The sequence below is a fragment of the Cellulomonas sp. P2_B4 genome (genome assembly GCF_056404795.1).
In genome coordinates this window covers 224,858-336,137 of sequence record NZ_JBFUDI010000005.1, presented here as the reverse complement: position 1 = coordinate 336,137, position 111,280 = coordinate 224,858, and the positions used below count along the sequence as shown (strand labels likewise).

The 111,280-nt window shown below is 72.5% G+C and carries 116 protein-coding genes, 1 tRNA gene and 1 riboswitch (1 of these 118 only partly in view); of the genes, 48 read left to right on the top strand and 69 right to left on the bottom strand.

The window, feature by feature from the left end; genetic code table 11:
• Positions 1-303, top strand: partial view of a type II toxin-antitoxin system VapC family toxin gene (locus tag AC1DZC_RS10985; RefSeq protein ID WP_477043273.1) — the 3' portion only. 105 nt of this gene lie to the left of the window's left edge; 303 of the gene's 408 nt are visible here — the last part of the coding sequence; its start codon lies off the left edge, out of view; it ends in the stop codon at positions 301-303.
• Positions 304-313: 10 nt separating this feature from the next.
• Here the strand turns inward: AC1DZC_RS10985 and AC1DZC_RS10980 are convergent, their stop codons facing one another.
• Entirely contained in the window at positions 314-742 is a 429-nt protein-coding gene (locus AC1DZC_RS10980; protein ID WP_477043272.1) for a VOC family protein, read from the bottom strand.
• A 71-nt stretch (positions 743-813) separates the two neighbouring features.
• On the opposite strand from AC1DZC_RS10980, the gene AC1DZC_RS10975 reads away from it, so the two are divergent.
• Complete coding sequence (locus tag AC1DZC_RS10975) at positions 814-2,058, top strand: MFS transporter (protein WP_477037414.1); 1,245 nt, start codon at positions 814-816, stop codon at positions 2,056-2,058.
• A 123-nt stretch (positions 2,059-2,181) separates the two neighbouring features.
• A complete protein-coding gene (locus AC1DZC_RS10970; protein WP_477043271.1) occupies positions 2,182-3,045 on the top strand; it encodes a sigma-70 family RNA polymerase sigma factor family protein in 864 nt (287 codons plus the stop codon).
• A gap of 30 nt (positions 3,046-3,075) precedes the next feature.
• On the opposite strand, the gene AC1DZC_RS10965 is transcribed toward AC1DZC_RS10970, so the two are convergent.
• Genes AC1DZC_RS10965 through AC1DZC_RS10950 form a run of 4 tightly spaced genes read right to left on the bottom strand, consistent with a single transcriptional unit; the run spans position 3,076 to position 5,121 of the window.
• Positions 3,076-3,825 carry an ABC transporter permease gene (locus tag AC1DZC_RS10965; protein ID WP_477043270.1) on the bottom strand — a complete coding sequence of 250 codons (750 nt, stop codon included), beginning with the start codon at positions 3,823-3,825 and terminating at the stop codon, positions 3,076-3,078.
• Entirely contained in the window at positions 3,822-4,187 is a 366-nt protein-coding gene (gene crcB, locus AC1DZC_RS10960; protein WP_477037417.1) for a fluoride efflux transporter CrcB, read from the bottom strand. The genes AC1DZC_RS10965 and crcB overlap by 4 nt, the downstream gene beginning before the upstream one ends.
• Positions 4,187-4,603: a fluoride efflux transporter FluC gene (locus AC1DZC_RS10955; protein WP_477043269.1), complete on the bottom strand. Its 417-nt coding sequence runs from the start codon at positions 4,601-4,603 to the stop codon at positions 4,187-4,189. Before AC1DZC_RS10955 ends, crcB begins: the two co-directional genes overlap by 1 nt.
• Positions 4,600-5,121, bottom strand: coding sequence for a universal stress protein (locus AC1DZC_RS10950; protein WP_477043268.1), 522 nt, complete (start codon positions 5,119-5,121; stop codon positions 4,600-4,602). The genes AC1DZC_RS10955 and AC1DZC_RS10950 overlap by 4 nt, the downstream gene beginning before the upstream one ends.
• Positions 5,122-5,194: 73 nt before the next feature.
• Between AC1DZC_RS10950 and AC1DZC_RS10945 the strand changes: the two genes are divergently transcribed.
• Entirely contained in the window at positions 5,195-5,827 is a 633-nt protein-coding gene (locus AC1DZC_RS10945) for an NADPH-dependent F420 reductase (protein WP_477043267.1), read from the top strand.
• Between the two features lie 38 nt (positions 5,828-5,865).
• Here the strand turns inward: AC1DZC_RS10945 and AC1DZC_RS10940 are convergent, their stop codons facing one another.
• The 4 genes from AC1DZC_RS10940 to AC1DZC_RS10925 all read right to left on the bottom strand — a co-directional run bounded on the left by AC1DZC_RS10940 (position 5,866) and on the right by AC1DZC_RS10925 (position 9,294).
• On the bottom strand, positions 5,866-6,762 hold the full coding sequence (locus AC1DZC_RS10940) for a patatin-like phospholipase family protein (RefSeq protein ID WP_477043266.1): 897 nt from the start codon (positions 6,760-6,762) through the stop codon (positions 5,866-5,868).
• A gap of 189 nt (positions 6,763-6,951) precedes the next feature.
• Positions 6,952-7,386: a DUF6194 family protein gene (locus AC1DZC_RS10935; RefSeq protein WP_477043265.1), complete on the bottom strand. Its 435-nt coding sequence runs from the start codon at positions 7,384-7,386 to the stop codon at positions 6,952-6,954.
• A 10-nt stretch (positions 7,387-7,396) separates the two neighbouring features.
• On the bottom strand, positions 7,397-8,878 hold the full coding sequence (locus AC1DZC_RS10930) for an MFS transporter (protein WP_477043264.1): 1,482 nt from the start codon (positions 8,876-8,878) through the stop codon (positions 7,397-7,399).
• The gene (locus AC1DZC_RS10925) at positions 8,875-9,294 is read right to left on the bottom strand and encodes a MarR family winged helix-turn-helix transcriptional regulator (protein WP_477043263.1); all 420 of its coding nucleotides are present in this window, start codon (positions 9,292-9,294) and stop codon (positions 8,875-8,877) included. The genes AC1DZC_RS10930 and AC1DZC_RS10925 overlap by 4 nt, the downstream gene beginning before the upstream one ends.
• Before the next feature lie 89 nt (positions 9,295-9,383).
• Between AC1DZC_RS10925 and AC1DZC_RS10920 the strand changes: the two genes are divergently transcribed.
• Together AC1DZC_RS10920 and AC1DZC_RS10915 are read left to right on the top strand one after the other, a co-directional pair.
• Positions 9,384-10,109 carry an SAM-dependent methyltransferase gene (locus tag AC1DZC_RS10920; protein ID WP_477043262.1) on the top strand — a complete coding sequence of 242 codons (726 nt, stop codon included), beginning with the start codon at positions 9,384-9,386 and terminating at the stop codon, positions 10,107-10,109.
• Entirely contained in the window at positions 10,106-10,624 is a 519-nt protein-coding gene (locus AC1DZC_RS10915) for a class I SAM-dependent methyltransferase (protein ID WP_477043261.1), read from the top strand. Before AC1DZC_RS10920 ends, AC1DZC_RS10915 begins: the two co-directional genes overlap by 4 nt.
• On the opposite strand, the gene AC1DZC_RS10910 is transcribed toward AC1DZC_RS10915, so the two are convergent.
• The 4 genes from AC1DZC_RS10910 to AC1DZC_RS10895 are packed head-to-tail and all read right to left on the bottom strand — an operon-like array spanning position 10,612 to position 13,960.
• The gene (locus tag AC1DZC_RS10910; protein ID WP_477043260.1) at positions 10,612-11,469 is read right to left on the bottom strand and encodes an alpha/beta fold hydrolase; all 858 of its coding nucleotides are present in this window, start codon (positions 11,467-11,469) and stop codon (positions 10,612-10,614) included. The genes AC1DZC_RS10915 and AC1DZC_RS10910 overlap by 13 nt on opposite strands.
• A gap of 21 nt (positions 11,470-11,490) precedes the next feature.
• Positions 11,491-12,078, bottom strand: a complete 588-nt coding sequence (locus AC1DZC_RS10905) for a TetR/AcrR family transcriptional regulator (RefSeq protein WP_477043259.1) — start codon at positions 12,076-12,078, stop codon at positions 11,491-11,493.
• Between the two features lie 26 nt (positions 12,079-12,104).
• On the bottom strand, positions 12,105-12,749 hold the full coding sequence (locus AC1DZC_RS10900; protein WP_477037429.1) for a response regulator transcription factor: 645 nt from the start codon (positions 12,747-12,749) through the stop codon (positions 12,105-12,107).
• Positions 12,746-13,960 carry a sensor histidine kinase gene (locus AC1DZC_RS10895; RefSeq protein ID WP_477043258.1) on the bottom strand — a complete coding sequence of 405 codons (1,215 nt, stop codon included), beginning with the start codon at positions 13,958-13,960 and terminating at the stop codon, positions 12,746-12,748. Before AC1DZC_RS10895 ends, AC1DZC_RS10900 begins: the two co-directional genes overlap by 4 nt.
• Before the next feature lie 140 nt (positions 13,961-14,100).
• Between AC1DZC_RS10895 and AC1DZC_RS10890 the strand changes: the two genes are divergently transcribed.
• The 5 genes from AC1DZC_RS10890 to AC1DZC_RS10870 all read left to right on the top strand — a co-directional run bounded on the left by AC1DZC_RS10890 (position 14,101) and on the right by AC1DZC_RS10870 (position 18,474).
• Positions 14,101-14,445, top strand: coding sequence for a VOC family protein (locus tag AC1DZC_RS10890; RefSeq protein WP_477043257.1), 345 nt, complete (start codon positions 14,101-14,103; stop codon positions 14,443-14,445).
• Positions 14,446-14,486: 41 nt separating this feature from the next.
• Positions 14,487-15,305 (top strand): SDR family NAD(P)-dependent oxidoreductase, encoded by an 819-nt coding sequence (locus AC1DZC_RS10885; RefSeq protein WP_477043256.1) that lies wholly within the window; start codon positions 14,487-14,489, stop codon positions 15,303-15,305.
• Positions 15,306-15,342: 37 nt separating this feature from the next.
• Positions 15,343-16,395, top strand: a complete 1,053-nt coding sequence (locus AC1DZC_RS10880) for an NAD(P)-dependent alcohol dehydrogenase (RefSeq protein WP_477043255.1) — start codon at positions 15,343-15,345, stop codon at positions 16,393-16,395.
• Between the two features lie 128 nt (positions 16,396-16,523).
• Positions 16,524-17,246 carry a YqjF family protein gene (locus tag AC1DZC_RS10875; RefSeq protein ID WP_477043254.1) on the top strand — a complete coding sequence of 241 codons (723 nt, stop codon included), beginning with the start codon at positions 16,524-16,526 and terminating at the stop codon, positions 17,244-17,246.
• A gap of 49 nt (positions 17,247-17,295) precedes the next feature.
• Complete coding sequence (locus AC1DZC_RS10870; RefSeq protein WP_477043253.1) at positions 17,296-18,474, top strand: low temperature requirement protein A; 1,179 nt, start codon at positions 17,296-17,298, stop codon at positions 18,472-18,474.
• A gap of 51 nt (positions 18,475-18,525) precedes the next feature.
• Here the strand turns inward: AC1DZC_RS10870 and AC1DZC_RS10865 are convergent, their stop codons facing one another.
• Positions 18,526-19,212 (bottom strand): PadR family transcriptional regulator, encoded by a 687-nt coding sequence (locus AC1DZC_RS10865; RefSeq protein WP_477043252.1) that lies wholly within the window; start codon positions 19,210-19,212, stop codon positions 18,526-18,528.
• 259 nt (positions 19,213-19,471) lie between these two features.
• On the opposite strand from AC1DZC_RS10865, the gene AC1DZC_RS10860 reads away from it, so the two are divergent.
• From AC1DZC_RS10860 to AC1DZC_RS10835, 6 genes are all read left to right on the top strand, one after another.
• A complete protein-coding gene (locus tag AC1DZC_RS10860) occupies positions 19,472-19,840 on the top strand; it encodes a YciI family protein (protein WP_477043251.1) in 369 nt (122 codons plus the stop codon).
• The gene (locus AC1DZC_RS10855) at positions 19,837-20,181 is read left to right on the top strand and encodes a YciI family protein (protein ID WP_477043250.1); all 345 of its coding nucleotides are present in this window, start codon (positions 19,837-19,839) and stop codon (positions 20,179-20,181) included. The genes AC1DZC_RS10860 and AC1DZC_RS10855 overlap by 4 nt, the downstream gene beginning before the upstream one ends.
• Positions 20,182-20,245: 64 nt before the next feature.
• Positions 20,246-20,608, top strand: coding sequence for a YciI family protein (locus AC1DZC_RS10850; protein WP_477043249.1), 363 nt, complete (start codon positions 20,246-20,248; stop codon positions 20,606-20,608).
• Positions 20,605-20,835: a YciI family protein gene (locus AC1DZC_RS10845; protein WP_477043248.1), complete on the top strand. Its 231-nt coding sequence runs from the start codon at positions 20,605-20,607 to the stop codon at positions 20,833-20,835. The genes AC1DZC_RS10850 and AC1DZC_RS10845 overlap by 4 nt, the downstream gene beginning before the upstream one ends.
• A 161-nt stretch (positions 20,836-20,996) precedes the next feature.
• Entirely contained in the window at positions 20,997-22,433 is a 1,437-nt protein-coding gene (locus AC1DZC_RS10840; RefSeq protein WP_477043341.1) for an RNA polymerase sigma factor, read from the top strand.
• Positions 22,434-22,614: 181 nt separating this feature from the next.
• Complete coding sequence (locus AC1DZC_RS10835; RefSeq protein ID WP_477043247.1) at positions 22,615-23,556, top strand: hypothetical protein; 942 nt, start codon at positions 22,615-22,617, stop codon at positions 23,554-23,556.
• Positions 23,557-23,663: 107 nt separating this feature from the next.
• On the opposite strand, the gene AC1DZC_RS10830 is transcribed toward AC1DZC_RS10835, so the two are convergent.
• Positions 23,664-24,908: an Nramp family divalent metal transporter gene (locus tag AC1DZC_RS10830; protein WP_477037441.1), complete on the bottom strand. Its 1,245-nt coding sequence runs from the start codon at positions 24,906-24,908 to the stop codon at positions 23,664-23,666.
• Between the two features lie 486 nt (positions 24,909-25,394).
• On the opposite strand from AC1DZC_RS10830, the gene AC1DZC_RS10825 reads away from it, so the two are divergent.
• Positions 25,395-26,495, top strand: coding sequence for an N-acetyltransferase family protein (locus tag AC1DZC_RS10825; RefSeq protein ID WP_477043246.1), 1,101 nt, complete (start codon positions 25,395-25,397; stop codon positions 26,493-26,495).
• A gap of 31 nt (positions 26,496-26,526) precedes the next feature.
• On the opposite strand, the gene AC1DZC_RS10820 is transcribed toward AC1DZC_RS10825, so the two are convergent.
• Positions 26,527-27,480 carry an AraC family transcriptional regulator gene (locus AC1DZC_RS10820; RefSeq protein ID WP_477043245.1) on the bottom strand — a complete coding sequence of 318 codons (954 nt, stop codon included), beginning with the start codon at positions 27,478-27,480 and terminating at the stop codon, positions 26,527-26,529.
• Between the two features lie 80 nt (positions 27,481-27,560).
• Between AC1DZC_RS10820 and AC1DZC_RS10815 the strand changes: the two genes are divergently transcribed.
• Positions 27,561-28,349 (top strand): Rossmann-fold NAD(P)-binding domain-containing protein, encoded by a 789-nt coding sequence (locus tag AC1DZC_RS10815; protein ID WP_477043244.1) that lies wholly within the window; start codon positions 27,561-27,563, stop codon positions 28,347-28,349.
• On the top strand, positions 28,346-28,777 hold the full coding sequence (locus tag AC1DZC_RS10810; RefSeq protein ID WP_477043243.1) for an anthrone oxygenase family protein: 432 nt from the start codon (positions 28,346-28,348) through the stop codon (positions 28,775-28,777). The genes AC1DZC_RS10815 and AC1DZC_RS10810 overlap by 4 nt, the downstream gene beginning before the upstream one ends.
• On the opposite strand, the gene AC1DZC_RS10805 is transcribed toward AC1DZC_RS10810, so the two are convergent.
• The 4 genes from AC1DZC_RS10805 to AC1DZC_RS10790 form a co-directional block, all read right to left on the bottom strand.
• Positions 28,764-29,528, bottom strand: a complete 765-nt coding sequence (locus AC1DZC_RS10805; RefSeq protein WP_477037446.1) for a hypothetical protein — start codon at positions 29,526-29,528, stop codon at positions 28,764-28,766. The genes AC1DZC_RS10810 and AC1DZC_RS10805 overlap by 14 nt on opposite strands.
• A 163-nt stretch (positions 29,529-29,691) precedes the next feature.
• On the bottom strand, positions 29,692-30,675 hold the full coding sequence (locus tag AC1DZC_RS10800; protein ID WP_477043340.1) for an ABC transporter ATP-binding protein: 984 nt from the start codon (positions 30,673-30,675) through the stop codon (positions 29,692-29,694).
• The gene (locus AC1DZC_RS10795; RefSeq protein ID WP_477043242.1) at positions 30,669-32,411 is read right to left on the bottom strand and encodes an ABC transporter permease; all 1,743 of its coding nucleotides are present in this window, start codon (positions 32,409-32,411) and stop codon (positions 30,669-30,671) included. Before AC1DZC_RS10795 ends, AC1DZC_RS10800 begins: the two co-directional genes overlap by 7 nt.
• Positions 32,412-32,415: 4 nt before the next feature.
• Positions 32,416-33,480, bottom strand: coding sequence for a thiamine ABC transporter substrate-binding protein (locus AC1DZC_RS10790; protein WP_477043241.1), 1,065 nt, complete (start codon positions 33,478-33,480; stop codon positions 32,416-32,418).
• Between the two features lie 69 nt (positions 33,481-33,549).
• Positions 33,550-33,665: riboswitch (TPP riboswitch) on the bottom strand.
• 59 nt (positions 33,666-33,724) lie between these two features.
• Between AC1DZC_RS10790 and AC1DZC_RS10785 the strand changes: the two genes are divergently transcribed.
• Entirely contained in the window at positions 33,725-34,009 is a 285-nt protein-coding gene (locus AC1DZC_RS10785; protein ID WP_477043240.1) for a DUF4235 domain-containing protein, read from the top strand.
• Between the two features lie 84 nt (positions 34,010-34,093).
• On the opposite strand, the gene mnhG is transcribed toward AC1DZC_RS10785, so the two are convergent.
• From mnhG to AC1DZC_RS10755, 6 genes are read right to left on the bottom strand one after another with little or no spacing between them, the layout of a single operon-like run.
• Positions 34,094-34,468, bottom strand: coding sequence for a monovalent cation/H(+) antiporter subunit G (gene mnhG, locus AC1DZC_RS10780; protein ID WP_477037450.1), 375 nt, complete (start codon positions 34,466-34,468; stop codon positions 34,094-34,096).
• Positions 34,465-34,863 carry an MrpF/PhaF family protein gene (locus AC1DZC_RS10775; protein WP_477037451.1) on the bottom strand — a complete coding sequence of 133 codons (399 nt, stop codon included), beginning with the start codon at positions 34,861-34,863 and terminating at the stop codon, positions 34,465-34,467. The genes mnhG and AC1DZC_RS10775 overlap by 4 nt, the downstream gene beginning before the upstream one ends.
• Entirely contained in the window at positions 34,860-35,411 is a 552-nt protein-coding gene (locus tag AC1DZC_RS10770) for a Na+/H+ antiporter subunit E (protein WP_477043239.1), read from the bottom strand. Before AC1DZC_RS10770 ends, AC1DZC_RS10775 begins: the two co-directional genes overlap by 4 nt.
• Positions 35,408-36,949, bottom strand: a complete 1,542-nt coding sequence (locus tag AC1DZC_RS10765) for a Na+/H+ antiporter subunit D (RefSeq protein ID WP_477037453.1) — start codon at positions 36,947-36,949, stop codon at positions 35,408-35,410. The genes AC1DZC_RS10770 and AC1DZC_RS10765 overlap by 4 nt, the downstream gene beginning before the upstream one ends.
• Entirely contained in the window at positions 36,946-37,413 is a 468-nt protein-coding gene (locus tag AC1DZC_RS10760) for a Na(+)/H(+) antiporter subunit C (protein WP_477043238.1), read from the bottom strand. Before AC1DZC_RS10760 ends, AC1DZC_RS10765 begins: the two co-directional genes overlap by 4 nt.
• A complete protein-coding gene (locus tag AC1DZC_RS10755; RefSeq protein ID WP_477043237.1) occupies positions 37,410-40,427 on the bottom strand; it encodes a Na+/H+ antiporter subunit A in 3,018 nt (1,005 codons plus the stop codon). The genes AC1DZC_RS10760 and AC1DZC_RS10755 overlap by 4 nt, the downstream gene beginning before the upstream one ends.
• Before the next feature lie 244 nt (positions 40,428-40,671).
• Here AC1DZC_RS10755 and AC1DZC_RS10750 point away from each other — a divergent pair, with 244 nt between their 5' ends.
• Complete coding sequence (locus tag AC1DZC_RS10750; RefSeq protein WP_477043236.1) at positions 40,672-42,774, top strand: (Fe-S)-binding protein; 2,103 nt, start codon at positions 40,672-40,674, stop codon at positions 42,772-42,774.
• 97 nt (positions 42,775-42,871) lie between these two features.
• The gene (locus tag AC1DZC_RS10745) at positions 42,872-43,354 is read left to right on the top strand and encodes a pyridoxamine 5'-phosphate oxidase family protein (RefSeq protein ID WP_477043235.1); all 483 of its coding nucleotides are present in this window, start codon (positions 42,872-42,874) and stop codon (positions 43,352-43,354) included.
• On the opposite strand, the gene AC1DZC_RS10740 is transcribed toward AC1DZC_RS10745, so the two are convergent.
• The 3 genes from AC1DZC_RS10740 to AC1DZC_RS10730 form a co-directional block, all read right to left on the bottom strand.
• Complete coding sequence (locus tag AC1DZC_RS10740; RefSeq protein WP_477043234.1) at positions 43,339-45,516, bottom strand: eCIS core domain-containing protein; 2,178 nt, start codon at positions 45,514-45,516, stop codon at positions 43,339-43,341. The genes AC1DZC_RS10745 and AC1DZC_RS10740 overlap by 16 nt on opposite strands.
• A gap of 95 nt (positions 45,517-45,611) precedes the next feature.
• The gene (locus tag AC1DZC_RS10735) at positions 45,612-46,877 is read right to left on the bottom strand and encodes a threonine/serine exporter family protein (protein ID WP_477043233.1); all 1,266 of its coding nucleotides are present in this window, start codon (positions 46,875-46,877) and stop codon (positions 45,612-45,614) included.
• 298 nt (positions 46,878-47,175) lie between these two features.
• On the bottom strand, positions 47,176-47,592 hold the full coding sequence (locus AC1DZC_RS10730) for a MarR family winged helix-turn-helix transcriptional regulator (RefSeq protein WP_477043232.1): 417 nt from the start codon (positions 47,590-47,592) through the stop codon (positions 47,176-47,178).
• Positions 47,593-47,686: 94 nt separating this feature from the next.
• Between AC1DZC_RS10730 and AC1DZC_RS10725 the strand changes: the two genes are divergently transcribed.
• From AC1DZC_RS10725 to AC1DZC_RS10710, 4 genes are read left to right on the top strand one after another with little or no spacing between them, the layout of a single operon-like run.
• Complete coding sequence (locus AC1DZC_RS10725; RefSeq protein WP_477043231.1) at positions 47,687-49,579, top strand: ABC transporter ATP-binding protein; 1,893 nt, start codon at positions 47,687-47,689, stop codon at positions 49,577-49,579.
• Positions 49,576-49,923 carry a VOC family protein gene (locus tag AC1DZC_RS10720; RefSeq protein ID WP_477043230.1) on the top strand — a complete coding sequence of 116 codons (348 nt, stop codon included), beginning with the start codon at positions 49,576-49,578 and terminating at the stop codon, positions 49,921-49,923. Before AC1DZC_RS10725 ends, AC1DZC_RS10720 begins: the two co-directional genes overlap by 4 nt.
• Positions 49,920-50,840 (top strand): RNA polymerase sigma factor, encoded by a 921-nt coding sequence (locus AC1DZC_RS10715; RefSeq protein ID WP_477043229.1) that lies wholly within the window; start codon positions 49,920-49,922, stop codon positions 50,838-50,840. The genes AC1DZC_RS10720 and AC1DZC_RS10715 overlap by 4 nt, the downstream gene beginning before the upstream one ends.
• A 52-nt stretch (positions 50,841-50,892) precedes the next feature.
• Positions 50,893-51,708: an MBL fold metallo-hydrolase gene (locus AC1DZC_RS10710; RefSeq protein ID WP_477043228.1), complete on the top strand. Its 816-nt coding sequence runs from the start codon at positions 50,893-50,895 to the stop codon at positions 51,706-51,708.
• 1 nt (position 51,709) lies between these two features.
• Here AC1DZC_RS10710 and AC1DZC_RS10705 read toward each other — a convergent pair whose 3' ends face one another.
• From AC1DZC_RS10705 to AC1DZC_RS10680, 6 genes are all read right to left on the bottom strand, one after another.
• On the bottom strand, positions 51,710-52,048 hold the full coding sequence (locus tag AC1DZC_RS10705) for a hypothetical protein (protein WP_477043227.1): 339 nt from the start codon (positions 52,046-52,048) through the stop codon (positions 51,710-51,712).
• Positions 52,049-52,082: 34 nt separating this feature from the next.
• Positions 52,083-52,703 carry a hypothetical protein gene (locus tag AC1DZC_RS10700; RefSeq protein WP_477043226.1) on the bottom strand — a complete coding sequence of 207 codons (621 nt, stop codon included), beginning with the start codon at positions 52,701-52,703 and terminating at the stop codon, positions 52,083-52,085.
• Between the two features lie 70 nt (positions 52,704-52,773).
• Positions 52,774-53,898 (bottom strand): hypothetical protein, encoded by a 1,125-nt coding sequence (locus AC1DZC_RS10695; protein WP_477043225.1) that lies wholly within the window; start codon positions 53,896-53,898, stop codon positions 52,774-52,776.
• Positions 53,898-54,473: a dCTP deaminase gene (dcd, locus tag AC1DZC_RS10690; protein WP_477037468.1), complete on the bottom strand. Its 576-nt coding sequence runs from the start codon at positions 54,471-54,473 to the stop codon at positions 53,898-53,900. Before dcd ends, AC1DZC_RS10695 begins: the two co-directional genes overlap by 1 nt.
• A 22-nt stretch (positions 54,474-54,495) precedes the next feature.
• Positions 54,496-55,143, bottom strand: coding sequence for a response regulator (locus tag AC1DZC_RS10685; protein WP_477043224.1), 648 nt, complete (start codon positions 55,141-55,143; stop codon positions 54,496-54,498).
• Positions 55,140-56,288: a sensor histidine kinase gene (locus tag AC1DZC_RS10680; RefSeq protein ID WP_477043223.1), complete on the bottom strand. Its 1,149-nt coding sequence runs from the start codon at positions 56,286-56,288 to the stop codon at positions 55,140-55,142. Before AC1DZC_RS10680 ends, AC1DZC_RS10685 begins: the two co-directional genes overlap by 4 nt.
• A gap of 157 nt (positions 56,289-56,445) precedes the next feature.
• On the opposite strand from AC1DZC_RS10680, the gene AC1DZC_RS10675 reads away from it, so the two are divergent.
• The 6 genes from AC1DZC_RS10675 (at position 56,446) to AC1DZC_RS10650 (ending at position 62,422) form a co-directional block, all read left to right on the top strand.
• Positions 56,446-56,829, top strand: coding sequence for a DUF6069 family protein (locus AC1DZC_RS10675; RefSeq protein WP_477043222.1), 384 nt, complete (start codon positions 56,446-56,448; stop codon positions 56,827-56,829).
• 178 nt (positions 56,830-57,007) lie between these two features.
• Positions 57,008-58,006: a hypothetical protein gene (locus tag AC1DZC_RS10670; RefSeq protein WP_477043221.1), complete on the top strand. Its 999-nt coding sequence runs from the start codon at positions 57,008-57,010 to the stop codon at positions 58,004-58,006.
• A 193-nt stretch (positions 58,007-58,199) separates the two neighbouring features.
• On the top strand, positions 58,200-60,632 hold the full coding sequence (locus AC1DZC_RS10665; protein WP_477043220.1) for a glycoside hydrolase family 94 protein: 2,433 nt from the start codon (positions 58,200-58,202) through the stop codon (positions 60,630-60,632).
• 88 nt (positions 60,633-60,720) lie between these two features.
• Positions 60,721-61,527, top strand: coding sequence for an ion transporter (locus tag AC1DZC_RS10660; protein ID WP_477043339.1), 807 nt, complete (start codon positions 60,721-60,723; stop codon positions 61,525-61,527).
• A 57-nt stretch (positions 61,528-61,584) separates the two neighbouring features.
• Positions 61,585-61,655, top strand: a tRNA-Gly gene (locus AC1DZC_RS10655).
• Between the two features lie 143 nt (positions 61,656-61,798).
• Positions 61,799-62,422, top strand: a complete 624-nt coding sequence (locus AC1DZC_RS10650; RefSeq protein ID WP_477043219.1) for a hypothetical protein — start codon at positions 61,799-61,801, stop codon at positions 62,420-62,422.
• A 188-nt stretch (positions 62,423-62,610) separates the two neighbouring features.
• Here AC1DZC_RS10650 and AC1DZC_RS10645 read toward each other — a convergent pair whose 3' ends face one another.
• Positions 62,611-63,216, bottom strand: a complete 606-nt coding sequence (locus tag AC1DZC_RS10645) for an N-acetyltransferase family protein (protein WP_477037475.1) — start codon at positions 63,214-63,216, stop codon at positions 62,611-62,613.
• A 56-nt stretch (positions 63,217-63,272) separates the two neighbouring features.
• Between AC1DZC_RS10645 and AC1DZC_RS10640 the strand changes: the two genes are divergently transcribed.
• On the top strand, positions 63,273-65,189 hold the full coding sequence (locus AC1DZC_RS10640) for a glycoside hydrolase family 15 protein (protein ID WP_477037476.1): 1,917 nt from the start codon (positions 63,273-63,275) through the stop codon (positions 65,187-65,189).
• Between the two features lie 123 nt (positions 65,190-65,312).
• On the opposite strand, the gene AC1DZC_RS10635 is transcribed toward AC1DZC_RS10640, so the two are convergent.
• Positions 65,313-66,335: an NADPH:quinone reductase gene (locus AC1DZC_RS10635; protein WP_477043218.1), complete on the bottom strand. Its 1,023-nt coding sequence runs from the start codon at positions 66,333-66,335 to the stop codon at positions 65,313-65,315.
• Between the two features lie 161 nt (positions 66,336-66,496).
• Between AC1DZC_RS10635 and AC1DZC_RS10630 the strand changes: the two genes are divergently transcribed.
• Complete coding sequence (locus AC1DZC_RS10630) at positions 66,497-67,030, top strand: hypothetical protein (protein WP_477043217.1); 534 nt, start codon at positions 66,497-66,499, stop codon at positions 67,028-67,030.
• A gap of 86 nt (positions 67,031-67,116) precedes the next feature.
• On the opposite strand, the gene AC1DZC_RS10625 is transcribed toward AC1DZC_RS10630, so the two are convergent.
• The 7 genes from AC1DZC_RS10625 to AC1DZC_RS10595 all read right to left on the bottom strand — a co-directional run bounded on the left by AC1DZC_RS10625 (position 67,117) and on the right by AC1DZC_RS10595 (position 70,041).
• Positions 67,117-67,494, bottom strand: a complete 378-nt coding sequence (locus AC1DZC_RS10625; protein ID WP_477043216.1) for a nuclear transport factor 2 family protein — start codon at positions 67,492-67,494, stop codon at positions 67,117-67,119.
• Positions 67,495-67,629: 135 nt separating this feature from the next.
• Entirely contained in the window at positions 67,630-68,208 is a 579-nt protein-coding gene (locus AC1DZC_RS10620; protein ID WP_477043215.1) for a hypothetical protein, read from the bottom strand.
• Positions 68,205-68,738 carry a DUF6286 domain-containing protein gene (locus AC1DZC_RS10615; RefSeq protein ID WP_477037481.1) on the bottom strand — a complete coding sequence of 178 codons (534 nt, stop codon included), beginning with the start codon at positions 68,736-68,738 and terminating at the stop codon, positions 68,205-68,207. The genes AC1DZC_RS10620 and AC1DZC_RS10615 overlap by 4 nt, the downstream gene beginning before the upstream one ends.
• Positions 68,735-69,094 (bottom strand): Asp23/Gls24 family envelope stress response protein, encoded by a 360-nt coding sequence (locus AC1DZC_RS10610; RefSeq protein ID WP_477037482.1) that lies wholly within the window; start codon positions 69,092-69,094, stop codon positions 68,735-68,737. The genes AC1DZC_RS10615 and AC1DZC_RS10610 overlap by 4 nt, the downstream gene beginning before the upstream one ends.
• Complete coding sequence (locus AC1DZC_RS10605; protein WP_477037483.1) at positions 69,087-69,266, bottom strand: DUF2273 domain-containing protein; 180 nt, start codon at positions 69,264-69,266, stop codon at positions 69,087-69,089. The genes AC1DZC_RS10610 and AC1DZC_RS10605 overlap by 8 nt, the downstream gene beginning before the upstream one ends.
• A gap of 14 nt (positions 69,267-69,280) precedes the next feature.
• Positions 69,281-69,592: an Asp23/Gls24 family envelope stress response protein gene (locus AC1DZC_RS10600; RefSeq protein ID WP_477037484.1), complete on the bottom strand. Its 312-nt coding sequence runs from the start codon at positions 69,590-69,592 to the stop codon at positions 69,281-69,283.
• A complete protein-coding gene (locus AC1DZC_RS10595) occupies positions 69,589-70,041 on the bottom strand; it encodes an Asp23/Gls24 family envelope stress response protein (protein ID WP_477037485.1) in 453 nt (150 codons plus the stop codon). The genes AC1DZC_RS10600 and AC1DZC_RS10595 overlap by 4 nt, the downstream gene beginning before the upstream one ends.
• Positions 70,042-70,202: 161 nt before the next feature.
• On the opposite strand from AC1DZC_RS10595, the gene AC1DZC_RS10590 reads away from it, so the two are divergent.
• Positions 70,203-72,764 carry a circularly permuted type 2 ATP-grasp protein gene (locus AC1DZC_RS10590; protein WP_477043214.1) on the top strand — a complete coding sequence of 854 codons (2,562 nt, stop codon included), beginning with the start codon at positions 70,203-70,205 and terminating at the stop codon, positions 72,762-72,764.
• Positions 72,761-73,681, top strand: a complete 921-nt coding sequence (locus AC1DZC_RS10585; RefSeq protein ID WP_477037487.1) for a transglutaminase family protein — start codon at positions 72,761-72,763, stop codon at positions 73,679-73,681. Before AC1DZC_RS10590 ends, AC1DZC_RS10585 begins: the two co-directional genes overlap by 4 nt.
• Before the next feature lie 65 nt (positions 73,682-73,746).
• On the opposite strand, the gene AC1DZC_RS10580 is transcribed toward AC1DZC_RS10585, so the two are convergent.
• The 5 genes from AC1DZC_RS10580 to AC1DZC_RS10560 all read right to left on the bottom strand — a co-directional run bounded on the left by AC1DZC_RS10580 (position 73,747) and on the right by AC1DZC_RS10560 (position 79,290).
• On the bottom strand, positions 73,747-74,643 hold the full coding sequence (locus AC1DZC_RS10580) for a hypothetical protein (protein ID WP_477037488.1): 897 nt from the start codon (positions 74,641-74,643) through the stop codon (positions 73,747-73,749).
• A 343-nt stretch (positions 74,644-74,986) separates the two neighbouring features.
• Complete coding sequence (locus tag AC1DZC_RS10575) at positions 74,987-75,517, bottom strand: DinB family protein (RefSeq protein ID WP_477043213.1); 531 nt, start codon at positions 75,515-75,517, stop codon at positions 74,987-74,989.
• An 83-nt stretch (positions 75,518-75,600) separates the two neighbouring features.
• On the bottom strand, positions 75,601-75,984 hold the full coding sequence (locus tag AC1DZC_RS10570) for a DUF779 domain-containing protein (RefSeq protein WP_477037490.1): 384 nt from the start codon (positions 75,982-75,984) through the stop codon (positions 75,601-75,603).
• A gap of 125 nt (positions 75,985-76,109) precedes the next feature.
• On the bottom strand, positions 76,110-77,633 hold the full coding sequence (exaC, locus tag AC1DZC_RS10565; RefSeq protein ID WP_477037491.1) for an acetaldehyde dehydrogenase ExaC: 1,524 nt from the start codon (positions 77,631-77,633) through the stop codon (positions 76,110-76,112).
• Between the two features lie 376 nt (positions 77,634-78,009).
• Positions 78,010-79,290 carry a transcriptional regulator gene (locus AC1DZC_RS10560; RefSeq protein WP_477043212.1) on the bottom strand — a complete coding sequence of 427 codons (1,281 nt, stop codon included), beginning with the start codon at positions 79,288-79,290 and terminating at the stop codon, positions 78,010-78,012.
• Positions 79,291-79,482: 192 nt separating this feature from the next.
• Between AC1DZC_RS10560 and AC1DZC_RS10555 the strand changes: the two genes are divergently transcribed.
• The 3 genes from AC1DZC_RS10555 (at position 79,483) to AC1DZC_RS10545 (ending at position 83,297) form a co-directional block, all read left to right on the top strand.
• The gene (locus tag AC1DZC_RS10555) at positions 79,483-80,088 is read left to right on the top strand and encodes a TetR/AcrR family transcriptional regulator (protein WP_477037493.1); all 606 of its coding nucleotides are present in this window, start codon (positions 79,483-79,485) and stop codon (positions 80,086-80,088) included.
• Position 80,089: 1 nt separating this feature from the next.
• The gene (locus tag AC1DZC_RS10550) at positions 80,090-81,214 is read left to right on the top strand and encodes a methyltransferase (protein ID WP_477043211.1); all 1,125 of its coding nucleotides are present in this window, start codon (positions 80,090-80,092) and stop codon (positions 81,212-81,214) included.
• Positions 81,215-81,299: 85 nt separating this feature from the next.
• Complete coding sequence (locus tag AC1DZC_RS10545; RefSeq protein ID WP_477043210.1) at positions 81,300-83,297, top strand: NHL domain-containing thioredoxin family protein; 1,998 nt, start codon at positions 81,300-81,302, stop codon at positions 83,295-83,297.
• Positions 83,298-83,394: 97 nt separating this feature from the next.
• On the opposite strand, the gene AC1DZC_RS10540 is transcribed toward AC1DZC_RS10545, so the two are convergent.
• The 4 genes from AC1DZC_RS10540 to AC1DZC_RS10525 form a co-directional block, all read right to left on the bottom strand.
• On the bottom strand, positions 83,395-84,831 hold the full coding sequence (locus AC1DZC_RS10540) for a GGDEF domain-containing protein (RefSeq protein ID WP_477037496.1): 1,437 nt from the start codon (positions 84,829-84,831) through the stop codon (positions 83,395-83,397).
• Positions 84,832-85,060: 229 nt separating this feature from the next.
• Positions 85,061-85,276 (bottom strand): hypothetical protein, encoded by a 216-nt coding sequence (locus AC1DZC_RS10535; protein WP_477037497.1) that lies wholly within the window; start codon positions 85,274-85,276, stop codon positions 85,061-85,063.
• 42 nt (positions 85,277-85,318) lie between these two features.
• The gene (locus tag AC1DZC_RS10530) at positions 85,319-86,323 is read right to left on the bottom strand and encodes a chymotrypsin family serine protease (RefSeq protein ID WP_477037498.1); all 1,005 of its coding nucleotides are present in this window, start codon (positions 86,321-86,323) and stop codon (positions 85,319-85,321) included.
• A gap of 73 nt (positions 86,324-86,396) precedes the next feature.
• The gene (locus AC1DZC_RS10525) at positions 86,397-87,119 is read right to left on the bottom strand and encodes a helix-turn-helix transcriptional regulator (RefSeq protein WP_477043209.1); all 723 of its coding nucleotides are present in this window, start codon (positions 87,117-87,119) and stop codon (positions 86,397-86,399) included.
• 65 nt (positions 87,120-87,184) lie between these two features.
• On the opposite strand from AC1DZC_RS10525, the gene AC1DZC_RS10520 reads away from it, so the two are divergent.
• From AC1DZC_RS10520 to AC1DZC_RS10510, 3 genes are all read left to right on the top strand, one after another.
• A complete protein-coding gene (locus AC1DZC_RS10520; protein ID WP_477043208.1) occupies positions 87,185-87,892 on the top strand; it encodes an alpha/beta fold hydrolase in 708 nt (235 codons plus the stop codon).
• Positions 87,893-87,970: 78 nt separating this feature from the next.
• A complete protein-coding gene (locus AC1DZC_RS10515) occupies positions 87,971-88,798 on the top strand; it encodes a DUF4397 domain-containing protein (RefSeq protein WP_477043207.1) in 828 nt (275 codons plus the stop codon).
• Positions 88,799-88,805: 7 nt separating this feature from the next.
• Positions 88,806-89,477, top strand: coding sequence for a class F sortase (locus AC1DZC_RS10510; RefSeq protein WP_477043206.1), 672 nt, complete (start codon positions 88,806-88,808; stop codon positions 89,475-89,477).
• A 51-nt stretch (positions 89,478-89,528) separates the two neighbouring features.
• Here AC1DZC_RS10510 and AC1DZC_RS10505 read toward each other — a convergent pair whose 3' ends face one another.
• The 4 genes from AC1DZC_RS10505 to AC1DZC_RS10490 all read right to left on the bottom strand — a co-directional run bounded on the left by AC1DZC_RS10505 (position 89,529) and on the right by AC1DZC_RS10490 (position 94,769).
• On the bottom strand, positions 89,529-89,783 hold the full coding sequence (locus tag AC1DZC_RS10505) for a DUF6458 family protein (RefSeq protein ID WP_477037503.1): 255 nt from the start codon (positions 89,781-89,783) through the stop codon (positions 89,529-89,531).
• Between the two features lie 94 nt (positions 89,784-89,877).
• Positions 89,878-91,929, bottom strand: a complete 2,052-nt coding sequence (locus tag AC1DZC_RS10500) for a S9 family peptidase (protein ID WP_477043205.1) — start codon at positions 91,927-91,929, stop codon at positions 89,878-89,880.
• 60 nt (positions 91,930-91,989) lie between these two features.
• Complete coding sequence (locus tag AC1DZC_RS10495; protein ID WP_477043204.1) at positions 91,990-94,077, bottom strand: bifunctional copper resistance protein CopD/cytochrome c oxidase assembly protein; 2,088 nt, start codon at positions 94,075-94,077, stop codon at positions 91,990-91,992.
• Between the two features lie 23 nt (positions 94,078-94,100).
• Complete coding sequence (locus tag AC1DZC_RS10490) at positions 94,101-94,769, bottom strand: copper resistance CopC family protein (protein ID WP_477043203.1); 669 nt, start codon at positions 94,767-94,769, stop codon at positions 94,101-94,103.
• A 156-nt stretch (positions 94,770-94,925) separates the two neighbouring features.
• Here AC1DZC_RS10490 and AC1DZC_RS10485 point away from each other — a divergent pair, with 156 nt between their 5' ends.
• The 3 genes from AC1DZC_RS10485 (at position 94,926) to AC1DZC_RS10475 (ending at position 97,738) form a co-directional block, all read left to right on the top strand.
• Positions 94,926-96,728 (top strand): MDR family MFS transporter, encoded by a 1,803-nt coding sequence (locus AC1DZC_RS10485; protein WP_477043202.1) that lies wholly within the window; start codon positions 94,926-94,928, stop codon positions 96,726-96,728.
• Between the two features lie 125 nt (positions 96,729-96,853).
• Positions 96,854-97,345 (top strand): QcrA and Rieske domain-containing protein, encoded by a 492-nt coding sequence (locus tag AC1DZC_RS10480; protein WP_477037508.1) that lies wholly within the window; start codon positions 96,854-96,856, stop codon positions 97,343-97,345.
• 3 nt (positions 97,346-97,348) lie between these two features.
• Positions 97,349-97,738: a hypothetical protein gene (locus AC1DZC_RS10475; RefSeq protein ID WP_477043201.1), complete on the top strand. Its 390-nt coding sequence runs from the start codon at positions 97,349-97,351 to the stop codon at positions 97,736-97,738.
• A gap of 1 nt (position 97,739) precedes the next feature.
• On the opposite strand, the gene AC1DZC_RS10470 is transcribed toward AC1DZC_RS10475, so the two are convergent.
• From AC1DZC_RS10470 to hisC, 5 genes are all read right to left on the bottom strand, one after another.
• Positions 97,740-98,426 (bottom strand): hypothetical protein, encoded by a 687-nt coding sequence (locus AC1DZC_RS10470; protein ID WP_477043200.1) that lies wholly within the window; start codon positions 98,424-98,426, stop codon positions 97,740-97,742.
• Positions 98,427-98,445: 19 nt separating this feature from the next.
• Positions 98,446-99,966, bottom strand: coding sequence for a dihydrolipoamide acetyltransferase family protein (locus AC1DZC_RS10465; protein WP_477043199.1), 1,521 nt, complete (start codon positions 99,964-99,966; stop codon positions 98,446-98,448).
• A 21-nt stretch (positions 99,967-99,987) separates the two neighbouring features.
• A complete protein-coding gene (locus AC1DZC_RS10460; protein WP_477037512.1) occupies positions 99,988-101,010 on the bottom strand; it encodes an alpha-ketoacid dehydrogenase subunit beta in 1,023 nt (340 codons plus the stop codon).
• Positions 101,007-102,152: a pyruvate dehydrogenase (acetyl-transferring) E1 component subunit alpha gene (gene pdhA, locus AC1DZC_RS10455; protein ID WP_477043198.1), complete on the bottom strand. Its 1,146-nt coding sequence runs from the start codon at positions 102,150-102,152 to the stop codon at positions 101,007-101,009. The genes AC1DZC_RS10460 and pdhA overlap by 4 nt, the downstream gene beginning before the upstream one ends.
• Positions 102,153-102,356: 204 nt before the next feature.
• Positions 102,357-103,424 carry a histidinol-phosphate transaminase gene (hisC, locus tag AC1DZC_RS10450; protein ID WP_477043197.1) on the bottom strand — a complete coding sequence of 356 codons (1,068 nt, stop codon included), beginning with the start codon at positions 103,422-103,424 and terminating at the stop codon, positions 102,357-102,359.
• Between the two features lie 92 nt (positions 103,425-103,516).
• Between hisC and AC1DZC_RS10445 the strand changes: the two genes are divergently transcribed.
• Positions 103,517-103,936 (top strand): phage holin family protein, encoded by a 420-nt coding sequence (locus tag AC1DZC_RS10445; protein WP_477037515.1) that lies wholly within the window; start codon positions 103,517-103,519, stop codon positions 103,934-103,936.
• Here AC1DZC_RS10445 and AC1DZC_RS10440 read toward each other — a convergent pair.
• The 7 genes from AC1DZC_RS10440 to AC1DZC_RS10410 form a co-directional block, all read right to left on the bottom strand.
• Positions 103,930-105,309, bottom strand: a complete 1,380-nt coding sequence (locus AC1DZC_RS10440; protein WP_477043196.1) for a hypothetical protein — start codon at positions 105,307-105,309, stop codon at positions 103,930-103,932. The genes AC1DZC_RS10445 and AC1DZC_RS10440 overlap by 7 nt on opposite strands.
• Positions 105,306-105,539 (bottom strand): hypothetical protein, encoded by a 234-nt coding sequence (locus AC1DZC_RS10435; RefSeq protein WP_477043195.1) that lies wholly within the window; start codon positions 105,537-105,539, stop codon positions 105,306-105,308. Before AC1DZC_RS10435 ends, AC1DZC_RS10440 begins: the two co-directional genes overlap by 4 nt.
• A 78-nt stretch (positions 105,540-105,617) precedes the next feature.
• Entirely contained in the window at positions 105,618-106,172 is a 555-nt protein-coding gene (locus tag AC1DZC_RS10430; RefSeq protein ID WP_477043194.1) for a hypothetical protein, read from the bottom strand.
• On the bottom strand, positions 106,169-107,443 hold the full coding sequence (locus tag AC1DZC_RS10425; RefSeq protein ID WP_477043193.1) for a DUF58 domain-containing protein: 1,275 nt from the start codon (positions 107,441-107,443) through the stop codon (positions 106,169-106,171). The genes AC1DZC_RS10430 and AC1DZC_RS10425 overlap by 4 nt, the downstream gene beginning before the upstream one ends.
• 2 nt (positions 107,444-107,445) lie before the next feature.
• Positions 107,446-108,420, bottom strand: a complete 975-nt coding sequence (locus tag AC1DZC_RS10420; protein ID WP_477037520.1) for an AAA family ATPase — start codon at positions 108,418-108,420, stop codon at positions 107,446-107,448.
• Positions 108,417-108,890 (bottom strand): hypothetical protein, encoded by a 474-nt coding sequence (locus AC1DZC_RS10415; protein WP_477043192.1) that lies wholly within the window; start codon positions 108,888-108,890, stop codon positions 108,417-108,419. The genes AC1DZC_RS10420 and AC1DZC_RS10415 overlap by 4 nt, the downstream gene beginning before the upstream one ends.
• Positions 108,887-109,588 (bottom strand): DUF4129 domain-containing protein, encoded by a 702-nt coding sequence (locus AC1DZC_RS10410; protein WP_477043191.1) that lies wholly within the window; start codon positions 109,586-109,588, stop codon positions 108,887-108,889. The genes AC1DZC_RS10415 and AC1DZC_RS10410 overlap by 4 nt, the downstream gene beginning before the upstream one ends.
• A 105-nt stretch (positions 109,589-109,693) precedes the next feature.
• On the opposite strand from AC1DZC_RS10410, the gene purB reads away from it, so the two are divergent.
• On the top strand, positions 109,694-111,142 hold the full coding sequence (gene purB / locus AC1DZC_RS10405; protein WP_477043190.1) for an adenylosuccinate lyase: 1,449 nt from the start codon (positions 109,694-109,696) through the stop codon (positions 111,140-111,142).
• Positions 111,143-111,280: the final 138 nt, after the last annotated feature.

The window sequence follows — 111,280 nt, the reverse complement described above, 5'->3', positions numbered from 1 at the left end:
CAGGCGCTGACGCTCATGCACGAGGCCGTCCACCGCGGCGACCTGTCCGCCGCGGACGCCCACCGGCGGCTCGCGCGGCTGCAGCAGCTGCGGATCCGGCTGCTCGGCGACGGCGTCCTGCGGCAGGTCGCGTGGAAGGTCGCCGACCAGCTCGGCTGGGCCTCGACCTACGACGCCGAGTACGTCGCCCTCACCCAGCTGCAGGCCGACTACCTGGTGACGCTGGACGACTCTCTGGCGGCCGCCGTCGACGGGACCGTGCAGGTCGCGCCGTTCGAGGCACTCCTCGGACCGCCCGCCTGACGCTGCACCATCACGCGCCGAAGCGGCCGCGGTGCTCGACGGGGATCAGGGGCTTCTCGGCGCGGACCTTCAGCTGCTGGACCGCCCAGGTGTTGCCGTCCGGATCGGCGAAGCCGAAGAACGTGCCCCCGTCGCGCTCGTCGAACACCGTGATCTCGGAGGCCTCGACGCCGCGCGAGAGGAGCTCCTCGCGGGCCGCCGCCGCGTCGGCGACGACGAGCTGCAGCCCCTTCAGGGATCCCGGTGCCATCTCGCTCTGCGACGGGAGGTTGCCGATGACGATCGAGCAGCCCGAGCCCCGCGGGGTCAGCTGCGCGACGTGCATGAACTCGTTCTCGGTGTCGTGGTCGAGGTCGAATCCGACCTGGTCTCGGTAGAACGCGATCGATGCGGCCAGGTCGCTGACCGGCACGACGACAACCTCCAGGGTCCAGTCCACGCTCGTCCTCCGTCTGCTCAGTGCGTAAGAAGTCGATCGAGCCTATCCACCCGGGTTAGCGTCTGAGCCTTGTGAGCCGGTTCCTCGACGTCGTGGTCCCGCCGCGACTGGACCGTCGGTTCCGGTGGCTGCTGGCCTCGTCGTGGACCTCGAACCTCGGCGACGGGATCCTCATCGCCGCAGGGCCTCTGCTGGTGGCGTCCCGCACGGACGATGCGTTCCTCGTCGCGCTGGCCGCGCTGCTCCAGTGGCTGCCGCCGCTGCTCTTCGGGCTCTGGGCCGGCGCGGTCACCGACCGGCTGGACCGGCGACGGCTCGTCATCACCGTCGACTGCATCCGGACCGGGATCGTCGGGCTGCTCGCGGCCGCGGTGTTCGCGGACATCGCGACGATCTGGCTCGTCCTGGTCGCGATGTTCCTGCTGGGCACGGCGGAGACCTTCGCCGACAACGCGTCCAGCACGCTGGTCCCGATGCTCGTCGACCGCGACGACCTGGCGCTGGCCAACTCGCGCATCCAGGCCGGGTTCGTCACCGTGAACCAGCTGGTCGGACCGCCGCTGGGCGCCCTGCTGTTCGCCGCCGGGCAGGCGCTGCCGTTCGCCGCCGACGCCGTCCTGGTCGCCGCGGGCGCGCTGCTGATCTCGCGCATCTCGCTGCCGCCGCACCGCACAGAGCACCACGACACCCACATCCGGCACGACATCGCCGAGGGACTGCGCTGGGTGCGGCATCATGCCGCGGTCCGGACGCTCGTGCTCACGATCCTGATCTTCAACGTGACGTTCGGGGCCGCATGGTCGGTGCTCGTCCTGTACACCCGCGAGCGGCTCGGGCTCGGCGCGATCGGCTTCGGCCTGATCACCACCGTCGGCGCTCTCGGCGGGCTCGCGGGCACCCTCTCCTACGGCTGGATCACGCGGTACGTCTCGCTCGCCAACCTCATGCGCATCGGCCTGATCATCGAGACCCTCACGCACCTCGGCCTCGCGCTGACCACCACTCCCGCGGTCGCCCTGGGGATCTTCTTCGTGTTCGGCGCGCACGCGTTCGTCTGGGGCACCACGTCGGTCACCATCCGCCAGCGCGCCGTTCCGACGGCCCTGCAGGGACGCGTCGGCAGCGTCAACCTCGTCGGCGTGTACGGGGGGCTCGTGATCGGCGCGGGCATCGGCGGCGTGCTCGCGCAGCACTACGGGATCACCGCACCGTTCTGGTTCGCGTTCGTCGGCTCCGCGATCTTCGTCGTCGCCATCTGGCACCAGCTCCGCCACGTCGCGCACACCGACGCCCAGGACGCCCCCGATCCCGTGTAGGCGCGGTCGACGCGGCGGCTGCGCGGCCAGCCGTTCGTCGCCAGGATCACCCCTCCCCGCCGTTCCTCCCGGACTCGGTCGTGGGTCAAGATGGCGACGACCGACGCTCGGGAGGAGGTGGCGATGACGCGCTCGGAACAGCTGGCGACGGCGCTCGGTGGGCGGTTCGAGGACAATCGGCCGATGCTGCGGGCGCTCGCGTTCCGTCTGACCGGGTCGGTCCGGGAGTCGGAGGCGGCCGTCGAGGCCGCGCGGACGCAGCTCGACGGCCAGGGCCTACCGGACGCCCTCCGCGCGGGGCTCATCACCGCCACCGCTCGCCACTGCCTGACCACGCTCCGCTCGCTCGAGCACCACGAGTGGCACGTACCCGACGTCGTGGTGAGCGACGCCGACGGCCACACGCCCGAGCAGCTCGCGCTGCTCGGCGGCGCGACCGGCGTCGCGCTCTTCGTCGCGCTCGACACGCTGTCCCCGGAGGAGCGCGTCGCCAGCGTCCTGCGCGACGGCGCCGGGGTCGCGTACGACGAGATCGGCGAGCTGCTCGACGTGTCCGCGCGCGCGGCCGAGTCGCTCGCAGGTGCGGGCCGCGAGCGCGTGAGCGCAGCCCCGGAGACCGACGTCCCCCTGCTCAGCCAGCGCAGGCTGGTCCGCGCCTACTACCGCGAGGCGAAGCGGGGCGACGCCGACGCGGTCCGCGGTCTGCTGCACGAAGGCGGTGTCACCCTGCGCTCGGACGCCGGCGAGCACGCCATCTCGACGATGGTCGACGACCCCGAGACGGTGGCTCGGCGCGCGGTCATGTTCGCGCGGGTGCCAACGACGTCGATCCCCGCGCTCGTCAACGGTGCGGCGGGAGCGGCGATCGTCGGCGGCGGGCAGGTGACCGCGGTCGTCGGTATGACCGTCGTCGGTGACCGCATCGCCGAGATCGACTTCCTCGCCGACCCAACCAGGCTCGCAGGCCTGGACCTGCCGACGTTCTGACGTCGCCGCGCGGTCGAGGACGAGCCCTGCTCAGACGGCGGCGGGCGTCCGCGACCCGAGGCGGTGTGCCAGCAGCCTCGCGGTCAGCACGGCGGCGACCGACTCCGCCGCGAGCAGCCCGACCAGCACGAGCAGCTGCACCTGCGCGGCCGCGGCCGGCGACGCCCCGCCGAGCAGCAGCCCGACGAACGCACCGGGCAGGGTGACGAGCCCGGCGCTGCGGGTCTGGTCGAGCGCCGGGACCAGCGACCGTGCGACGGCCCGGCGCGCGTGCCCGGCGACCGCCTGCCGCGGGGTGGCGCCGAGGGAGAGCCACGCCTCGACCTGGTCCCACTCGCCGCGCGCGTCGTCCCGGAGCCGCCCACCGGTGAGCGACACCGCGGTCATGGCGCCGCCGATGATCTGCGCACTGAACGGCACGATCGTCTGCGCCTGGAACGGCAGGGCGCCGCTGGCGAGGACGGGGACGACCGCAGCGAGTGCCCCGACCAGGATGGCGAGCGCGATCGGCGGCCACGTCGAGCGGCCGAGCCCGATCCGACGCACGGACGTCCACGAGGCCGCCACGAGCATGACGACGAGGTAGACCGCCACCCACTGCGGGTGCTGGAACACCCATGCGATCACGAGTGCGACGAGCGTGAGCTGGACCGCTGCCCGACCGACCGCGACCAGCGCGTCCCGGCGGACGTGGACGCGCGCCGCGGTGAGCACCGCGAGGACCACGCCGACCAGGACGACGAGCGCGAGCGCGACCCTCCAGGCCGGGGCGACGGTCACCAGGCCGCCATCACCGCGACCCCGAGGGCCGCCGCCGCCAGGCAGAGCACCACCGAGCCGACGGCGTTCACGGTCGCCCGCCGCGTCTCGCCGGCCTGGATCAGCCGGACGGTCTCGGCCATCGCGGTCGAGAACGTGGTGTACCCCCCGCAGAACCCGGTCGCGGCGACCACCAGGGCCGTCGGACCGAGCCCGTGGTAGAGGTGCGCGCCGTTGAGCAGGCCGATCAGCAGCGACCCCGAGACGTTGATCAGCAGGGTGGCCAGCGGGAACACCCGGGTCCAGCGGGCACGGATCGAGCCGTCGACGACGAACCGGGTGGCGGCCCCGACCCCGCCCAGCACCGCGATCAGGACAACCATCAGGCGGTGTCCCGTCCGCGGGCCGCGAGCGCGATCCCGCCGACGCACGCGAGGACCCCGAGCACCAGGCTCGCCACCGCGTACACCAGCGCCATCGTCACCTGGCCGTTCGCCAGCAGCCGCTCCAGCTCGAACGCGAGCGCGCTGAACGTGGTGAAGCCGCCGAGCACGCCGGTGCCGAGCCCGAGCCGCAGCACGCGACCTCGGGGGCTCTCCGCCCCACGCCGCAGCAGCCCCTCGAGGAGCGCGCCGAGCAGGAACGAGCCGAGCACGTTCTCGATCAGGGTCGCCGTCGGGAACCCGTTCGCCGACGAGCCCACCGCGGACGTGAGCGCGTACCGAGCCGTCGTGCCGACCATCCCGCCCAGGGCCACGACCGCGATCAGGCGCGGGTCGTGGTGCGGCGGACGGGTCACGGGCTCTCCTTCGGGTTCTGCGGCACGATCGTGACGGGTACGGGCTGCGTGTGCGCGAGGCGTCCAGCGGTCGACCCTCCGACCAGGTGGTTCATCCAGCCACCCAGGCCCGCGCGACGACTCCCCACGGCGATCATCCACGCGTCGTGCTCGTGCGCGACGCGTGCGAGAGCGTGTGTCGCCTCGCCGACCGTGTAGACGAACCGCCACGGACCCTTGTACCCGCTCAGGCGGTCGCCCACCTCGGTCGCCAGGTCCCACTCCGCGGCCACGGAGTCGCCCGAGTCGACGTGGTCCGGGTCCAGCGGGGTCGTCTCCAGGGAGCCGTCGTTGTCGGTCGCGACGAGGGTCCGGGACGTGTCGGACCACACGCACACGAGGTTCGTGCCGAGCGCCTGGGCCAGCTCGGCGGCGCCGTGCACCACGCGCGCCGACTGTTCCGGGATCACTCCGACGACCACCGCCCGCGCGCCCGTGAGCGGGGTGCCGTGCCAGGGGTGCGGTGCCGAGCGGGCCATGGGTCGTGCCTCCGTGCTCACGGTATCGCCGACGTCACGGAACAGCCCAGGCTCCCCGACAGTTGGCCAGGACATGACCACCACCATCGGATTCATCGGCGCCGGACTCATCGGCGGCACCCTGGCCAAGCTGGCTGTCGCGCACGGCTACGACGTCGTCGTCAGCAACTCGCGCGGGCCGGAGACGCTCGTCGACCTCGTCGCAGAGCTGGGCGACCGTGCCCGCGCCGGCACGCCCGCGGAGGCCGCAGCGGCCGGTGACCTCGTCGTCGTGACGATCCCGGTCAAGGCCGTCCCGTCCGTGCCCGTCGCCGAGCTGGCCGGCAAGCTCGTGATCGACACCAACAACTACTACCCGCAGCGCGACGGCCAGATCGCCGTCCTCGACGAGGGCTCGACGACCGTCTCCGGGTACCTGCAGCAGCACCTGCCGTCGTCGTCGGTGGTCAAGGCGTTCAACAACATCGGCTCCGGCGACCTCGGCACGCTCGGCGTCCCCGCCGGGACGCCCGGACGCCTCGCCCTGTCCGTGGCCGGCGACGACCCCGAGTCGCGCGCGACGGTCGTCGCCCTCATCGACGAGCTCGGCTTCGACGCCGTCGACGCCGGCCCGCTCTCCGAGAGCTGGCGGTTCGAGAAGGACCACGCGGCCTACGGCCTCAAGTCCGACGTCGCCGGCATGACGAAGGCGCTGGCGGAGGCCTGACCTAGGCCTGACCTCGCAGCGCCTCCGCCGGCCGGGCGTCAGCGCCAGAGCTCGGCGAGCTGCTCGGCCCGGGCCCTGCCCTGCTCGTAGCCGGCCCTCGCCGCAGGCGGGCGCAGCGACGGGTCCATCGCGTTGGTGCCGAACAGATGCTCGGAGGCGTCGTCCGGGAAGACCGTCTCGACCTTGCTGCCGCCTGCGCGCAGCTCGTCGACCTGCGTCGAGAGGTGCGTGCCCCAGGCGGACGGCATCAGCGACCGGCCGCCGAAGGGCGAGAGCACCAGCACCCGCCCGTACCCGGCCGCGAGGTCGGCGTTCTCGGCGTTGGACCGGTAGCCGCCGTCGATGTACCAGCCGTCGCCGATCCGGTACGGGAGGCCGCTGGAGCAGCTGGCGGCGACCGCGTCGGCCAGGTCGACCCCGCTGCCGCGGTCGAACACGACCGGCTCACCGGTCTCGGCGTCGACGGCCGTGATGAGCACCGCGCGGTCCGGCCAGCCCTGGTGGGGCAGCCGCGCGGCGACCGTGGCGCGCCACCGGGCCTGCCACGAGCCGTCCGACGCCGCCTCCAGCTCGAGTGCCGACGCCCCCAGCCTGCGGCGCAGGTCGGCCACGTCGGCGGAGGCGTCGATGGTGCTGAGGAGCCGTTCCAGGTGGTCCGTCACCGGCCTGGCAGGGCCACGGCTCCGGTCGGGCAGCTGCCCGGGGTCGGGGGCGGTGAGGGTGGCGGCGTAGAGCTCGGCCGGCGTCGCACCGGCGATCTGGGCCGCGGCGGTCGAGCCGGCGGACGTCCCGACGGTCAGGTCGGGCGTGGTCACGTCGAGGCCGGCGTCGAACAGGCCGGCGATCACGCCGATCAGCCAGGCGTTGCCGGTCGAGCCGCCACCGCCGAGGACGAGCGCTCGCTGGTGGTCGTGCTGGGAGGAAGAAGTGTTCATGGGAGTCGCCTTTCGCACGGTGCGTGGCGGGTACTCCCGGTGGCGACTAGCCCAGTCGCGCGGTCGCGGACTGCAGGGGAGCACCCGATGCGGATACTGCGTTCATGGGTCTCACCTCCTGACGTCCGGTCTCGATCACGGCGACGGTAGGCGCCGGTGCCGCGCCTGCGCAACCTCAATTGCCGGCCGCTACACCTCGGCGCGGCGGTCCCAGCGGGCACGCGCGTCGGCGTGGGCGCGGTCGATCAGGTCCAGGACGGTCTGCTCCGTGCGCGCGCCGGGGTTGATCACGGCCACCCAGCCGAGGTCGCCGTAGACGGGGTGGCGCAGGACGACGTCCGCCTCCGCCGGATCGGCCGCAGGCTCCGGCACCGCGCCGCGGCCGACGTGGACGTTGACCCGCCAGCGGCCCTCGTCGTCGAGCCGCGACAGCTCGTCGTCCGGGTAGTTCTTGGTGACGATCGTCGTGAACGGCTGGGTGTTCGTCGGCACCTGGCCGTCGGGTGCGTAGTAGACGAACGAGTCGCCCCACGCGATCGCGGGGAACTCGCTGCCCTTCGCGGGCGCGAGGACCAGGACGTGGTCGAGCCGGCGGACGTGGTCGAGGATCTGGTCGATCTCCATGCGCCCATTCTCAGGGCGCGTCGAACACCTCGGCACGTTCGGCGGCGCCCACGGGCACGGCGTCGTGAGGCTCGCGCTCCTGGATCTCCTCGATCACGTGGTGCGGCGCGACACGGCGGGCACGGCGCACGGACAGGACCGCGTGCGTGGCCAGGCCGAGGAACACCAGGCCGCAGGCGACCGCGGCGATGAGGAACGTGAGCTCGATGCCCTGGCCGGCGGGCCGGCCGGTGGGCGCGAGGTGGGCCGCGATCACGGCACCGGCGACGGCCGCGCCGAGCGAGCCGCCGATGGTGCGGAGCACCTGGTTGAACGACACCGCCGAGCCGAGCTCCTGGGCCGCCACGCCGCGGGCGATCAGCCCGGGCATCGCGGCGAAGGTGGTGCCGATGCCGACACCGACGAGGAACATGCCCGCGAGCAGCTCGGGCAGGGCGTCGTGCCGGACGACGAGCAGCAGGTTGGCCAGGGTGACGAACAGCGCGCCGAGCGGCAGCATGACGGTGTAGCTGAGCCGGTGCGCGAACGCGCGGGCCAACCGGCTGGCCAGCTGGCTGCCGATCGAGAGCGGCAGCATGACGAACCCGGCCCAGAACAGCGACATGCCGACGCCGTAGCCGGTGCTCGTCGGCGCCTGCGCGACCAGGCTGATCACCGAGACGCCGATGTACATCGAGGCGCCCATCGACAGGCCTGTCGCGTTGGCCAGCAGCACGTCGGGCTTGCGCATGAGGTCGAGCCGGATGAGCGGGTGGTCGGTGCTCGTCTCGCGCCACACCCACGCCGCGAGCACGAGGACGGCGCCCGCCAGCAGCCCGATCGTCGTCGCGGAGCCCCACCCGAACCGCGGGCCCTCGCTGATGCCGAGCAGCAGCATCGCCAGGCCGGCGCCGAGCAGAGCTGCGCCGAGGGTGTCGAAACGGCGGCGCAGACCGAGCTCGTCGGGGCCCTTCGGCACCGCGACCACCAGCACCACGAACGCGGAGACGACGAACGCGGCGGCGAACCAGAACGCCCACCGGAAGTCGAAGGTCGAGGCGATGATGCCGGTCAGCGGGTACCCGATGCCGATCCCCGTGGCCACGGTGACCGAGAGCGCGGCGATCCCGGGCTGCACCTTCTCGGGCGCCGCGTACCGGCGGGCCAGCGCGATCGCCATCGGCGTGATCGCGTACGACAGACCCTGCAGGGCCCGGCCGACGAGGAGCACGGAGAACGTCTGCGCGGTCGCAGCCAGCACCGAGCCGACGAAGATGATCGCGAGCGTGAGCAGCAGGATCCGCTTCTTGTGCGGCCCGTCGGACAGCCGCCCGAGCACGGGCGTGGCGACCGCCCCCACCAGCAGGTTCACGGTCAACGTCCACTGCGCGGCGCTGACCGTGACGCCGAACTCGGCCGCGATCGTCGGGACGAGCAGCAGGCCGAGCGAGCTGATGATCGCGGCCGCCAGCGCCGCGTAGACGAGGGCCGGGACCAGGCGCCGGCCGGTCATGCGGTGGCCAGCCGGCGCAGCACGTCGATCGCACCGGCGAGGGCCGCGCGCTCGTCGTCGTCGAGCGAGCCGACCGCGTGCGCGAGCCACGTGTTGGTCGCGTGACGGTCCGCCTCGAGCGCCTCGCGTCCGGCCGGGGTGATCTCGATGATCATCCGGCGGCCGTCGGTCGGGTCGGACGACCGGCTGATCCGCCCGGCGCGCTCGAGGTCCGCGACGATCACGGCCATCGACTGCGGGGTGATGAACTCCGAGGCCGCGAGCGCCGACGAGGTCGCCGGTCCGTCGTTGGCGAGCCGGTTGAGCGCACGGCTCTGCCCGATGGAGAGCGTCTTCTCGCTGGTCAGACGCCGGTAGATGGGCCCCAGGGCGTCACGCAGGCCGAAGGCGAGCTCGGCAGTGTCGGTGGTGATCACGACTCAAGTGTACAGGGCAACTGATCAGTTGACCCTGTCGATCGTCTATTCGCTCGTCGTCGCGACCTGCCGGACGTACCGTCCGGATCATGGACATCCCTCGGCAGCACACCATCCGCGAGGCGCACCACCGGATCCTGGACCCGTTCACCGACGAGAAGCTGGCAACACTGGGGGCAGCGCTGCGCCTGACCCCCGGGACGACCGTCCTCGACCTCGCGTGCGGCACGGGCGAGATGCTCTCCACCTGGGCGCGGGACCACGGCACCGTCGGGACGGGCGTCGACCTCAGCTCGGTATGGATCCAGCGCGCCGTCGGGCGGGCGCAGGAGCTCGGCGTCGACGTGACGTTCGTGCACGGCGACGCCTCGACGTACGTCGCCGACTCCCCCGTGGACGTCGCCGCGTGCGTCGGCGCGACCTGGATCGGCGGCGGGGTCGTCGGCACACTGGCGCTGCTGGAGAGGTCGTTGGCGCCGGGCGGCGTCGCGCTCATCGGCCAGCCGTTCTGGCGCGAGGATCCCCCAGCCGGTGCGCCGTGGCGACCAGAGACCTTCCTCTCGCTGCCGGGGCAGGTCGCGGAGCTCGGCGAGGCCGGCTGGGACCTGGTCGAGATGGTGCTCGCCGACGAGGACAGCTGGGACCGGTACGTCGCCGCGCAGTGGCTGAGCACGCGGCAGTGGCTCGACGAGTTCCCGGCCGACCCCCTCTGGGCCGAGATGCGCGCGGAGCTCGACACGGCGCCGCTGGAGTACGTCACCTACCAGCGGCCCTACCTCGGCTGGGGCGTGTTCGCCCTGATGAAGCGACCGTGATGATCGTCGGGACGGGCATTGTGGTGGCCGAGCGCGAACCGGAGACGTGCCTCGAGCGCGTCCTGGTGACGCGCCTGCTCGAGCCGCACCTCGGTCCACCCGGCGTCGCGCTGGACCTCGCGGGCGGCACCGGGCCGTACGCCGTATGGCTCATCGAGCTGGGCTGGGACGTGCGCGGCCGGGCCCATGGCGCCGTGTTCGACGCGGTGCTCGGGCTCGACCCGCTGCTGCCCCCGACGCGCCGCCTCGCCCGGCTCGCGCGGCCCGGCGGCCTGCTGGCGCTCGCGGTCGCCCCCCGCGGGCCCGTCGGGGTACCCGGCTTCGACACCGTGACGGTCGCGGCCCCGCACGCCCTCGCCACCGGTCACGACGAGGAGCTGGAGGCGCTGCGGCTCGTCGACCCCGACGGCTACCGGGCCACGCTCGACCGCCTGGTCTCCACCGCCGACGACCCCGCGCTCCTGGCGACCGCGGACCACCTGCTGTGGGTGGGGCGGCGCGCTCAGCCGAGGTAGTCGACGACGGCCGCGATCGTGTCGGCGTCGCGCAGGATCCGCCGGTGGCCGAGGCCGTCCGACAGGAGCAGCTCGGCGTCCGGCCACGCCTCCGCGATCCGCTCGCCGTCCGCGGGGTCGGTCTCCTTGTCCGCGCGGTCCGCGACGACGAGCAGCGCCGGCAGGTCGTCCCGACCGGCGGCCCGCGCCGGGATGTCCAGCGTGCTCAGCTCCCGGCCCGCCAGGCGTTCCATCCGGGCGAGCAGGAGCTGGCGGGTGTCCTCGCTGAACCCGAGCGCGCGTGCGAACGCGCGCGTGTACTCCACCGGTTCCGCGGGCGGCGCGACGAGGACCAGCCGCTCGGTCGTCGTCCCGTCGAGCACGGCCAGCGCTGCCGCGGCGGCCCCGAGCGAGTGGCCGACGATCGCGTGGGCGGACCCGTGCGCCGCGGTCACCGTCCCGATCGCGTCCATCAGCTCGATGAGGCTGCTCCGCTTCGGCCCGAGCGATCCAGGCCCGGAGTCGCCGTGGCTCGGTGCGTCGTAGGAGAGGACCTGGTAGCCGGCGTCCACCAGCGGCTCCACGAAGGACGCGAGCTGGGCGCGGTGACCGCCCCAGCCGTGGACGAGGTAGACGCGCGGGCCGGTGCCCCACGTCTCGCCGACGGTCCCGTCGGGAAGCTGCCACCGCGTGCCCCCCGGGACGTGGACGCCCGGCTTGGCGTGGGTCGGCGTGCACCACATCCGCAGGGCCCCGCGGGCGACGAGCCTCGGGGCGACGCGGTCGAGCGTCCGGACGGTCACCGTCAGCGTGCGCGGCACGTTGGGCCGAACGATCGTGCTTTTCTGCGCGGCGGTCTGGGTCATCGGGAACGTCCTTCTGGGGAGCTAGGAGACGACGATCGTCTGGAGGAGGCGCTCGAACGCGTGGCGCGCCCGGTCGTCGGCCAGGGGGTCACGCAGGAGCCGCTGCGCGTGGAAGTGGGCGAGCATCAGGCCGTGCAGGTCGTAGGCGAACTGCTCGGGGCTCTCGTCGTCGCGCAGCTGGCCGTCCTTGGCGCCCGACCGGTAGATCTGCGCCAGCGAGTCGGACAGGTCCCAGTGATCCTGGACCAGCTGGTCGCGGACCGGTCCGGGCTGGTCGTCGAACTCGGTGGACGCCGAGACGAACAGGCAGCCGGCCGAGCCGTCGTTGGAGAGCTCGATCCAGCGCTCGAACAGGGTGCGGATGCGCGGGACGCCGCGCGGGGCCGCGAGCGCGGGCCGGACGACCTGCTCGACGAACCGCTCGCGCGCCTGACCGAGGCAGGCCAGCTGCAGCGCCTCCTTGGACCGGAAGTGCGCGTACAGCCCGCTCTTCGACATCCCCGTTGCGGTGGCCAGCGAGCCGATCGTGAGGCCGGCGACGCCCAGACGCCCGGCGATCTCGACCGCCTGGTCGAGCACCGCCTGCCGCGTCTCGTCGCCCTTGCTCACGGGTCCAGTTTTAGCACGATCGTGCTTTATGACACCAGCCCCGACTCGTAGGCGGCGATCACCAGCTGCACGCGGTCGCGGCAGCCGAGCTTGCGCAGGGCCTCGGAGACGTGCGACTTCACGGTCGGCTCGGCGATCCACAGCTCGGCCGCGATCTCGCCGTTGGACAGGCCGCGCGCGACCGCCAGCAGCACCTCGCGCTCGCGCGGGGTCAGCTCGTCGAGGCCGGTCACGGGGGTCTTCTGGGGCGTGCGGCTCGCGAAGTCCTCGACCAGCCGTCGGGTGACCGTCGGCCCCAGCAGCATCGAGCCGTCGGCCACGAGACGCACCGCCTCGACCAGGCGGTCGGCGGTGACGTCCTTGAGCAGGAACCCGGACGCGCCCGCGCGCAGGGCGTCGTAGACGTACTCGTCGAGGTCGAACGTGGTCAGGATCAGCACGCGCGTGCCGGGGTGGTCGGCCGTGATCCGCTCCGTCGCGGCGATGCCGTCCAGCACCGGCATGCGGATGTCGACCACGGCCACGTCCGGGTTGGTCGTCGCGACGAGGTCCAGGAGAGCCCGCCCGTCACCGACCGAGCCGACCACGTCGAGGTCCTCCGCCGCGCCGATGATCGCCGCGAACCCCTGCAGCACCACGGGCTGGTCGTCGGCGACCACCACCGTCGTCATGCGGTCACCGGCAGCGAGACGTCCAGGACGAAGGCCTTGTCGACGACGCGGGCGCTCATCGTGCCGCCGAGCGCCTCGACGCGCTCCCGCATGCCGATCAGGCCGCGACCCTCGTCGTCGGCCGAGGACGACGCGTTCGTGAGCGTGAACCCGGCGTGGTCCTTCGACTGGGCGCGCACGAGGCGTGTCGTGGCGCCCGACGCGTGCCGTCGCGCATTGGTCAGCCCCTCCTGGACCGCACGGTAGAGCACGTACCCGATCGTCGGCCCGATGTCCTCCCACGTGCCGACCACCTCGACAGGCTGGCCGGCCGCGACCKCCGCCTCCACCAGCCGGTCGACGTCGCAGGCGGTGGGCTGCGGCGTCCGGTCGTCGGTGGACTGGTCCGTGCGCTGCAGGACGACGAGCACCTGGCGGAGCTCGGTCAACGCCTCGCGGGCGTCGCTCGCGATCGCCGACAGCACATCGCGGGCGTCGTCGTTCAGGCCCGGGTGCAGGAAGGGCGCGGACTCCGCGCGCACCGCGACCAGCGAGACGTGGTGCGCGACGACGTCGTGCAGGTCGCGGGCGAGCCGCGCCCGCTCGCCGGCCAGCGACTCGACCTCGAACGCGCGCTGCTCGACGGCCTCGACCTCGACGCCCCGGGCCCAGGTGCGCCGAGCCACGCCGAACATCCACGCGCTGCCGACGACGAGGGTGACGCCGATGACGTACAGGACCAGGACGACACCGCGGTTGGCCGGCGATCCGGAGGTCACCTCGCCGATCGGCATGAGCGCCACGAGGTCAGAACCGCAGTACCAGACCKCGATGAAGAGCGCTGCCCCGTAGGGCACCAGTGCGCCGCGKATCCCGTCGAGCGCCGCCAGCACCGCCACGGCCAGGATGCCGAGCCACCAGCCCCACGCGAACCAGCCGGTGAAGACGGACGTCACGAAGGGCAGCAGCGTCAGGCCCGTCCCGAGCACCGGCCACCGACGTCCCACGAGGACGCCCGCGACGACGAACCCTGCGGTCACGAACCCGCCGACCGAGTGCAGGATCGTGAAGCTCGACGTCTCGAAGTCGTAGCCGTCGACCGACATCGGGGTCACCAGCAGGAAGCCACCCACGACGAGGGCCAGGAACACCGAGAGCCCCCAGGGGCGCCGGCCCGCCCCCTGCGCGAGCCGGAGCACCATGGGAGCCTCGGTATGACCTGCCGTCGTCATGTGTTCATCGTGTCGGATCACGCATCCCCGCGGCCTCCGTCCCGAGACTGATCTCGGAGCGGCCGTCACACTTCGCGTGAGTGATCCGTCAGGTGGAGGAGAGCGGGCTTGCGCCCCTGATACATGGAAGAGGTACGAACATGACGGACGGACTGAAGATCGTCGTGGTGCCGGTCAAGGACCTCGACGCGGGCAAGGCGTTCTACGGCGCGCTCCTGGGCGTCGAGCCGATGCAGGACGCGCCGTTCTACGTCGGCTACGAGACCGCGGGCATCCACCTCGGCCTCAACCCGCGCGGGTTCGAGCAGGGCATGACGGGGCCCACCTACTACTGGAAGGTCTCCGACCTGGCGGCGGTCAGCGACTCCCTCGTCGCGGCCGGAGGCTCGGTGCTGCAGGCGCCGACGGAGGTCGGCCCCGGGCGGACCATCTCGACGGTGGCGGACGTCGACGGGAACGTCGTCGGGCTCGTGCAGGACGCCTGACGCGCATGATGGGGGCTCCCGACGACTGAGGAGCCCCCGTCATGAGCACCGTCCTGATCACCGGCACCTCCTCGGGAATCGGCCTCGAGACCGCACTGGCCGCGGCCGCTGCCGGGTGGACCACCGTCGCGACGATGCGCGACCTGGGACGTGCGGGCCTCCTGAAGGAGCGCGCCGGTTCCCTCCCCCTGGACATCCGCGCCCTGGACGTCACGTCGTCCGACGTGGGTGCCGTGATCGACCAGGTCGTCGCCGACCACGGCTCGCTCGACGCCGTCGTCAACAACGCGGGCGTCGGACGGGTCGGGACCGTCGAGACGTTGGGTCTGCCCGCATTTCGCGACGCCATGGAGGTCAACTTCTTCGGCGTCGTCCGCGTGGTCGAGGCGGTGATGCCGCACCTGCGCGCGTCCCGTGGGCGGGTGCTCACGCTGAGCAGCGTCGGGGGCGTCGTCGGCCAGCCGTTCAACGAGGCCTACTGCGCCGCCAAGTTCGCCGTCGAGGGGTTCCTGGAGAGCCTCGCACCGGTCGCCCGCGCCCTCGGGGTGCCCGTCGTCATCGTCGAGCCCGGGGCCGTGGCCAGCGAGTTCGTCGCGAATGCGTCGGTGCCGACGTCGACCGGCGGCGTCTACGGACCCCTGCTCGACGCGTACCTCGCGCGGACCGCCGGCGCCTTCGCCAACGCCCAGACCGCGCAGGCCGTCGCCGCGTTGCTCGTCGACCTGCTGACCACCCCCGAGCCGCCCGTCCGGGTGCAGACGAGCCCGGGCGCCACCGCGTTCGCCGGGCTCAAGCTCGCCGACCTCGACGGGTCCGCGGTGCAGACGCTGACGCGCACCTGGATCGGCGAGGGCGCATGATGGTGTCTCCCCCCACCGTCGTCTCGAGGAGACCGCTGTGTCCCTGACCGTTCCTGCGCTGCTCGCGCCCTCCCCCGGCGCGAAGTTCGAGCGCGGCGCTGTCGACCGTCGCGAGCTCCGTGAGCACGACGTCCTGATCGACATCGCCTACGCCGGCATCTGCCACTCGGACATCCACCAGGCACGCGAGGAGTGGGGCTCGGCGATCTTCCCGATGGTCCCCGGGCACGAGATCGCGGGCGTCGTCTCCGCGGTCGGCTCCGGCGTCACCCGGCAGTCCGTCGGCGACCGCGTCGGCGTCGGCTGCTTCGTCGACTCCTGCCGCGAGTGCGCCCGCTGCCTGGACGGCGAGGAGCAGTTCTGCGAGCGCGGCAACGTGGCCACCTACAACGGCCGCCAGTACAGCGGCGAGCCCACCTACGGCGGGTACTCGACGCAGATCGTCGTCGACGAGAACTACGTCCTGAGCATCCCGGCCGAGATTGCCCTCGACGTCGCCGCGCCCCTGCTGTGCGCCGGGATCACGCTCTACTCGCCGCTCAAGAACTGGGGCGCGGGGCCGGGCAAGAAGGTCGCGATCGTCGGCCTGGGCGGGCTCGGGCACATGGGCGTCCAGCTGGCGCACGCGCTCGGCGCCGAGGTCACCGTGCTCAGCCAGTCGCTGTCGAAGGAGGAGGACGGCCGTCGGCTGGGCGCCGACCACTTCTACGCGACGAGCGACCCGGCGACGTTCTCGTCGCTGCGCGGGACCTTCGACCTGATCATCAACACCGTCTCGGCCGACATCGACCTGGACGCCTACCTCCGCCTGCTCGCGTTCGAGGGGTCGCTGGTGTTCGTCGGCCTCCCCGAGAACGCGCTGTCGTTCCGCGTCTTCTCGCTCACCGGCGGCCGTCGGTCGATCTCCGGGTCGAACATCGGCGGCATCCGCCAGACGCAGGAGATGCTCGACTTCTGCGCGAAGCACGGGATCGCCTCGGTCGTCGAGACCATCACCGCCGACGAGGTCGACGCGGCCTACGACCGCGTCGTCGCGAGCGACGTCCGCTACCGCTTCGTCATCGACACGTCGACGATCCCCGCCGACTGACCGGCCCCCGCTCCTCGATCGACTCCGTCTGGCACCTCCGCCTCTGGTGCTCGGCGTGGTGCGCCTGCGGTCGTCGTCGCGGGACCGTGAGCCTGCCCTCGTCGACGTCTGACCGTACGGTGGCTGGCGTGGACCCCATCCAGCGCGTCGCACCGCCGCTGTCCGGGCGGGTGATCCTCACCCAGGAGTGGCAGAGGGTGAGCATCCTGCACTGGCGTGTTCCTGCCTCGTCGGTGTCGGCGTTCTGCCCGCCCGGGACGCGTCCCGACGAGCACGACGGCTCGTCGTGGGTCGGCCTGGTCGCGTTCTGGATGGCCAGGTTCCGCGTGGTGCCCGGGCCCGCGCTGCCCTACATCGGCGACTTCCCCGAGATCAACGTCCGGCTCTACACGGTCGACGACGACGGTCGTCGGGGCGTGCTGTTCCGGTCGCTCGAGGCGTCGCGCGCCCTGACCGTGCTGGGCGCGCGGACCGTCATGAACGTGCCGTACCAGTGGGCGCGGATGTCGCTGCGGCGCACCGACGACCTGCTCGACTACCGCTCCACGCGCCTGACCGGCTCGCGTCCGTCGTCGCGGATCGTGGTCCGCCCCTCCTCCACGCCGGTCCTCGACGACCCGCTCGCCGACTTCCTCACGGCCCGCTGGGGGATGCACACCGTGATCGGCGGACGGACGCGGTTCGTGCCGAACGAGCACGAGCCGTGGCCGCTGCGCCGGGCGTCCGTGGTGTCCCTGGACGACGAGCTCGTCGCGGCCGCGGGTGTCCCGATCTCCGGCGCACCGGAGTCGGTGCTCTACTCGCCGGGCGTGCACGCGCGCTTCGCGGTGCCGCACCGGCCGGTGGCCTGACCGCCGAAACCCTCGCACGGACCGTCCTGCGTCCGGCAAGGTGAGGCCCGTGATCCGACGCCTCGGCCTGCGGACCTCTCCCGAGGGGCACCGCGTCACCACCTTCGAGCTGTTCTTCGACCTCGTCTACGTCTATGCGTTCACGCAGGTCAGCCACCTGATGGCCGAGTCGCACGATGCGCTCGGCGTGCTCCAGGCGATGATCGTGCTGGGGCTGCTCTGGTGGACGTGGTGCTCGTACAGCTGGCTGGCCAACCAGTCGCCCGCGGACCAGGGCGTCCTGCGCATCGGGATGTCGGTCGCGATGGCCGCGATCTTCGTCGCGACCCTGGCCATCCCCGAGGCCTTCGAGGACCTGCCGGGCGGCCTGGACGGGCCGCTCGTGCTCGTCGTCGCCTACGGGCTCGTGCGCGTGGTCCACATGTCGCTCTACCTCGTCGCGGCCGGCGACGACCGGGGCCTGCGCCGGCAGGTCGTCCGCACCCAGCTGGTCGCGATGCTGCCGGCGTTCGCCCTGCTGGTGGTCGGCGCCCTCGTCGGGGAGCCCGCACAGACCTGGATCTGGCTCGGCGCGATCCTCTGGGACCTCGGCCTCACGCTGATGACGGGCATCGGCGGTGACTGGCGGCTGCACTCCCCGTCGCACTGGGCCGAGCGGTACGGGCTCGTCGTCATCCTGGCGCTCGGGGAGTCTGTCGTCGCCATCGGCATCGGGGCCTCGCACGAGCCGATCAGCGTCCCGATCATCGCCGGCGCGGTCCTGTGCATCGCGCTCGCGCTCGTCCTGTGGTGGGTCTACTTCCTGGGCAGCGCCGACCACGCCGAGCACGCGCTCGCCCGCAGGGAGGGCGTCGCCCGGGCCGAGTACGCGACGCTCGCGTACACCTACCTGCACTTCGTCCTCATCGCCGGCGTGGTCGTGGCCTCGCTCGGCGTGGAGGAGGCGATGGCGGAGGTCGGGTCGTCGGAACCGTTCGGCCTGTTCGGCGCCGTGCTGCTCGGTGGGGGCGTCGCGGCGTACGTCGTCGGGACCGCCGTGCTCCTGCGTTCCAGCGGTCACCGGTGGCCGTGGGTCCGGCTGGTCGGCGCCCTCGCGCTGGTCGCGGTCGTGCCGCTGCTGGCGTCCTGGCCGGCGCTCCCGGGCCTGGCCCTGGTGGTGGTCATCGCCTACGCGTGCGCCTTCGCAGAGGTCCGCCGAGGTGCGCGGCTGGCCGCAGCTCGCGCCTGAACGACGCCGGCCCCACGACCGGAGTCGTGGGGCCGTCGGTTCCTGCGGAGGTCAGGCCTCCGAGGGGGCGTCCTGGACCGGCGCGTCGCCGGCGAGGATCAGGTACAGGTCCCGGCGCGAGCGCTCGAGGACCGCGAGCGCGGCCGTGGCCTGCTCGTCGGTGCCCGTGCGGACGACCTGGTGGGCCGCCGCGGCGAGCGCCTCGAGGGCAGCGCGCAGGTTGCGACCCGGCGAGGTGGGCCGGCTGGCGGCGTCCTCGAAGGGGCTGCCGAGCTGCTCGGCGTTCTCGGTGACGTACGCGGTGCCGGCCTCGGTGAGGCTGGCGAGCTTGCGACCGGACTCGGCGGTGATGACCACCAGGCCCTCGTCCTCGAGCAGGCTCAGCGCCGGGTAGATGGCGCCCGGGCTCGGTCGCCACTGGCCGCCGGACCGCTCGCCGATCTCCTGGATCAGCTGGTAGCCGTGCATCGGCTGCTGCTTCAGGAGCAGCAGGACGGCGGCTCGGATGTCGCCGCGTCCGGCACGCCGACCGGGTCCGCGGCCGCCGAAGCCGGGGCCGCCTCCGAAGCCGGGTCCGCCGAAGCCGCGGGGGCCCCGGGGGCCGCCGCCGTGCTCGCCGCGGGGGTAGAAGGCACCGCGGCGCGGGTCGAAGCCCTCGCCGTACGGAGCGCTCGGGAAGTCGCCGCGGCGCTGACGGCCGCGAGGATCAGACGTCTCATCGTGTGTGTGGTGTCGCATGAGTGGTTCTCCTTGAAGGTTCGGTGCCCGGGCCTGTACGGCCTGGGGGCGTCGCCGGCTGGCGCGGGATCGCGTCGGGCTCTGCGGCGTCCGGGAGGTGTTGCTCTCCACCGGATGTCGCTAACGATATATCGTTGATAGGACTTTGACAAGTCCTATCGATACATCGGCTCAGGTTGTCGATTTTCGCGATCCTCGCGCGTCATCCCCCCGACGGGGCACAGTAAGGGGGCCCCGACGAGACCCGAGGAGACCAGCGATGAGCGCGACGTGGATGGTGCTGCTGTACGGCGACGAGGGGTTCTGGGAGTCGGCGTCGCAGGAGGTCAAGGACCGGATCATGGGCGAGCACCAGGCCTACGCGCAGGCGTGCGCCGAGCAGGGCTTCAAGATGATCGGCGGCGAGGAGCTCGACTTCTCGTCCAAGGCCGTGAACGTCCGCCGCAGCGAGGGCGGTCCCGTCGAGGTCACCGACGGCCCGTTCAGCGAGACGGCCGAGTACCTCGGCGGCTACTACGTCTTCGAGACCGACGACCCCCACGGCCTCGCGAGGCTGACCGGCGAGATGCTGGTGACCGACGGCGGCCGGGGCGGCGCCGAGCTGCGGCCGGTCATCCTGCACCCGTGACCCGGTACCTCGTCCTGATGTACCAGGACGAACGCATCTGGGCGTCGGCCGACGAGGCGCTGATCGCCCAGTACTACAGCGAGCACGACGCGTACTCGACCCGGGCGGGCGAGTTCGGAGTCACGATCGAGGGCGGCGAGGCGCTGCGGTCGGTGTCGACGGCGACGACGATCCGGCGTGCCGGTGAGGACGCGACGGTCTGGGAGGGCCCGTTCGCGGAGACCGCTGAGCAGCTGGGCGGCTACTACCTCGTCGACGCACCCTCGGTGAGCGCCGCGATCGACCACGCCCGACTCCTGCCCGAGTACACGATCGAGGTCCGCGAGATCGCACAGATGTGATGTCGATCCGTCCCGGCCCCGACCGTCATCCGGTCATCACCGTCCCCCCGGAAAGGGAACCGACATGACCGAGTACATGGTGCTGCTGCACCGGTCCGAGGAGCGCGACGCCGCCCTGACCCCGTCGGAGTTCGCTCAGGCCCGGGCCGCGCACGACGCGTTCCAGACCTTCTGCGCCGACAACGGCTGGCCCATCAGCAGCGGCGCGCCGCTCGCCTCGGCCGCCCGGGCGCGCGTCCTGCGCCCGGACGGCCGGGGCGGGCTCGCCGTCACCGACGGCCCCTACAGCGAGACCGCCGAGCAGGTCGGCGGCTACTACATGGTCGACGCGCCCTCGCTCGACGCCCTGTCCGACGTCGCCGGCAGGCTCGTCCTCAACGGAGAGCACGTCGAGATCCGCGCGACCGACCGCGAGTCGTTCCAGTGAAGTTCGTCGTGCTGGCCTTCGGCTCGTCGCTGCCGTCCGGCGTCACGCTCGCACCCCCGGACACCGGCACACTGGTCGTCGACAGCGCCGTGCACCCCTCGGGTTTCGACGGGGTCGCCGCGGAGCTCTCCGGGTTCGCGCTGGTCGACGCCGCGTCGCTCGACGAGGTGCTCGACACGCTCCCGTCCGAAGGAACCTACGAGGTGCGGCCCGCGGAGGTCACGTGACGGAACCGCTCTTCGATGAGCTCGCCGACCCGTCGGCCGCACCGCCCGACGTGTCGACGGGTCCGGCCACGGACTCGGCAGATCCGTCCTCGCCCTCCCCCGAGGAGCGTGAGGCCGCCGCCGTCGCCCTCGCCGCCGCGTGGCAGACGTCCTGGTCGCGCCTGATCGGGCTGCTGATCGGCCAGTACGCGCGGCCGGACCTGGCCGAGGACGCCGTCTCGGACGCGTTCGAGGCCGCCGCCCGGCACTGGCCCGTGGACGGCGTGCCGACGAACACCGGCGCCTGGCTGCTCACCGCAGCGCGCCGTCGCGTCCTCGACCGACTCCGTTCCGAGGCGGTCCATCGCCGGAAGGAACCCTTGATGGTGGTCGACGACGAGATGCGCGCCGCCGCCGCGGCCGTCGTCGACCCCGGGGCACACCTCGCCGACGAGCAGCTCCGGCTGATCTTCGCCTGCTGCCACCCCGCGATCGCGCCCGACGACCGCGTCGCCCTGACGCTGCGCTTCGTCGTCGGCCTGACCACGACCGAGATCGCCCGGCTCCTGCTCGTCCAGGAGACCGCCATGGCCGCCCGGCTGACCCGCGCCAAGAAGCGGCTCGCCTCCTCGGGCATCCCCTTCGCGACCCCTCCCGCGGCCCGCCTCGACGAGCGCCTCGATGTCGTCGCGACCGTCGTCTACCTCGCCTTCACCTCGGGCTACCACCCGGGCGTGGGCTCCGTCCCGCTACGCGTCGACCTCGGCGACGAGGCGATCCGCCTCCTGCGCGTCCTCGACTCCCTGCTGCCCGCCCGCCCGGTCGTCCGCGCGCTCCTGGCCCTCCTGCTCCTGCAGCACTCCCGTCGCGACACCCGGCTCGCCCCCGACGGCACCCTGGTCCTGCTGCCCGACCAGGACCGCTCCCGCTGGCACCGCGACGAGATCGCCGAGGGCATCACGCTCCTCGAGTCCCTCCCCCCGACCCTCCCGACCGCCGGCACCCCCCGCCCCCGGACCGCCGCACCCTCATCTGCGGGCGGGCAGTCATTGACGAGCGGGCCGTCATTGACGAGCGGGCCGTCGGTGGGCGGGCCCCCGTCCGGGAGCGGGCGGTCGCCGGCTGGCGCGTCCTCGTCCGGGGCCGATCCGTCGTCCGTCGACGCACCCGCCGACTCGTTGACCACCTCGACCGCCTTGACCGACTCGACCGCCTCGGTCGTCTCACGCCTCGCCGAGGAGTACCGGCTCCAGGCGCTCATCGCCGCCGAGCACGCCACCGCCCCGACCGCCGCCGACACCCGCTGGGACGTCATCGCCGGCCTCTACCTCCAGCTCGAACGACTCACGGGCTCCCCGGTCGTCCGCCTGGCCCGCGCGGTCGCGGTCGCGGAGGCCTCGGGCCCGTCCGCAGGTCTGCTGCTCCTGGACGGACTGGAGGAGCAGCTCCCCCGACACCACCGCGTCCCGGCGGTCCGAGCCGAGCTCCTGGTCCGCGCCGGCAACCCGGCCGCCGCGGCGACGGCCTACCGCGAAGCCCTCACCCTGGTCACCAACCCCACAGAACGCACCCACCTGGAGTCCCGCCTAGCCGCCCTGGACTCCCCACCGGGCTCCTGACGCCTGCGCCCCATCTCGCAGACGAACGAGGCAGTTCCTCCCGAACGCGGCAGTTGCTAGTGCCGCGTTGGTGTGGAACTGCCGCGTTCGTCGGCGGGGCTGACCCGTCCCCAACCCCGGCCGCTCGACGACGCACCGACCGCTGCCCTTGGGCGCCCAGGGGTCAGTGACCATCGCCTCCATGCCTGTGCGCCCCGGATCCCCGCTCGAACGTGCCTCGATCAAGAGTCCGCCGATACTCCTCGCACGCGACCACGCGCCGGAGCAGCTCGCGCGCGGGATCGCTGACGGACGCCTCATGCGAATCGGCCGCGGCGTGTACGTGCGTGCAGCGGGAACTGCGGGCGCTGAGGCCCTGGCTCTCGCCAGGATCCTGGGAGTTCAGGCGAGGATGACGTCCGAGCACTGCTTCAGCCACGCGTCGTCGGCTGTGCTCCACCGGCTTCCGCAATGGCAGGTGCCGACGCTCACCCACGTGTACCAGGCGTCCGCACCCAGCTCTCGACGAGATCAGCAGATCGTCCGGCACCACCCGATGCCGCCGGAGGGGGACATCACTGTTGCTCACGGGATACCGGTGACCTCGCTGGCTCGAACGGCGTGGGACTGCGCGGTGACGATGCGACCGGTCGCGGGTCTCGTCCTTCTCGACGGCGCCCTGCGGGCCGGTCTGTCGCGCGACGAGCTCGTGCTGCGCGCCGGGTCGGCAACCGGAACGCGAGGCTCTGCACGCGCTCGGGCCCTGATCGAGCTCGCAGATCCTGGGCCCGAGTCACCAGGCGAGAGCACGTGCCGTTTCGCTCTGCTGCGAGACGGGTTCCCGGCGCCGGTGACCCAGCTGGAGGTGCGCACTCGGCTCGGCACCTTCTGGGCTGACATGGGTTGGCCGGAGTGGCGATTGCTCGTCGAGTACGACGGACGGAGCAAGTACGGGAGCTCGGACGCCGACTTCGTCCTGCGCGAGAAGCGCCGTCACGATGCGATCGTCGAAGCGGATTGGCGGTGCATTCACGTCACGCGCGAGGACCTCCGCACGGCAGGCGATCTCGCTCGGCGCCTGCTGCCGCACCTCCCCGAAGAGGCCGCCGGCGCGATCCGCCGGCGCAGGGTCCTGTCCGGGTGACGACCGCGGCAGTTTGTCTCCAACGCGGCAGTAGCTAGTGCCGCGTTGGCGACATAGTGCCGCGTTCGCGGCTAGGCCGGGGTCGGCCCTGGGCTGACCGGCGCCGGTCAGCCCAGGGCCAGCAGGAGGATCAAGGTCAGGTTGAGGGCTACCACCAGGGCGACGACCAGCAGGAGGGTCGCGTGGAGGCGTGGGCCGTTGCGGTAGCGGCCCATCACGGACGCCGAGCGGGTCAGGCGGACCAGGGGGATGACCGCGAAGGGGATGCCGAACGAGAGGATCACCTGCGAGATCACCAGGGTCCAGGTGGGGTCGGCACCGATGGCCAGCAGGACCAGCGCCGGGATGAGCGTCACGGCTCGGCGCACGATCAGCGGCACGCGACGGTGCAGCAGGCCCTCCATGATCGTCGCTCCGGCGTAGGCGCCGACGGACGTCGAGGCGAGGCCCGAGGCCAGGAGGCCGATCGCGAACGCGATGCCGATGCCGATACCCAGCGCGGCGACGATCGCGTCGTAGGCGCCGGGGATCGAGTCGGTTCCGGAGACGCCGCGCAGCGCGGCCGCGGCAAGGAGGAGCAGGCCGATGTTGACGATGCCCGCGATGGCGAGCGCGGTGCCGACGTCCCAGCGCGTCGCGCGCAGGATCCGGGGGACGTCGGAACGGGCGCCGTGGCGGTCGCGGGCGAGGGCCGAGTGGACGTAGATGGCGTGCGGCATGACGGTCGCGCCGAGCATCGACGCCGCGAGCAGCACCGAGCCGGGACCGTCGAACCGCGGGACCAGCCCGGAGAGCACGCCGCGCGCGTCGGGCGGGACGACGAACAGGCCGGCCAGGAACCCGACGGAGATGATCGCGAGCAGGCCGACGATCACCAGCTCGAACCGTGACTGCCCGTACCTGTTCTGCGTGAGCAGCAGGAGCAGCGAGACGACGCCGACGATCAGCCCGCCCAGCGGCAGCGGCACCCCGAACAGCAGGTTCAGGGCGATGGCGCCGCCGACGACCTCGGCGATGTCGGTGGCCGCGGCGACGAGCTCAGCCTGGGCCCAGAAGGCGAGCCGCGGACCTCGTCGCAACCGCTGGCCGAGCAGACCCGGGAGCGACTGCCCGGTGACGAGCCCCAGCTTCGCGGACTGGTACTGGACCAGCACGGCCATGGCGTTGGCGACGACGAGCACCCACAGCAACAGGTAGCCGTAGCGCGCGCCCGCCGTCAGGTTGGCGGCGACGTTGCCGGGGTCGACGTACGCGATCGCCGCGACGAAGGCGGGTCCGAGCAGGAACGCGAACCGGCGCCGGGACGCCGCGGCGGGGGCCTGGTCGACATCGACCTCGGCGCTGCTGCGCATCTGCTCTCCTAGAAGTTCGGTGAACCGAACTTATGCTACCGGACGTACGGATCCGACGGAGCCGACGTGCACCGATCGCCAGCGAGAACCGCCGCGACGCGCGCGAACCTTCGCACCCGCGCGGTGGCCGTGGTCCGAGGGCGCTGACGCTGGAAAGGCCGCAACGTCCGCGCTCATGAGGGTCATAGGCCACACGAACGCGGACGTTGCGGAGGAAAGGGCGAGAGAGCTGAGGCGCCGGGCGCGAGGGGCAGGGCGTGCGGCGGGAGGTGAGGGGCGGGGCGCGAGGGGCAGGGCGCGAGGGCAGGAGGTGAGGGGCGGGGCGCGAGGGGCGGGGCGCGAGGGCAGGAGGTAAAGGGCGGAGGTGAGGGGCGGGATGCGGGGCGGGAGGGGCGGGGAGAGCGCAGGTGAGGACTGAGCGTCTGCGGGGCGCTCGGCGGCGAAAAGGGGTCGACCTGCACGGCCCTGGGCGGGAGGGTGGGCGACATGACGACGTGGTCGATCCGCGAGATCCCGCACCTGGAGAGCACGAGCGACCCGGAGGCGTGGTTGCTGCACGGGCTGGTCCGGGTGCAGAACGCGACGCTCCTGGACAGCTGGGGCACCCGCGACTTCGAGCGGGCGGCGCACGAGATCCTCGGCGCGCTGCACGACCAGGCGTACGTCCGCAAGGTGCGGCTGGTGGCCGTGCGCGAGGGCGGGGACGCCAGCCCGGACGACGCCCTCGGCTACGCCGCCGTGAACATGCCGCTGACGGACAACACCCACACGGCGATCGTCGAGATCGGCGTCGACCCGCAGCAGCGGCGCCGGGGCATCGGCTCCGCCCTGTACGAGGCCGCACTCCGGGTCGCGACGGACGCGGGCCGCACCACGTTCCAGGCGTCGACCGACCAGCGCTCCGAGCCGGAGCCTGGCCCGGACACGCTCGCGCCGGCGACGGGCGAGGGCCGCGTGCTCGCCACCGCCGAGCCCACCCGCTTCCTGACGAAGCGGGGGTTCGAGCTCGGGCAGGTGGCCCGCTTCTCGGTGTTCGACCTCCCCTTCGAGCCCGACCACGTCGAGCGCCTACGACGAGACGCCGCGGAGCACGCCGGACCCGACTACCGGCTCGTGTCGTGGGCGCACCACTGCCCCGAAGAGTGGCTCGACGGCTACGCGTACCTGGCCTCGCGGATGAGCACGGACACGCCGCTGGGCGAGCTCGAGCTCGACGCGGAGGTCTGGGACGGCGCCCGGATCCGCTCCACCGAGAAGCAGCTCGCGGAGCGCGGCCTGGGGCTCCTGGTGATGGCCGTGGAGCACGTCCCGACGCACACGCTCGCGGCGTTCACCGAGCTCATGACGGTGCCCGACAAGCCGGAGTTCGTCTACCAGAACGACACGCTCGTGCTCAAGGAGCACCGCGGTCACCGGCTCGGGATGCTGGTCAAGGCGGCGAACCTGCAGCGGCTCGCGTCCGAGCTCCCCGCCGTGCGACGCGTCGGCACCTGGAACGCCGAGGAGAACTCCTACATGCTCGCCATCAACGTCGGGCTCGGCTTCCGCCCGGCCGGCGGGTCGGGCGAGTGGCAGCTCAAGCTCTAGTCGCGACGAGGCGAGGTGCGGCCCCGCGCGCTCAGGCGGGCGTCGCGACGAGGTTCGCGCGGTACTGCTGTGGGCTGACCTGGTGCTCACGCTTGAACGCGGTGGAGAAGGCGAACGGCGTGCCGTACCCGACCTGCCGCGCGACGGACGCGACGGTCGCGGAGGGCTCCTCGAGCAGGTCGGCGGCGAGCGACATCCGCCAACCGGTCAGGTAGGACATGGGCGGCTCGCCGACGAGGGCCGTGAACCGCCGGGCGAACGCGGCGCGGGACAGCCCGGTCGTCGCGCCGAGGCCTTCGACGGTCCACGGCTGGGCGGGCTGCTCCTGCATCAGGAGCAGTGCCTTCCCGACGACCGGGTCGGCCGATGCTCGGTACCAGCCGGCGGCGTCGGCATCGGCGTCGGCCGTGGACGCGAACCACCACCGCAGCACCGCGATGAGGACGAGGTCGAGCATGCGGTCCAGGACGGCGACCTGCCCGGGCTCGTCGCGGGAGATCTGGGCGGCCAGGTAGTCGATCAGGGCACCGGGCACGTGCTCCCGGGGCGCGACGACGATCGCCGGAAGCCCGGTCAGCACGCGCTTGCCGACCATCGTCTGCGACTCGTAGGCGCCGGTCAGGATGAGCGTGCTGCCGTCGGGCGAGTTGCCCCAGGTGCGGACGCCGAGCTCGGTCATCGGCGGGGCGTCGGACCCCAACCAGACGCAGACCTGGCCCGGGTCGATGCGGACCTGGGCCTCGGTGGAGGGGTCGTCGGCGATCGTGTAGTCCTGCGTCCCCCGCAGCACCGCGACGTCACCGGCCCGCAGCAGGACCGGGTCGCCGTCCGTCGGGATCAGGTACGCATGACCGCGCACGAGGGCCAGGACGGTGAGCGGCGACCGGTCCTCGGCGCGCAGGGCCCAGGGCGGTTCGAGCGAGCAGCGCAGCACGAAGGCACCGCGGGCGGACGGCCCGGCGAGCACGGACGAGAGCGGGTCCATCCACCCAGCGTAGACGATCACGTATGACAACGCGCTCCTCAACCATTCAGACGCTCACCGAACAGGGCTCAGATGGACGCATGACAACCTTCATCGCGGGCGGCACCGGCAAGACCGGCAGCCGCGTCGCAGCTCGTCTGGAAGCCCGTGGACTCGACGTCCGACGCGGCTCACGGAACGGCACCCCGCCGTTCGACTGGGACCGACCCGACACGTGGGAGGCCGCCCTCGACGGCGTCGACCGGGCGTACATCGCCTACGCACCGGACGTCGCCGTCCCCACCGCGCCCGACCACCTGGCGGCGTTCGGCAAGCACGCGAGCCACCTCGACGCGATCACGCTCCTCTCCGGCCGTGGCGAGCCGCAGGCGCAGGAGGCCGAGGACGCGCTCCTCGAGGCGGCCCCGCAGACCACCGTCCTGCGCGCCAGCTGGTTCGCGCAGAACTTCTCGGAGGGACTGTTCCTCGAGGCGGTGCGCCACGGCGTCCTCGCACTCCCCGTCGGCGACACCCCGGAGCCCTTCCTCGACGTCGACGACCTCGCGGACGCGGCGGTCGCGACCCTCGTCGACACCCGTCATGCCGGCGAGGTCTACGAGCTGACCGGACCTCGCCTGCTGTCGTTCGCCGACGCCGTGCGGGAGATCGCCGACGCCGCCGGGCGGGAGATCGCGTTCCGGAGCATCGCGCCCGAGGACTTCCGGCCCGAGGGGATGCCGCCGGACGACCTCGACCTGGTCCTCACGCTCTTCCGTGAGCTGTTCGACGGCCACAACGCGCACCTCAGCACGGGCGTCCACGACGTGCTGGGCCGCGAGCCGCGTGACTTCACGGCGTTCGCGCGGGCCAACGCGGACGTGTGGCGATGAAGCTCGCAGCAGCCGTCGGGTCCGCGGTGAGCGGCGGCATCCTCCTCGCGTTCTCCACGTTCGTGATGCCCGCGCTCAACCGGCTCGGCCCGGAGAGGGCCACGGTCGCGATGAGCTCGATCAACGTGACGGCGCAGCGGCCCCCGCTGATGATCGTGCTGTTCGGTACGGCCGTCCTGACGGTCGCGACCGGCATCGCCGGCGTCAGGCAGCGCGACGGGCTGCTGGTCGTCGGCTCGGCTCTGTTCCTGGTCGGCGTGATCGGGACGACGGCCGGCATCAACGTGCCCCTCAACGACGCGCTCGCCCAGGGCACGGCGACCTGGGTGGACTTCTACCGGTCCTGGATGGTCGCCAACCACGTCCGGTCGCTGGCCGGCATCGCGGCCGCGGTCCTCATCGGGACGGCAGCGATCAAGGCGTCCTGACGGACCGCGGCATCGACGCAGCCCACCAGTGGTCCCACCGGTCGCGGACCTCGGCGAAGGTGCCCTCGTCGAGACCGTACGTGGACAGGATGGCGCCGACGGTGCCGTGCGGCGGGGCGGCCGCCGCGGGCGTCTCCATGATGACGAAGTAGATCGCGCTGATCCCGTGCAGCCGCAGCCCGAACTGCATGGGCGTCATGTAGTCCACGGTGCCGCCGAGCAGGGTGCCGTCGGGGCGGCGGGCCTGCACGTGACCGCCGACGGGGACGCTGCGGATGTCGGCGATGCCGGCGTGGTCGAGGAGCCGGTCGCCCGGGCCGCCCGCGTCCAGGCCGAACACCGACAGCGTCCGTCGCTCCTCGCCGGGATGGACGGTGACGGCGAAGGCGAGCTGGTGCACGAACGCGATCCAGCCCTCGTCGACCTCGTCGCGGATCCCGTCGTACGACGACGTCCCCTGGTGGCTGCGGCGCGTGACCGACAGGCGCGTGTGGCCCGGCAGGGACACGGTCGACCGGGCGGTGAGCACGTCGTGGTGCGGCCAGGTCAGCGTGTGGATGGTGGCCTCGCCGACGACGTCGTGCGCCTCGACCGGCTCGGCGTCGAACATCGAGGCGATCTCGGCGTCGAGCCCCTCGTAGTCCCAGCCGAACCAGCGGTGCACGAGCCTCGGCTCGCGCAGGTACGGCCACAACGTCGCGAGCGGCACGGGGATGTCGACCGACACGACCTCACGGTTCTCCAGCGTCATCGCTGCTCACCTCGCCCTCTTCCCACCGACGGTAGCCCGGGGCGTCAGGAGGGGAAAGCCGGGGACGCTCGTCGACGAGGACTTCTCCACGACGATCACCAACGGCTCGTCGTGACCGATGTCCGCCTCGACCTTGCGGAGCCTCCCGTCCCGGTCGACGAGGTCAGAGCGGGAGGACGGCCAGCGCGTCCGGCTCGACGCCCAGCTCGACCACGTCGCCGGGGACCCAGCGACCGCCGACAGGACCGAGCGCCGTCACCGCGCCGATGCCGTCGACCTCGACGCGGACCTCCGAGCGGCCCCGGCGGGAGGCGACGCCCGTGACCGTGCCCTTGGCAACGCCGGACCGCCCGACGACGAACGCGCCCTCGGCGAGCGCGATCGTCGAGTCGTCCCGGAGCCGGGCGCCGAGTGCCTCGCGCAGCGGGGCGGCCGCGTCCGCGGACGCGGGGACGAACGCCTCGTACCCGAGGAACGAGGCGACCTCGCGAGAGGCGGGTTCCCGCCACAGCACGGCCGGCTCGGCGACCTGCAGCAGGCGCCCGGCTGCCATCACGCCGACGCGGTCGGCGACGGCGAAGGCCTCGTCGTGGTCGTGCGTGACGAACAGGGCGGTCGTGCCGGTCGCGACGAGGGCCGCGCGCAGGTCGACGGCGAGCCGCTCGCGCAGCGTCCGGTCGAGGGCGGACAGCGGCTCGTCGAGGAGCAGCAGCCGCGGCTGCGGGGCGAGCGCCCGGGCGAGGGCGACGCGCTGGCGCTCACCGCCGGACAGGGTCTCGACGGACCGCGACCCGTACTCCGAGAGCCCGACGAGCTCCAGCAGGCCCGCGACCGACGACCCCCGCGGCAGGCCGTACGCGACGTTGCCGGCCACGTCCCGGTGCGCGAAGAGCTGGCCGTCCTGGAACATCAGGCCGAACCCGCGCCGGTGCACGGGCACCCCCGCCAGGGACGACCCGTCCCAGGAGACCGACCCGGAGGCCAACGGCTCGAGACCCGCGACCGCGCGCAGCAGCGACGACTTGCCGCAGCCGGACGGACCGAGCAGCGCGACGACCTCGCCGGCGTGCACCGCCAGCGAGACGTGGTCCACCGCAGTCGCCGGTCCGTACCGGACCACCACGTCGTCGATGTGCAGCGTCACCAGTCGCCTCCCGCCCCGGCCGTCCGCAGCTTCTCGCAGGTCGCGACGATGAGCGTGGTCAGCACTGCCAGCACCACCGACGCCGCGAGCGCCATGCCGTAGTTGTCGGGCCCGGGCCGGCCGATGAGCCGGAAGATCACCACGGGCAGGGTCGGCCGGTCGGGTCGGGCCAGGAACGACGTCGCGCCGAACTCCCCCAGCGACGCCGCGAACGCGAACCCGACGGCCAGCCCCAGCGACCGCAGGGCCAGCGAGAGGTCCACGGTGCGCAGCACCCGGAACGGCGAGGCGCCGAGCGTCGCGGCGGCCTCGCGCAGCCGCGGGTCGATCGCGCGCAGCACCGGCAGCACCGTGCGGACCACGAGCGGCACCGCGACGACGGCCTGCGCGATCGGCACGAGCAGCGGGCTCGTGCGCAGGTCCACGGGCAGCCCGAACGGGTGGTGCATCGACAGCAGGAACCCGAACCCGACGGTCACCGCGGACACCCCGAGCGGGAGCATGAAGAGCGCGTCCAGCCCGACGACGGCGCGTCGCGCGGCGGCGCGTCGGGGTCGTCGCGACACGACGAGGGCCACGAGCCCGCCGACCACGAGCGCGATCGTCGTCGCGTCGACCGCGATCCGCAGCGAGTTCAGCGCGGCCTGCCACACGGTCACGGTCAGCGACCCGCCCGTCGTTCCGAGGGCGGTGTAGTTGTCCAGCGACCAGCCGCGCGGGGTGTGCAGCGACCGGACGACGAGGTTGACCAGCGGCGTCGCGATGAGAAGGACGACGACCGCCGTGACCGCCGCGGCCGCGAGCGACAGCCCGTGCCCGTCACCCGGCGGCATGCCGGCGGGCCGGCGCAACGACAGGGCACGTGCCGGCTCCGACGAGAGGGCCAGCGCGCGCTCTCGTCGCGACCTCGCCCGTCCGGCCACCACGAGCACGCCCGCGACGACGACGAGCTGCACGACGGACAGGACGGCGGCGGCGCGCAGGTCGAGGAACTGCGTGGTCTGGATCCAGATCTCGGTCTCGATGGTGCCGAACTGGAGACCGCCCAGGATGAGCACGGTGCCGAACGCGGTGGCGCAGAACAGGAACGCGAGCGAGGCGGCGGAGGCGATCGCGGGCGTCAGGGCCGGGAGCGTGACCGTCCGGAACGCCTTCCACGGGGAGGCGCCGAGCGCGCGGGCGGCCTGCTCGGCGCGCGGGTCGAGTCGCTCCCACAGCCCGCCGACCGCCCGCACGACGACCGCGTAGTTGAAGAACACGAGGGCCGCGACGATGGCCGCGAACGTGCCGTCGAGCTGCAGGAACCCGAGCGGTCCCCCGTCCACGAGCAGCGACCGGAACGCGACGCCGACCACGACCGTCGGCAGGACGAAGGGCACGGTGACGAGCGCCCGGACCACCGCCCGCCCGCGGAACGAGTGTCGGTAGAGCACGTACGCGCCGGGCACCCCGAGGAGCACGGAGATGATCGTCGCCAACGTGGCCTGCGCGACGGTCAGCCCGATGATCCGCCAGGTCCGCTCGCGGGAGAACACCTCGGCGAACCCGGACAGGTCCAGGTGCCCGTCGACCACGAACCCCTTGCCGATCATCACGGCGACCGGCCAGGCGAAGAAGACGCCGAGGAACAGCAGCGGGACGACGACGGCCACCGTCCAGAAGGCGACGACGCGCGCCCGTCCCGACGACCGCGGCGCGTGGGCCGGGGTCGCGGGACGGGCGAGCGTCGTCGTCGTCACTGGATCAGCCGATCACCGTGGCGGACCACTGCTCGAGCCACGCCTCACGGTTGGCGGTGATGTCGGCGGGGGAGACCTCGAAGGGCTCCGTCGCGAGCGGCGCCCACGACGCCCACTCGGCGGGCAGGTCGACCGACGAGCTCACCGGGTACATGTACATCGACCCGGGGATGTCGGCCTGGACCTGGTCGGAGAGCAGGAAGTCCAACAGCTTCTCGGCGCCGGTCGGGTTGGCGGCGCCCGTCAGGACGCCCGCGTACTCGACCTGCCGGAAGCACGTGTCGAGCAGCGCGCCGGTGGTCGGCTCGGTGCCGCCCTCGGGCACGGTGAACGGCGGCGACGACGAGTACGACAGGACGATCGGCCGCGGGCCGCCGCCCCCGCCGCCGGAGAAGTCGGTCTCGTAGGCGTCCGACCATCCGTCGGCGATCTGGACGCCGTTGGCCTTGAGGGCGGACCAGTACGGCAGGTACCCGTCCTCGCCGAACGCGCCGACGGTGGCCAGCAGGAACGCGAGCCCGGGCGACGAGGTGACCGCGTTGGGCACGACCGTCAGGTCCTTGTACGCGGGCTTGGTGAGGTCCTCGAGGGTCACGGGCTCGGGCGTGCCGTGAGCCGTGAACCAGGCATGGTCCACGTTGATGCAGACGTCGCCCTTGTCGATCGCCGTCAGGGCGTCCGAACCGGCGACCGCGTACTCGGCGGCATCCTTCGCCGCGGGCACGGTCGACACGTAGTCCTCGACCACACCCTCGTCGATCGCGCGTGACGCGAACGAGTTGTCGATGCCGTAGACCAGGTCGCCCAGCGGCGCGTCCTTGGTGAGCACGAGCTGGTTGACCAGCGTGCCGGCGTCGCCGGGCTGGACGACCTTGACGGTCAGCCCGGTCTCCTCGGTGAACGTGTCCAGAAGGCCGTCGGACAGCGCGAACGAGTCGTGCGTGACGAGCGTGACGGTGCCGGTGCTGCCCGACGACGACGGGTCGTCGCTCGTACCGATCGCCGAGCAGGCGGTGAGCGAGGCGGCCGTCAGAACCGCGACCGCGGTGAGCGAGAGTGTTCTCGCCATGGGTGATGCTCCTCCTTGGTCGAAAAGGAGGGGGTCGTCGCGGGAACGCCCCGAGGGACGCGACCACGAGGACTGAGAAGCCCGACTCCCTACGCCGGTATCAACCGGATCAGGTTCGAGGGTCTGCGGAGGCCCGCACTCTCAGCGTCCAGGCCCTGAGGCCTGACGCTCCCCTGTCGTTCGTCGGCGATCCTACGCCCGTACGGGGCGCGCCCGGGGCCTCGCGGCCAGTAGCGTGGCCCACATGTCCGAGAAGCCCAAGTCGTCCATCCTCGCGAAGATCATCGGCGCGGCCGCCACCCTGATCGCGGCGTGGCTGGTGCAGAAGGTCATCTCGGGCGTGTGGAAGGCCCAGACCGGCCACAAGCCGCCCACCGCCGACGACGACACCAACGCGAACCTGACCGAGCTGGTCACGGCCGCTGCGGTCACGGGCGCTCTCGTCGCGATCTCCCGGGTGCTCGCCACCCGCGGCGCCGCTCACGTGGTCGCCGCGATCGAGGACGACGACGACGACTACTTCGACTGACCGGGCCGCCACGACCAGCAGCGACGCGCTGGCTGTTCGATCGGCGGGCGTCTCGATCTCGCCCAGTGCGCCGCGGGCGGCGGTCTAGTCCTCGCGCTCGGCGGACTGCTGGGTGGCCTGGGCCATGTCCGTGGTCAGCTCGTCGACCACCAGCAGGTCGTCGCGGATCTTGCGCGTGCGGTAGCCGGCCCGCCCGACCATGTGCGCGGCGACGGGTGCGGTGAGCATCTGGAACACGGCCACCAGCGCCAACGCCCAGACGGCACCCCCGGACCGCAGCCGCAGCGCGAGCCCGAGGAGCACGAGCACCAGCCCGAGCACCTGCGGCTTGGTGCCGGCGTGCATGCGCGAGAGCAGGTCGGGGAAGCGCAGCACGCCGACGCCGGCCGCGAACGCGAGGAACGCGCCGCCCAGCAGGCAGATGGCCGACGCGACGTCGGCGACCGTGTCCCAGGTCATCGGACCTCCCCGTCGTGGCGCTCGTCGGCGTTCTCGCGGCGGCCCAGCCGGCGGGCCTCCTCGGCCTCGTCCTCCGCGGCGATCCGCTCGGCCTCCTCGGCGGCGATCTCCTCGCGGGTGCGCACGCGGCCCTCGCCCTCGGGCTCGACGGACGCGAAGCGGGCGATGGTCACCGACCCGACGAAGCCCACCATCGACAGGACGACGAGGATCGGCACCACGTCCGTGCGACGGTTGACGGCGGCGTAGATCGCCATCGCCGCGATCATCGTCGTGACCACGATGTCCAGGCCGACCGTCCGGTCCAGCATGGAGGGGCCCTTCTCCACGCGGATGATCGAGAGGGCCGCCCCGACGGTGAGCAGGACCCCGCAGATGATGACGACGACGGTCATGGTCGGCTCACCAGCCCTGCCGCCGCGAGCTCCTCGTCGGACGCGAACGCCCGCAGCACCCGCTCCTCCTGGTCGAGCACCGACTGCCGCGCCGCCTCGATGCCGCCGCTCTGGCGCACGTCGAGCACGTGCAGGTAGAGCTTGCCGGTGAGCCGGTGGGCCTCGACGACGAGCGAGCCGGGCACCAGCGACGTCAGCTCGGCGGTCATGGTCAGGTACAGGTCGGAGTGGCTGCGCAGCTGCACGCCGATCACCGCGCCACGCAGCTGGTAGCCGGGCCGCAGGGCGATGAGGCTGACCTCGAAGGACGCCCGCACCAGGTCGATCCCGAAGCGCGTGAACAGGCGGAGGATCCCCAGCGGCCGCAGGCGCCCGTGGAAGTCGATGGGGGCCATGCGCAGGCCGTTGGTGACCAGGAAGCCGATGATCAGGCCCGCGAGCACGTTGCCGACCGAGAGGTCGCCCCAGAGCAGGACCCAGACGACGGTCAGCCACAGGACGGTCGGCCACTGGGTGTGCCAGCGCATCCGGCGGTGGTGAGGAGTCACCCGTGCCCACCTCCGCTCGCCGCATCGGCCGACTCGCCCTGCCCGCGCTCGCCGTCCGGGAGGACCGCGTCGATGTACGGGGTGCGCGCCTCCAAGGATGCCGCCGCCCGGTCGGTGTAGCCGTACAGCGGCCCGGCGAAGAACGTGAGCGCCAGGCCGACGCCGACGAGCGCCGCGGTCGGGGCCACCATGCCGAACGGCAGGCGGACGGGCGGGCGCACCTCCTCGGGGGTCTGCCAGAACGCCTTGTTCCACGCCTTCACCAGCGCGTAGAGCGTGAGCAGCGAGGTGACGACGCCACCCGCGACCAGGATGTACGTCAACGTGGTCCCTTGTTGTACGCCGGCCTCCAGGAGTCCGACCTTGCCCAGGAACCCGGACAGCGGTGGGATCCCGGAGAGGTTCATGGCGGGCACGAAGAAGAGGATCGCCAGCAGCGGTGCCGCCTTGGCCAGACCGCCCAGCCGGGTCAGCGACGTGGAGCCGCCCGCACGCTCCACCAGGCCCACCACCAGGAACAGTGCGGTCTGGACGGTGATGTGGTGCACGACGTAGTAGATCGATGCCGAGTAGCCGGCCTGCGTCGACAGGGCGATGCCGAACACCATGTAGCCGATGTGGCTGACCAGCGTGAAGGAGAGCAGTCGCTTGATGTCGTCCTGCGCGACCGCGCCGAGGATGCCGACGAGCATCGTCGCCAGGGCGGCCCACATGAGCACGTCGTCGAGCTGGCCACCCGGGAACAGCAGCGTCTGCGTGCGGATGATCGCGTAGACGCCGACCTTGGTGAGCAGGCCGGCGAACACCGCGGTGACCGGTGCGGGTGCGGTCGGGTAGGAGTCCGGCAGCCACGCAGACAGCGGGAAGATGGCCGCCTTGATGGCGAACGCGAGCAGCAGCATCACCTGCAGGACCAGCCGGACGCCCGGGTCGATGTCGGGCAGGCGGAGGGCCAGCTGTGCCATGTTCACCGTGCCGCACGCGGCGTAGATCATCGCGATCGCGACGAGGAACAGCACCGAGCTCAGCAGGGCGACGACGATGTAGACCGTCCCCGCGCGGATGCGGTCGCCGCTGCCGCCCAGCGTGATGAGCACGTAGGACGCCGCGAGCAGCACCTCGAAGCCGACGTAGAGGTTGAACAGGTCCCCCGACAGGAAGGCGTTGGCGACGCCGGCGGCCAGCACCAGGTAGGTCGGGTGGTAGATCGAGACCGGAGCGGACTCCTCGTCGTCCTGCTGACCCTGCGCGAGCGAGTAGAGCAGGACGCAGAGCGTGACCGCCGCGGAGATGGTGAGCATGAGCGCGGAGAGCCGGTCCGCGACGAGGTTGATCCCCACCGGCGCGGCCCAGTCGCCGACGTCGACGACCACCGGACCGTCGTCGGCAAGCACGAGCAGGGTGATCGAGGCCGCCAGCACCAGGCTGAGCGCCGTGACGCTGACGAGCCGCTGGAGGTTCGGGCGGCGGTAGAGCGCGAGCGCGAGGCCTGCGGAGAACAGCGGGATGACGACGGGAAGCGGGACGACCCAGCTCACAGGGCACCCCGATCCGTCTCGTCGCGGGCCTCGGCGGCCTCGTCGTCGAGCGACTCGCCGGTTCCCTCGGTGTCGGCGTCGGTCGTGGCCCGCTCGTCGCGCGCGGCGAGCCGGGCGATGCGGCGGTCCTCGACGTCGTCCTGCACCTCGTCGTGCTGGTGCAGCTGCCACGAGCGGTACGCCAGCGCGAGCAGGAACGCAGTCATGCCGAGCGTGATGACGATCGCCGTGAGCACCATGGCCTGCGGCAGCGGGTCGGACATCGGCCCCTCGCCCGACCCGACGATCGGCGGCCGGCCCGCGGCGCCGCCGGCGACGAGGAACAGAAGGTTGGCGCCGTTCCCGATGAGGATCACGCCGATCAGGACGCGGCTCAGCGACCTCTCCAGCAGGAGGTAGACGCCCGTCGCGAACAGCACGCCGATGGTGACGACGAGGACGAGGTTGGGGCTCATGTCGATCATCGAGCACCGCCGTCGTTGCTCGACCGAGCGCTGTAGGCGGTGATCCGCTCGGACGCGCCCACGCCGACCGGGTCCTCGCCCGTCTCGGCGCGACGGTCGATCTCCGCCCCGAGGCTGCGCAGGATGTCGAGCACCAGGCCGACGACGACGAGGTACACGCCGACGTCGAAGAACAGGCTCGTCACCAGATGGAGGTCGCCGATGAGCGGGAGGTGGATGTCCCAGATCCACGACTCGAGCACCGACCCACCGACCAGCAGCGCGACGACGCCGACACCGGCCGACAGGAACAGCCCGAGGCCGAGCAGCAGGCCGGCCTGGACCGGTGCCGCCTCGCCGAGCTCGTACCGGCCGCCCGCGAGGTAGCGCACGATGAGCGCGATCCCGGTGACCAGGCCCGCCGCGAAGCCGCCGCCGGGCGCGTTGTGGCCGCTGAACAGGAGGAACACCGAGTAGACGATCATCGTGTGGAAGAGCAGCCGGACGACGACCTCGAAGACGATGGACCGCCGCTGCGGGGCGAGCGTCCGGCCCGCCTGCAGCCACTCGCGGTCGCGCGCAGCGCTGGACGGGACGTCGCCCTCGTCGTCGGCCGGCGGCCGGACCCGCAGCGCAGCGGCCGGGTCGCTCGACCCGCCCCACACCGCGCGGTCGCGCTTGGCGTCCTGCGCCCGGAAGATCGCGCCCGTCCGTCGGGAGAGGAAGACGAGCGACGCGACGCCGGTGGCCGCGACCAGCAGGACCGAGATCTCGCCCATCGTGTCCCAGGCCCGGATGTCGACCAGGGTCACGTTGACGATGTTCTTGCCGCCGCCCCAGGTCACGGCCTCGTCGGCGAAGTCCTTGGAGACGGGCAGCTCAAGGCGTGCACCGGGCGCGACGAGCGCGACGCCGGCCACGACGAACCCGACCGCCAGCCCGATCCCGAGCCGCACCCACCGGCTGGCCACCAGGGGACGGTCGGAGAAGTACGGGGGCAGGCGTCGCAGCACCAGGACGAAGACCACGAGCGTGACGGTCTCGACGAGCACCTGCGTGAGCGCTAGGTCGGGCGCGCCGTGCAGCAGGTACAGGCCGGCCATCGCGTAGCCGCCGATGCCCAGCAGGATCACGGCCTTGAGGCGTCGCCGCGCGCGGGTCACCAGCAGCGCGGACGCGATCGCCGCAGCCGCGAACACGAGCTGGGCGGGGTCGTCCCACACGACGTAGTCGTCGGGAAGCTGCGTGCCGACGAGCAGCGGGCCACCCACCGCGACGACGAACACCATGAGGATCAGGCCGAGGTAGGTGGGCAGCGAGCCGCGCTGGGTGACGGCGGTGACGTCGGCGGCCACGTCGTCGAGGCGGCGCATGAACCGGCGGTAGACGTGGTCGGCCTCGGGGCCTCGATAGCGGTGCGACTGCCACCGCTCGACGCGGTCGCGCACCACGAACAGCAGCGCGCCGGACAGCAGGATCGCCAGGGTCAGCACGAAGGCCGGCGTGATCCCGGCCCACAGGGCCAGGTGCCCGGGCTCGCCCTCGGGGTAGGTGTCCGCGTATGGGAGCAGCAGGTGCTCGCCGAGCTGCGGCAGGAGCGCCACCGCGAGCCCGAGCACGCCGAGGATCATCGCGGGCCAGACCAGCAGCAGCGACGGGTGGCTGATCGGCGCCGGAGCCGCATCCTCCTGGCCGCCTGCGTGCAGCGAGACGCCCGGGGCGTTCTCGGTGACGCCCGCGGGGACCACCGCGTTCTTCGTCGCGAAGGCCCCCCACCACAGCCGCAGCCCGTACGCGACGGTCAGTGCCGAGCCGACGGCCACCGCCGCCAGGATCACCGGGTCGTGGTGCAGAGCCTCGAGCGCCGACTCCTTGGCCACGTACCCCGCGAACGGGATCAGGCCGATCATGCTCGCGGTCGCCAGGGCGCCGGCCAGCGCGGTGAGCGGCAGCACGCGGCCCACGCCGCTGAGCCGCCGCAGGTCACGCGTGCCGGTCGCGGCGTCCACCACGCCGACGACGAGGAACAGGGCAGCCTTGAACATCGCGTGCGCGCCGAGCATCGCCAGGCCCGCGAGCGCCGCGGCCCGTGTCCCGAGGCCCACCAGCAGGATGATGAGGCCGAGCTGGCTGACCGTACCGAACGCGAGGATCAGCTTCAGGTCGTGCTGGCGCAGCGCCCGGTACCCGCCGAGCAGCAGGGTGCCGCACCCGAGCACGACGACGATCCAGTGCCACGTCGGGTCCAGCGAGTACGCGGGCGCGAACCGGGCGACGAGGTAGACACCAGCCTTCACCATCGCGGCCGCGTGCAGGTAAGCGGACACGGGCGTGGGGGCGGCCATCGCCGCGGGCAGCCAGAAGTGGAACGGGATGAGCGCGGACTTGGTGATCGCCCCGGCCAGCAGGCACACGATGGCGACGGTCACCGCGGCGGTTCCCTGCGGCGGGTGCGCGATCACCTCCGACAGCCGGTAGGTGCCCGCGGCCTCGCCCAGCAGGATGATCCCGACGAGCATCGCCAGGCCGCCCGCGGTCGTGATGACGATCGCCTGCATGGCGGCGCGACGGCTCGCCTTGCGTTCCGCGTAGTGCCCGATGAGCAGGTACGACGTGACGGTGGTGAGCTCCCAGAAGACGAAGAGCATCAACATGTCGTCGGCCGTGACCAGCCCGAGCATCGCCCCCTCGAACGCGACGAACACCGCCGCGAACCGGCCCAGCCCGCTCGCGCTCGTCGTGAAGTAGGCCGAGCAGTAGACGAGGACGAGCGCGCCGACCCCGCCCACGATGAGCGTCATCAGCCACGACAGCGTGTCCAGGCGGAACGTCAGCTCGATGCCCAGCGACGGGATCCACTCGACGCTATGCGTGGGACCGTCACCGCGCTGGACGGCCGACGTCCAGCTGAGCGCCCACACCGCCGCGCTGGCCGGTGCGAGCGCGAGGACCCAGAACGCCTTGCGACCCATGAGCCGGACGAGAGCGGGCGCGACGAGGGCGGCAACCACCTGGATGGCGAGAAGCAGCAGCAACGTCCGGCTCCGTCCTGTGGGGGCGGGGTCTGGGTCTGACTATGGGTCGATCTGTGGGCCGTTCTTGAACGCAGGGACAGGCATGCACGGCGAACGCGGTCAGCGCCCCCGTGATGCACAGCGGATTGGTGCCACCCTATCAACGCGCTCGAGGCAACCGTTTCCCGAGGCCCGTCCGCGGCTCCCTCGCCAGACGGGCGCAAGGTCGTGCGACGCGGGCGCGGGCGCCAGTAGCGTGGCGGCCGTGGATGCGCTGCAGATCGTGTGCCTCGGGATCGTCGTCGTCGCGACGTTGGTCGGCGTCGGCGTCTTCGCGCGCGGGGTCGCCGCGATCGTGCGGACCGTGCGGGTGGGGCGGGCGCTCGGCGGGAGGTGGACGCCGGTCGGGCCGCGGACGCGGACCCTGGTCCGAGAGGTCTTCGGGCACGGACGGTTCCAGCACCGGCCCGTGGTCAAGGTGGCGCACTGGGTCGTGATGATCTCGTTCCCGCTGCTCTTCGTCGCGCTGGTCACGGGCTACGGGCAGGTCGTCGATCCGACGTTCACGCTGCCGATCCTGGGAAGCCTCGCGCCGCTGGAGTGGGCCATCGAGGCGTTCGCCTGGGCGGCGCTGGTCGGCATCGTCGCGCTGATCGTGCTGCGGATCCGGCTGCTGCCCCGGGAACCGGATCCGAGGAGGTCGCGGTTCTTCGGGTCGCACCAGCTGCGCGCGTTCTACGTCGAGGGCACCGTGCTCGCCGTGGTCCTGGCGGTGATCGTGATCCGCGCGCTGGAGTACGCGCTGGGTGCCGGGAGCGCCTGGCACTATCCGCTCACGGCGTGGCTGGGGTCGTCTCTCACGGGGGTTCCGACGACGACGCTCGAGGCCGCCGTGGTCGTCGTCGCGACCGTGAAGATCGTGGTGTCGATGTCGTGGTTCGTGGTCATCGGGCTGCAGCCGACCATGGGTGTCGCGTGGCACCGGTTCCTCGCCGTGGTGAACGTCTACGCGCGTCGCGACGCCGACGGGTCCGTGGCCCTCGGTCCGCTCCAGCCGCTGCGCACGCCCGACGGCGCGGTCATCGACCTCGCAGCGCTGGAGGACCTGCCCGACGACGCACGCCTGGGCGTCGGGGCGATCGAGGACTTCACGTGGAAGGGCCTGCTCGACTTCTCGACGTGCACCGAGTGCGGCCGCTGCCAGGACCAGTGCCCGGCGTGGGCGACCGGCAAGCCGCTGAGCCCGAAGCTGGTGACGCTGGCGCTGCGCGACCACGCCGCGGCCACGGCTCCCTACCTCCAGGCGGGCCTCCCCCAGCCCGACGAGTCCCACGCCGGCATCGACCTGCTGGGCGGCGGCATCATCGACCCCGACGCCCTGTGGGCCTGCACCAGCTGCGGCGCGTGCGTCCAGCAGTGCCCGGTCGACATCGAGCACGTCGACGCGATCGTGGACATGCGCCGCTACCAGGTGCTCATGGAGTCGGCGTTCCCGAAGGAGCTCGGCGGCACGTTCACCAAGCTCGAGCGCCAGGGCAACCCGTGGGGCCTGCCCGCGCGGCAGCGGCTCGCCTGGGCCAAGGGACTGGACTTCGACGTGCCGGTGGTCGGGGTGGACGTCGAGTCGGCCGCGGAGATCGAGTACCTGTTCTGGGTGGGCTGCGCGGGTGCCTACGAGGACCGCGCGATCCGCACGACGAAGGCCGTCGCCGAGCTGCTGCACACGGCCGGCGTGAGCTTCGCGGTGCTGGGCGACGGGGAGTCCTGCACCGGCGACCCGGCACGCCGCGCGGGCAACGAGATCCTGTTCCAGATGCTCGCGAGCGCCAACGTCGAGATGCTCAACGAGGTCGGGGCCCAGCGGATCGTCGTGACCTGCGCGCACTGCTTCAACACGATCAGCCGCGAGTACCCGCAGCTGGGCGGTCGCTACGAGGTGGTGCACCACACCGAGCTCCTGAACACGCTGGTCGCGGACGGCCGGCTCACACCGCTGCCCACGGACGACGCGCGCAGGATCACCTACCACGACCCCTGCTACCTCGGGCGGCACAACCAGGTCTACGCCCCGCCGCGCGACCTGCTCGGCGCGATCCCGGGCCTGACGGTCACGGAGATGCCGCGCAACAAGGAGCAGTCGTTCTGCTGCGGCGGCGGCGGCGCGCGCGTCTGGATGGAGGAGACCATCGGCACGCGGATCGGCACGGCCCGCGCGGAGGAGGCCCTCGCCACCGGCGCCACGACGATCGCGACCGCGTGCCCGTTCTGCACGGTCATGCTCACCGACGGCGTCGCGGCGGCCGGCGGCGGCGCCGAGGTGTCCGACATCGCCGTCCTGCTGCTCGACCGCGTCCGCGAGAAGCCCTGACCAGGCTCGCTGCCACGACGTCGTCGACAACCGGGACGTGGGGGCCGACCCTGGGCCACGATGGTCGTCGTCGACAACCGATCTCAGGAGGTACCCCGTGTCCGAGCATCTCGGCCCGCGCGACACCGAGACCCGGCGGCAGGATGCGCTCTATCGCCTCGGCCACGACGTCGACGGCTGGGTCGCGACGACGGACACGGACACCGGCACCCCGCGCCTGACCCCGCTGTCGTTCCTGTGGCACGAGGACGCCCTGCTCTTCGCGACGACGACGAGCAGCCCGACGGGCCGCAACCTCGCTGCGAACCCGGTGGTGCAGGTCGGGGTCGGCCTCACCCGGGACGTCGTGCTCGTGCGCGGAACCGTCGACGTCACCGCAGCGAGCGACCTCGATCCCACACTCGGCGACGCGTTCGCCGCCAAGGCGGGCTTCGATCCTCGTCGGCAGACCGAGCTCTACTCCTACTTCCGCGTCACGCCCGGGAGCATCCAGGTGTGGCGCGAGGAGGACGAGCTGGCCGGCCGCTGGATCATGCGCGACGGGACGTGGGTCCAGGCAGGACCTCAGTCCGTCCGGTAGCCGTCCTGCTTCGCGAACTTGGCGTTGTGCAGCGTGTCGATCTCGTCCATCAGGGGCTTGAACACGGAGCACCAGCTGAACTCGTACCGCTTGTCGTCAGCGTCCTTGTCAAGCGCCATGTGCATCGCGAAGAGCTTGCCGTCACCGACGTGGTACCAGTGGGTGTGGATCGGGTGCCACGTGCCGTCACCGTCGAACTGCATGCTGAGGAACCCGGTCATGGCCTGCCTGTCGGTGTTCTCCTGCGCGTTGGGGTTCGCGCTGGTCCGCCCGAAGGGTTTGGCGTAGTCGTCGATCACGATCTTCGGTTTCGTTCCCGCCTCGAAGTGCGCGATCGCTCGCAGGGCGATCAGCTGGCCCTCCTCGTCCATGCGCTGCGTGTTCCGGTACTCCATGATCAGCTCGGCGTGCCGGGGGAGATCCGTGTCGAGCACCTTCAGCTTCAAGGTCTCGCTCAGGGCGAGCGGAGTGTCCTTGAACCTCTCGCACAGCGTGAGCGTCTCCTCGAGCGTGTACACGGGATCCGGCTCACGCAGGAGCGTCAGGAGGCCGGAGAACTTGGCGTCCTTGTCGAGGGCCAGGTTGTAGATCCGTGGGAACTCCTTCTCAGTCTTCTTGCCCAGGAGCCACGCGATTCCGTCGGCCGACGGCTGCGGCGTCCAGGCCCAGGACGCTTGGAGGAGCGCTCTGGCCATGTCCGGCGTGTACTCCGTCCCTGCGAGCGGCAGGCCCGCGGCGAGCGCCAGACCGACGGTTCCGGTCGCACCGGTGAGGTGCGCCAGAGCCAGGAATCCAGGGACGGACGCGGCCGGGATCAGGTCCGACGCCGCCGTCTTGCCGTGGACGGGGTACTGGATGGCCGCCAGCACGGACGCGGCTGGGACCCCCTTGAGGATCAGGGCCTTGACGATGTCCGCGGCGACGATCAGCTCGTCTCCACCGAGGAACGTGAGCCGTGTGTTGACCTCGGGGCTCGCGCCCGACTTCTTGACCCCGGCGCGGACCACGTCGTCCTTGGCCTGCTGCTCGGCCTTCGCCTTGTCCTCAGCCAGCGTCTTCGCCTTCGACTCCTCGGCGACCTTCTGCTCGTACTTGGCCTTCCGCTCCTGGTCCTTGGCCGCCTTCCGCTCCTGCTCGGTGAGCTTCCGGGGCTTGGAGCTCGTCTTCGTCGTCGCGACCTCGACGACCGGTTCCAGGGCTGCCTGCGCCAGCGCGACGCACTCGTCGGCGATCTCGGTCAGCCGCACGCCGTAGTCGATCGCGGGCTGCACGACCTTGCTGCGGTCGTCGACGTCGACGTACCCGTCCCACTGCTCGAAGAAGTCCTCGATCTTCTCGAGCTCCGCCAGACCGGCCACCCGCGCACTCTCCGGCTCCAGGGCCTCGATCGTCTCCCTGGCGTCCGCGATCGCCTGCTCGTAGCTCCTCGAGGCCTCGACCGCCTTGGCCAGTGCGGGGTCGACCTTGCCCTTCTTCTCCTCCGCCGTGGGCGCGAAGCTGAAGACGCGACGGATGACCGGCGCGGGCGTCCGGCGAAGTCGCGAGAGCCCCGAGCCGATGTCCGACCCGCGCGCAGGGTCGGCGTCGACCGCGTGCCGCCGCAACGTGGCCAGCACGGTCTCGGCCATCGCGTCCGCGGCGGCCTCCGCCGGGTCCGCGGCATGCCCGATCGTCGGCGCCGAGCCCGAGGCCGACAGGCGCACCCCCGACCTCGCCTGCACCACGTGCGCCAGCTCGTGCGCGAGCAGGCGCTGCCCGCTCTGCGTGCCCGGGGCGTAGGAGCCCTGCGTGAAGTAGATGTCCTGGCCGTGGGTGAACGCGGTGGCCTGCAGGGAGCGGGAGATCTGGTCGGCCTCCGGGTCCGCGTGCACCCGCACCGTGCTCAGGTCCGCGCCCATCGCCTCGCCCATGGGCCCGGCGACCGACTCGGGCAGCCGCGTACCGGCACCGCGGAGCCGTTCCAGGGCCGACGCCGTCTCGGGCACCACGGCCGTCCCACCCAGCGCGTCGTCCGCGTCGGTCAGTCGGCGGACCGGGTGCACCAGGCCGGAGAGCGGGAACGGGGACCGCGGGCCCGCAACGACCGCCACGGCCGACGGCGCCGGCCGTGACCGCTCGACGGGCTCACGGCTGTGGATGCGTGCGGAACGGTCGATCGGCATGTCATGCCCCCTGGTGGCGCGTCACACCGGAGGATGACGCTGCTCAGCAGTCTCCGCCGCATCCGCGGCCGGGGCAATGGTCGTCCCTGCCCGGTTCAGCGGTCGTAGGCCCACGTGCGGTCGGTGAGCATGCGGGCGATGGCCAGGCCGATGGCCAGCGACGCGACGACGAGCGCGGCCTCGACGCCGGCGGCGAGGGCTTCCACGGTGTCGCCGTTCGAGATGTGGAAGACGCTCTGGTAGGCGAGAACGCCGGGGACCATGATCGTCACCGCCGGCACGTAGACCGTGATCCGCGGGACGTCGAGCCGCGGCGCGACGGCGGCCGTGACCAGCCCGACCAGCAGCGCAGCCAGCGCCGCCGCGACCTGCGGGGGCACGTCCGTCCCGACCAGGTAGAGGCGCGGGACGTTGGCGACCATGCCGATCACGGCGGCCGCGAGCGCGATCCGCCACGGGCTGTTGAACATCAGGGCGAACCCGAGCACGCCGACGAAGCTCGCGACGAACCGCAGGGCGAGGAGCACGCCGGGCTCGAGCGCGGGGGCGGTCGGCGGGTCGGGGGTCAACCCGACGACCAGTGAGAGCGCCCAGACGGCGAGTGCCGCGGACGTCAGGACCATGAGCGCGTACGTCAGCCGGGCGACACCGGCCGAGAAGTCCATCTTCGCGAGGTCCAGGAAGCCGGTGACCAGCGGGAACCCTGGGATCAGGAAGAGCACCGCCGAGACGTAGCCCGCCTCGTGCGGCACGCCGGTGACGCCGACGAGCTCCAGCAGCGAGACGAACGCCAGGTACCCGAGGCACGCCACGAGAGCGCAGACCATCGTCGTCGCGAACGGGTTGAAGCGGCGGTGGACCATCGTGCGGCGCAGCGCCTGGCCGAGGAACGCCCCGAGGAAGACGCCGAGCACCTCGATCACGCCGCCGCTGTTCAGGAACGAGAACGCGGCGCAGGCGATCGCCGCCCAGAGCGCGTTGAGGACGAGGGGGTACAGCGGGGGCCGGGCCTCGAGGCGGTCCAGCGACGCCGAGACCTCGTCGACGGTCGCGCGACCCGTGGCGTCGAGGCGGCCGGCCAGGCGCTCGAGGGCGGCGAGCCGGTCGACGTTGATGCCGATGGAGCGGACCTCGGTCACCTCGGTGCGGAAGCTCGCGCCGCGGTGGGAGGTCGTCGTGATCTCGGTGAGCGTCACGTGCGCCTCGTGCCGCTCGATGCCCAGCGCCCGGGCCACCCGCGCCATGGACGCCTTGACCCGGTAGGAGCCGGTACCGGACGACAGGCTCAGCCGGCCGACGCGCAGCACGACGCCCGAGCGACGGATCAGCTCGAGCTCGTCGTCGTCCGGACGGGCGGTCACCGGACCATGCTCTCGTAGCGGGCCGTCCGGTCCATCACGCCGAGCCGGGGAGCGCGGCTGGCCGATCCGTCGAAATCGGGTCAAAACCACCCTTGACCGTGGTCATGGCCCGCTGAATACTCCGAGTAGTCGAGCCCTGCCGACGACGCACCGGTCCCGTTCAGCCCCCGCACCGATGCCGCCGGTCGGGCGCGCGGTCGCACTGTCGGGCACGCCTCGGATGCCGCCGGGGCCGGCCGACGAGCAGGCCGGGCGCCCGGCCGGCTTGCCTCAGAAGGCACGCGCGGGACGGCGGGAGTCAGTCCGAGCCGACGACGCGCAGCAGGCGCAGGAGCTCGGCCCGCTCCGGCTCCGAGAGTCGCGCCAGGCGGGCCGCGATGTGCTCGTGCCGCTGGTGGGCGGACGCCGCCAGCAGCGAGCGCCCGGCCGGGGTCAGCTCGACGAGCGTCGCGCGGCGGTCTGTCGGGTCGGGAAGGCGCCGGACCAGCCCGTCGGCCTCGGCCAGGTCGACCTTCGACGTCACAGACCGCGGGGCCACGCCGAGCGCGTCGGCCAACGCTCCGGGGCGCTGCGGACCGCCGCACCCGGCGAGCGTGCGCAGGAACCGCAGCTGCCCCGGGGCATGGGCCCCGGCCTCCCGTCGGACCCCGCGCAGGATCGCGTAGAGCAGCTCGAGGAGCTCCCCGGAAGCATCGGACCCGTGCTCGGTGTTCACACAGCAGAGGCTACCCGGTTGTGAGTCTGCAACATAGTGAGTTAACCTCAGCATTGCGCCAGGCCCCCAACAGGCGCACGCAAGGAGCGAACACATGTCGCAGTCAGCCCCCACGATGCGCGGCTTCTTCAAGGACCAGGCCGTCCGCGAGCACAAGCTCACCAAGGACACCCGCCGCCGGATCCTGCAGTTCGCGCGCCCGTACCGCGGCAAGCTCGCGATCTTCGTCGGCCTCATCGCGCTCGAGGCCGCCGCCGGTGCGGTCACCCCCCTGCTGTTCAAGAACCTCATCGACAACGGCATCACCGCGGGGAACACCGAGGTCGTGATCACCATCGCCGCCGCCGTCGCCGGCCTGGCGCTCCTCGGCGCGGGCCTGTCGGTCGCGGACCGCTGGGTGTCGTCCCAGGTGGGCGAGGGCCTCATCCTCGACCTGCGGACCGCCGTCTTCGACCACGTCCAGCGCATGCCGCTGGCGTTCTTCAGCCGCGCCAAGACCGGTGCGCTGGTGCAGCGGCTCAACGGCGACGTGCTCGGCGCGCAGCAGGCCTTCACCAGCACGCTGCAGAACGTCGTCAGCAACGCGCTGACCATCGTGTTCGTCCTCGCGGCGATGCTCAGCATGTCCTGGCAGCTGACCCTGCTGAGCCTGGTCCTGCTGCCCGCGTTCGTGCTCCCCGCCCGCTGGTTCGGCAAGAAGATCGCCAAGGTCACGCGCGAGAGCTACGAGCTCAACGCCGACGCCGCGCAGATCATGAACGAGCGGTTCAACGTGGCGGGCGCGCACCTGGTCAAGATCTTCGGCGACCCGCAGCGCGAGTCCGCCGCCTACGCGGCGCAGGTCGGTCGCGTCCGAGACATCGGCGTCACGCGCGCCCTGTACTCCACGTGGTTCCGGGTCGGGCTGACCACGCTCGCGTCGGTCGCCGTCGCGATCGTCTACGGCATCGGCGGCGTCATGGCCATCAACGGCCAGCTCACCGTCGGTGTGGTCGTCGCGCTGACCGCCTACCTCGGGCGCCTCTACGGCCCGCTCACCTCGATGTCCAACGTGCAGGTCGACATCATGACGGCCCTCGTCTCGTTCGAGCGGGTGCTCGAGGTCCTCGACCTGGAGCCGACGGTCGCGGACAAGGAGAACGCGAGCGACCTGACGATCCCCGTCAGGGCACAGGGAGCATCCGTCAGCCTCGACCACGTCGGCTTCCGCTACCCCAGCGCCGACGAGGTCTCGCTGGCGTCCCTGGAGTCCGTCGCGACCCTGACCAGGGAGGTCCACGAGGACACGCTCACCGACGTCAGCTTCGAGGTCCCCGCGGGCCACATGGTCGCGCTCGTCGGCCACTCGGGCGCGGGCAAGACGACGCTGTCGCAGCTGGTCACGCGCATGTACGACCCGACCCGCGGCTCGGTGAGGATCGCCGGGCAGGACCTGCGCGACGTCACGCAGGCGTCGCTGCGCGCCACGGTCGGCGTGGTCAGCCAGGAGGCCCACCTCTTCCACGACACCATCGCGGAGAACCTGCGCTACGCCCGCCCGGAGGCCACCGACGACGACATCGAGCGGGCGCTCGACCAGGCGCACATCGGCGCGCTGGTCCGGACGCTGCCCGACGGCATCCACACCGTCGTCGGCGACCGCGGCTACCGGCTGTCCGGCGGCGAGCGCCAGCGTCTGGCCATCGCGCGGATGCTGCTCAAGGCCCCGGACGTCGTGATCCTCGACGAGGCTACCGCGCACCTCGACTCCGGGTCCGAGGCCGCCGTCCAGGCCGCGCTCGACGTCGCGCTGACGGGCCGCACGAGCATCGTCATCGCGCACCGCCTGTCGACCATCCGGCAGGCCGACTCGATCGTCGTCCTGGAGCAGGGCCGGGTGATCGACCAGGGCACGCACACCGAGCTGCTCGCCCGCGGCGGCGTCTACGCGGAGCTGTACCGGACGCAGTTCGCACCGGCGGAGGTCACCGGTACCGTCGCCGCATGATCGGACGCATCGACGAGGTGGTCTTCGACTGCGCCAACCCGCCCGCGCTGGCGGCGTTCTGGGCGCAGGTGCTGGGGGGCGAGGCCAAGGGTCGCGACGACGACTGGTGGTACGTCGACCCGCCCGGCTGGACGCGCGTCGCGTTCCAGCGGGTCCCCGAGGGCAAGGCCGTGAAGAACCGCGTGCACCTGGACGTCGAGGTCGCCGACATCGCCGCGGCCACGGTCGAGGCGGAGGCGCTCGGGGCCGTGCGGCAGGGCGAGCTCCACGCCGACACCGCCGGGTCGTTCCAGGTGCTCCTCGACATCGAGGGCAACGAGTGGTGCGTGGTCAAGCCCGCGTGACCACCGATCCGCGCTCCGATCCCCGGACAGAGGACGCCTTCGCGCTCCTGTACGCCGAGACCTACGGCCGCATCGTCCGCTACGCGGCGCGCCGGGGTGCCGGCAACCCCGCCGACGTGGCGCAGGGCGTGTTCCGCCTCGCGTGGACCGCCGCCCAGCACGACGTCCCGGTGACGCTCGGCTGGCTGGTCGGGGCCGCGGACAGCCTGCTCCCCCGCAACGAGAACGGCCTCGAGCGGACCGTGCTGCGGATGCGGTTCTGGGACGGGCTGAGCATCACCGAGATCGCGACGGTGACCGGCCAGTCCCGCATGCAGGTCCAGCGGACGCTGAGCGCGGCGCGGCGCGTGCCCGGCGAGCCCAACCCGGTACCCGAGGTCGAGGTGCCGCTGCCACCGCGTGCCTGGGACGAGCTGCGCGTCCTGACACCTCGGGCCGCGGCAGCCCTCGAGAACGCCCCGCCGCGACGCAAGCGCCTCGGCACGCCCGTACGCGTCGGCCTGGTCCTGGTCGGCCTCGCGATCGTCACGATGATCGCGCTCGCACCGCGGATGGCGCCGCCCGAGCTCGACGGCGTGCTCGACTTCCCGTTCTACACGTCGACCGCCCAGCTCGAGGACGCCTCGGACACGATCGTCCGCAGCACCCTGGTGACACTCGACGAGGGCACCGGCACGATCGAGGTCACGGCCACGGCGAAGGGCTCGTCGACCACGACGTTCACCTACGACGACCCCGCGGACGCACCGACCAGCGCCCTCGTCGTCGGCGACGAGTACGTCTTCCTGCTGGCCGACGGCGCGCTGGTGAACAGCGCCCAGGGCTTCTACGCGGTGCAGGACGGCACGGCGGTCCCGCAGACGACGAACACCGTCCCACTGTCGTCGGCCACCCTGCGGGCGCTGGGCCTGGAGTAGGGACGGAGCGCGAGGGGTTGCCGCGCTGAGCGGTCCGGACCAGGGTCGGAGCATGACCTTCTGGATCTGCCGCACGTGCGGCGTGGAGCACTCGTCCCGGCCCGACGTCTGCGCGATCTGCGCCGACGAACGCCAGTGGGTCCCCGCCTCCGGCCAGGCGTGGGCGACGCTCGAGGAGCTGGCGGACGAGGGCTACGTGGCGTCCCTGTCGCAGCTGGAACCGGACCTCTACGCGATCACAAGCACGCCCGGCGCGGGCATCGGCCAGCAGTCCAAGCTGGTCCGCACCCCCGCGGGCAGCGTGCTGTGGGACCCGATCGGCTTCCTTGACGACTCCGTGGTGAACGCGATCCGCACCCTCGGACCGGTGGTCGCGATCGTCGCGAGCCACCCGCACATGTACGGCGTGCAGGTCGAGTGGAGCCGGCGGCTGGGCGACCCGCAGGTCCTCGTCGCCGAGTCCGACGTGCACTGGCTGGGCCGGCTGGACCCCGTTGTCGGGACCTGGTCCGGCGAACGCGAGCTCCTGCCCGGCCTGACCCTCAGCCAGCCCGGCGGGCACTTCCCGGGCAGCGCGGTGCTGCACTGGGCGGCGGGCGCCGACGGGCGCGGCGTCCTGCTCTCGGGCGACACCGTCTTCGCCAACCCCGACCGGAAGTCCGTCGCGTTCATGCGCAGCTTCCCCAACCACCTGCCGCTGTCGGCCGCGGTGGTCGAGCGCGTGACCACCCACCTCGAACGGTTCGCGTTCGACCGGCTCTACGGCAACTTCGCGAACGTCATCGACCACGATGCGCGAGCGGTCCTGCGGGCGTCGGCGGACCGCCACATCGCCTGGGTCCGCGGCGACCACGACGACCTGACCTGAGTCAGACGATCGTCAGGCGCTCCAGGTACATCGCGTAGACGTCCCGCAGCGTCGCCGCGTACTCGACGTACCACTCCGTGAGCAGCCGGTCGGACTCCTTGAGCGCTTCCAGACGAAGGTCGACGGCCCGCTCGTGCAGCGACGCGAGCTTGTCGGGGATGCCGATCGGGTCGGGCCGCACCACGCCGTGCCGCACGAACGGCAGGACCATGTCGGCCACCCAGAGGTCCGCGAGCACGAGGTCGGCCTTGAAGTCGTCGTACGCCGGCTTGTGGCTCCCCGGCGGGAACGTCATGTCCCACCACCGGTCGACGGCGCTCACGAACTGCTCAGCACTCACCACCACGTGCGTGTCCCTTCATCGGAGCGGAAATCTAGGGTCGGGGCGCGTCCACGTCCAGGACCGCCGGATGGGCCCCGCCGCGGACGGCGAGCAGCTCGGCGAGCGCGGCGCCCTGCAGGGACAGGCCGGGGTGCTGGCGGCGCAGCTCGCGCGACGGGAAGAGCCGCACGTCGAGCGTCCGGCCGTCGCGCGTCCGGAACCGGATGCCCTGGGCGCTGCGCGTGCCGAGCACGGCGATGTCGCGCTCGTCGACCTCGACCACGGCGGCCCACCGCAGCGCGACGAACCGGTCGGTGCCGAACCACAGCTCGACCCCGTCCCGCCCGTAGAGCAGGTTCGCCGGTCCTGGCTTGGTGGTGCCGTTGGCGGTGAGGGTGGCGGACACCTCGGCGCTCGGGAAGGCGTGCAGCACCGCCCAGCCGGGACGACCGGCCGTCAGTGCGGCGACCTGCTCGGCCTGCGCGCGCTTGTTGCGCCGGACGAGCACGGCGATGAGGACGGCGAACAACGCGGCCGCGATCAGGATCCCGCCGAAGAAGGCCACGAGAGCGGTCGGCAGCCCGTCGGCCCCGAGCGCGCTCGCGGAGACGACCACGGCGAGCAGCCCGAGCAGTCCGCCGACGAGCAGGCCGGCGACCCGGACGACCTTCACGCTGCTGCAGCCCGCGCCGGCTGCCGCTCGGCGAGCACCAGCATCGTGATGATCGGGCCCACCATGCGTCTCACACGTCCTCCGGATCGACCAGGAAGTCGGCCTCGTCGGCGATCTCCCCGCCGACCGCGGCGTGGATCGCGCGTGCGAGCGCCTGCACCTGGGGGGCCGCTCGGGACCGGGCGACGCGGTGCTCGAACGACGGCCTCTCGGCCTCGAGCTCCTCGATGAACCGCGGCTCCCAGTGCACGCGGTACGCGACGATGCCGCGCGTCGTCCAGGGCAGCCCGCGCAGCATCGGCGGCAGCTCGCTCTCGGCGGCCGCCTCGACCGACAGGATCCCGTCGTGCTCGAGGTCCACGAGCACCCCGAACGCCTCGGCGGGCGGCGGCGCGGCCATCATCAGCTCGTCGTAGGCGGACGACTCGTCCATCAGGTGCTGACGCTCGGCCGCGTCCTGGACGCCGTACCGCTCGAGGGCATCGCGCAGACCGGACCCGCCGACCTCGGCGACCCAGCCGGGGCGGGGCTGGGAGTCCCGGCCGGCGCCGGGCAGCGGACCGTCCCAGGTGCCGGCGGCCTCGCTGAGGCGGGCGCGCGGGTGCACCTGCTGCACCGCCGCGAGCGTCTCGTCGGGCTCGAGCCACCGGTCGGAGTAGACGGTCAGGTCGATCGCGCCGTCGATGTCCGGGACGAGCACGATGCCGTTGTCACCGATGCGCAGGGCACCCCCGAGCCTGCGGGCCGCCGCGATGACCCACTGCAGCACCCGCTCCTCCTCGCGGACCGGCATGCCCTCGGGGAACGACCGCTTGAGTCCGTCGCGGTCGCCGCCCGGGTACGGCTTGGCGCCGCGCTCACGGGGGGCGACGACGACGTAGGCGTACGTCGACCACGACGGCAGTCCCAGGCTGACGGCGTCGTCTGCCTCCACCGCGTACGGCCCGGTGAGCGTGGACAGCCGGGCGATGCGCAGGGTGCGCGCGGGGGTCATGTTCGCGTTCACCGTGCGGATGCCCAGCGCGGCGGTCATCGGACCCATGATCCCGCGGGGCTGAGGGATCTCGCCCTCCTCCCAGCGCGCCTGCGGGAACCGGCTGACCGCGAGCACCTCGACCTCGTCGTCCCCCACGTCCTCGGGGAGCACGAGCAGGTGCTGGGTCTTCAGCCCCTTGGGCAGCCGCGGTGCGCTCATCAGACGTCCGTGCGGTGGAAGTTCTGCCAGGACCGCGACGCCGTCGGGCCGCGCTGGCCCTGGTAGCGCGAGCCGTACTGCGAGGAGCCGTAGGGGTGCTCGGACGCCGACGACAGCCGGAAGAAGCACATCTGGCCGATCTTCATGCCGGGCCAGAGCAGGATCGGCAGCGTCGCCACGTTGGACAGCTCGAGCGTCACGTGACCCGTGAAGCCGGGGTCGATGAACCCCGCGGTCGAGTGCGTGAGCAGCCCGAGCCGACCCAGCGACGACTTGCCCTCGAGCCGGGCGGCGATGTCGTCGGGAAGCGTCACGGCCTCGTACGTGGACCCCAGGACGAACTCGCCGGGGTGCAGCACGAACGACTCCCCGGCCTCGACCTCGACCAGGTGCGTGAGGTCCGGCTGGTCCATCGACGGGTCGATGTACGGGTACTTGTGGTTGTCGAAGAGCCGGAAGAACTTGTCCAGGCGCACGTCGATGCTCGACGGCTGGAGCATGGAGGCGTCGTAGGGCTCGAGGGCCACGCGGCCCGACTCGAGCTCGGCCCTGATGTCACGGTCGGAGAGCAGCACGGGGCCACGGTAGCCGGTGTGGCTATCCCTGTTGGGCGTCGTGCACGAGCAGGGCGATCTGGGTGCGGTTCTCCAGTCCGAGCTTGAGCAGGACGCTCGACACGTGGCTCTTGACCGTGGCCACCGAGAGGTACAGCTCGCGGCCGATGTCGGCGTTGCTGGCGCCGCGACCGATCGCCACGACGACGTCGCGCTCGCGCTCGGTCAGCGTGCTCAGCCGTTCGCGGGCGGCCAGGCGGCTGTCGCCGGTGCGGGCGCTCGTGTCCATCAGCCGGCGGGCCACGCGGGGCGAGAGGACGGGCTCGCCGGACGCCGCCGCCAGGACCGCCTCGACGATCCTCGCGGGCTCGGTGTCCTTGAGCAGGTAGCCGCTCGCGCCCGCCCGCATGGCGGCCTCGACCTCGTCGGCGGTGTCGAAGGTGGTGAGGACGACGACGGCGGGCGGGTCGGTCCTCTGGCGTGTCGCCCGCGTCGCCGCGATCCCGTCGGTACCCGGCATCCGCAGGTCCATGAGCACCACTTCGACCGGGTGCGCGTCGAGCAGGGCGGGCACCTCGGAGCCGTCGGCCGCCTGACCGACGACGACGATCCCGTTCGCCCCGTCGAGCATCAGGGTCAGGCCGGCGCGGACGAGGGCGTCGTCGTCGACGACGAGCACGCGGGTGGTCACGACTCCCACGGTAGCCACGCCTCGAGCCGGAACCCGTCCGGGGTCGGTCCGGCGTGGAGCCGGCCGCCGAGCAGCTCCACGCGTTCGGTCAGCCCGACCAGGCCGGTGCCGGTCCCGTTGCTCTCGCCCTTGCCGCCGCGGCCGTTGGCGACGACGACGCGCAGGCCGTCCTCGACCGCCACGTTCACGGTGACGCGCGAGCCCGGTGCGTGCCGACGCGCGTTCGTCAGCCCCTCCTGGCACGTGCGGTAGACGGCGAGGTCGAGGGCGGTCGGGAGGTCGAGGTCCGCGGCGTCCAGCACGACGTCGACGCCCGCCTTGCGGGTCTCGTCGACAAGCCGCGCCAGGTCCGCGAGACCCGGGGTGGGACGGAGCTCCTCGGGGCTCGTGCGCAGGACGCCGATCACCGTGCGCAGCTCCTCGAGGGCCTCGCTCGCGTTGGCGCGGACCACGCCCGCGGCCGACGCCACCTGCTCCGGGGACAGGTCCGTGCTGCGGTACTCCAGCGCACCGGCCGTCGTCGCGACGAGCGTGAGGCGGTGCGCCAGGGTGTCGTGCATCTCGCGCGCGATCCGCGTCCGCTCCGCCGTCCGGGCCTCCTCGACCCGGTGCTCCTGCTCGCGCTCCGCGCGCCGGGCACGCTCGCGCAGCGACTGGACCAGCTCGGCCCGGGTCCGCAGCAGGGCACCCCAGGCGAGCAGCGCGGCGTGCACCGCGATGTCCCCGAGCACCCACCACCGCAGCGCGATGCCGACGCCGTCGGGCCACCACAGTGCCCGCAGACCGGTGCCGACGACCACCAGAGCGCCCACCTTGAGCGCGGTCCCGAGCCGGTACCAGCGGGCCGTCACGAACACCACCGACGCCGACGCGGGACCGGCGACCGCACTGATCGCCGTCAGCACCGCGAGCAGCGTCCCTGACAGCAGGGGTCGGCTCCGGACCAGCACCAACGCCCCGAAGGAGGCAGCCCAGATCACCAAGAGCAGCCAGGTGGGGATGGGGTTGGCGTCGTCGTTCCAGGCCGCCCACACGCTGCCCAGGCTGAAGAGGGCGAACAGCGCGAGCCACCCCGAACCGGCCTGGTTCCACCAGGGCCGGGCCTCGTCGTACCAAGTGCGGGTGTCGCAGTCGTCGGTGGTCATGGGGCGAGCGTAGGAACGGGTCCGCCGGTGCGATACCTACCGAAGTCGGGGGTGCGGTGACCTTGCGACGGGTCGGCGCTGGCCGTCGGCCCGAGGCGCCGACGACCGGTACGACGCGACGGTTCTCGGGTACTGATCCCCGACCTCGGAGCCCACCATGACCAGCACCACCGTCACCACCACCGCCCGCCGCGTCCCCGTCTGGGCCGCCGTCGTCGGTGCACCGCTCGCCGCGCTCGTCGTCTGGGCGGTCGCATCCCGGCTCGACGTGACCCTCGTGGCCGGCGACCCGCCGGTCACCATCGGCTGGTCCAGCGTCGTGATCGTCTCGGTCGTCGTCGCGCTGGCCGCCTGGGGCGTCCGATCCCTCTTCTTCCGACGACACCGCACCGGCTGGTTCGTCACCTGCGGCGTTCTCCTGCTGATGTCGCTCCTGGGTCCGCTCGGCGCCGCGACCGCGTCCGCCACGCTCTGGCTGGCCCTGATGCACCTGGCGGTCGCCGCAGTCGTCGTCCCGGGCCTGGCCCCGCGCCGGTCGTAACGCCGGCCCCGGGCGCGACGGCTCCCGGTAGTCGCGACGGCGCCACATGCACGGGGCGCCGTCGCGATTTGAGGGCGCCCTGGCCGGCGAGGGCATGTTCGGCGGGTCCTCCCTTCGTCGGACCCGGTCCGTCCTGTGGGGGTGCCGCGGCCCCCGTCCCCGTCGCGAGCATGGGTGGGTGGCTACCGGAACCGACGTGAGGCGTCCGTGGCTGCTCGCGCTGCTGCTGCTCGTCGTCGCGCCGGTGTGCGCCGAGTACCTGACGGCCTACGACCCGGAGGTGACCGGGCAGGCGGCCGCGCTCGTCGGCGGTCTGCTCGTGCTCGGGCCGCTCTACGGAGCGCCGGCGATCCTGATCCGGGAGCTGGCCGCCCGCACCGCGATGCACTGGACCGGGATCCTCGCGCTCGCGGCCGCGTTCGGTGTCCTGCAGGCGGGGGTCGTGGACCAGTCGCTGTTCGCCACGCACTACCTGGGCTACGACGAGTGGGCCTCCGGGCGCGCCCTGACGCTCGTCGCGCCGCTCGGGGTCGGCGGTGCGTTCGCGCTGAACTTCCTGGTCGGGCACGCGGTCTGGAGCATCGGGGCACCGATCGCGCTGGTCGAGGCGCTCGACCGGCGACCGGGTCCGCGCCGCCCGTGGCTCGGGTGGGTCGGCATCGTCGTGCTGGTCGTGCTGTGGGTGCTGGCGTCGGCCGCGGTCTGGTGGGACGTCCGGGACGCGGGCAGCGACCAGGCCTCGCCCGCTCAGCTTGCGGGTGCCGTCCTCGTCGCCGCCGTCCTCGTCGTCGTCGCCTGCACCTTCGGCCGCCGCACCCTCCCGCCGCCCGACGCCCGACGCGTCCCGTCGCCGCTCGCGGTCCTGGGCCTGGCGCTCGTCGCCGCGATCGGCTACCAGGTCATCCCCGGCACGTGGGTGGGCGTGGCGGTCGGGGTAGCGATCCTCGTGGCGGCCGGGCTGGTCGTCACGCGGTGGTCGAGGTCGGCGGGCTGGGGGCGGCGGCACGTCGCGGCGGTCGCCGGCGCCGCCGTCCTCGCCCGGGCGCTGACCGGCTTCGTCTCGGTCGCGACGACGGAGCCGCGCCCGCCCGGCGGCTTCGCCCAGAACACGGTCCTGCTGTTCCTGGCGCTGGCGCTGGTCCTGGCCGCGCTCCGGCGGTCGCCCATCAGGACCTGACTGCACCCGCGCCCGGAAACGTTGCCGACCGCACCCTGTCGAGTTCGACATTCCGTGCGCGCTCCGGAGCGGTTATGCTCGCGGCCGGGAGATGCATGGGAGCGCTCCCGCACGATTGCTGAACAGTGCCCTGCCGGGCTCCCCGCGACGACGCGGCCGGTGAGGCGCGCAGCCAGGCACCGAGGGATCAGCCATGCGGTACGGCCACTTCGACGACGACGCACGCGAGTACGTCATCACCACGCCCCACACCCCGTACCCGTGGATCAACTACCTCGGCTCCGAGCAGTTCTTCTCGCTGGTCTCGCACCAGGCGGGCGGCTACTCGTTCTACCGGGACGCCAAGATGCGGCGCCTCACGCGGTACCGCTACAACAACATCCCCGCCGACGCCGGCGGCCGGTACCTGTACGTCAACGACGGCGGCGACGTCTGGACGCCGTCGTGGCTGCCGGTCAAGGCGGACCTGGACCACTTCGAGGCGGCACACGGGCTCGGCTACACGCGGATCACCGGAGAGCGCAGGGGGCTTTCCGTCGAGACGCTGCTGTTCGTCCCGCTCGGCGAGACCGCCGAGATCCAGCGGGTCACGGTCACCAACACGTCGGACGAGACCAAGAGCGTCAAGCTCTTCTCGTTCGTCGAGTTCTGCCTGTGGAACGCGCAGGACGACCAGACCAACTACCAGCGGAACCTGTCGATCGGCGAGGTGGAGGTCGAGCAGGAGGGTCCGCACGGCTCGGCGATCTTCCACACCACCGAGTACCGCGAGCGCCGCGACCACTACGCGGTCTTCGGCGTGAACACAGCTGCCAGCGGCTTCGACACCGACCGCGACGCGTTCGTCGGCGCCTACAACGGGCTGGGCGAGGCGGCGGTGCCCCGCCGCGGGGCGAGCAGCAACTCTGTCGCCTCCGGGTGGTATCCGATCGGCTCGCACCAGGTCGACGTCACCCTGGAACCCGGCGCGTCGCGCACCCTCGTCTACGTCCTCGGCTACGTCGAGAACGAGGACAAGTGGGCCGACGACGCCCACCAGGTGGTCAACAAGGAGAAGGCGCACGCCCTCCTCGGACGCTTCGCGACGACGGAGCAGACCGACGAGGCGTTCGACCGCCTCACGGCGCACTGGCGTCGGCTGCTGAGCACCTACTCGGTCACCAGCACCGACGAGAAGCTCGACCGCATGGTCAACGTGTGGAACCAGTACCAGTGCATGGTCACGTTCAACATGTCCCGGTCGGCGTCGTTCTTCGAGACCGGGATCGGCCGCGGCATGGGCTTCCGCGACTCCAACCAGGACCTGCTCGGCTTCGTGCACCTGGTCCCCGAGCGTGCCCGCGAGCGCATCCTCGACATCGCCGCGACCCAGTTCCCCGACGGCTCGGCGTACCACCAGTACCAGCCGCTGACGAAGCGGGGGAACAACGACATCGGCTCCGGCTTCAACGACGACCCGCTGTGGCTGATCGCGGGCGTCGCGGCCTACGTCAAGGAGACCGGCGACTTCTCGATCCTCGACGAGCAGGTCCCCTTCGACAACGAGCCCGGCTCCGAGGAGACCCTCTTCGAGCACCTGACCCGGTCGTTCGAGTTCACCGTCACGCACCGCGGCCCGCACGGCCTGCCGCTCATCGGGCGCGCGGACTGGAACGACTGCCTCAACCTCAACTGCTTCTCGACGACGCCCGGCGAGTCCTTCCAGACGACGGAGAACCAGGCGGGCGGTGTCGCGGAGTCGGTGTTCATCGCGGCGCAGTTCGTGCTCTACGGAGCCGAGTACGCCGCCATCGCCGGGCGCAGGGGGCTGACCGAGGTCGCCTCGCAGGCCCTCAAGGTCGTCGACGAGGTCCGCCAGGCCGTCCTGGACCACGCCTGGGACGGCGACTGGTTCCTGCGCGCGTACGACTACTACGGCAACCCCGTCGGCACCGCCGCGGACACCGAGGGCCGCATCTGGATCGAGCCGCAGGGCTTCGCGGTCATGGCCGGCATCGGTGTCGACGACGGCCGCGCCCTCAAGGCGCTCGACGCGGTCGAGGAGCACCTCGGCACCCCGCACGGCATGGTGCTGCAGAGCCCCGCGTACAGGACCTACCGCGTCGAGCTGGGCGAGGTGTCGACCTACCCGCCGGGCTACAAGGAGAACGGCGGGATCTTCTGCCACAACAACCCGTGGGTGATCATCGCCGAGACGATGGTGGGCCGCGGCGACCGGGCGTTCGACCACTACAAGCGGATCACGCCGGCGTACCGCGAGGACATCTCCGACGTGCACCGCACCGAGCCGTACGTGTACGCGCAGATGATCGCCGGCAAGGAGGCCGTCCGGCACGGCGAGGCCAAGAACTCGTGGCTGACCGGCACGGCCGCCTGGAACTTCGTCGCGGTCTCGCAGCACCTGCTGGGCGTGCGGACGGACTACGACGGGCTCGTCGTCGACCCGCAGATCGGTGCGGAGGTCCCGGAGTTCACGGTGACGCGCGTGGCCCGCGGGGCGACGTACGTCATCCACGTGACGACGGGTCCGGCGCCGAGCGTCAGCGTCGACGGCGAGGCCCTCGACGGGCACCTCGTCCCGTACGCCCCCGCGGGTTCGACCGTCCGGGTCGAGGTCAGGGTCTAGCCCTCGGCGGACACCGCGGGCGGGTGCGCAGGGGGCATACGCGCGTCGCCCTCGTCGCGAAACTCCTTCGTGGAACACTCCCCACGTGATGCAACGCAAGGAGCTGAAGAGCACCGGTTACGAGATCTTCATCGGCGCCCTCTCGCTGCTGTCGATCGTCAACCTCGGCCTCATCATCGTCACCGACAGCAAGGACCTGTCGACGATCCTCAAGGTGATGAACGCGATCTTCAGCGTCATCTTCCTGGCCGACTTCTCGTACCGTCTGGCCACCGCTCCCTCGCGCCGCGGGTACTTCTTCCGGCACTTCGGCTGGGCGGACCTGCTGGCCAGCGTGCCGCTGGCGTCGTTCAAGTTCCTGCGCATCTTCCGCCTGGTCCGGGTGGCCCGGCTCCTGCGCACGGTCGGCATCCGGGAGATCGGCCGCACGCTCATCCGCGACCGCGCGGGCAGCGCCCTGTACCTGCTGCTGCTCGCCGGAATCCTGGTCCTCGAGTTCGGCAGCCTCGAGATGCTCTACGTCGAGAAGGACGCCCCGGGCGCCAACATCACGACCGCCTCCGACTCGCTCTGGTACACGATCGTCACCATCTCGACCGTCGGCTACGGCGACCAGTACCCGGTCACCAACCTCGGGCGCTTCGTCGGCGTCGGCATCATCGTCGTCGGCGTCGGCATCTTCGGCACGTTCACCGGCTACCTGGCCAACCTCTTCCTCTCACCGAAGAAGTCCGACGACGCGCCGACGGTTCCCGTGGCAGAGGCGGTCGTCGACGAGCCGACGATCTCCCTGTCGGCGGTCCGTGAGCTCATCGCCCTGCCGGGCATCGGCCTCACGGACGTGGACCGCCTGCTGACCCTGTCGCAGTCACGATCGGCCGACCGTCCGGACTGACTTTCGTCTCAGACGAATGGTCCGGGTATGCTGTCCCGGCCGAAGCACGACCGGCATGCGGGTGTAGTTCAGTGGCAGAACTTCAGCTTCCCAAGCTGATAGCGCGAGTTCGATTCTCGTCACCCGCTCCCTCGAAGGGCCCCACATCGTGGGGCCCTTCGTCGTTCACGGCGACGGCCATGACCTGGGCGATCGTCCAGGTGGAACGGGTTCGGCCGTCTAGGTGAAACCACCCAAGTCACTTCATCGTGTGACCCAGTCTGTCGATGTCATGACCATGAAGACGACCTGGACTCTCGCCGTGTCGGCCGTCACCGCACTCTCCGCCGGAACCGCCGTCGCCGCCTCGGCCGCCGAGGCCGCGCCGCCGCCCCCCGCCGAGCGCGCCGAGCAGTCCGGCACCCCGCTGGTCAGGCTCGCCGAGGTCCCGCCCCCGCCCCTCGTCGGCGACACCGTGCCCGCCTCGGCGGTCGACGCGACGCGTGACGGCGGGCTGTCCGTGTTCGTCAGCCCGAGCGGCGACGGCTCCGGCCTCGTCATCGACCCGTACGCTCCGCTGCCCACTGTGATCGCCGCGGAGCTCGACGCGGTCAACGAGCCCATGACAGACCTGGAGGACGCCACCCAGCAGCTGGTCCGGAGGTCCGCGATGCGCGCCGCGCTCGACGCCGCCGACACCAGCGTGCTGGTCGTCTACGCGACGCCGACGTTCGACGCCGACGGCACAGTCACTGGGGTGCAGTACGGGGTGTCCGGCAACCAGGAGGCGCCGCTCGAGTTCGCGACGAGCCACCAGCTGCGCCTCAGCCCGAGCCACGACCTCGCTGTCGCGACCTGGCAGCCGTTCCTGGCGAAGAACCCGCAGTTCACGCTGGTGGACACGACCCTGGAGTGATCGCGCAGGACCGCGCCTCACCCTCCTGAAGCGCGGCCCTGCGACGTCGGGGTCAGGATGCACCCGGGGTACATGTCGCGTCAATGAAATCGTGACGTCGGTCAGATCGGGAGACACCGGCCACGGCCTGGTCGGCCTCCGCGCCCTGAAGAATCTGCTCCCGTGGCTCGCGCAGGTCGGCGCCGGGCCTACAGAAGGTCGAGGGTGAGGAGGCTCGCCCCGCCGGTGGGGCCCGCGCTCGTGAAGCCCATGCGGTCGTAGAACGCGATCCCGCCGGTGTTGCGGGAGTCGACGCCCAGGTGCAGGCCGGGGACGCCGCGCTCGCGCAGCGCGTCGGACAGGGTCTCGATCAACCGGCGCCCGAGACCCTTGCGCTGGGCGCGCGGCAGCAGGTCGATGTGCATGTGCGCGGGGTGGGTGCGGAACAGCGGCTTGTCGACCGGCGCGAACTCGTGGAACTGGCGGATCAGGCCGTGGTCCTGGGTGCCGTCTCGGGGGTCGTCGACGAGGGGGAACTCCTCGCGCAGCACGGGGAACCAGGACTGGGCGAGCCAGCGCTCGAACCGGTAGGTGTCGGCGGTCGCGACGATGTAGCCGCACACGCCCTGCTCGTCGACGACGACGAACGACAGGCCCGGGTCGGCGACCGGGTACGGGCCGGCGTACATGTGACCGAGCAGGTCGGGGTCGCGGTACAGGTTCGTCGCATCGGCGCTGGCGTCACCAGTGAGCAGGCAGATGCGGTAGAGCGCGGGCAGGTCGGACGCGTGAAAGGGCCGGATCGTTTCGGGCATGTGACGACTTTGCCATCCCTGCTGACAACGGCGCTGCGGAGGACCACAGTGAGGTGATGGCGCCGGTCACCGAGCAACACCAGGAGACGCATCGTTCCGCGTTCCCGCCCATCGCGAGCTATGCGTTCCTGTCGGACTGCGAGTCCAACTGCCTGATCTCGCCCGCGGGTGCGGTCGAGTGGATGTGCGTCCCGCGGCCCGACTCACCGAGCATCTTCGCCTCGATCCTCGACCGGGGAGCCGGCTCGTTCCGCGTCGGTCCGCACGGGACCCGGGTCCCGTCGGCCCGCCGCTACCTGCCCGGCACGCTGGTGCTTGAGACGACGTGGCAGACGCCGACCGGCTGGCTCGTCGTGCGCGACGCGATGGTCATGGGCCCGTGGCACAACCAGGACGAGCGCTCGGTCACGCACCGCCGCACGCCCACCGACAACGACGCCGAGCACATCCTGCTGCGCACCGTCACGTGCGTCAGCGGGACCGTGGACCTCGAGGTCGAGTGCGACCCGTCGCACGACTACGGCCGGGACGGGACGCGCTGGGAGTACGACGGCACGGGCTACAACGCGATCCACGCGGACTCCGACAGCGGGCCCACCCTGCGCCTGACCAGCAGCCTGCGCCTGGGCATCGACGGCCGGACGGCGTCGGCCCGCACCCGCATGTCCAACGGGGACAAGGCGTTCATCGCCCTGTCCTGGTCACCGCTGCCGGCGCCGACCACGTGGGACGCGGCCGCCGACCAGCTCTGGCGGACGCAGGAGTTCTGGCGCGAGTGGATCACGCAGGGTGTCTTCCCCGACCACCCGTGGCGCACGTACCTGCAGCGCAGCGCGCTCACGCTCAAGGGCCTGACCTACGCGCCGACGGGCGCCCTGCTGGCCGCAGCCACGACCAGCCTGCCGGAGACGCCCGGCGGAGAGCGCAACTGGGACTACCGGTACGCCTGGATCCGGGACTCGACCTTCGCCCTCTGGGGCCTCTACACGCTGGGCCTGGACCGCGAGGCCAACGATTTCTTCGCGTTCATCCACGACGTCTGCCGGGACAACAAGGACCTGCAGATCATGTACGGGGTCGGCGGGGAGGAGAAGCTCGACGAGTTCGAGCTGGGCCACCTGTCCGGGTACGAGGGCGCGCGTCCGGTGCGCATCGGCAACGCCGCCTACGACCAGCAGCAGCACGACGTCTGGGGCGCCGTCCTCGACTCCGTCTACCTGCACACCCGCTCCCGCGAGCAGCTGCCCGAGTCGCTGTGGCCGGTGCTGAAGCGCCAGGTCGAGGCCGCGATCAAGCACTGGCACCGGCCCGACCGCGGCATCTGGGAGGTGCGCGGCGAGCCGCAGCACTTCGTCTCCAGCAAGCTCATGTGCTGGGTGGCCCTCGACCGCGGCGCCCGCCTGGCCCGCATGCACGACGAGCTCGACTTCGCGGAGCAGTGGACCAAGCTGGCCGCCGAGATCCACGCCGACATCTGCGCCAATGGGGTCGACGAGCGCGGCGTCTTCGTGCAGCGGTACGGCTCCGACGCGCTGGACGCGTCCCTGCTCCTGGTCCCGCTGCTGCGCTTCCTGCCGCCGTCGGACCCGCGCGTCCGGGCCACGGTCCTGGCCATCGCCGACGAGCTCACCACCGACGGCCTGGTCCTGCGCTACCGCGTCGAGGAGACCGACGACGGACTGTCCGGCGAGGAGGGCGCCTTCACCATCTGCTCGTTCTGGCTGGTGTCCGCCCTGGTCGAGATCGGCGAGCTCGACCGCGGCCGGGCCCTGTGCGAGCGGCTGCTGTCCTACGCCAGCACCCTCAACCTCTACGCCGAGGAGATCGACCCGCGCACCGGCCGGCACCTGGGCAACTTCCCGCAGGCGTTCACGCACCTCGCGCTCATCAACGCGGTCGTCCACGTCATCCGCGCCGAGGAGGCCTCCGGCCACGACGCGATGCACTTCGAACCCCCGAACCGCGGCGGCTGAGCGGCCGGCCTTCCGACGACGGCCGCCCTGTCGACGAGGGCCGCCACCGCCCTCGAGAACAACGTTATCGACGTCAAGACGGTCCATAACGTCGACAAGGTTGTCCTCGACGATGCCGGGCGGTCAGGTGTCGAGGTCGATCAGCACCTTGCCGACGATGCCCGACTCCACCGCGTCGTGCGCCGCCCCGGTGTCGACCAGCGAGAAGCGCGTCACCGGCAGGCCGTGCTCGATCCCGACCCGCAGCGCTCCGTCGGCCAGGGCGTGCGAGACGCCGGCGACGGCCTGCTGCTTGCGTTCGTCGGACACCGTGTACGTCAGGACGAACTGCACGGCGACGTTCTTCCCCATCAGCGGCATCACCGGCAGCGTCACCTCGTCGAGGTCGGCGGTGGCGTACGCGGCGATGGTCCCGTTGGCGGCGACCGCGGCGACGACGGTCGCCGCGTTGCGCGCGATGTCGACGTCCACGACGACGTCGACGCCCGCCGGCACGATCGCCCGAACCGCCGAGGCGACGTCCTCGGTGCGGTAGTTCACGACGTGGTGCGCGCCCGCGGCACGCGCCAGGTCGGCCTTCTCCGGCGAGCTGATCGTGGTGATCACGGTGGCGCCGGCCCACACGGCCAGCTGGATCGCGGCATGCCCGACCGCGCCCGCGCCGCCGGTCACCAGCACCCACCGGCCGTGCAGAGCGCCGCGGGCGAGACGCGCCGGCCCTGCGGCCGAGGCGGTGAGCGCTTCGTGCGCGGTGAGCGCGGGGATGCCCAGCGACGCGCCCGCGTCGAAGCTCTCCGAGTCCGGCAGCGCGACGACGTGCGAGGCGGGCACCGTGACCAGCTCCTGCGCGGTGCCCTCGTCGCTGCGCCAGGCGACGTCCCACAGCCAGACCCGGTCCCCCGGCCGGAGCCCGACGACGTCCGAGCCGACCGCGTCGACGACCCCAGCACCGTCCTGGTTCGGCACCTTGGCGTGCTCGAACGACGCACCGTCCCCGCGACCCTTGCGGGCCTTCCAGTCCGTCGGGTTGACGCCCGAGACCGCGACCCGCACCCGGACCTCGTCGGCACCCGGATCCCGCGGTGGACGCTCGACGACGGTGAGGACGGCGGACGGACCCGTGCGGTCGTAGACGACAGCCTTCATGGATCGAGCCTATGCACTGGTCACGCTCGACGCGTTCGCACGCCTGCCGAGGGGCACGACCCCGTCGGCAACCCAACGAGTCGCAAGTACATCCGCAGTCGCGGTGCCAAGCCGGCACGCTGCAGGGTCAGGATGCCGCATCGGTCTGCCGAAGTAGGGACGTGAACAATTCCTCTTCGTGGTACTCGAAGCTCGAGTCCCGCTGGGCCGCGCGCAATGGCCTCCAGCTGCGCCGCGTGCCGACGAGCGCGGAGCGAATGATTTCCGCATCGCGCACGGCTGTGTGGGCGGCGGTCGCCGTGGAATTCGAGGGGCCTCGCGGTCACTACCAGGAGATTGTCGGTGCGCCGGCTTCGGGAGTGGGGGCAAAGCATGTCTCCTTGGGGCCGCCGGTGCCGCCGTTCGGCCTGCGACCCGTCATGTACACCGAAGTGACGGCTGAGCTAGAGGGGTTCTGGCAGACGACCCAGACGTTCGCGGGTGCGTGGGAGCTCACGGAGACTTTGCTCCTGGAGGACGCTGGCGATGATCAGACTCTTGCTCGGGTCACGGGCTGGTGGGTGAAGCCTGCGCCGTCGCAACAGGACTTCACCAAGATGCAGGTCGCACTCAACGGGTTCGCTGCCGAGTTTCTGGACCGGCTAGCGGGCTTCGCCGCGCCCGATCCACCACAAGCACCACCGCAGGCGCACTGAGATCTCGGAGCTGGGGTTGCCTGTGGACGGGGTATCCCGAAGGCTGGTCCCGGCCGCACCGGGTGGGTGCAGATCGGCAACACGACTTACGTCTCGCCCGAGACCGTGTACGGCTTGTCCGGCCAGTACGCCCACTCCTCGAAGACCTCGGCGCGACCGTCGGGGGCGAAGGTGATGACCCACAGGTCGCGGTACTCCTGCGGCTTGTCGCCGGTGTACTGGACGTGCACCCGGACCACGGCGTTCGCGCCATCGGCGGCGATGACGGTCGCGGTCATCTCGAACGGGGTGTCGTCGAGCCAGAAGCCGCGGATGGCGTCGAGGCCCTCGAGCGGTTCGGCGTCATAGGGCGAGCGCAGGTACCGCGCGTTCTCCGTGAACAAGCGGTTGAGGTCGTCGACGTCCTGCGCCCGCCACGCACGCTCGTAGTGCTCGACCCAGCCGGTGACGGCGTCCCTGCCCATGTCGGCGCTCCCCGCGGTTCGTCGGACGTCCCGGTCCGAGTGTCCCCCGGCACGTCCCGACACGCCCGAGCAATTCGTCAGGCGCGCGTGAGCGGTGGCAGTCGGTACGTGTCAGTCACGGTTTCGACCCTCACCTCACTGCACTCGCGAACGCTCCGGGGCCCGACGAAGCACGGTCAGCTCGACGCGGGACGTGAGCTGCTCGTCGGGCAGGACGCGGGCGAGGTCGGCGAGCACCTGGTCGCAGGCGGCGGCCACCCCGCCGAGGTCCGCGTCCGGGTAGCACGTGACGCGCAGGCGGACGACGGTCGCCTTGCGCTCACGCAGCACGGCGCCGCGGGCGGACAGGATGCGCGGGTCGTCCTCCAGGACGTCAGCGGCAGTCGCGACGGCCGGCCCGGGCTCGACGGTCAGCACGCCGGGCACGTCGCCGCCCTCGAGGCGCAGCGGACCGACGCCGCGGCGGGGGATGTGCGCGCCGAGCCACCAGCCGCCGAGGCCGATGAGGATCGCTCCGGCGGCGACGGCGATCGCCACGAAGCTGTCGGAGCCGGTGACCTGGCCGCTGTCGACGTCCACCGACCCGGGGACCGACGGCCAGAGATCGTCGAGGAATCCCGTCTGCCAGCCGATCGCCGCCACGCCCAGCGCGATGAGGACGAGCCCGAGCAGGAAGACGATCACCCGGTCGACGCCCAGCACCCCGCGCCTCATCGCATACCTGCCACGTGCCGGGTCGAGACGTGCACGGTGACCGGGACGGCCAGCCGCTCGAGCCGCGCCTGCACCGCGGCGCGGACGGCGTCGTCCACGTCGTCGCCCTCCAGGGCGGTCACGCTCACGCTCACCGACTTCCGGCGGGCCGACGAGTGCGCGGACAGGACGTACGGCACATCCTCGGCGCTCGTGCTGGCCAGTCGCGCGAGGTCGGAGATGCCGATGGTGGTGCCAGGGGCGTCGAGGGGCAGGCGGGTGCGGACGCGTCGGCCGAGCGCGACGAGCACGAGCCAGAGGCCGAGCAGCGCCACCAGGCCGCCCACGACGGAGACGACCGTCGACGGTTCCATTCCGTCGGTGTCGTCGACGAGCGGGACCAGCCACGTCTCCCCGTCGATCTGGCCGCCGATCACCAGCGCGTCGCGGATCACGAGCACGCCGAGGGCGATGACGAGCACCGCCAGGACGATGCCGATCCAGCCCACCCGACCGGCGCGGGTGGCGGGCGGCGCGGGCGCGAAGCTCATCGGACCCTCGGCGCGACCGCGGCGCGCGGCGGGCGCACGACGTCACGCACGGCGACGGTCACCGCGTCCAGGTCCTGCGCGGCCTGCCGCACGAGCTCCCGGCCGACGGTGGTCTGCACCTCGCGAGCCACGTCGGCGGACGACGACGGCCAGACGATGGTGACCTCGAGCGACACGCGCGCTCGGTGCCCGAGCCGCTGCCAGTCGACCTTCGGGTAGGCCGGGGCGACGCCCGGCACCCCGAGCGCGACCTGGCCGGCGATCCGCTTGAGGGCCTGGTCGGTGATCGTCAGCGTGCCGCGGGGCTCGTCGACCTCGAGCTCGAGCACCTCGGTGTCGACGGTGTCCTCAGCCACGGCGTCGCCCGGCGACGACCCCGCTCAGGTCCAGGCGGCCGTCGACGACCAGCGCGACGACCACGCCGATCGCGCCGAGGACGACGGCCAGCAGGAACATGTCGAACCCTCCGACGGCGGCGACGAGCGCGAGCAGGATGCCCGCGAACAGCCCGGTGGCGACAGACGACATGGGTCAGCTCCTTCTCATGGGACGTCGATGTCCTCGACGTGCACGTGCACGGGCATGGGGGCGATCGCGGACACGGCCCGTTGCACGAGTCCGGCGGTAGCGGTGACGGGTCGTGACGCGTCGACGACGATGTGCACCTCGGTGCCGCCCGCCTCGTCGTCGATCCGGACGCCCGTGACGCGACGACCGGGCAGGTACGTGCCGAGCCCGCCGAACCGGCCGCCGTCCATCCGGACGACCCCGGGCACGGCGAGCACGACGGCCTCCACCTGCTCCGCGAGCGTGACGGGGTCGGGGCCGACGACGAGCATCGGCGGCTCGGTCACTGGACCCGGGCCTCCACGACAACCGGCACGGTCTCCTCGTCGGGAAGGTGCACGTCGTTGACGACGACGTTGACCTCGACGACGCGCAGACCCGTCATCCGCTCCACGGCGCTGATCACGTTGCGCCGGATCCCGGTGGCGAGGTCCGCGATCGACACCCCGTACTCAGCGACGAGGTCCAGGTCGACGGCCGCCTCGGTCTCGCCGACCTCGACGGAGACGCCCTGGGCGTGGTTGGTCCGGGCGCCCGGGATGCGCTCGCGGATGGCGCCGAGCGCGCGCCCGCCACCGCCGCCGAGCGCGTAGACGCCCGTGACCTCCTTGGCGGCGATGCCGGCGATCTTGCTGACGACGGTGTCGGCGATCGTCGTCGTGCCCTCGGTGCTCACCAACGCGCTCGGGCGGCGCGCGGCGGCGGCCTTCGTCGGGACGGGGGTGGTCTCGCTCATGATGACCTCATTCGTGCAGACGGGTCCGACGAGGTGGGCCCCCGCCGCTCTCACAGTGCGCCCCCGACGCGTCATCCGCACCCCAGGAGTCACCTGATCCTTGTGCACGAACCGCGCGCCGACCAGCCCCGCGACCGCCATCGGCAAGGCAGACTCACCCTGTGACCGACCTGCTCTCCTCGCCGCGTCCCGCCGGCCGCGTCCTGGAGCACGCGGCCGACTGGTCCTGGCTGCCGGATCCTGCCGACGTGCCGACGTCGTCGACCCTGAGCCACGCGCGTGACGAGGCCGAGCGGCTGCTCGCGGACCACGGCGTGACGTACGGCGCGGACCGCCCGGACGGCGACCACCCCTGGCACCTGGACCCCCTGCCGGTCACCATCGACGAGCCGGAGTGGGCGCGTCTCGACACCGCCCTGGTGCAGCGCGCCGAGCTGCTCGACGCGATCCTGCAGGACGCCTACGGGCCCCGGAGGCTGCTCACCGACCGGCTGCTGCCCCCGACGGTCGTGCTCGGGCATCCCGGGTTCGAGCGGGCGGTCGACGGCCTGCGGCTCCCGGGTGGGCGCGAGCTGGTGCTCACGGCCACGGACATCGTGCGCGACGGTGACGGTGCGTGGTGCGCGGTCGCCGACCGGACGCAGGCGCCCTCCGGCGTCGGGTACGCGATGGAGGACCGGCGCGTCGTCGCGCAGGTCCTCTCCGGGGTCTACCGGCAGGCGTCGATCCAGCGGCTCGGACCGTTCTTCCGCTCGCTGCGGCTCGCGCTGCGCTCGGCGGCCCCCGGGAGCTCGGAGCACCCGCGGATCGTCCTGCTCACCTCCGGCCCGGGCAGCGAGACCGCGTTCGACCAGGCGTACCTCGCGAGCATGCTGGGACTTCCGCTCGTCGAGGGCCCCGACCTGCTCGTCCGCGAGGGGCGCGTCTGGATGCGCGGCGTCGAAGGGCTCGAGCCCGTCGACGTGATCCTGCGTCGCGTGGACGCCGAGTGGTGCGACCCGCTGGACCTGCGTCAGGGGTCGCGGATCGGCGTCCCCGGCCTGGTCCGGGCCGTGCGCGCAGGCACCGTCAGCGTGGTCAACCCGCTGGGCAGCTCAGTCCTGGAGAACCCTGCGCTGCTCACCTACCTGCCGCGCCTGGCCCGCGTGGTGCTCGACCAGGACCTTGCGCTGGCCTCGGCGCCCACCTGGTGGTGCGGCGAGGAGCGCTCGCTCAGGCACGTGATCACCCACCTCGAAGAGCTCGTGATCCTGCCGACGGTGCGCGGCACCGACGTCGGGACGATCCTCGGCTGGACCCTGAGCCGTCGCGAGCGCGAGACCCTCGCGGCCCGCATCACCGCCGAGCCGTGGCTGTGGGTGGCGCAGGAGCCCGTCGGTCCCGCGGGTCCGACGGTGGACGGCACCCCGGTGGGCGTCGGCAGCGACCTGCCCAGCTCCGAGGGGGTCGGTCCGGCAGACCTCGGCCCGCGCGCGGCGGTGCTGCGCACGTACGCGGTCGCCCACGACGGCTCGTACACGGTCATGGCCGGCGGGCTCGCGCGGGTGGCCGAGGGCCACGTCGTCTCGTCGGCTCTCGGCGCGGCCGCCAAGGACGTCTGGGTCCTCTCCTCGCAGCCCGAGGCCCCGCTCGAGCCGTGGGTGCCGTCCGACGAGTCGTCGTCGGGTGAGGCCGCCCAGCCGCGCCGGCCCGCGACCGGCATCTCGCCGCGCACCGCGGAGAACCTCTACTGGATGGGCCGGTACGCAGAGCGCGCCGAGGACACCGCGCGCACGATGCGCGTCGTCATCGACCGCTGGGACGACTTCCACCGCCTGCCCGCGTCCGCAGGTGGCCGGGCTCTGCAGGTGCTGCTGGAACCGCTCGGCGAGTCGCCCGCTCTGCGTGACCTGGTGCTCGACCGCCGCAGGGTCGGCACGGTCGCGCGCTCGATCCGGTTGCTCGGATCGTCGGCCGCGGCCGTCCGCGACCAGCTCTCCACCGACACGTTCGGGCCGTTGGCGCGCATCGAACGGGCACTTCGCGACGAGCGCAGCAAGCAGCGCGGCCGCACCCAGACCGACGCCCTCGACCTGGGCACCCTGCGCGCGAACGCGGCGACCGCGGGCCTGCGGCCGGTGCTCGACAAGGTGCTCGAGGGTCTCCTCGCAGTGGCCGGCATCGCCGCCGAAGGGCTCGTGCGCGACGTCGGCTGGCACTTCCTCGACGCGGGCAGGCGCATCGAGCGCGCGCAGAACCTCGTCGAGAGCCTGCTCGCGTCCGTTGTCGTGCGGCGACCCGCCGACGTCGACGCGCTCGTGCTCGAGTCGGTGCTGCTGGGCCACGAGTCGGCGATCACCTACCGCCGGCGACACCAGGCCGTGCCGGCAGTGCCGGACGTGCTCGAGCTACTCCTGCACGACGGGTCCAACCCCCGGTCGCTGGCGTTCCAGCTGGACCGGCTGCGCGAGGCGCTCGCCGCGATCCCCCTGGCCGGACGCTCCCCCGACCAGCGCGACCACCTGCTCTCGGACGTCGTCGACCTGCTCGAGGAGCTCGACACCGTCTCGTTCACGGCCGCGGTCACCGACGACGGCCGACGCGCCCGCCTGGCCGAGGCCCTCGAGTCGATGCTCTGGCGCCTGCGCTCGACGGCCGACGAGATCGAGCGCGTGCACTTCGTGAAGGTCTCGCTGAGCCAGGCGCTCGAGGACCCCTGGGACGCCCGGACCGGTGCCGCATGACCGAGCCCCGCCGCTACGACCTCGTGCACCGGACGACCTACGTCTACCCCGACGTGGTCACCGACTCGTACGGGCGCACCACGATGACTCCCCGCGACGTCCCCGGCCAGACGTGCATCGAGACCGTCGTCGAGATCTCGCCGGCCCCGTCGGACACCGCCGCCCACCTGGACTACTTCGGCAACCGGACCACGTACTTCGGGGTCACGACGCCGCACACCGAGCTCGTCGTCACCGCCCGCTCGACCATCGAGGTCACCCGCCCGACCCCGGCCGCCGAGTCGCTGCCGAGGGTCGGCTGGCAGGAGGTGGCGCGGCGCGTGGCCGCCGGGGACGTGGACCGGCTGGACCCCGAGCTCGCGGACCTGCGCGAGGCGGTCCTGCCGTCCGCGCACGTCGCGTTCGCCGACGAGGTGCGCGAGTGGGCCGCCCCGACGTTCTCGGTCGACCGGCCGCTGGCCGACGTGCTCGTCGAGCTGGCCCACCGCATCCGCACCGAGCTCGCGTACCGGTCCGGGTCGACCACCGTGCACACCACCCAGGCGCAGCTGCTCGCCCAGAAGGCCGGCGTCTGCCAGGACTTCGCGCACCTGATGATCGCGGCCCTGCGCGTCCACGGGCTGCCCGCGCGGTACTCGTCGGGGTACATCGAGACGCGGCCCGCGGCAGGCCGTCAGAAGCTGCGCGGCGCCGACGCCTCGCACGCCTGGGTGTCCGCATGGATCCCCGGCGCCGGGTGGATCGAGGTCGACCCGACCAACGACCAGCTGGTCAACGACCAGTACGTGCTGCTCGGCTGGGGTCGCGACTACGACGACGTGCCGCCATTGCGCGGGGTCATCTTCACCGAGGGGTCGGGTGCTCGGCTGAAGGTCGCGGTGGACCTGGCGCCGGCGGGCAGCCCCCGCTTCGACTGACCCGCCTACCGAGCGGCGGTGGCCATGTCCCTCAGCTCACCCGGTTGCACCACGAACCCACAGTGCTATCGAGCGGCGGTGGCCATGTCTCTCAGCTCACCGGGCTGCACCACGAACCCGCCGCTGTCCACCACCGTCCCACCCGCACCCCGCCACAGCGCCGCCGCGATGCGCGCGACCGACGACTGCACGCGCGAGCGCGCGATGAGGTGCAGCTGCGAGGGCGTCTCGGTGCGCAGCTCCTCGGGATCGGGCGGCTCCCACGTCACGTGGTACGCCCACGGGCCGTACTCGCCGGCGTCGAGGGTCGACAGCGCGACGGGGATCTCGCGCGAGCGCGCCAGCCGCACGCTGATCGCCCCGTCGTACTCGAAGGTCGCCGTCACGGTGAGCGTCCCGTCGCCGGGCTCGACGGGCCGGCCGACGCGCGCGCCGCTCATCGCCGGCCGGACCAGCGGGAGCGCGTCGGTCGCGGTGAGCGCGACCGGTGACCAGAGGGTCAGGTCCACGGCCGCGCCGGGGTCCGGGGTGACCAGGCGGGAGCGATCGGCGGGGACGATGCCGCCCGCGACCCGGCGGGCGGCCGCGGACATCCAGCCGTAGACGAGGGCGATGCCGGACGCGTCCGTCGAGTCGAGCGCGTAGAGGTCGACGTCGCGGGCGCCGAGCCCGGCCTGGCGGGCGTCGTCGCTGTCGAGCGCGGTCGGACCCTCGAGAGTCGCGCCCGGAACGAGAGCCAGCAGGCCGGTGGTCGACGAGGGCGTCGTCTCGGCGACCATCCCGCGGAAGCGCGCACCGGTCATCGGGCGCGGGACCGTGGCCGACGCCGCGACAGGGCTGCGCGCCCAGGACGCCGACGGGAACCACGCCGTCGCCAGCGCGACCGCGTCGGTGTCCCGCGGCAGGACGAGAACGTTCCTGCCGTCGACCTGCTCGGGGAGCCTCACCTGCGCGTGGTCCATGGCGGCGGACCGTACACAGCATTTGATGCGGGCGTGTTTCGGCCCGGCGAGTCGTGGGGTGTGTACACACAAGTTCGCGCGGCCGTCGTCGCAGGTCAGGCGGGTGAGGCTTGGTCCGATCGAGTGGTCGTCCACCGCCGGGGCCGCCTGTGCACAGGCCTGTGGACAACGCCTGTGGACAAACCCCGGCGCCGGTGGACACCGAACCCCCAGGACGCCCGACCCTTCGCCTCGGCGCCGCACGCCACGCTGCACATGATGTGGACAAGTGCTGTGGACAACTGCTGCAGCGCCCCGGATCGTGCGGTGCCACAGGACCTAGGTCCCCCTTTCGGGGACGCGGTCAGCCGTGCACGTCGTGCAGGTGGTGGACCACGTCGTGCAGGAAGTACTGCCCGAGCGTCAGGACCGTGAACTGCGACCCGTTCGAGCGCGTGCCGGCGCGGTCCCACTGGTCGTCCTGCACGCTGTCGAAGCGGTCCGCGATCACGACCGCCGCGTCGGCGAGGTGAGTCGCGACGACCGCGGGGTCCTGCTGGTCGTAGCGGTCCGCGAGCGCCGTGGCGTCCTGGTCCCAGTTCTCGAACGCGGGGTCGTCCTGCGTGAGCAGCAGCTCGAGGCGGCCGTCGAAGATCCGCAGCACGTCGCGCACGTGGGCGCCGTACTCGAGCGTGGACCAGGTGGTGGGCGAGGGCCTGGTGCGAGCATCGTCGCGACCGAGGGCCTCGACCCACCGCGGCGCGAGCCCGCGCACGACGCCGCCGATGGCCGGCCCGTCGACGTCCGCAGCGATGAACCCGCACTCGGGGCACTGCTCGGCCAGGACCCAGGTCCAGTCCTTGGTGTCGGGCTCGGGGATCGCGTTCGTCGTCATGCGTGGAGGCTAGCCGCCGCCGGGCGTCGTCCCCAGCGAGGAAACGCCTCGTCCCGACGACATCCGGCCAACTCCCCGTGCCCTCAGAGGATGCCGGCCAGGCGGAGGTCGGCGACCTCGTCGTCGGTGAGGAGTCGGGAGCGGATGAGGAACCGGACGCCCTCGGGGGCCTCCAGCGAGAAGCCCGCCCCGCGACCGGGCACCACGTCCACCGTCAGGTGCGTGTGCTTCCAGTACTCGTACTGCGCCTTGCTCATCCAGAAGGGCACCGTCACTCCGTCGCCGAGGGGCAGGTCGCCCAGGTGCTCGTCGGAGTCGCCGGTGAGGAAGTCACCGTCGGCGAAGCACATGGGCGACGACCCGTCGCAGCAGCCGCCCGACTGGTGGAACATCAGCTCGCCGTGCTGCTCGCGCAGCGACCGCAGCATGGACGCCGCGGCGTCGGTCAGGTCGACCCGGTCGGTCATGAGCACGCTCCTCTCGTCGGAAAGCCGCCCGGGAACCGGGAACCCGCACGCGTGCCTCGTGCGGGTCCCCCGGTCCCGGGTCGGGGAAAAGGGGCCCGGGCGGAGGGACCCGGACCCCGGCCCGGTCAGAAGAAGCCGTCCTTCTCCGCCTTGTAGGAGACGAGCAGGTTCTTCGTCTGCTGGTAGTGGTCGAGCATCATCTTGTGGTTCTCGCGGCCGACGCCCGAGCCCTTGTAGCCGCCGAACGCCGCCCCGGCGGGGTACGCGTGGTAGCAGTTGGTCCACACGCGACCGGCCTGGATGTCGCGCCCGGCCCGGTAGGCCAGGTTCGACTCCCGCGACCAGACGCCCGCGCCGAGCCCGTAGAGCGTGTCGTTGGCGGTCGAGATGGCGTCGGAGTAGTCCGAGAACGACGTCACCGAGACGACCGGCCCGAAGATCTCCTCCTGGAAGATGCGCATGGAGTTCTTGCCCTCGAAGATCGTCGGCTGCACGTAGTAGCCGCCCTCGAGGTCGCCGCCCAGCGAGGCGCGGGCGCCGCCCGTGAGCACCTTGGCGCCCTCGGCCCGGCCGATGTCCAGGTACGACAGGATCTTCTCGAGCTGGTCGTTGGACGCCTGCGCGCCGATCTGCGTCTCCGTGTCCAGCGGGTTGCCCTGGATGATCGCCTCGGTGCGCGCCACGGCGTCCGTGATGAACCCGTCGTAGATCGACTCCTGGATGAGCGCGCGCGACGGGCACGTGCAGACCTCGCCCTGGTTGAACGCAAACATCGCGAAGCCCTCGAGTGCCTTGTCGTAGAAGGCGTCCTTCTCGCGCGCGACGTCCTCGAAGAAGAGGTTCGGGCTCTTGCCGCCCAGCTCGAGGGTCACCGGGATGAGGTTCTGCGAGGCGTACTGCATGATCAGCCGCCCGGTCGTCGTCTCCCCGGTGAAGGCGATCTTGGCGATCCGCGGCGACGACGCCAGCGGCTTGCCCGCCTCGGCGCCGAACCCGTTGACCACGTTCACCACGCCCGGCGGCAGCAGGTCGGCTATCAGCTCCATGAGCACGAGGATCGAGGCCGGCGTCTGCTCGGCGGGCTTGAGCACCACCGCGTTGCCGGCCGCGAGCGCGGGCGCCAGCTTCCAGGTGGCCATGAGCAGCGGGAAGTTCCACGGGATGATCTGGCCGACGACACCCAGAGGCTCGTGGAAGTGGTACGCGATCATGTCGCCGTCGATCGGCGAGATCGAGCCCTCCTGGGCGCGGATCGCGGCCGCGAAGTAGCGGAAGTGGTCGACGACGAGCGGGATGTCGGCCCCGACCGTCTCCCGGATCGGTTTGCCGTTCTCCCACGTCTCGGCGACGGCGAGCATCTCGACGTTCGCCTCGATGCGGTCGGCGATCCGGTTGAGCACGTTGGCCCGCTCGGTCTCGCTCGTCTTGCCCCAGCTCCGGGCGGCGCCGTGCGCGGCGTCGAGGGCCCGGTCGATGTCGGCGGCGTCGCCCCGGGCGACCTCGCAGAACGTCTTGCCGTTCACCGGGCTGGGATTCTCGAAGTAGCGGCCGGCGGCGGGGGCGACGTACTCGCCGCCGATCCAGTGGTCGTACCGCTCGCGGTAGGTGACAAGGCTCCCGGGCCGGCCGGGTGCGGCGTAGACAGTCATCGCGACTCCTTGCTCCTGCTGACGCGGCACCGTTGCCTCGTCTGCCCGCACGGTAGGTCGGGAAGCGTTGCAGGAACGTTGTGGCCCTGGTCGCAGGTGCGGGGGTGGTGCGTCGCGGTCGGACGACGGATCCCCTCCACCCGTCGCCCGACCGGTCCCGCCTCTTTCAGCCGGGAGCGTCCGCCCCTCGCGGTTGCTCCGGCCGGAAAAAAGCCGACTACTGCAGCACATCCCCTCGGCCGTCCTTGCGGTCGGCCGTCTGCGGGCGCAGCCCTAGAGCAGAGCCCGATCACAACGTACGGAGCGCAACGTTGCAGAACCGTTGCACGAGTCAGCGGGCCGTTGACCCGGGCTATCCGGCCGGGCGCAGCCTCGGCTACCGACGGTCCGGCGGCGCTCCGAGACGGCGGCCGAGGAGGTCGAGCCGACCCACCGCCTGGACGTGCGCGGGTGTGCCACGCGGGGCCAGCCAGGCGAGCCGCTCCCATGCCTGCCAGTCGTCGGAGCCCTCGTCGGACGAGACCCACCGGCTCAGGACGCCGGGCAGCGAGCTGGCCAGGACGGCGGCGCGGATGTCCGCGGAGAGCTCCTCGCGCACGCGCTCGACCCCGGGCGCGACCGACCGGGCCAGCACGTTGCCGGGGTAGTTGGACAGCGCCGCCTCGATGTCGCCGGCGGCGAGCAGCTCGCGCACGAGGTCGACGTCGGTGCGCAGCGGCGAGGTCAGCCGGTAGGGCCGGGACTCACTGAGCATCGGTCCGACGATGCGCCGCAGCCGCGAGACCTCCGCACGCACGGTGACGTCGGAGAGCATCTGGTCGCTGAGCAGGACCGCGAGCTCGTCGGCGCTGAGGCCGACGGGGTGCCGGGCGAGCAGCAGCAGGATCTCGGCGTGCCGCAGGCTCATGCGCGCGTCGACGCCGCCCACCCGGACCGTCGGGGCGGTGGACAGCACGCGCAGGCGCGGCATGACGTCCAGGTCGCCGCCGGAGCGCACGATCAGCCGGCTGGAACGGGTGGTCTGCTCGGCGGCGATGCGCGCCAGCTCGGCCTCGACGGCGGCGACGGTGGCGCGGACCAACGACATGACCACGGTGGACGCCACGACGGGTCCGCCCGTCACGTCGAGCACGCCGAGCACCTGACCGGTCGGCGCGTGCACGGGCACGGCGGCGCAGTTCCACGGGTGCACCTTGCGCGCGTAGTGCTCGTAGCCGACCACCTGCAACGGCTGGTCGATGGCGAGCGCGGTGCCCAGCGCGTTGGTGCCGGCGCAGTCCTCACGCCACACCGAGCCCTCGACGAACCCGACGCCCTCCATCTGCCGGCGCACACCCTGCTCGCCCTCGACCCACAGCAGCCGGCCGGCGTCGTCGGTCAGGGCCGTGACCCAGCCGGCGTCCGAGCCCGGGGAGACGAGCAGCTCACGGACCACCGGCATCGCCGCGGCGACCGCCAGGGCTCTGCGGTAGGTGGTCAGCGACCGGCCCGCCATGTCGACGGGCGCGTTCTGCACCTCGGGGTCCACGCCGCTGCGCTGGCTCCGTCGCCACGAGTCGGCGACGACCGGACGCACGTGCCGACCCGGGACGCGGCCCGTGGTGACGAACTTCTCGTGGGCAGCGCTGACGTTGGCGGCGTCTGCAAGCTCCGTCATCCGTCTCCCGTCGACCGCGTCGTCGAGCGCTGCCCTCGTCGCGGATCGTGGGGGCTCGCGGCGAAGTTCTGGTCGAAGTGTACGAAGATTCCGCGCGATTGCGCTTCACCCGTCGGCCCCGGGATTGTCGGCCCCGGGAGATCCCGCTCACCTGGGGGCGATCTTCGTGACAGAACGTGCGACGATGTCACCATGCCCAAGATCATCGGCGGCTCGTTGCACGAGCACCGCGAGCAGACGCGCCAGAAGCTCTTCGCGGCGCTCTCCGCGCTCATGGCCGAGCAAGGGTTCGACGCCATCACGCTCGCCGAGATCGCTGCCGCGGCCGGGGTCGGGCGCACCGCTGTCTACAACCACTTCCCCGACAAGGAGTCGCTCCTGCTCGGGTTCATCACGCACGAGACCGAGCAGTACGCCGCGACGCTGCAGCGTTCGCTCGACGACATCGACGACCCCACCGAGCAGCTCCAGATGTACGTCCGGCAGCAGGCGGCGCTGACCCGCGTCTACCACCTGGCGCCGGGACCCGAGCTGCGGTCGGTGCTCTCGCGCGGGACGCAGCAGCGCGTGCGCGAGCACGTCGTGGTCGTCGAGCAGATCCTGCGCCGCATCCTGGCCGCGGGGATCGACTCCGGCGCGTTCCCGTCGCAGGACCTCGACGTGACCGTCCCCCTGATCAACGCGTGCCTGTCCGGTCGCGGCGTCCCCGCGGACGGCCCGGAGCGCGAGCGTGCGATCCAGCAGACCGAGCAGTTCGTGCTCCGCGCCGTCGGCGCCCTCGCGCCCGTCCCGGCCTGACGTGCCCAGGAACCGCAAGAACCGCAGCGCAGCCCCGCCCGCCCACCACGGCAGCCACCCCACCTCACGCCGGCCCGGGGTCCGGCCCGCCGCGCGGCGTGCGGTCGCCGTCGAGGTCACCTTCCTGCCCGGGCTCGGGGACGTGCTCGCCGACGAGGCCTCGACGCTCCTGACCAGCGGGCCGCCTGAGCCCGTGCCCGGCCGCGACGACGCCCTCGAGGTCGCCCTGCTCGGACCGCTCGCCGACGTCACGGCGCTGCGCACGGCCGTCGCCGCGTTCGTCGTCCTGCGGTTCGACGTCCCCCGCCCCAAGTCGCTGACCAGCGGCGACCATCTGCAGCGCATCATCGACGCGATGGGCTGGTCGCTGCGCGTGGACCGCTCGTCGTCGTTCCGGATCGAGGCCGCGGGGGCCGACTCGGCCGTGTTCCAGCGGCTCGCGTCCCTGCTCTCGGAGGCCACCGGACTGCCGTACGACGAGAAGAGCGGCGAGCTGGTGCTGCGGGTGCGCCGCGGGGTGGTGACCGGCCCGTCCGGCGACAACGGCTGGGACGTGCTCGTCCGCATCGGCCCGCGGCCGCTGTCCGCGCGACCCTGGCGGGTGGCCGACTACCCCGGCGCCGCCAACGCGACGATCGCCGCTGCGATGGTCCGCCTCGGCGGCGTCGTGCCCACCGACCGCGTGCTCAACCTCATGTGCGGGTCGGGCACGCTGCTGGTGGAGCGGCTCCTCGCGGGTCCCGCGTCCGAGGCGGTCGGTGTGGACCTGTCCGAGGCTGCCGTCGCCGCCTCGACGGCCAACCTCGCCGCCGCCGGCCTCACCGCGCAGGTGCTGCAGGGTGACGCGCTCGCCCCCGTGCCCGGCTCGTTCGACCTCCTGCTGGCCGACCCGCCGTGGGGCACGCTGCACGGGTCGCACGAGAGCAACGCCGCGCTGCACGCCGGGCTGCTGACCGCCGCCTACGAGGCCGCGGCCCCGGGCGCCCGGCTCGTCGTCCTCACGCACGAGATCAAGATCATGGAGCGCGCCGTGCGCGACGCCGACGCCCTCTGGCACGTGCGCGACCAGGTCCGCGTGTTCGCCAAGGGGCACCACCCGCGGATCTACGTGCTGGACCGCACCTAGTCCGTGCAGCGTGGTCCCATGCTTGCGACGTCCGAGCAGAAGCGGGTCAGGGGCCACATCTGCTCGGACGTTGGAGAATGGGGGCGTGCGTGAGAGTCGACTGCCCAGGGTCCGTGCGTCCGAGCTGGTCGGGCGGGGGTGGCTGAACACCGGCGGCGCCTCGCTCAGCCTGGCCGACCTGCGCGGGAAGATCGTCATCCTCGACTTCTGGACGTTCTGCTGCATCAACTGCCTGCACGTCCTCGACGAGCTGCGTGAGCTCGAGGAGCGGTACCGCGACGTCCTGGTGATCGTCGGGGTGCACTCGCCGAAGTTCGCGCACGAGGCCGACCCTGTCGCGCTGGCGGCGGCCGTCGAACGCTACGAGGTGCACCACCCCGTGCTCGACGACCCCGCCCTGACCACCTGGTCCGCCTACACCGCGCGGGCCTGGCCGACGCTCGTCGTCATCGACCCCGAGGGGTACGTCGTCGCGCAGATGGCGGGCGAGGGGCACCGCCGCAACGTCGAGATCCTGGTCGAGGAGCTCGTCGCCAAGCACGAGGCCGCCGGGACCCTCCACCGCGGCGACGGGCCGTACGTGCCGCCCGCCCCGACCGAGGGGACGCTGCGGTTCCCCGCCAAGGTGATCGCGCTGCCGAACGGGAACCTGCTGGTCGCCGACGCCGGGCACCACAGCCTCGCCGAGCTGCTGCCGGACGGGGAGACGCTGGTCCGGCGGATCGGGTCGGGCGCGCGCGGACTCGTCGACGGTCTCTGCGACGAGGCCCGGTTCAGCGAGCCCAACGGGCTGTGCCTGGTGCCGGAGGAGCTGCGGCCGGGGTTCGGCTACGACGTGCTCGTCGCCGACACGGTCAACCACGCCCTGCGCGGCGTGCGACTGTCGGACGGGCTGGTGACCACCGTGGCCGGCACGGGTGAGCAGTACATGGTCGGCGCCGCCGACAACTTCCTGCCGTTCGACGACGAGGAGCCCGACGAGTCGCTCGCCTTCGAGCCGGTGATCGGCGAGCCCGGCGACGCGTCGGCGGCGCTCGGCTCGACGGTGTCCGACGACTCCTCCGACTTCGTCCCCGGTCCTCGTCGGCAGAAGCTCTCCTCGCCGTGGGACGTGGCGTGGTCGCCCGCGCTGGGCGGGTTCGTCGTCGCCATGGCGGGCAACCACACGCTCTGGCAGCTCGACGACAGGCAGGGGTCGATCAACCAGCTCGCCGGCACGCTGAACGAGGGCCTTCTCGACGGGCCGTTCGACGAGGCGTGGTTCGCACAGCCGTCCGGGCTCGCCGTGGGCGCCGACGACAAGATCTGGGTGGCCGACTCCGAGACGTCGGCGCTGCGCTGGGTGGACCCGGTGGAGCGGACCGTGCACACCGCGATCGGTGAGGGGCTGTTCGACTTCGGTCACCGGGACGGCCCGGCCTCCGAGGCGCGCCTCCAGCACCCCCTCGGCGTCGCGGTGCTGCCCGACGGGTCGGTGCTGATCGCCGACACCTACAACGGCGCGGTCCGCCGATTCGGTTCCGTGAGCACCACCGGTTCCGTGAGCACCATCGGTTCCGTGAGCACCATCGGTTCCGTGAGCACCATCGCCGACGACCTGGCCGAGCCCAGCGGGCTGCTCGTCGTGGACGACTCGGTGCTCGTCGTCGAGTCCGCGGCCCACCGCCTGACGCGGCTGCCGCTGCACGGTGTCGGCCGGGTCGAGGACCATGGGGCGCACCGCACGCGGCGACCTGTCACCGAGCTCGCACCGGGCGAGGTGCGGCTCGACGTCGTGTTCACGCCCGCGACCGGGCAGAAGTACGACGACCGCTACGGACCCTCGACCCGCCTGCAGGTGTCCTCGACGCCGCCCGGCCTGCTGCTCGACGGCGCCGGCGACGACGTGCCGCTCGACCGCGTGCTCCGGCTCGACCCGGCGGTGCCCGAGGGCGTCCTGCACGTCACCGCGCACGCCGCGTCGTGCGACGCCGACCCGGCGATCGAGTACCCGGCCTGCCACCTGAACGCCCAGGACTGGGGGGTGCCGGTCCGGCTGGTCGACGGCGGCGCGACGACCCTGACGCTGCCGCTGCACGGCTGAGCCTCCCGACGTCCCGGTGCGGGGACCGGTGCCACATCGCACCCGTCCCCGCACCGATCACGTCGCGGCGCCCGCGCTCCCGCGGCGGGCGCTGCTGCTAGCGGGCTCCTCGCACGGCCACGCCCGCGAGCGCGTCCAGCGAGGTGAGCACGACGTCGCCGGTGGCGGCGGTCGCGGACATGCCGATCTCGACGAGCCACGGGCCGTAGCCGACGACGACCGTCGCGAACTGGGCGCCCACCTCGGCCGGGCTGCCCCCACGGGCGACCGCGGCGGCGGGCTCGTCGGGCGAGGAGCCCTCCCGGCGGGTCAGGACGGTCCACGTGGAACCGCCGAGCGTCTCGGTCGCGGCCGCGGCGAACGCGCACAGGCGCGGCACGACCCCCGACTGGGCGGCCGCGATGGCCGACGAGCCTGCGACGATCACGCGCTCGGCGGTGACGTTCGGGTCGGCCGTGGCGGGGACGGTCGCGCGCAGGGCCCGCGCTCGGGCGCGCTTGGCCTTGTACTGCGCGGCGTCGGCCTGCCGGAAGAGGTGCCGCGCGGAGACCGAGCCGGTGACGGCCGTCGAGGCGATGCCGTAGGAGATCGCGGCGCCGTGCGGGAGCGGGAAAGCTGCCACCGTCGAGGCCATGATCTCGGCGACCTCGGCGCGACGGCGTCCCACGGTGACCAGGCAGAACTCGTCGCCGCCGATGCGGGCGGCGGTCGACCCCGGCAGCGCGTCCGCGGCACGGCTCAGCACGTCCGCGACCGAGCGCAGCAGGTCGTCGCCGGCGTCGTGGCCCATGTCGTCGTTGACGCGCTTGAGCCCGTCGACGTCGCACATGACGATGCAGGTCTCGTGGCCGGACTCGAGCGCCGACTCGGCCTCGGAGTCCGCGACGCGGCGGTTGGCCAGGCCGGTGAGCGGGTCGTCGGCGACCAGGTGGCGCACCTGCGCCTCGAGGTCGACGCGCGCCACGGCGCCGGCGACGAGCGCCGCGAGCACCTCGGCCCGGGCGACGTCGTCGACCCGGAACGGGATGCCGGGGCGGCCGCGCGTCGCGATGATCTGGCCCCACACCGTGCCGTTGACGATGAGCGGCGATCCCAGACCGGTCGAGGCGTCGACCTCACGCAGCGACGCGACCTCGATCGGGTCGCCCGCGTCGGGGTCGTCGTCGGCCGTCGGCTCGTCGTGGACGGTGCGAGCGTGCGCGACCCAGCTGGCGCGGTCACGGATCATGTTGCGCAGGGCCGGCCGGTCGTTGGCGCGGTAGGACGCGCGAGACAGCCAGACGAGCCGCGGGTCGGTCGGCCGGGGCTCGACCGCGACGACCCGGCACGTGTCCTGGTCGATCCGGCAGAACGCGACGCTCGTGGCGTCGAGGACCTCGAGGGCGGTCGACGTAGCGACGTGGGCGACCTCGTCGATGGAACGGCAGCGGTCCAGACGGTGCGCGGCAAGGGCGAGCGCGCGCACGCCGACGGTGCTCGCCGCAGACCTGCTGTCCGAGCGCGCACTCTGAGCCGTAATACCGCGACGCGTCACGGGGCAATCATCGTCCCTCGCCGCCCGTCGGGGCGATCTCGAAGCATGAGAGGTCTATGAGATCACCCGTCCTGCCGCAACAAATCGCCCGAACCGCGCGACATTCGAGCAGTTCCCGACACGTGGGAACAAGAACACTCGCCGACCGTCAGGCGATTCGCACTCGAATGGCGCAGCGCAACTGCCGTCAGAAGGGCTCTGACCACGGCGGAAGGCGCCGGGGCGCTGTTCAGGCGCTCGCCCGGACCGCGCCGACGACCCGGACATGAACGTCCACGCCGTCGACCATGCCGGGGAGGTCGTGACGTCCGTCCCGCGAGACGTTGACGCGGATCTCGTACCCGTCGCCCGCCCTCGCGATGCCGATCCCGCGCACGTCGGACCGCCCCTGCAGGGTCGTGCGCAGCCGCTCTTTCGCAGCCCGCGCCTGCTGGATGTCCGCCACCGTGCACCGCCTCCCACGAGCCGTGAGGGCCACGAGGACCCCCTAGACGAGGGTCGCACCGAACGCGGCGAGCACGGCATCGATCGGGTTGACATAGGTCAGCCCTGACCCATTGTCACCCCCGGACTCCGACCCCGCAAAGAGCAGTCCGATCGCGACCCCGTCCTCACGGTAGACCAGCGCCCCGGAGTCACCCCCGCGGGAGAACGGTCCGGAGCCCGTGGACTCGACCTCGATCTGGTTGTCGAAGCTCAGCTCACCCAGCTCGTCGCCGTAGCCGACGACCACGTCGTCGAGCTCGATCGCGGTCACGCGGCCGTGCGTGACGGCCGTCGTCCGGCCGATCTTGCCGACGGACTCGCCGCCGAGCGCCACGGCCGTCGTCGTGACCCGGCCGACGGGGTACTGCAGGTCGGGTTCGGCGAGCTCCTGGTCCAGGCGCGCGACCGCGCAGTCGACGGTGGCGTGCCCGTGGGGCTCCAGGTCCACCCGGGCGGCCAGCGTGCCGACCCGGTCCCGCGGCGCCACGCCGCCGTCCGCCGGTCCGGGCTGGACGACCACGTCGCCGACCTTCGCCTGCGGCGTGCCCGAGAGCACGTGGTAGTTCGACAGCACGTGGACCGCGCCGTCCACGTGCACGAACGCCCCCAGCGTCCCGGCGCTGACGTCGACGTGCGCGATGGACGCACCAGGTCGCAGCGGCCGCACGCGGCCGGTCTCGCCCAGGGACTGCGCACGGATCACGGGCGGTCGGGGCCGGACGGTCGTGTCGTCCGCGAGCGTCGCGATCCGGCCCGTCCGGCGGACGTCCGCGTCCTCGGGACCGACCTTGTCCACGACCTTGCGGGCGACCGCCCGCACGGAGGACAACCCCAGCCGGTACCGCACCGCGAGCCGGTACGACCCGTCCGGCTGCCGCGCCAGCCCCAGCGCGAGGACCGGCCCGCCGGCGGCAGCGACCTCCGACGGGCGCACGACCCGCTCGGACAGCTGCCGTGCGTAGTCCGCCATCTGCGCCTTGACCTCGCGCGCCTCGCGTTCCTCCACGTGTCCCCCACCTGCTCGCAATGCCCGGTCTATCCGGGCGGAGCCAGTCTGCCGGTCCCCACCCACACGCGCCTCATGCCACGGGCGGGTCCGACGGTCGCGCCGAGACCGGGCTGGCGTCGGGCGGAGGTTCGCCCACGGACGCGACCGGCCGCGGCTCGTACCGCTCCGGGGTGAGGTCGGCCCGCAGGACCCTGTCGAGGCGGAACCAGCGCAGGTCCTCGCGCAGCCGGCACCACGCGACCAGGTACCAGGCGCCACCGGTGCGCGCGAGCAGGACGGGCTCGATCCGCCTCCGGCTGACCGACCCGTTCGAGGAGCCGTACTCGATCGCGACCACCAGCGACCGGTCCAGCGACTCCTCGACCGCGCGCAGGACGCCGGCGGGCGGACCGTCGGCGGGTGCGGACCGCGACCAGACCCGGGCGGCGAGCGCGTCGGCACGCCGGCGCGCCTCGGGCGGCAGGGCGTCGAGGACCTTGGCCCGGGCGGCGTCGGCGTCGGCCCCGAACGGGCTCCCGGGCGGCAGCGCGCGGACCGCGAGCGCGAGCGCGACCGCCTGCGCGGGCGTGAAGTTGACCGGCGGCAGGCCGACCGACGCCTCGAGCACGTAGCCGCCGCCGAGACCCGCCTGCGCCGCGACCGGGAGGCCCGCCTGCTGCAGCGCGGACACGTCCCGCTTGACCGTGCGCGCCGACACCTCGAACAGGCGGGCGAGCCGGGCACTGGTGGTGCCGGCCGGCCCGACGCGGCGCAGCTCCTCCGCGAGCGCGTACAGACGATCGGTGCGGTTCATGGTTCCCATCATGGTGACACGAAGGTGACACAGGGGTGTCACCAGGACCGCGCGATGCTGGAGGCATGACCACACAGACCTCAGTCATCCTCGTCCCCGGCGCCTGGCTCGGCGGATGGGCGTGGGACCGCATCCTCGGGCCGCTCCGCGACGAGGGCCTCGCCGCCTACCCCGTCACTCTGCCCGGGCTCGACCCGGACGCCACCGACCGCGGCTCGATCACGCTCGACGACCACGCGCGGGCCGTCGTCGACCTCGTCGACACCTTGGACGGCGACGTCGTGCTCGTCGGGCACAGCGCCGGCGGCTCGGTGCTGAGCGAGGTGGTCGACCAGCGCCCCGACCGCATCCGCCGGGCGATCTACGTGGACAGCGGACCGCAGCAGGACGGCGCGGTGCCCAACCCCGAGGTCGGCCCGGACCAGGCCGTCGAGGACCTTCCGCCGTGGGAGGCGCTCGGCGAGCAGAGCCTGCAGGGGCTCTCCGACGACGACCTCGCCGAGTTCGCCCGACGAGCGGTCCCGCACCCCGGGGCGGTGCGCCGCGGCCCGGTGCACGTCGGCGACCCCGCGCGGTTCACGGTGCCGGTGACGGCCATCTGCACGAGCCTGTCGTCCGAGCAGCTCAAGCCGATGGCGCACGGCGGACCGCCGTTCTTCACGGAGCTGTCCGAGTTCGACGTCACGTACGTCGACCTGCCGACCGGCCACTGGCCGATGTGGTCCCGCCCGGACGACCTCGCCGCGGCGATCGTGGACGCGACTCGCGCCTGAGAGACCTGCCCGAGATGTCCGGTTCCTGGGAGGGTGGTGTGCGTCAGCACCTCGGACCTGCCCCGCGAAGGATCCTCCATGCGCGCTCGACTCCTCGCCGCCCTCGCCGTCGGCACCCTGGGCGTCACCGCCCTGACCGTCCTCCCCGCCACCGCCGCGTCGTCGGCCACCCTGTCCGTGCTGCACGCGATCGACGGCCAGAACGTCGACGTGTACGTGAACAAGAAGCTCACCATCGACAACTTCACGCCCGGGTCGCTGGCCGGACCGCTCACGATCGCCGAGGGCACGTCGACGGTCGTCATCACGGCGCCGGACGCCGTCGACGACTCCGTCGCGCTCGTCGGCCCTATCGAGGTCACGGCCGTCGCCGGACAGAGCTACACGCTCGTCGCGCACCAGGACGCCGCCGGCGCGAAGACGGCGACGCTGTTCACCAACGACATCTCGCGGACGCCCGCCGGCCAGGGTCGGGTGACGGTCCGGCACGTCGCCGTCGCACCCCCGGTCGACGTGATCGTGGGCGGCGTGGTCGTCGTCGCCGCGGTGCCCAGCAAGGCCGAGAAGGTCCTGACCCTCCCCGCCGGCACGATCTCGGCGATCGTGACGGCCGCGGGGACGACGACTCCCGTGCTCGCCGGCCCCGCGGACGTGCCCGTGAAGGAAGGCAGCAACACGATCCTCTACGCCTGGGGACCCGCGCCGACCTCGCTCTCGCTCGCCACGCAGACGATCGACGGGCTGCAGGACGACCCAGCGGGCGTCAATGCCGGCGAGCTCGGGCTGGTGGCCGATCCCGCCGGACCGCCCGTCTGGCCGTTCGCGATCGTCGGACTGCTCGTCGTCGGGCTCGTCGGCGCCGCCCTGGCTCGTCGGCGGTCGTCCGACCCGGCCGGTCGCGCCTGACACCGCTGTGGGACAGGGCCTGGAGCACGCCGGCCGGCGCAGCCGCGCCCTTGCCGTGGTCGTCGCGAGCCTCGTCGCAGCCACCCTCGCGGGGTGCGGTGCGTCGGACTGGGCGACGGGCGGACCCATGCCCGCACCCGTCTCGGCCCCCACGTCGGTGCCCGCTCCGGCGCTCGTCCCCGCGGTCCAGATCCGGGATGCGACCCTCCGTCAGGAGCCCGCACCGCCGCCCGCGCCCGTACGGCTCGAGGTGCCCGACGTCGGGATCGACATGGCCGTCGACCCGGTCGGCGTGACGGACGCCGGCGAGATGGCCCTCCCGTCGGACGCCGACCGCGCCGGCTGGTACGAGTTCGGACCGACCCCGTCGGACCCTGCGGGCTCGACGGTCGTGGCGGCGCACGTGGACAGCCGGCAGACCGGGATCGGACCGTTCGCCCGGCTGCGCGACGTCGCGGTCGGGTCGGCGGTGACCGTGACGACCTCCGACGGCACCCCGCACCGGTACGTCGTCGTGTCGGTGCGGACGACCCCTAAGGACCAGGCGCCCGTGCCGGAGTGGTTCGACCGGACCGGCGTCCCGCAGCTCGTGCTGATCACCTGCGGCGGCCAGTGGCGGCCCGACGTCGGCCACTACACGGACAACGTCGTGGTGACCGCCTCGCCCGTCTCCGGGTGACGACGAACGCCGCCGACCTCGTGCCCGGGTCGGCGGCGTTCGTGTGAGGGGTCAGACGGCCGGCGGTGCCGGCGGTGCGGGCGGCGCGGGGGGCGCCTGCGGGGTGGTCCGCTGCTCGACGACCTCACGGTGCGTCGTGTTGTTGCGCTGGGCGTTCATGATGATCGCGAGGATCAACGCGATCACGCCCGCACCCATGCAGATGTAGCCGATCACGGTCAGGTTCACGCCGTCGATGCGGTCGCTGATCCCGAACGACAAGATCGCGCCCACCACGATGAGGGCGATTCCGCCTCCGATACCCATGTCGGTCCTCCGTCCCGGCGGGCATGTGGTCGCCCGTCCATGACCGGCGAGTCTGGTCCCGCAGGCGCCGGACCGCACGTCGAGACGGCGGACATCACCCCAACGTGTCCGGGTAGAGGACCTCCTCCTCGAGCACGTGCTGGGCCAGGAAGGCCTCGACGACCTGGTACCAGACGACCGCGTGCTGCGGGCTGAGCACCCAGTGGTTCTCGTCGGGGAAGTACAGGAACCGGTGCGGGCTCCTGCCCTCGTCGTCGGCGGGGAGCCCGCTGCTGGACAGCAGCTCGTACCAGAGCCGCAGCCCCTCGCCGATGGGCACGCGGTAGTCCTTGTCGCCGTGAACGACGAGCATCGGCGTGGTGATCGACCCGACGTGCCGGTGCGGGGAGTTGTCGTGCGCCATCTGCTCGGTCATCTCGCGGCCCCAGTAGTAGGCCACGTCCGTCGTCGGGCCGAACTGGTCCAGCGCCCACAGGCTCGCGTGCGTCACGATCGCCCGGAACCGGTCGGTGTGGCCAGCCACCCAGTTGGCCATGTAGCCGCCGAACGAGCCGCCCATCGCGGCCGTGCGGGTTGCGTCGATGTCGTCACGGGCCTCCGCCGCGTCCGTGATCGCGAGCAGGTCCGTGTACGGCGCCGCGCCCCAGGCTCCCCAGCCGTCCTGGACGAACTGCTGCCCGTAGCCGGTGGACAGCGCCGGGTCCGGCAGCAGCACCGCGTACCCGCGCGCGACGAGGATCCACGGGTTCCAGCGCCACGACCACGCGTTCCAGGAGCCGAGCGGACCGCCGTGGATCCACAGGACGAGCGGGACCTTCTCCGTCCCCTGCGGCCGTGCCAGCCAGGCACGGACGCGGCGACCGTCGGTGATCGACTCGACCTCCTCCAGGACACCCGGCAGCTCGACCGGCGCGACCGGGCTCGGCAGCGGCGTGCTGGCCACCGGACCGCTCTGCGTCAGGTCGATCCGGACCGGGTGCGACGGAGCCGTGTACGAGGTCCGCAGCGCGTACGCGGTCCGGCCGTCGGGGCTGACGCTCACGTCCGTGAAGACGGCGTCGTCGCTGGTCACCCTGCTGACGTCGTCCGAGGCCAGGTCGATGCGGAAGATCGACCCGCGTCCGTCGTCGTCGGCCGTGACCAGCAGTGCGTCCGAGTCCGGCAGCCAGACCGGCCCGTGCGGCCAGCGGTCCCAGGCATCGGCCAGGATCCGCGGCTCGCCACCGTGCAGGGCCACCACCGCGAGCCGCACGACCGGCGCCTTGTACGGCGTCGACAACGTCTCGCGCGCGTACGCGACCCAGCGTCCGTCGGGCGAGACCACCGGACCCCACAGATCGGCCTCGGGATCGTCGACGAGGACGCGGCGCTCGCCCGTCTCGACGTCGATCGCCACCAGCACGCTGCGGCTCGCACCGGCCTTCTGCGGGACCATCCAGCCGCTGACGACGGTCTTCCCGTCGGGGCTGATCGACGACGACTGGTCCATCAGGTGCCGCCGTCCGTCCGGCGTGGCGTCCGTCAGGGTCAGCCGCGGGTCCGTCGCGCCGGCGAGCGGGTGCGTGACGTGCTCGCTCAGGGTCGCCGTGAACAGGTGCGGCGACGCCGGCCCGAGGTCGTGGTCCCAGTACCGGACCGGGAACCCGTCGTGCAGGATCGCCGAGACCTTCTTGTCCTTACGCGCCTTGCGCAGCTTCTCGTCGGCCTCGTCGTCGGTCGCCGACGGCAGCACGTCCGACCCGAGCAGCACCACCGGCGCGTCCCGCGCCACCCGGACGTCCCCGAGCCCGGCACCCCGGTCCGCGACCACGCGAGCCTCCGCACCGTCCCGCGGCAGGAGCCAGAGCGCGGGCACCGGGTCGTCGTCGTCGGTCTTGTCCGGGTCGGGCCGCGCGCTGGTGAACAGCAGGTCTCCGTCGTGCGTGAACGCCGCGCTGGCCTCGCCCTTCGCGCTCCTGGTCAGCCGCCGCGGCGCGTTCTCACCGGCCGGGTCCACCTCCCAGAGCGCGGTGACGAACTTGGTCTTCTTGCTGTCGAGCGTCGCAACGCTCGTCACCAGCCGCGTCCCGTCCTTGCTGAGCACCAGCCCGCTCAGCCGCGGGATCGAAACATAGTCGTCGAGGTCGTGGAACGAGGTCTCACCCATGCGCACCGTCCTATCACGCCCGCTCGACCGGGCGGGATGCCGGCGCCCGCGCCGGTCCCCTCAGGGAGCCGGCGGCTTCTCCGCGTCCCGGGCGGCCAGGGACGCCAGCATCGCGTTGTACTCGTCCATCTCGACGTCGCCGTCGCGGTCGACGCGGCGGTCCCGGCGCCGGGCCGCGCGCTCGTCGTCGCGCGACCACTGCACCGCCACCACCACGGCGAGGATCAGGGTGGGCAGCTCGCCGATGCCCCAGGCGAACGCGCCGCCGGCCTGCTGGTCGGCGATGGCCGACGCACCCCAGGGCCGACCCATGAGGCCGAACCAGTCGGCGACGAACAGGGCGTCGCTGGTGACGAGCGTGACCCCGAAGAACGCGTGGAACACCATCGTGCCGAACAGCAGGAGGATTCGCTGCGGGTAGCCCCACCGGCGCGGCCCGGGGTCGATGCCGACGAGCGCGTTGACGAACAGGTACCCGGCGAGCGAGAAGTGCAGCACCATCGCGAGGTGCCCGACGTCGGTGCGCAGCGACCACTCGAACAGGCCGGAGTAGTAGAAGAGCACCATCGAGCCGATGAAGTTCACGGCCGCGACCAGCGGGTTCGCCAGGAACGTCCCGACGTGGCTGTGCACGAGGACGAGGATCCACTCGCGCGGCCCGCGGGAGTCGTCGGACCGCAGCAGCGACGACCGGACCGGCAGGGCGCGCAGGGCCAGGGTGACGGGCGCGGAGAGCACGATGAAGAGCGGTACCAGCATGGCCAGCGTCATGTGCTGGATCATGTGGCCGCTGAACAGCACGTGCCCGTACAGGTTGGGCGCGCCGTTCGTCGCCCAGCCGAACAGCAGCACGCCGACGGTCCACGAGATCGCCCGGGCCATGGGCCACGTGTCCCCGCGGCGTCGCAGCCGCAGCACCCAGCGCCAGTAGACGACGAGCCCGGCACCGACCGCGAACGCGAGCACCAGGTCCCAGCGCCACTCGGTGATCCAGCGCAGCGCGGTCGGCTCGGGCGGCAGCGGGTGCCCGGTGATCTGGTAGGCCGGCGTCGGGTCGGCGGGTGGTTCCTCGGCGACGGGCGGGGCGGTGGCGCCGAGCGCGACCGCGACGCCGGAGACGGCGCCCATGACGACCAGCTCGACGAGCACGAGCCGCCAGAACAGCAGCCCGCCGACCCGCTTCAGGGACCCCGCGGAGCCACCCGCCAGCCGCGGCAGGACCCGCCGCCGGTGCGCCAGGCCGAGCAGGCCGAGCACCCCGAACAGGGCGGCCTTGGCGATCAGGAGGACGCCGTACGTCGTCGTGAGGTCCGACCATCCGCCGGTGCGCAGCAGACCGTTGACCAGGCCGGACACCCCGACGGCGACGAAGCACCAGCCGGCGACGACGGAGTACCGGGCGACCGCCACGGACAGGTCGGTGCCGATGCGCGTGACCAGCAGGGCCAGCGCCGCGAGCGCGCCGATCCAGAGCGCGGCGCCGATGAGGTGGACCACCATCGACGACGTCGCGATGCTGTGCCCGGACGCCCCGGCGGCGTGCCCGAGCTGCGCCTGCTGGTACAGCGCGATCAGCACCAGGACACCCGTCCACGCGGCACCGGTCGGGGTCGCGACCACGAGCGACAGGGCCGTGACGACGGCTGCGACGGTGGTGATCATCAGCAGCGTGCGGCCGAGGTCGAGCTCGGTGACGAACACCCCGAGCTGCTGCCCGAAGTCCGCCGACGACACCGGCTGCCCCGCCACGTCGGCGTAGGTGAGGACCAGGTGCACGATCGACAGCACGGTCCAGGTGCCCGCGGCGACGCCGGCGACCAGGAGGCTGCGCGGATACGCGGACCCGTCGGCGGTGCCGATGCCCGACCGGGCGTTGCGTGCAGGTCCGGCCGACAGCCGCGGCAGGATCCCCACCGCCAGGAACAGCGCGCCGAGCGTCACCGACCCGGCGATCTCCGACAGCGCCGACGACGCCGGAAGGCCCCACCGGACGAGCGGTCCGGGGTCGCGCAGGACGGTCGCGACCGCGGCACCCGAGAACCAGATGCCGAGCAGCGCGAACACCACGGCGGCCGCCGGCAGGACGACGACCCGCCACGGACCCAAAGCGGCGCCGGTCCGACCGGCGCTCGTCGCCGGCGCACTCACCCGCTCAGCCTAGGTTGCCGCGGTCAGTCCAGCGGACGGCGCCGCATGAGCAGCACCGCCGTCAGGCCACCGGCGGCGACGAGGACCGCGACGACCGCGACGAGCAGGCCTGCGGGCACCTGTCGGGCCTCCGCGGCGACCGGGTCGGCCACGGCCGGCGCCGAGGCGTCCGGAGCGGTCGACGCGGTCGCCGACGGGGTCGCCGGCACCATCGTCCCGTGGTCCATGACCATCGGCTGCTCCGCGACCGGCTCCCCGGCGACGTCGACCGGCGCGGCGAGGGCCTGGATCGTCGTCGCCGTCTGCGTGGTGAAGGTGTACTCACCCTCGATCGCGTGGCCGTCGTCGGACGTCACCCGCCACATGACCCGGTAGAGGCCTGCGGGCAGGTCGCCGGCGATCGCCTGCGTGACCACAGGTCCCTCGGTCGTCGGGACCCCGACGTTGACGATCGCCTGGTCGGGCCGGTGCACCATCAGCGCCACACCCAGCGGCGAGACGTCCTCTGCGAAGGTCAGCGTGATGTGGTCCGGCATCACCACCAGGACCGCATCGGTGGGCGGGTCGGTGCCGACCAGCTGGTTGTGGGCCTGGGCCGCCTGGGCGCCCAGCAGGACAAGTGCGCAGAGTCCGACGACGACCGCGACTACGCGCCGGACGGCCCTGCGCAGGGCCGTCATTGGCTCGGACATGCCGGACACGGTAGCCGCTCGCCCCGGGGGAAGGCCCGGGTGACCGGGAACACATCCGGGCCCGTTGGTTGTTGGCTCTTGAGTGCGGGATGGTTGTCCTGCGCAACCAGTTGCCCCCTCGCCTCGCGCGTTCCCCCCGTTTCGAGAAGGCCCCCCGTGACCCAGCAGAGCACTGAGACGAGCACCGACGCGCCGTCCTCGTCCGGCTTCACCGCCCCCACGCACCGCGAGATCCTCACGATCCTCGGCGGCCTGATGCTCGGCATGTTCATGGCCGCGCTGGACCAGACGATCGTCGCCACGTCGATCCGGACGATCGGCGACGACCTCAACGGGCTCTCGCTGCAGGCGTGGGTGACCACCGCGTACCTGCTCACGGCGACCATCTCGACGCCGCTGTACGGCAAGCTCTCCGACATCTACGGGCGCAAGCCGCTCTACATGATCGCGATCTCGCTGTTCGTGCTCGGGTCGCTGCTGTCCGGCACGTCGAACTCGATGTACGAGCTGGCCGGGTACCGCGCGCTGCAGGGCCTCGGCGCCGGCGGTCTGATGGCGCTGGCCATCACGATCCTCGGCGACCTGGTGCCGCCCCGCGAGCGCGCCCGCTACCAGGGCTACTTCCTCGCCGTCTTCGGCGTCTCCAGCGTGCTCGGCCCCGTGGTCGGTGGCTTCTTCGCCGGCGCCGAGACGATCCTCGGCATCGCCGGGTGGCGCTGGGTGTTCCTCATCAACGTGCCGATCGGCATCATCGCGCTCGTCGTCATCTCGCGCGTCCTGCACCTGCCGCCGCTCAAGAAGGTCGCGCACCGCATCGACTGGCCCGGCGCCCTGCTGCTGGTCGTGACGCTCGTCCCGCTGCTGCTCGTCGCCGAGCAGGGCCGCGAGTGGGGCTGGGACTCCGCCAACGCCATCACCTGCTACGCCATCACGGTGGTCGGCCTGATCGCGTTCATCGTCGCGGAGCGCTTCGCCAAGGGCGACGCGATCCTGCCGCTCTACCTCTTCTCCAACAAGACCTTCTCGATCGGCGCGGGCGCCAACGTGGTCATCGGCCTCGGCATGTTCGGCGGCCTGGCGACGCTGCCGCTCTACCTCCAGATCGTCAAGGGCCAGACCCCCACCTCGGCGGGCCTGACGCTCATCCCGTTCACGCTCGGCATCATGGCCGGCTCGATCATCGCCGGGCAGTTCACCTCGCGGACCGGCCGCTACAAGTTCCTGCCGGTCTTCGGCACGGTGCTCATGGCGGGCGGGTCGCTGATGTTCTCGCGCATCCAGACCGACACGTCGCTCAACTTCATCTTCGCCTGCTCGATCGTCTTCGGCCTCGGTCTCGGCTTCACGATGCAGCCGCTCGTGCTGGCCGTGCAGAACGCCGTGCCGGTGCGCGACATGGGTGTCGCGACGTCGTCCTCCCTGTTCTTCCGGCAGATGGGCGGCACGCTCGGCACCGCCGTGTTCCTGTCGATCCTGTTCTCCACGGTCGGGGACAACATCAAGGCGGCCTTCGCGACGGCACTCGGGACGCCGTCGTTCCAGGCGGCGCTGGCCGACCCCGCGGTGCAGGCGAACCCCGCCAACGCGCCCGTGCTCGACCTGGTGAACGGCGCCGGCGGCACGCTGCCGTCGCTCAACGACTCGTCGTTCATCAACAACCTGGACCCCCGGCTGGCCGTGCCGTTCCTCGACGGCTTCTCGGAGTCCATCGACCTCGTGCTGCTCGTCGCGGCCTGCATCATCGCCCTCGGCATCCTGCTGACCGCGCTCCTGCCCGAGCTGCCGCTGCGCAACGTCTCCGGCATCCAGGGGCGCATGGACGCCGACGCGGCCGACGCCGCCGCCGCGGCCGCGCCAGCTGCGGCGGCCGGGGCGACCGCCGTCGGCGGGGTCTCGGCGATCGTCGCGGACCAGGCCGCCGTCGAACGGGCGGAAACAGAACCGGCCCAGGGCAGCTGAACCCGAGCGCGGCACAGGTCAGGCGGCTAGCGTCGTCGCAACCGGTGCCGCGCGCGGTGAACCATCGCGACCTCCGTCTCGTGACAACGGGTGACCGCTCGTCCCGCTCGCCCACGGAGGTGGAGATGTCCCCGCTGCTGGAATCCCCCGAGACGCTCGACTCGCACGACGCCGGGTGCACCGGCTGCCTGGACCGACGCCAGGTGCTGATGCGCGCCGGCATGGTGACCATGGGCGTCGCGGCGGCCGGCGTGCTGGCGGCGTGCGGAGGCAGCGGCTCGGACACCGGTTCCGACGGGGGCGCCACGGGCGGGTCCAGCGACGGCACCCTCGCGCAGCTCTCCGACATCCCCGAGGGCGGCGCTCTCGCCGCGACGGGCGCGGACGGCAAGCCGATCATCCTGACCCAGCCGGAGGCGGGGACGGTCGTCGCCCTCTCGGCGATCTGCACGCACCAGGGCTGCACGGTCAAGCCGGACGGCAAGGAGCTGAAGTGCCCGTGCCACGGGTCGATCTACGACCTGTCCGGCAAGAACGTCTCGGGACCGGCCCCGTCGCCGCTGCCGGAGATCGACGTGCACGTCACCGACGGTGCCGTCGTGGCGGGGAAGGCCTGAGCCGTGGACACGCGGCGGACCACGTCGGACGTCCTGCGCGCGCTCCTGTGCGCGTGCCTGATGCTGTCGGCGGTCGTGCACCTGGACCTGTGGGCGAACGGCATGAAGAACCTCGACGTGGTCGGACCCGCGTTCCTGCTCAACGGCGTCGGCGGCATCGTGCTCGGCGTGCTGGTCCTGGTCTGGCACCACTGGCTGCCGCTGCTGGGCGCGATCGGTTTCGGCGTCCTGACGCTCACCGCGTTCATCATCTCGACGACCCCCGGCGGGTTCTTCGAGGTGCACGAGCGGTGGGAGGGCATCCCGGTGTGGCTCGCGGCGATCTCCGAGTTCGGGGCGATCGTGCTGGGCATCGCGGCGATCCTCGTCGAACGGCGCCCCCGGACCGCCTGACTCAGTCGTCGCCGAGCAGCCTGCGCTCGTAGGCCGCGACCACCTGCGCGGGGGTCCAGTCCTCGGTGCCGACGGCCTGCGAGCGGCCCAGGTAGGACCCGCGTCCCCGCTCCGCGCCGAGCCAGCACGCCTCGTCGAGGAACACGGCCCGCGCCTGCGCGATCGACCCTGAGCTGAACAGGACGTTCGCCACGCCGCCCTCCCGGTACGACACGACGAACGAGTCAGGGCGGGCCTCGAACACGATGCAGTCGTCGCCGGTGGCCTGGCTGGCACCGGTGACCGAGAAGTCGACCCCGTCCTTCAGGTCGTTGTCGAGGGCGTCGACGCGCAGGTCGGCGAGGTCCCGGGGCACGATCTCCGGGATCTCGACGGGGTCGGTCAGGAGCGCGAAGGGCGGTGCGTCGGCGTCGGCCACCTTGACCAGGATGCGGAATCGGCGCAGGTCACGGACGCTCAGCGGCACCCGGTTGGTGTCGAGGAACCGGTACGACAGCACGGCGCCGGACGGGTCCGAGGTCGTCTCGATCAGCACCAGTCCGTCGGCCACGAGACTGCTGCGCGCGTCGACCCGGTACCGGTGCGCGGCGGTCGACCCGAGGTCCGGCCCCAGCACGAAGCCGCGCTCGTAGCCCACGCGCGCGAGCGCGAGCTCGTCGAGGGCCGTCAGGGTACGCACGCCATTCATGCGCGGAGCCTGTCACACGTCATCCCCAGACGAGACCCTGTGCCGGGTCGTGCAGCACGCGCGCGACGTCCGCCAGCACGCGCGACCCCAGCTCGCCGTCGACCAGCCGGTGGTCGAAGCTCAGCGCGAGCTGCGTGACATGGCGGATCTTGATCTTGCCCTTGTGCACCCACGGCTGCTCACGGATCGCCCCGAACGCGAGGATCGCCGCCTCGCCCGGGTTGAGGATCGGCGTGCCGGTGTCGATCCCGAACACCCCGACGTTGGTGATCGTGATCGTGCCGTCGGACATGTCGGCGGGGGTGGTGCGGCCGGCCCGCGCGGTGCCGGTCAGCTCCGCCAGCGAGATCGCCAGCTCCTTGAGGCTCAGCCGGTGCGCGTCCTTGATGTTCGGCACGACGAGCCCGCGGGGGGTCGCCGCCGCGATCCCGAGGTTGATGTAGTGCTTGTAGACGATCTCCTGCGACTGCTCGTCCCAGGAGCCGTTGATCTCCGGGTGCCGACGCACCGCGAGCATGAGCGCCTTGGCGGCGATCAGCAGCGGGGTCACGCGGACGTCGGTGAACTCGCGGTCGTTGCGCAGGCGCTCGACGAGCTTCATCGTGGCGGTGACGTCGATCGTGTGGAACACCGTGACGTGCGGCGCGCTGAACGCGCTGGCGACCATCGCCTCGGCGGTCCGCTTGCGCACCGACTTCACCGGGACGCGCGTCTGGCGGCCGTCCGGCGAGACCGTGCCGCTGGCCAGCCAGGGGGCGTCGTCGCCGGGGTAGGTCGCCAGGGTCCGGGCCTCCGCCTGGGCGGCCCGGCCGAGCACGTCCTCACGCGTGACGATCCCGCCGGGGCCGGTCGGGGAGACCGAGTCGAGGTCGACGCCCAGCTCGCGGGCCAGCTTGCGGACCGGCGGCTTGGCCAGCGCGTGCGGGCGGTTGCCCTGCGCCCCTCCGTTGACCACGCGTTCGCGACGCGCGGCGCCGGCCTCGGCCACGCCGTAGCCGACGAGAACGGCCTTGCGCTCGGTGGGCGCCTCGACCTTCTCGGGTTCCGACTCCTCGGGTTCGGCCTCCGCAGGTTCCGACTCCTCGGGCTCCGACGAGGCGACCGGCGCCGCCACCGGCTCGCCCGCGCGGCCCGCACGAGCCGCCTCGATCTCGTCGGAACCACCGGGCTCCACGCCCTGGTGCCGGTTGGGACGCCCGCGGTGCCCGTGCTCGATGGCACCGCCACTTCCCTCGTCGGCGATCCTCGCCCGGGACTGCGGGAGCTCCGCCCCGTCGTCGGCGGGCGTGCCGGCCGGGTCGGTGTCGACCTCGATGATCGGGGTGCCCACGTCGACGGTCTGCCCGGGCTGGACCAGGAGTCGCGTGACGACGCCCGACCAGGGGCTCGGCAGGTCCACGAGCGACTTGGCGGTCTCGATCTCGACGATCGTCTGGTTGACCGTGACCTCGTCGCCGACGGCCACGTGCCACGCGACGATCTCGGCCTCGGTCAGACCCTCACCGGCGTCGGGGAGCGGAAACTGCTGGTAGGTCGGCACTTGGGGAAGCTCCTCAGGGGACTAGAAGGCGAGCGAACGGTCCACGGCGTCGAGGACTCGGTCCAGCCCGGGCAGGTAGTCGTGCTCGATCTTGGCGACGGGGTACGGAGCGTGGAACCCGCCGACCCGGAGCACCGGAGCCTGCAGGTGGTAGAAGCAGTCCTCGGCGATCCGCGCGGCCACCTCGGCGCCGGTGCCGTAGAGCACGGGGGCCTCGTGGACGACGACGCAGCGGCCGGTCTTCTTGACCGACGTCGCGACGGTCGCGGTGTCGAGCGGGGAGAGCGCGCGCAGGTCGACGACCTCGATCGACGTGCCCTCGGCGCCCGCGACCTCGGCGGCCTTGAGCGCGGTCTGGACGGTCGGGCCGTACGCGACGAGCGTGACGTCGGTGCCCTGGCGCAGCACCTTGGCCGTGTCCAGGCCGGGGTGCGGGGCGCCGAGCGCGGCGTCGAGGTCGACCGGGCCCTTCTCCCAGTACCGACCCTTGGGCTCGAAGAAGAGCACCGGGTCCGGCGACGCGATCGCCTGCTGGATCATCGTGAACGCCTCGGCGGGGCTCGACGGGCTGACCACGCGCAGGCCGGCCGTGTGCGCGAACAACGCCTCCGGCGACTCGCTGTGGTGCTCGATCGCGCCGATGCCACCGCCGTACGGCACGCGGATGACGACCGGGAGGTTCAGGCGGCCGCGGGAGCGGTAGTGCATCTTGGCCAGCTGCGTGGTGATCTGGTCGAACGCCGGGAAGATGAAGCCGTCGAACTGGATCTCGCACACGGGCCGGTAGCCGCGCAGGGCCAGGCCGATCGCGGTGCCGACGATGCCCGACTCCGCCAGCGGGGTGTCCACGACGCGGTCGCCGCCGAAGTCCTTCTGCAGGCCGTCGGTGATCCGGAAGACGCCGCCGAGGGCCCCGATGTCCTCGCCCATGAGGAGCACCTTGGGGCTCGACTCCAGCGACCGGCGCAGGCCCAGGTTGATCGCCTTGGCCATCGTGAGCGTCTGCACGCCGGTGGCGGGGCTCGTCTGTACGGGCGCGTTCATCGGTGGCTCCCCTCGCCGGAGTGGCTGGCGTCCATGAACGACGCCTCGTACTGCTCGAACCAGGCGCGCTCGGCCTCGACCACCGAGTGCGGCGCGGAGTAGACGTGCTCGAACATCGACGCGGCCGACGGGCGGCCCATCCCCTTCACGGTCGCACGAAGGCGCTCGCCCAGCTCGGCGGCGTCGTCGTCGAGCCTGGCGACGAAGGCCGCGGGCAGCTCGTCGCGCTCCTCCAGGTGCGTGCGCAGGCGATCGATCGGGTCGCGCTGACGCCAGTACTCCTCCTCCGCGGCCGAGCGGTACCGGCTCGGGTCGTCGGAGGTGGTGTGCGCGCCCATGCGGTACGTGAACGCCTCGATGAACGTGGGGCCGCCGCCGCTGCGGGCCCGCTCGAGCGCCTCGGCGGTGACCGCGTAGGACGCCAGCACGTCGTTGCCGTCGACCCGGACGCTCGGGATGCCGAAGCCCTTGCCGCGGTCGGCCAGCGGGACGCGGGACTGCTTGGTCGTCGGCTCGGAGATGGCCCACTGGTTGTTCTGGCAGAAGAACACGACCGGGGCGTTGTTCACGGCCGCGAAGACGAGGGCCTCGTTGACGTCGCCCTGCGAGGTCGACCCGTCCCCGAAGTACACGACGACCGCCGAGTCCCGGTCCGGGTCGCCCGTGCCGACCGCGCCGTCGCGCTGCAGGCCCATCGCGTAGCCCGTGGCGTGCAGCGTGTGTGAGCCGATGACCAGCGTGTACAGGTGGAAGCCGAGCTTCTCGGAGTCCCAGCCGCCGTGGTCGATGCCGCGGAACAGCCGCAGGAGGTCCGAGAGGTCGACGCCGCGGGTGTGCGCCACGCCGTGCTCGCGGTAGCTCGGGAAGACCTGGTCGTGCTTCGCCAGCGCGCGACCCGAACCGATCTGCGCCGCCTCCTGCCCGAGGCTCTGCGCGTACAGGGCCAGCTCGCCCTGACGCTGCAGGGAGGTGGCCTCGTTGTCGAACCGGCGGACCAGCACCATGTCGCGGTAGAAGCCACGCAGGGCCTCGGCGTCCAGGTGCGCCACACGGGAGTCGTAGTCGGGATGGGCCGTGCGCTGGCCGGCGGGGGTCAGCAGCTGGACGAGTCCGTCCTCGGTGACAGGGCCGTTCGGGGCCACGCGGTTCTCCTTCGCGTGCAGCGGTGGGGGGCCGCTCGGATGGGTCGGGCTCGAGCGCCTGGCTCGTAACCTACGACACCGTAGCCTACGGAACCGTAGGTTGTGCCGACAGAGTGTCAGCACGGTCGGTTGTGGAGTCGCCACAGAGAGGCTCGGCGACGAGAGCCCCTCCGACGGTCACCGGACGGTGCCGGCGCTCACGGCTCAGCGGGCGAGCCAGGCCGCCGTGACCTCGAGGAGCAGCTCGGTGGCCTCCGGCTCGCCGACGCTGACGCGGACACCGTCACCGGCGAACGGCCGGACGAGCACCCCGGACCGGCCCGCACCCTCGGCGAACGCCGACGCCTGGTCCCCCAGCGCCAGCCACACGAAGTTGGCCTCGCTGTCGGGCACGGCCCAGCCCTGCCTGCGCAGACCGGCGAGCATCCTGGACCGCTCGGCGACGATCTGGTCGACGCGAGCCAGCAGCTCGCGCCCGGCCCGCAACGAGGCGAGCGCGGCCAGCTGACCGACGTGCGAGACGCCGAACGGCGTCGACGCCACCCGGATCCCCGCGGCAAGGCGAGGCCGTGCGACCGCGTAGCCGACGCGCAGGCCGGCCAGGCCGTAGGCCTTGGAGAACGTCCGCAGCAGGACGACGTTGCGGTGCTCAGCGAACACGGCGAGCCCGTCGGCGACCTGCCGGTCGCGGACGAACTCGACGTAGGCCTCGTCCAGGACGATGAGCACGTCGCTCGGCACCGCGTCGACGAACGTGGCCAGCTCGTCGGCGCGCACCGCCGGACCCGTCGGGTTGTTCGGCGTGCAGACCAGCACGACCTTGGTCCGCGGCGTGACGGCCGCGGCCATCGCCTCGAGGTCGAGGCGCCCGTCGTCGCCGACCGGCACCCGCACGCCGACCCCGCCCGCGAGCGTGATCGCGATCGGGTACGCCTCGAACGAGCGCCACGGCAGGACGACCTCGTCGCCGGGCTCGCAGACCGCGGCGAGCACGTGGCCCAGCACGGCGACCGACCCGCAGCCGGTGACGACGTTCTCCGGGGCGACGCCGAGGGACTCCGCGATCGCGCCGACCAGCTCGGTCGCGTACATGTCGGGATAGCGGTTCACGTCCGCCGCGGCGTCCGAGATCGCCATGAGCACCGACGGCAGCGGTGGGAACGGGTTCTCGTTCGACGACAGCTTGTACGCCGCCGCTCCGACCGGGACGCGAGCCCCCGGCACGTAGGGCGGGAGATCGGCGAGGGCCTGGCGAAGCGGGACGCGACTCACGCGCACAGCATGCCATTGCCTGGGTCCGATCCACGGTGGACGGGCTGGCGACCATCGAGCAGACACGGGCCGACCGATGGCAGGATCGACGCATGGCCTTCGTCCTGCGCGTACTCATCAACGGCGTCGCGATCTGGTTCGCGCAGCTCGTCCTGCCCGGTCTGTCGATCGTCGGCGCCGACACCGGCTGGCAGCAGCTCGGGATCATCCTGCTCGTCGCGCTGGTCTTCGGGATCGTGAACGCGATCGTGAAGCCGATCGTCGCGTTCCTGTCGATCCCGCTCTACATCCTCACGCTCGGCCTGTTCTCCATCATCGTGAACGCGCTGATGCTCATGCTCACCGCCTGGATCACGGAGGCGACCGGCTGGGGCCTGCGGATCGCGAACTTCGGCACCGCGTGCTGGGCCGCGATCATCGTCTCGATCGTCAGCCTCGTCCTCTCGGTCCTGATCCCCGGCCCGCGCCCGCAGGGCCAGCAGATCCAGAGCAGCAGCACCTACAACTACTGAGACCCGGGCGCCGGCCGGATCGTCGGCTGGATCGAGGCCACGACCTGCGGGTCGCGCGTCGCCTCGAACTGCAGGGTGACGGCGGTGGTGCCGGGCGGACCGAGCACGCCGGCCGCGGCGTCGTCGAACGGCTTCATGAACGGGTCGTCCGCCAGCGCGGCCTGCGCCTGCCCGGCGGTCTCGGCGTAGAGCTCCGCCCGGTGCGCCTCGGACGGCGTCGCGTCCCGCGGGCCACCGGTCCGGCCCAGGTCCCGACGGACGACGGTCTCGTGCGACGAGTGCCGGTCGCCGGCTCCGTCGAGCTGCGGGACCAGGTCCTCGTCGTGCACGTAGCGGCGCACGTGGACGCCGGGCGGCACCGCTTGCGGGATGTCCGGTGACCCGGCGGTGACCACGGCCTTGACCGCGTACACGGGCGCCACGAGCGCCGCCGCGGCGAGCGCTGCCATGCCGCCCTGGCTGTGCCCGGCGAGCATGACGGGCTCGTCGGCGCCGATCCCCGCGGCCCGCATCGCGTGCACGACGGCGGTGCTCATGTCGTCGGGTAGCGCGCCCATGAGACGCAGGTTCGTGGTCAGGTCCAGGGGCGTCGACGAGCCGGGGCGCCAGTCCTCGGTCCCCGGGACCTCGATCACCCAGGCGCGCGTGCCGTCGGGATGGGTCAGCTGCTGCACGGTGATCACGCCCTTACGGGTGCCCTCGACCCCGGCGGAGGTGGACCCGTCGTAGCTGCGGCCGACGTTCGCGAGCACGTCCGCCACGGTGCGCGGCACCGGCAGCCGCGGAGGGTTGGGTACCGGGACGGTCGCCGTGGGACCGGCCGGCCCGAGCAGAGCGTCCAGGTCGCGTGCGGCCGACGGCACGGGGTCGAGCGTGACGACCTGGAGCCCGGGCTTCAGGGCGCGCATGAAGGACGCGGCGCCGAGCATCGCGGTCGACGCCCGCTCGTCGGCGAGCACGGACGGGTCGACGAGCTCGGCGACCGCCATCGCCCCGGCGGCACCCAGCCCCAGCAACGGGCCGAAGGTGAGCGACTCGGCCGCGGCGCTCGCCGCCAGGACGACCGTCGACCGGACCGCACCCTCGACCGTCGACTCGGCGTCGGCGTAGCTCGCGATCGCGCGCCGCAGCCGTGCCGCGAGCGCGCGCACGTCGTCGGCCGCGGCCCATGCGCCCCGTTGGGCGGCCTTGATCGACTCGTGCGCCGCGTGGTTGGCGGCCGAGACCGCCCGGTCGAGCCCGAGCCCGCCGGCCAGGTCGTGGCCCGCGGTCGAGAGGCGCTGGGCGGTGGCCTCGAGGATCCGGCACGCCTGGGCGAGCTCCTCGAGGTCTGCGACGGTCGGCGTCCCGATCAGCCGGTACCCGTCGCTCAACGGCCCCGCCAGGTGGTGGGCGCCACGCAGCGGGCCTCCGTCGTCGCGACCGCCACGACCGCGTCCTCGAGCAGCCGCGCGACCTGGCGGACTCCTGCCGCGGCCTCGTCGACCGCGCGCCGGTAGCGGTCGGCGGCCGTGGACGACCAGGTCACGGTCGTCGCGCGGACGAGCGCACGCCGCGCCTCCTCCACCTCGTAGCTCGCCGATCTCAGCGCCGCCGTCACCATGCGATCGACGCTAGGCGGGAGGTCGCGACGGAGACGGGCCGGCGGCGGTACGGCCGACAGGACGGGGCTGTGGGCGGCTCAGGGCCCCGCCGGGACCTTCGGGAGCACCAGCACGGTCAACGCCATCGCGCCGATCGCCGCGACCGCCCGCCAGACGTCGGCGATGCCCAACGGGCTGACCAGCACCGTCGCGACCACGGCGAGCGACAGCACGAACACCTGGACGACCGCCACCTCACGCAGTCCCCGCCCGATCACGGCCCACTCGATCGACGCCCGCCACGTGGTCCGAGTGGCGAGCGTCGCGGTCCACAGGGTCAGGTGCACCAGCACGACGAGCGCCAGCACCGCTGCCAGCGACGGCGGGTCGAAGAGCAGCACGCGCACGCCGGCGATCCCGACGACGAGCCCGACCAGCCCGACCTCCGGCCGCAGCACGACCGCCACGACGAGCGCGAACAGCGCGGCCGCCACCAGACGGTGGGCGCCGGGCCCAGGGCCGACGAACGACACGGTGAGCGTCGCCAGCCCGAGCACGCCGAGCGCGAGCCGGACCACGAGGGCCGGGATGCTCGGGCCGGTCGGGACGACGACCTCGCGCGACGAACGGGGCGGCAGGAACGGGATCCTCATCGCGACGCCCCCGCCCGCCGGTGCGTCCGCCGTGCCAGCCCGGCCAGCGCCACCGACGGTGCATCGCGCCAGGCCACCAGCTCGACGTCCTGGTCCGCCAGGCCCGCCAGGCGGTCCTCGCGCGCGATCCGGATCAGCCGCAGCGCGAGCCGCTCCCGGTCGGCCAGGTGCAGCTCGCGGACGGTCGGCAGGACGTCGACCGCGACCACCCGGTGCCCGGCGCGTCGCCAGATCGCGGCCACCTGCGCGGCCTCGTCGTCGAGGAACGTGGAGAAGACGAAGACGAGCGCTCCCGACGGGATCTGCGGCGGCCGCAGCCGGCGCGGCGGGTCGCCCTCGGGATGGGTGAGCGCGAGCGCGTGCCGGATCCGGGAGAGCTGCCGGCGCCCGCCACCGGGCGGGAGCGGCCGGCGCACGATGCCGAGGTCGTCGAGACCCACCCGGTCGCCCAGACCGAGGAACCCCGAGGCGACGGACGCCGCCGCCTGCCGGGCGAGGTCGAGCGAGGTGGGGTCCTGCGGTCGCGGCTGGATCGAGCCGCGCCACGTCATCGGGTCGGGGCCGACCTCGTCGCGCGAGTCGACGACGAGCATCACGACCGCCTCGGCGAGCGCGTGCTCCCGGCGGACGTAGAGCTCGTGCAGGTCGGGGGCGCGACGGGCGGTCACGCGCCAGTCGATGCGGCGCAGCCGGTCGCCGGGCGCGTACGGGTGCACGTCGCGCAGGCCGCCGCCCTCGCCGGGTCGTCGGGACTCGTGCGCGCCGGTCAGCCCGCGCAGTCGGGGCGGCAGCGGGAGGTCGCCGAGCGGCCGGGTCGAGGGCAGGACGAGCGCGGTCCGCGACGAGGGCGCGGACGCCTCCGACACGCTCGCGGCACCCGGCCCGACGCCCTGCACGTCCACGACCGCGACCTCCTGCGGACCGGTGCGGACCGTGTGCACGGTGATCGGCAGCGTGCGCGTGCCGTCGACGGCCACGAGGACCTCGGCGATGTCCCGCAGTCTTCGTCGGACCCCGACGACGACCGCGTCGCTGGGCGAGCTGATGACGGCCTCGACCTGCAGGGCTCCCGGCGTCGGCACGTCCGAGGACGGCTCGACGTGCACCGACGGCCCGGTCGACGGTCGTCGTCGCCAGTCCCAGAACCCCGCGACCACGGGGGCGGCGCCGAGCACGGCCACGTCCGGCCGCCCGGCGAACGCTCCGACGGCGAGGAGCGCGAGGCCGACGGCGACCCCGACCACCGCCGTGCTGGAGCGGGTCCACTCCATGGTCAGGCCGAGCGCCGCGTCGTCGTCGGACCCGCGACCCGCCGCAGCACGTCGGTCACGACACCCTCCGGCGCCGCGCCCGTCGCCCACGCCTGCGGCGTCAGGGAGAGCCGGTGAGCCAGGGCCGGCACCGCGACCGCCTTGACGTCCTCGGGCGTCACGAAGTCCCGCCCGTTGAGCACCGCGAGCGACCGCGCGACGAGCACGAGCGCCTGCGACCCGCGCGGCGACGCCCCCACCTCGACCGCGTCGTGCTCGCGGGTGGCCGCCGCCAGGTCGACGCAGTAGCGCAGGATGTCGCCCTCGACGTTGACGGCCTCGACGCCGGCCTGCATGGCGAGCAGGGTCTGGGAGTCGACGATCGTGCGGACCGTCCCGACCTCCGTGCGTCGTGCGAGCCGCCTCGACAGCACGTCGACCTCGTCGTCGCGCACCGGGTACCCGACGGCGAGCCGCACCATGAACCGGTCGAGCTGCGCCTCCGGCAGCGGGTACGTGCCCTCGTACTCGACGGGGTTGGAGGTCGCGACCACGTGGAACGGGGCCGCCAGCGGATACGTCGTCCCGTCCACGGTCACCTGCCGCTCGGCCATGGCCTCGAGCAGAGCCGACTGCGTCTTCGGGGCGGTCCGGTTGATCTCGTCGGCAAGAAGGAGCCCCGCGAACACCGGGCCCGGCCGGAACGTGAAGCTGGACGACGCGGGGTCGAAGACGCTCGACCCCGTGATGTCCGACGGCAGCAGGTCCGGCGTGCACTGCACCCGGCGGAACGTCAGCCCGAGCGCGGTCGCCAGGCTGCGCGCGGCCAGCGTCTTGCCCAGCCCCGGCACGTCCTCGAAGAGCACGTGCCCGCCGGCCAGCACGGCCGCGAGCGCGGCCTTCAGCGGGTCGCGCATGCCGACGACGAGCGTCGCGACCTCGTCGAGGATCGCCCCGCCCTTCTCGGCCACCTGCGCGACGGTCAGTGTCTCGGTCATGTGTCCCCGCTCTTCCTCGTGGTGCCGATCCGGTCCAGCGCGTCGACGGCCTGCGTGATCTCGGACATCTTCGGGTGCGGCGAGCCGCTGCGCGTGAGCGTACGGAAGGCCCTGGTGCCGACGAGCTCCTCGATCGCCGGTGCGTCCGCGTCGTCGTCGATGTCGAGCCCGTGGCGCGCGAGCCGGCTCCTCGAGAGCTCGCGCACCCGGCGCAGCATGCGCTCGCTGGCCCGTCCGTCGCGCGCCACCATCGCCCACGCCAGCTCCTGCACCTCGCCGCGGGCGCCGTGCCGCCGGTCGTGCCGCTTCCGGTCGAACCCGGGGTCGGGCCGCACGTCGAAACGCGTGAGCACGAGGACCCCGGCGACCGCCGCGACCCCGACGAACGCCGACGTCACGGCCGCGAGCCCCGCCATCCATCCGAGTGCGGCCGCCAGGACCCCCGCGACCCACGGCCTCCAGTCCTTCACGACGCCAGCCCCTCGGCGATCGCCGCGAGACTCGTCCTCGCGCTGTTCACGTCCTCCTGCGTGAGCCGGTGCTCGCTGTACCGCGCGGCCAGGTAGAGGTCGAGCAGCCGCTGCGCGGCCACCGGGTCCGCGTGCGTGCTCTGCAGGACCTCGAGCGTGAACTCCGTCGCGGTCTGCGCGCGGTCGCGGTGGATGCCGCTCTTCTCCGCCGACGACTCCAGGGCCACCCATGCGGCGATCACCGCATCGCCGGGCGGGACCTCCTGCTCGAGCACCTGCGCGGCGTGCTGCGCGCCCTCCCGCATCGCCGCGGTCGCGACGTCGACGACGTCACCCTCCAGCCCGATGTCCGGGTCGGCCGCGTCGCGGTCCTTGCCCACCGCGCGCTCGCGCAGCTTCTGCGCGATCTTGCGGAACACCAGGGCGAGGACGACGACCGCCAGCACACCGAGCGCGGTCAGCAGCACCAGGATGATCCAGCGCTCCTGCTCGATGGGCATCATCTCGGGCCCCGCGGTCGTGCTCGGCTGCGGCGCCTGGGTCTGCGCCTGCGTGGGCACGTCGACCACCGGGATCTCGGCGTCCGGCAGGTTCCGGTGCGCGACGTCCCACGGCCCGGCCAGCGCCGCCATCAGCACCGCGACCGCGACGAGCGCACCGACCAGGAGCACGGGTCCGGGCTTGCGGGCGGGCGTCACCTGGCTCCTTGCTCGACGGACGGACGGGCGGCTGGGATCCGGACAGGCTACTGACTCCGACGGACTCTTCAGCGACGACGCCACAGGCTCTGGGATGATGGGTGCATGGCCACCCCGAACGGTTCCGACGTCCCTGCGCGCGTGCGGCTTGCCGATGTCACGCCGCCGATCGCGCTCGGACCGCTGGACGGGCGCTACCGGTCCGCGGTCGCGCCGCTCGTCGACCACCTGAGCGAGGCCGCGCTGAACCGCGAGCGCGTGCACGTCGAGGTCGAGTGGCTGATCCACCTGACGACGAACGGCGTCGTGCCGGGCGCGCCCACGCTGTCCGGCGAGGACAAGGTCTACCTGCGCACCATCGTCGAGACGTTCGGGCCCGACGAGGTCGCCGAGCTGGCCGAGATCGAGCGCGTGACCGTGCACGACGTGAAGGCCGTCGAGTACTTCCTCAAGAAGCGGCTCGCGGACGCACCGGCGGACTCCCCGCTGCAGGGCGTCGGCGAGCTCGTGCACTTCGCCTGCACCAGCGAGGACATCAACAACCTGTCGTACGCGCTCATGGTCCGCGGCGCGGTCACGCAGGAGTGGCTGCCCCGGGCCCGGGCGCTGGTCGACCAGGTCGCCGAGCTCGCGCGCGAGGAAGCGTCCCAGCCTCTGCTCGCCCTCACGCACGGGCAGCCGGCCACGCCGACGACGCTCGGCAAGGAGCTCGCCGTCCTCGCGCACCGGCTCGACCGGCAGCTCAAGCGGATCGCGGCCGACGAGTACCTCGGCAAGCTCAACGGCGCGACCGGCACGTTCGGCGCGCACGTCGTCGCGGTTCCGGGTGCCGACTGGGCCGCCGTGTCCAAGTCCTTCGTCGAGCACCTCGGCCTCACCTGGAACCCGCTGACCACGCAGATCGAGTCGCACGACTGGCAGGCCGAGCTGTACGCCGACGTCGCGCGGTTCAACCGGGTGCTGCACAACCTGGCCACCGACGTCTGGACCTACATCTCGCGCGGCGTCTTCATCCAGATCCCGGTGGCCGGCGCGACGGGCTCCTCGACCATGCCGCACAAGGTCAACCCGATCCGGTTCGAGAACGCCGAGGCCAACCTCGAGCTCTCGTCGGCACTCCTGGACACCCTGGCCTCGACGCTGGTGACGAGCCGGCTCCAGCGCGACCTGACCGACTCGACGACCCAGCGCAACATCGGGCCGGCGTTCGGGCACTCGCTGCTCGCCATCGACAACGTCGCCCGCGGCCTGCGGGCACTCTCGGTGGACCGCGAGCTGCTGGCGCGCGAGCTCGACGAGAACTGGGAGGTCCTCGGCGAGCCCGTCCAGTCCGCCATGCGTGCGGCCTCCGTCGCGGGTGTCACCGGCATGGAGAACCCGTACGAGCGGCTCAAGGAGCTGACGCGGGGTCGTCGCCTCACCGCCGACGACATGCGGGAGTTCATCGGCGGTCTCGGGCTTCCCGACGGCGTCGCGGCGCGGCTCGTCGAGCTGACGCCGGCGTCCTACACGGGCATCGCGGCGGAACTCGTGGAGACGTACCTCGACGCCTGACCCGTCAGGGCGCGATGTCGCCGACGTCCACGTCGCCCGCGACGTGCACCGCACCGCGACCGACGTTTGCGGCGACCATGGCGAGAACCGTCGAGAGCCGGACGGACGCGGATGGGTCGATCTCCGGAGCGTCCTGAC

Excerpts from the sequence above, each read along its gene's own strand:
- AC1DZC_RS10970 (WP_477043271.1), top strand. The coding sequence starts at position 2,182 with ATGACGCGCTCGGAACAGCTGGCGACGGCGCTCGGTGGGCGGTTCGAG.
- crcB (WP_477037417.1), bottom strand. The coding sequence starts at position 4,187 with ATGGTTGTCCTGATCGCGGTGCTGGGCGGGGTCGGGGCCGCCACCCGG.
- AC1DZC_RS10950 (WP_477043268.1), bottom strand. The coding sequence starts at position 5,121 with ATGGCCCGCTCGGCACCGCACCCCTGGCACGGCACCCCGCTCACGGGC.
- AC1DZC_RS10945 (WP_477043267.1), top strand. The coding sequence starts at position 5,195 with ATGACCACCACCATCGGATTCATCGGCGCCGGACTCATCGGCGGCACC.
- AC1DZC_RS10940 (WP_477043266.1), bottom strand. The coding sequence starts at position 6,762 with ATGAACACTTCTTCCTCCCAGCACGACCACCAGCGAGCGCTCGTCCTC.
- AC1DZC_RS10935 (WP_477043265.1), bottom strand. The coding sequence starts at position 7,386 with ATGGAGATCGACCAGATCCTCGACCACGTCCGCCGGCTCGACCACGTC.
- AC1DZC_RS10930 (WP_477043264.1), bottom strand. The coding sequence starts at position 8,878 with ATGACCGGCCGGCGCCTGGTCCCGGCCCTCGTCTACGCGGCGCTGGCG.
- AC1DZC_RS10920 (WP_477043262.1), top strand. The coding sequence starts at position 9,384 with ATGGACATCCCTCGGCAGCACACCATCCGCGAGGCGCACCACCGGATC.
- AC1DZC_RS10910 (WP_477043260.1), bottom strand. The coding sequence starts at position 11,469 with ATGACCCAGACCGCCGCGCAGAAAAGCACGATCGTTCGGCCCAACGTG.
- AC1DZC_RS10900 (WP_477037429.1), bottom strand. The coding sequence starts at position 12,749 with ATGACGACGGTGGTGGTCGCCGACGACCAGCCCGTGGTGCTGCAGGGG.
- AC1DZC_RS10890 (WP_477043257.1), top strand. The coding sequence starts at position 14,101 with ATGACGGACGGACTGAAGATCGTCGTGGTGCCGGTCAAGGACCTCGAC.
- AC1DZC_RS10885 (WP_477043256.1), top strand. The coding sequence starts at position 14,487 with ATGAGCACCGTCCTGATCACCGGCACCTCCTCGGGAATCGGCCTCGAG.
- AC1DZC_RS10865 (WP_477043252.1), bottom strand. The coding sequence starts at position 19,212 with ATGCGACACCACACACACGATGAGACGTCTGATCCTCGCGGCCGTCAG.
- AC1DZC_RS10860 (WP_477043251.1), top strand. The coding sequence starts at position 19,472 with ATGAGCGCGACGTGGATGGTGCTGCTGTACGGCGACGAGGGGTTCTGG.
- AC1DZC_RS10850 (WP_477043249.1), top strand. The coding sequence starts at position 20,246 with ATGACCGAGTACATGGTGCTGCTGCACCGGTCCGAGGAGCGCGACGCC.
- AC1DZC_RS10835 (WP_477043247.1), top strand. The coding sequence starts at position 22,615 with ATGCCTGTGCGCCCCGGATCCCCGCTCGAACGTGCCTCGATCAAGAGT.
- AC1DZC_RS10830 (WP_477037441.1), bottom strand. The coding sequence starts at position 24,908 with ATGCGCAGCAGCGCCGAGGTCGATGTCGACCAGGCCCCCGCCGCGGCG.
- AC1DZC_RS10825 (WP_477043246.1), top strand. The coding sequence starts at position 25,395 with ATGACGACGTGGTCGATCCGCGAGATCCCGCACCTGGAGAGCACGAGC.
- AC1DZC_RS10820 (WP_477043245.1), bottom strand. The coding sequence starts at position 27,480 with ATGGACCCGCTCTCGTCCGTGCTCGCCGGGCCGTCCGCCCGCGGTGCC.
- AC1DZC_RS10815 (WP_477043244.1), top strand. The coding sequence starts at position 27,561 with ATGACAACCTTCATCGCGGGCGGCACCGGCAAGACCGGCAGCCGCGTC.
- AC1DZC_RS10810 (WP_477043243.1), top strand. The coding sequence starts at position 28,346 with ATGAAGCTCGCAGCAGCCGTCGGGTCCGCGGTGAGCGGCGGCATCCTC.
- AC1DZC_RS10805 (WP_477037446.1), bottom strand. The coding sequence starts at position 29,528 with ATGACGCTGGAGAACCGTGAGGTCGTGTCGGTCGACATCCCCGTGCCG.
- AC1DZC_RS10790 (WP_477043241.1), bottom strand. The coding sequence starts at position 33,480 with ATGGCGAGAACACTCTCGCTCACCGCGGTCGCGGTTCTGACGGCCGCC.
- AC1DZC_RS10785 (WP_477043240.1), top strand. The coding sequence starts at position 33,725 with ATGTCCGAGAAGCCCAAGTCGTCCATCCTCGCGAAGATCATCGGCGCG.
- mnhG (WP_477037450.1), bottom strand. The coding sequence starts at position 34,468 with ATGACCTGGGACACGGTCGCCGACGTCGCGTCGGCCATCTGCCTGCTG.
- AC1DZC_RS10775 (WP_477037451.1), bottom strand. The coding sequence starts at position 34,863 with ATGACCGTCGTCGTCATCATCTGCGGGGTCCTGCTCACCGTCGGGGCG.
- AC1DZC_RS10760 (WP_477043238.1), bottom strand. The coding sequence starts at position 37,413 with ATGATCGACATGAGCCCCAACCTCGTCCTCGTCGTCACCATCGGCGTG.
- AC1DZC_RS10740 (WP_477043234.1), bottom strand. The coding sequence starts at position 45,516 with ATGCCGATCGACCGTTCCGCACGCATCCACAGCCGTGAGCCCGTCGAG.
- AC1DZC_RS10725 (WP_477043231.1), top strand. The coding sequence starts at position 47,687 with ATGTCGCAGTCAGCCCCCACGATGCGCGGCTTCTTCAAGGACCAGGCC.
- AC1DZC_RS10720 (WP_477043230.1), top strand. The coding sequence starts at position 49,576 with ATGATCGGACGCATCGACGAGGTGGTCTTCGACTGCGCCAACCCGCCC.
- AC1DZC_RS10710 (WP_477043228.1), top strand. The coding sequence starts at position 50,893 with ATGACCTTCTGGATCTGCCGCACGTGCGGCGTGGAGCACTCGTCCCGG.
- AC1DZC_RS10695 (WP_477043225.1), bottom strand. The coding sequence starts at position 53,898 with ATGAGCGCACCGCGGCTGCCCAAGGGGCTGAAGACCCAGCACCTGCTC.
- AC1DZC_RS10680 (WP_477043223.1), bottom strand. The coding sequence starts at position 56,288 with ATGACCACCGACGACTGCGACACCCGCACTTGGTACGACGAGGCCCGG.
- AC1DZC_RS10675 (WP_477043222.1), top strand. The coding sequence starts at position 56,446 with ATGACCAGCACCACCGTCACCACCACCGCCCGCCGCGTCCCCGTCTGG.
- AC1DZC_RS10665 (WP_477043220.1), top strand. The coding sequence starts at position 58,200 with ATGCGGTACGGCCACTTCGACGACGACGCACGCGAGTACGTCATCACC.
- AC1DZC_RS10660 (WP_477043339.1), top strand. The coding sequence starts at position 60,721 with ATGCAACGCAAGGAGCTGAAGAGCACCGGTTACGAGATCTTCATCGGC.
- AC1DZC_RS10650 (WP_477043219.1), top strand. The coding sequence starts at position 61,799 with ATGACCATGAAGACGACCTGGACTCTCGCCGTGTCGGCCGTCACCGCA.
- AC1DZC_RS10645 (WP_477037475.1), bottom strand. The coding sequence starts at position 63,216 with ATGCCCGAAACGATCCGGCCCTTTCACGCGTCCGACCTGCCCGCGCTC.
- AC1DZC_RS10640 (WP_477037476.1), top strand. The coding sequence starts at position 63,273 with ATGGCGCCGGTCACCGAGCAACACCAGGAGACGCATCGTTCCGCGTTC.
- AC1DZC_RS10635 (WP_477043218.1), bottom strand. The coding sequence starts at position 66,335 with ATGAAGGCTGTCGTCTACGACCGCACGGGTCCGTCCGCCGTCCTCACC.
- AC1DZC_RS10625 (WP_477043216.1), bottom strand. The coding sequence starts at position 67,494 with ATGGGCAGGGACGCCGTCACCGGCTGGGTCGAGCACTACGAGCGTGCG.
- AC1DZC_RS10620 (WP_477043215.1), bottom strand. The coding sequence starts at position 68,208 with ATGAGGCGCGGGGTGCTGGGCGTCGACCGGGTGATCGTCTTCCTGCTC.
- AC1DZC_RS10615 (WP_477037481.1), bottom strand. The coding sequence starts at position 68,738 with ATGAGCTTCGCGCCCGCGCCGCCCGCCACCCGCGCCGGTCGGGTGGGC.
- AC1DZC_RS10605 (WP_477037483.1), bottom strand. The coding sequence starts at position 69,266 with ATGTCGTCTGTCGCCACCGGGCTGTTCGCGGGCATCCTGCTCGCGCTC.
- AC1DZC_RS10595 (WP_477037485.1), bottom strand. The coding sequence starts at position 70,041 with ATGAGCGAGACCACCCCCGTCCCGACGAAGGCCGCCGCCGCGCGCCGC.
- AC1DZC_RS10585 (WP_477037487.1), top strand. The coding sequence starts at position 72,761 with ATGACCGAGCCCCGCCGCTACGACCTCGTGCACCGGACGACCTACGTC.
- AC1DZC_RS10580 (WP_477037488.1), bottom strand. The coding sequence starts at position 74,643 with ATGGACCACGCGCAGGTGAGGCTCCCCGAGCAGGTCGACGGCAGGAAC.
- AC1DZC_RS10575 (WP_477043213.1), bottom strand. The coding sequence starts at position 75,517 with ATGACGACGAACGCGATCCCCGAGCCCGACACCAAGGACTGGACCTGG.
- AC1DZC_RS10570 (WP_477037490.1), bottom strand. The coding sequence starts at position 75,984 with ATGACCGACCGGGTCGACCTGACCGACGCCGCGGCGTCCATGCTGCGG.
- exaC (WP_477037491.1), bottom strand. The coding sequence starts at position 77,633 with ATGACTGTCTACGCCGCACCCGGCCGGCCCGGGAGCCTTGTCACCTAC.
- AC1DZC_RS10560 (WP_477043212.1), bottom strand. The coding sequence starts at position 79,290 with ATGACGGAGCTTGCAGACGCCGCCAACGTCAGCGCTGCCCACGAGAAG.
- AC1DZC_RS10555 (WP_477037493.1), top strand. The coding sequence starts at position 79,483 with ATGCCCAAGATCATCGGCGGCTCGTTGCACGAGCACCGCGAGCAGACG.
- AC1DZC_RS10525 (WP_477043209.1), bottom strand. The coding sequence starts at position 87,119 with ATGAACCGCACCGATCGTCTGTACGCGCTCGCGGAGGAGCTGCGCCGC.
- AC1DZC_RS10520 (WP_477043208.1), top strand. The coding sequence starts at position 87,185 with ATGACCACACAGACCTCAGTCATCCTCGTCCCCGGCGCCTGGCTCGGC.
- AC1DZC_RS10515 (WP_477043207.1), top strand. The coding sequence starts at position 87,971 with ATGCGCGCTCGACTCCTCGCCGCCCTCGCCGTCGGCACCCTGGGCGTC.
- AC1DZC_RS10505 (WP_477037503.1), bottom strand. The coding sequence starts at position 89,783 with ATGGGTATCGGAGGCGGAATCGCCCTCATCGTGGTGGGCGCGATCTTG.
- AC1DZC_RS10500 (WP_477043205.1), bottom strand. The coding sequence starts at position 91,929 with ATGGGTGAGACCTCGTTCCACGACCTCGACGACTATGTTTCGATCCCG.
- AC1DZC_RS10490 (WP_477043203.1), bottom strand. The coding sequence starts at position 94,769 with ATGTCCGAGCCAATGACGGCCCTGCGCAGGGCCGTCCGGCGCGTAGTC.
- AC1DZC_RS10480 (WP_477037508.1), top strand. The coding sequence starts at position 96,854 with ATGTCCCCGCTGCTGGAATCCCCCGAGACGCTCGACTCGCACGACGCC.
- AC1DZC_RS10470 (WP_477043200.1), bottom strand. The coding sequence starts at position 98,426 with ATGAATGGCGTGCGTACCCTGACGGCCCTCGACGAGCTCGCGCTCGCG.
- AC1DZC_RS10460 (WP_477037512.1), bottom strand. The coding sequence starts at position 101,010 with ATGAACGCGCCCGTACAGACGAGCCCCGCCACCGGCGTGCAGACGCTC.
- AC1DZC_RS10445 (WP_477037515.1), top strand. The coding sequence starts at position 103,517 with ATGGCCTTCGTCCTGCGCGTACTCATCAACGGCGTCGCGATCTGGTTC.
- AC1DZC_RS10435 (WP_477043195.1), bottom strand. The coding sequence starts at position 105,539 with ATGGTGACGGCGGCGCTGAGATCGGCGAGCTACGAGGTGGAGGAGGCG.
- AC1DZC_RS10430 (WP_477043194.1), bottom strand. The coding sequence starts at position 106,172 with ATGAGGATCCCGTTCCTGCCGCCCCGTTCGTCGCGCGAGGTCGTCGTC.
- AC1DZC_RS10425 (WP_477043193.1), bottom strand. The coding sequence starts at position 107,443 with ATGGAGTGGACCCGCTCCAGCACGGCGGTGGTCGGGGTCGCCGTCGGC.
- AC1DZC_RS10420 (WP_477037520.1), bottom strand. The coding sequence starts at position 108,420 with ATGACCGAGACACTGACCGTCGCGCAGGTGGCCGAGAAGGGCGGGGCG.
- purB (WP_477043190.1), top strand. The coding sequence starts at position 109,694 with ATGGCCACCCCGAACGGTTCCGACGTCCCTGCGCGCGTGCGGCTTGCC.